Source organism: Pseudoalteromonas sp. R86517 (assembly GCF_042466295.1).
GTDB classification, from domain to species: Bacteria; Pseudomonadota; Gammaproteobacteria; order Enterobacterales; family Alteromonadaceae; genus Pseudoalteromonas; species Pseudoalteromonas atlantica.
In genome coordinates this window covers 814,727-930,069 of the sequence record NZ_JAXHCB010000001.1, presented here as the reverse complement: position 1 = coordinate 930,069, position 115,343 = coordinate 814,727, and the positions used below count along the sequence as shown (strand labels likewise).

At 41.8% G+C, this 115,343-nt stretch carries 97 protein-coding genes, 5 tRNA genes and 2 other RNA genes (2 of these 104 running past the window's edge); 37 read left to right on the top strand and 67 right to left on the bottom strand.

The genetic code is table 11. The features are described 5' to 3' along the window. The 5 genes in view from miaB to lnt are tightly spaced (at most 57 nt apart) and all read left to right on the top strand, a layout consistent with a single transcriptional unit that may run on beyond the window. Positions 1-933, top strand: partial view of a tRNA (N6-isopentenyl adenosine(37)-C2)-methylthiotransferase MiaB gene (gene miaB / locus SJY38_RS04070; protein ID WP_029774570.1) — the 3' portion only. 516 nt of this gene lie to the left of the window's left edge; 933 of the gene's 1,449 nt are visible here — the last part of the coding sequence; its start codon lies off the left edge, out of view; its stop codon occupies positions 931-933. Between the two features lie 57 nt (positions 934-990). Further along, the gene (locus SJY38_RS04065; RefSeq protein WP_055253090.1) at positions 991-2,049 is read left to right on the top strand and encodes a PhoH family protein; all 1,059 of its coding nucleotides are present in this window, start codon (positions 991-993) and stop codon (positions 2,047-2,049) included. 4 nt (positions 2,050-2,053) lie between these two features. Beyond that, positions 2,054-2,512, top strand: coding sequence for an rRNA maturation RNase YbeY (gene ybeY / locus SJY38_RS04060; protein ID WP_024033864.1), 459 nt, complete (start codon positions 2,054-2,056; stop codon positions 2,510-2,512). A 22-nt stretch (positions 2,513-2,534) separates the two neighbouring features. Further along, complete coding sequence (gene corC, locus SJY38_RS04055; RefSeq protein ID WP_004589463.1) at positions 2,535-3,419, top strand: CNNM family magnesium/cobalt transport protein CorC; 885 nt, start codon at positions 2,535-2,537, stop codon at positions 3,417-3,419. Beyond that, complete coding sequence (gene lnt, locus SJY38_RS04050; protein ID WP_377109319.1) at positions 3,400-4,950, top strand: apolipoprotein N-acyltransferase; 1,551 nt, start codon at positions 3,400-3,402, stop codon at positions 4,948-4,950. The genes corC and lnt overlap by 20 nt, the downstream gene beginning before the upstream one ends. Before the next feature lie 68 nt (positions 4,951-5,018). Here lnt and SJY38_RS04045 read toward each other — a convergent pair whose 3' ends face one another. The 6 genes from SJY38_RS04045 to SJY38_RS04020 all read right to left on the bottom strand — a co-directional run bounded on the left by SJY38_RS04045 (position 5,019) and on the right by SJY38_RS04020 (position 9,469). Continuing rightward, positions 5,019-5,510: a hypothetical protein gene (locus SJY38_RS04045; RefSeq protein WP_286743016.1), complete on the bottom strand. Its 492-nt coding sequence runs from the start codon at positions 5,508-5,510 to the stop codon at positions 5,019-5,021. Positions 5,511-5,561: 51 nt separating this feature from the next. Further along, positions 5,562-6,413, bottom strand: a complete 852-nt coding sequence (locus SJY38_RS04040) for an alpha/beta hydrolase (protein ID WP_377109318.1) — start codon at positions 6,411-6,413, stop codon at positions 5,562-5,564. An 86-nt stretch (positions 6,414-6,499) separates the two neighbouring features. Further along, the gene (locus tag SJY38_RS04035; RefSeq protein WP_377109317.1) at positions 6,500-6,790 is read right to left on the bottom strand and encodes a type II toxin-antitoxin system RelE/ParE family toxin; all 291 of its coding nucleotides are present in this window, start codon (positions 6,788-6,790) and stop codon (positions 6,500-6,502) included. After that, entirely contained in the window at positions 6,780-7,031 is a 252-nt protein-coding gene (locus tag SJY38_RS04030; protein ID WP_054983456.1) for a type II toxin-antitoxin system Phd/YefM family antitoxin, read from the bottom strand. Before SJY38_RS04030 ends, SJY38_RS04035 begins: the two co-directional genes overlap by 11 nt. 83 nt (positions 7,032-7,114) lie before the next feature. Continuing rightward, on the bottom strand, positions 7,115-8,197 hold the full coding sequence (locus SJY38_RS04025; RefSeq protein WP_377109316.1) for an RDD family protein: 1,083 nt from the start codon (positions 8,195-8,197) through the stop codon (positions 7,115-7,117). A gap of 186 nt (positions 8,198-8,383) precedes the next feature. After that, complete coding sequence (locus tag SJY38_RS04020) at positions 8,384-9,469, bottom strand: alkene reductase (RefSeq protein WP_377109315.1); 1,086 nt, start codon at positions 9,467-9,469, stop codon at positions 8,384-8,386. A gap of 216 nt (positions 9,470-9,685) precedes the next feature. Between SJY38_RS04020 and zigA the strand changes: the two genes are divergently transcribed. Continuing rightward, positions 9,686-10,885, top strand: a complete 1,200-nt coding sequence (zigA, locus tag SJY38_RS04015) for a zinc metallochaperone GTPase ZigA (RefSeq protein WP_377109314.1) — start codon at positions 9,686-9,688, stop codon at positions 10,883-10,885. Further along, positions 10,885-11,574: a DUF1826 domain-containing protein gene (locus SJY38_RS04010; protein WP_377109313.1), complete on the top strand. Its 690-nt coding sequence runs from the start codon at positions 10,885-10,887 to the stop codon at positions 11,572-11,574. Before zigA ends, SJY38_RS04010 begins: the two co-directional genes overlap by 1 nt. 26 nt (positions 11,575-11,600) lie before the next feature. Here SJY38_RS04010 and SJY38_RS04005 read toward each other — a convergent pair whose 3' ends face one another. The 3 genes from SJY38_RS04005 to SJY38_RS03995 form a co-directional block, all read right to left on the bottom strand. Further along, positions 11,601-14,360: a response regulator gene (locus tag SJY38_RS04005; RefSeq protein ID WP_377109312.1), complete on the bottom strand. Its 2,760-nt coding sequence runs from the start codon at positions 14,358-14,360 to the stop codon at positions 11,601-11,603. A 560-nt stretch (positions 14,361-14,920) separates the two neighbouring features. Further along, an RNA gene (ffs, locus tag SJY38_RS04000) (signal recognition particle sRNA small type) lies at positions 14,921-15,017 on the bottom strand. Positions 15,018-15,155: 138 nt separating this feature from the next. Next, positions 15,156-16,031: a DUF3014 domain-containing protein gene (locus tag SJY38_RS03995; RefSeq protein WP_004586946.1), complete on the bottom strand. Its 876-nt coding sequence runs from the start codon at positions 16,029-16,031 to the stop codon at positions 15,156-15,158. Positions 16,032-16,253: 222 nt separating this feature from the next. Between SJY38_RS03995 and SJY38_RS03990 the strand changes: the two genes are divergently transcribed. After that, a complete protein-coding gene (locus tag SJY38_RS03990; RefSeq protein ID WP_004586945.1) occupies positions 16,254-17,399 on the top strand; it encodes a patatin-like phospholipase family protein in 1,146 nt (381 codons plus the stop codon). 145 nt (positions 17,400-17,544) lie between these two features. Here the strand turns inward: SJY38_RS03990 and SJY38_RS03985 are convergent, their stop codons facing one another. After that, the gene (locus SJY38_RS03985; RefSeq protein ID WP_024033827.1) at positions 17,545-19,518 is read right to left on the bottom strand and encodes a monovalent cation:proton antiporter-2 (CPA2) family protein; all 1,974 of its coding nucleotides are present in this window, start codon (positions 19,516-19,518) and stop codon (positions 17,545-17,547) included. 133 nt (positions 19,519-19,651) lie between these two features. Between SJY38_RS03985 and SJY38_RS03980 the strand changes: the two genes are divergently transcribed. After that, on the top strand, positions 19,652-20,548 hold the full coding sequence (locus SJY38_RS03980; protein WP_024033826.1) for a GGDEF domain-containing protein: 897 nt from the start codon (positions 19,652-19,654) through the stop codon (positions 20,546-20,548). A gap of 67 nt (positions 20,549-20,615) precedes the next feature. Here SJY38_RS03980 and SJY38_RS03975 read toward each other — a convergent pair whose 3' ends face one another. The 6 genes from SJY38_RS03975 to lpxB all read right to left on the bottom strand — a co-directional run bounded on the left by SJY38_RS03975 (position 20,616) and on the right by lpxB (position 28,568). Further along, positions 20,616-20,954 (bottom strand): hypothetical protein, encoded by a 339-nt coding sequence (locus SJY38_RS03975; RefSeq protein WP_055253102.1) that lies wholly within the window; start codon positions 20,952-20,954, stop codon positions 20,616-20,618. Beyond that, entirely contained in the window at positions 20,955-22,259 is a 1,305-nt protein-coding gene (tilS, locus tag SJY38_RS03970) for a tRNA lysidine(34) synthetase TilS (protein ID WP_377109311.1), read from the bottom strand. It abuts the gene before it with no gap. 91 nt (positions 22,260-22,350) lie between these two features. Beyond that, positions 22,351-23,307 (bottom strand): acetyl-CoA carboxylase carboxyl transferase subunit alpha, encoded by a 957-nt coding sequence (accA, locus tag SJY38_RS03965; protein WP_004586940.1) that lies wholly within the window; start codon positions 23,305-23,307, stop codon positions 22,351-22,353. 16 nt (positions 23,308-23,323) lie between these two features. Beyond that, positions 23,324-26,815, bottom strand: a complete 3,492-nt coding sequence (gene dnaE / locus SJY38_RS03960; RefSeq protein WP_121637744.1) for a DNA polymerase III subunit alpha — start codon at positions 26,813-26,815, stop codon at positions 23,324-23,326. A 3-nt stretch (positions 26,816-26,818) separates the two neighbouring features. Further along, positions 26,819-27,421, bottom strand: coding sequence for a ribonuclease HII (gene rnhB, locus SJY38_RS03955; protein WP_054983467.1), 603 nt, complete (start codon positions 27,419-27,421; stop codon positions 26,819-26,821). Beyond that, on the bottom strand, positions 27,411-28,568 hold the full coding sequence (lpxB, locus tag SJY38_RS03950; protein ID WP_054983468.1) for a lipid-A-disaccharide synthase: 1,158 nt from the start codon (positions 28,566-28,568) through the stop codon (positions 27,411-27,413). The genes rnhB and lpxB overlap by 11 nt, the downstream gene beginning before the upstream one ends. 291 nt (positions 28,569-28,859) lie before the next feature. On the opposite strand from lpxB, the gene SJY38_RS03945 reads away from it, so the two are divergent. The 5 genes from SJY38_RS03945 to cydC are packed head-to-tail and all read left to right on the top strand — an operon-like array spanning position 28,860 to position 35,253. Then, entirely contained in the window at positions 28,860-30,443 is a 1,584-nt protein-coding gene (locus SJY38_RS03945) for a cytochrome ubiquinol oxidase subunit I (RefSeq protein WP_377109310.1), read from the top strand. Beyond that, entirely contained in the window at positions 30,440-31,579 is a 1,140-nt protein-coding gene (cydB, locus tag SJY38_RS03940; RefSeq protein ID WP_024033821.1) for a cytochrome d ubiquinol oxidase subunit II, read from the top strand. Before SJY38_RS03945 ends, cydB begins: the two co-directional genes overlap by 4 nt. Before the next feature lie 12 nt (positions 31,580-31,591). Beyond that, positions 31,592-31,756 carry a cytochrome bd-I oxidase subunit CydX gene (gene cydX, locus SJY38_RS03935; RefSeq protein ID WP_004586934.1) on the top strand — a complete coding sequence of 55 codons (165 nt, stop codon included), beginning with the start codon at positions 31,592-31,594 and terminating at the stop codon, positions 31,754-31,756. Then, on the top strand, positions 31,746-33,518 hold the full coding sequence (gene cydD, locus SJY38_RS03930) for a thiol reductant ABC exporter subunit CydD (RefSeq protein ID WP_377109309.1): 1,773 nt from the start codon (positions 31,746-31,748) through the stop codon (positions 33,516-33,518). The genes cydX and cydD overlap by 11 nt, the downstream gene beginning before the upstream one ends. Further along, the gene (cydC, locus tag SJY38_RS03925) at positions 33,511-35,253 is read left to right on the top strand and encodes a thiol reductant ABC exporter subunit CydC (RefSeq protein WP_377109307.1); all 1,743 of its coding nucleotides are present in this window, start codon (positions 33,511-33,513) and stop codon (positions 35,251-35,253) included. The genes cydD and cydC overlap by 8 nt, the downstream gene beginning before the upstream one ends. Before the next feature lie 196 nt (positions 35,254-35,449). On the opposite strand, the gene SJY38_RS03920 is transcribed toward cydC, so the two are convergent. The 14 genes from SJY38_RS03920 to rpsB form a co-directional block, all read right to left on the bottom strand. Next, positions 35,450-35,836, bottom strand: a complete 387-nt coding sequence (locus tag SJY38_RS03920) for a septal ring lytic transglycosylase RlpA family protein (RefSeq protein WP_289156716.1) — start codon at positions 35,834-35,836, stop codon at positions 35,450-35,452. 138 nt (positions 35,837-35,974) lie between these two features. Continuing rightward, positions 35,975-36,745 (bottom strand): acyl-ACP--UDP-N-acetylglucosamine O-acyltransferase, encoded by a 771-nt coding sequence (gene lpxA / locus SJY38_RS03915; protein WP_029773689.1) that lies wholly within the window; start codon positions 36,743-36,745, stop codon positions 35,975-35,977. 2 nt (positions 36,746-36,747) lie between these two features. Next, the gene (fabZ, locus tag SJY38_RS03910; RefSeq protein WP_004586929.1) at positions 36,748-37,200 is read right to left on the bottom strand and encodes a 3-hydroxyacyl-ACP dehydratase FabZ; all 453 of its coding nucleotides are present in this window, start codon (positions 37,198-37,200) and stop codon (positions 36,748-36,750) included. A gap of 26 nt (positions 37,201-37,226) precedes the next feature. After that, positions 37,227-38,249, bottom strand: coding sequence for a UDP-3-O-(3-hydroxymyristoyl)glucosamine N-acyltransferase (lpxD, locus tag SJY38_RS03905; protein ID WP_054983473.1), 1,023 nt, complete (start codon positions 38,247-38,249; stop codon positions 37,227-37,229). Positions 38,250-38,256: 7 nt separating this feature from the next. After that, positions 38,257-38,775, bottom strand: coding sequence for an OmpH family outer membrane protein (locus tag SJY38_RS03900; RefSeq protein ID WP_024033815.1), 519 nt, complete (start codon positions 38,773-38,775; stop codon positions 38,257-38,259). An 11-nt stretch (positions 38,776-38,786) separates the two neighbouring features. Further along, entirely contained in the window at positions 38,787-41,258 is a 2,472-nt protein-coding gene (gene bamA / locus SJY38_RS03895) for an outer membrane protein assembly factor BamA (protein WP_054983479.1), read from the bottom strand. A 102-nt stretch (positions 41,259-41,360) separates the two neighbouring features. Beyond that, positions 41,361-42,713: a sigma E protease regulator RseP gene (gene rseP, locus SJY38_RS03890; protein ID WP_004586925.1), complete on the bottom strand. Its 1,353-nt coding sequence runs from the start codon at positions 42,711-42,713 to the stop codon at positions 41,361-41,363. A 1-nt stretch (position 42,714) separates the two neighbouring features. Beyond that, positions 42,715-43,920 (bottom strand): 1-deoxy-D-xylulose-5-phosphate reductoisomerase, encoded by a 1,206-nt coding sequence (gene ispC / locus SJY38_RS03885; RefSeq protein ID WP_029773686.1) that lies wholly within the window; start codon positions 43,918-43,920, stop codon positions 42,715-42,717. Next, positions 43,917-44,783 (bottom strand): phosphatidate cytidylyltransferase, encoded by an 867-nt coding sequence (locus SJY38_RS03880; protein ID WP_248450648.1) that lies wholly within the window; start codon positions 44,781-44,783, stop codon positions 43,917-43,919. Before SJY38_RS03880 ends, ispC begins: the two co-directional genes overlap by 4 nt. A 21-nt stretch (positions 44,784-44,804) precedes the next feature. Continuing rightward, on the bottom strand, positions 44,805-45,584 hold the full coding sequence (locus tag SJY38_RS03875; protein WP_004586922.1) for an isoprenyl transferase: 780 nt from the start codon (positions 45,582-45,584) through the stop codon (positions 44,805-44,807). Positions 45,585-45,665: 81 nt separating this feature from the next. After that, a complete protein-coding gene (gene frr / locus SJY38_RS03870; protein WP_004586921.1) occupies positions 45,666-46,223 on the bottom strand; it encodes a ribosome recycling factor in 558 nt (185 codons plus the stop codon). Between the two features lie 13 nt (positions 46,224-46,236). Further along, positions 46,237-46,986, bottom strand: a complete 750-nt coding sequence (gene pyrH / locus SJY38_RS03865) for a UMP kinase (protein ID WP_039972186.1) — start codon at positions 46,984-46,986, stop codon at positions 46,237-46,239. Between the two features lie 159 nt (positions 46,987-47,145). Then, positions 47,146-47,997, bottom strand: a complete 852-nt coding sequence (gene tsf / locus SJY38_RS03860; protein ID WP_004586919.1) for a translation elongation factor Ts — start codon at positions 47,995-47,997, stop codon at positions 47,146-47,148. A 105-nt stretch (positions 47,998-48,102) separates the two neighbouring features. Beyond that, positions 48,103-48,831, bottom strand: a complete 729-nt coding sequence (gene rpsB, locus SJY38_RS03855) for a 30S ribosomal protein S2 (RefSeq protein ID WP_004586918.1) — start codon at positions 48,829-48,831, stop codon at positions 48,103-48,105. Positions 48,832-49,069: 238 nt separating this feature from the next. On the opposite strand from rpsB, the gene map reads away from it, so the two are divergent. The 4 genes from map to SJY38_RS03835 all read left to right on the top strand — a co-directional run bounded on the left by map (position 49,070) and on the right by SJY38_RS03835 (position 55,970). After that, on the top strand, positions 49,070-49,888 hold the full coding sequence (gene map / locus SJY38_RS03850) for a type I methionyl aminopeptidase (protein WP_223230592.1): 819 nt from the start codon (positions 49,070-49,072) through the stop codon (positions 49,886-49,888). 267 nt (positions 49,889-50,155) lie between these two features. Continuing rightward, complete coding sequence (gene glnD, locus SJY38_RS03845) at positions 50,156-52,774, top strand: [protein-PII] uridylyltransferase (RefSeq protein WP_024033810.1); 2,619 nt, start codon at positions 50,156-50,158, stop codon at positions 52,772-52,774. A gap of 9 nt (positions 52,775-52,783) precedes the next feature. Next, positions 52,784-53,611, top strand: a complete 828-nt coding sequence (gene dapD, locus SJY38_RS03840) for a 2,3,4,5-tetrahydropyridine-2,6-dicarboxylate N-succinyltransferase (protein WP_377109305.1) — start codon at positions 52,784-52,786, stop codon at positions 53,609-53,611. A gap of 328 nt (positions 53,612-53,939) precedes the next feature. Then, positions 53,940-55,970 (top strand): BCCT family transporter, encoded by a 2,031-nt coding sequence (locus SJY38_RS03835; protein ID WP_377109303.1) that lies wholly within the window; start codon positions 53,940-53,942, stop codon positions 55,968-55,970. A 70-nt stretch (positions 55,971-56,040) separates the two neighbouring features. On the opposite strand, the gene SJY38_RS03830 is transcribed toward SJY38_RS03835, so the two are convergent. The 8 genes from SJY38_RS03830 to pspA all read right to left on the bottom strand — a co-directional run bounded on the left by SJY38_RS03830 (position 56,041) and on the right by pspA (position 62,651). Then, on the bottom strand, positions 56,041-56,385 hold the full coding sequence (locus SJY38_RS03830) for a 4a-hydroxytetrahydrobiopterin dehydratase (protein ID WP_004586913.1): 345 nt from the start codon (positions 56,383-56,385) through the stop codon (positions 56,041-56,043). Positions 56,386-56,423: 38 nt separating this feature from the next. Continuing rightward, entirely contained in the window at positions 56,424-57,221 is a 798-nt protein-coding gene (gene phhA, locus SJY38_RS03825; RefSeq protein ID WP_273589080.1) for a phenylalanine 4-monooxygenase, read from the bottom strand. Positions 57,222-57,458: 237 nt separating this feature from the next. Continuing rightward, on the bottom strand, positions 57,459-58,640 hold the full coding sequence (megL, locus tag SJY38_RS03820; RefSeq protein WP_154945306.1) for a methionine gamma-lyase: 1,182 nt from the start codon (positions 58,638-58,640) through the stop codon (positions 57,459-57,461). 145 nt (positions 58,641-58,785) lie between these two features. Further along, complete coding sequence (locus SJY38_RS03815) at positions 58,786-59,814, bottom strand: TIGR01620 family protein (protein WP_377109302.1); 1,029 nt, start codon at positions 59,812-59,814, stop codon at positions 58,786-58,788. Further along, positions 59,811-61,235 carry a YcjX family protein gene (locus tag SJY38_RS03810; RefSeq protein ID WP_377109301.1) on the bottom strand — a complete coding sequence of 475 codons (1,425 nt, stop codon included), beginning with the start codon at positions 61,233-61,235 and terminating at the stop codon, positions 59,811-59,813. Before SJY38_RS03810 ends, SJY38_RS03815 begins: the two co-directional genes overlap by 4 nt. A 57-nt stretch (positions 61,236-61,292) precedes the next feature. After that, complete coding sequence (pspC, locus tag SJY38_RS03805) at positions 61,293-61,694, bottom strand: envelope stress response membrane protein PspC (protein WP_004586908.1); 402 nt, start codon at positions 61,692-61,694, stop codon at positions 61,293-61,295. Next, positions 61,691-61,924: an envelope stress response membrane protein PspB gene (pspB, locus tag SJY38_RS03800; protein WP_004586907.1), complete on the bottom strand. Its 234-nt coding sequence runs from the start codon at positions 61,922-61,924 to the stop codon at positions 61,691-61,693. Before pspB ends, pspC begins: the two co-directional genes overlap by 4 nt. Positions 61,925-61,991: 67 nt before the next feature. Next, positions 61,992-62,651: a phage shock protein PspA gene (gene pspA / locus SJY38_RS03795; RefSeq protein WP_004586906.1), complete on the bottom strand. Its 660-nt coding sequence runs from the start codon at positions 62,649-62,651 to the stop codon at positions 61,992-61,994. Between the two features lie 186 nt (positions 62,652-62,837). On the opposite strand from pspA, the gene pspF reads away from it, so the two are divergent. The 6 genes from pspF to SJY38_RS03765 are packed head-to-tail and all read left to right on the top strand — an operon-like array spanning position 62,838 to position 69,193. After that, positions 62,838-63,902 (top strand): phage shock protein operon transcriptional activator, encoded by a 1,065-nt coding sequence (gene pspF / locus SJY38_RS03790; protein ID WP_054983061.1) that lies wholly within the window; start codon positions 62,838-62,840, stop codon positions 63,900-63,902. Between the two features lie 15 nt (positions 63,903-63,917). Next, positions 63,918-65,525 (top strand): ABC transporter substrate-binding protein, encoded by a 1,608-nt coding sequence (locus SJY38_RS03785; protein WP_096739311.1) that lies wholly within the window; start codon positions 63,918-63,920, stop codon positions 65,523-65,525. Continuing rightward, positions 65,525-66,559: an ABC transporter permease subunit gene (locus SJY38_RS03780; RefSeq protein WP_004586903.1), complete on the top strand. Its 1,035-nt coding sequence runs from the start codon at positions 65,525-65,527 to the stop codon at positions 66,557-66,559. Before SJY38_RS03785 ends, SJY38_RS03780 begins: the two co-directional genes overlap by 1 nt. Continuing rightward, positions 66,546-67,439, top strand: coding sequence for an ABC transporter permease subunit (locus tag SJY38_RS03775; RefSeq protein WP_024033801.1), 894 nt, complete (start codon positions 66,546-66,548; stop codon positions 67,437-67,439). The genes SJY38_RS03780 and SJY38_RS03775 overlap by 14 nt, the downstream gene beginning before the upstream one ends. Further along, entirely contained in the window at positions 67,440-68,432 is a 993-nt protein-coding gene (locus SJY38_RS03770) for an oligopeptide/dipeptide ABC transporter ATP-binding protein (protein WP_004586901.1), read from the top strand. It begins immediately after the preceding gene. Continuing rightward, entirely contained in the window at positions 68,432-69,193 is a 762-nt protein-coding gene (locus tag SJY38_RS03765; RefSeq protein WP_377109300.1) for an ATP-binding cassette domain-containing protein, read from the top strand. The genes SJY38_RS03770 and SJY38_RS03765 overlap by 1 nt, the downstream gene beginning before the upstream one ends. A gap of 114 nt (positions 69,194-69,307) precedes the next feature. On the opposite strand, the gene SJY38_RS03760 is transcribed toward SJY38_RS03765, so the two are convergent. The 11 genes from SJY38_RS03760 to SJY38_RS03710 form a co-directional block, all read right to left on the bottom strand. After that, entirely contained in the window at positions 69,308-71,209 is a 1,902-nt protein-coding gene (locus SJY38_RS03760) for a SurA N-terminal domain-containing protein (RefSeq protein WP_121637756.1), read from the bottom strand. Between the two features lie 172 nt (positions 71,210-71,381). After that, the gene (locus tag SJY38_RS03755) at positions 71,382-71,681 is read right to left on the bottom strand and encodes an HU family DNA-binding protein (protein WP_286247754.1); all 300 of its coding nucleotides are present in this window, start codon (positions 71,679-71,681) and stop codon (positions 71,382-71,384) included. A 183-nt stretch (positions 71,682-71,864) separates the two neighbouring features. Beyond that, complete coding sequence (gene lon, locus SJY38_RS03750) at positions 71,865-74,225, bottom strand: endopeptidase La (RefSeq protein WP_004586897.1); 2,361 nt, start codon at positions 74,223-74,225, stop codon at positions 71,865-71,867. A gap of 150 nt (positions 74,226-74,375) precedes the next feature. Then, complete coding sequence (clpX, locus tag SJY38_RS03745; protein ID WP_004586896.1) at positions 74,376-75,659, bottom strand: ATP-dependent protease ATP-binding subunit ClpX; 1,284 nt, start codon at positions 75,657-75,659, stop codon at positions 74,376-74,378. Between the two features lie 135 nt (positions 75,660-75,794). Further along, a complete protein-coding gene (clpP, locus tag SJY38_RS03740; RefSeq protein ID WP_055253119.1) occupies positions 75,795-76,412 on the bottom strand; it encodes an ATP-dependent Clp endopeptidase proteolytic subunit ClpP in 618 nt (205 codons plus the stop codon). 163 nt (positions 76,413-76,575) lie between these two features. Continuing rightward, on the bottom strand, positions 76,576-77,880 hold the full coding sequence (tig, locus tag SJY38_RS03735; protein WP_004586894.1) for a trigger factor: 1,305 nt from the start codon (positions 77,878-77,880) through the stop codon (positions 76,576-76,578). A gap of 355 nt (positions 77,881-78,235) precedes the next feature. Then, a tRNA-Pro gene (locus SJY38_RS03730) sits at positions 78,236-78,312 on the bottom strand. A gap of 51 nt (positions 78,313-78,363) precedes the next feature. Next, positions 78,364-78,440: transfer RNA gene (locus SJY38_RS03725), tRNA-Pro, on the bottom strand. 15 nt (positions 78,441-78,455) lie between these two features. Continuing rightward, positions 78,456-78,531 (bottom strand) — tRNA-His (locus SJY38_RS03720). Between the two features lie 24 nt (positions 78,532-78,555). After that, positions 78,556-78,632 (bottom strand) — tRNA-Arg (locus tag SJY38_RS03715). Positions 78,633-78,686: 54 nt separating this feature from the next. Continuing rightward, positions 78,687-78,763: transfer RNA gene (locus tag SJY38_RS03710), tRNA-Pro, on the bottom strand. A gap of 341 nt (positions 78,764-79,104) precedes the next feature. Here SJY38_RS03710 and folD point away from each other — a divergent pair. Beyond that, entirely contained in the window at positions 79,105-79,959 is an 855-nt protein-coding gene (gene folD / locus SJY38_RS03705; protein WP_004586893.1) for a bifunctional methylenetetrahydrofolate dehydrogenase/methenyltetrahydrofolate cyclohydrolase FolD, read from the top strand. A gap of 72 nt (positions 79,960-80,031) precedes the next feature. Here the strand turns inward: folD and cysS are convergent, their stop codons facing one another. Next, the gene (cysS, locus tag SJY38_RS03700) at positions 80,032-81,411 is read right to left on the bottom strand and encodes a cysteine--tRNA ligase (protein ID WP_377109299.1); all 1,380 of its coding nucleotides are present in this window, start codon (positions 81,409-81,411) and stop codon (positions 80,032-80,034) included. A gap of 413 nt (positions 81,412-81,824) precedes the next feature. On the opposite strand from cysS, the gene SJY38_RS03695 reads away from it, so the two are divergent. From SJY38_RS03695 to SJY38_RS03685, 3 genes are all read left to right on the top strand, one after another. Continuing rightward, positions 81,825-82,316 carry a peptidylprolyl isomerase gene (locus SJY38_RS03695; protein WP_024032242.1) on the top strand — a complete coding sequence of 164 codons (492 nt, stop codon included), beginning with the start codon at positions 81,825-81,827 and terminating at the stop codon, positions 82,314-82,316. A gap of 84 nt (positions 82,317-82,400) precedes the next feature. Beyond that, positions 82,401-83,138, top strand: coding sequence for a UDP-2,3-diacylglucosamine diphosphatase (locus SJY38_RS03690; RefSeq protein WP_055253121.1), 738 nt, complete (start codon positions 82,401-82,403; stop codon positions 83,136-83,138). A gap of 52 nt (positions 83,139-83,190) precedes the next feature. Beyond that, positions 83,191-83,991, top strand: coding sequence for an ABC transporter substrate-binding protein (locus SJY38_RS03685; RefSeq protein ID WP_004586889.1), 801 nt, complete (start codon positions 83,191-83,193; stop codon positions 83,989-83,991). A 32-nt stretch (positions 83,992-84,023) separates the two neighbouring features. On the opposite strand, the gene miaE is transcribed toward SJY38_RS03685, so the two are convergent. Next, positions 84,024-84,794 (bottom strand): tRNA isopentenyl-2-thiomethyl-A-37 hydroxylase MiaE, encoded by a 771-nt coding sequence (miaE, locus tag SJY38_RS03680; RefSeq protein WP_004586888.1) that lies wholly within the window; start codon positions 84,792-84,794, stop codon positions 84,024-84,026. 215 nt (positions 84,795-85,009) lie between these two features. Between miaE and SJY38_RS03675 the strand changes: the two genes are divergently transcribed. Beyond that, positions 85,010-85,609: a Yip1 family protein gene (locus SJY38_RS03675; protein ID WP_096041401.1), complete on the top strand. Its 600-nt coding sequence runs from the start codon at positions 85,010-85,012 to the stop codon at positions 85,607-85,609. 99 nt (positions 85,610-85,708) lie between these two features. On the opposite strand, the gene purF is transcribed toward SJY38_RS03675, so the two are convergent. From purF to fabB, 10 genes are all read right to left on the bottom strand, one after another. Then, positions 85,709-87,235 (bottom strand): amidophosphoribosyltransferase, encoded by a 1,527-nt coding sequence (gene purF / locus SJY38_RS03670; protein ID WP_004586886.1) that lies wholly within the window; start codon positions 87,233-87,235, stop codon positions 85,709-85,711. Positions 87,236-87,253: 18 nt separating this feature from the next. Beyond that, on the bottom strand, positions 87,254-87,748 hold the full coding sequence (locus tag SJY38_RS03665; protein WP_004586885.1) for a CvpA family protein: 495 nt from the start codon (positions 87,746-87,748) through the stop codon (positions 87,254-87,256). A gap of 171 nt (positions 87,749-87,919) precedes the next feature. Beyond that, the gene (locus SJY38_RS03660) at positions 87,920-88,555 is read right to left on the bottom strand and encodes an SPOR domain-containing protein (RefSeq protein ID WP_377109298.1); all 636 of its coding nucleotides are present in this window, start codon (positions 88,553-88,555) and stop codon (positions 87,920-87,922) included. Between the two features lie 11 nt (positions 88,556-88,566). Continuing rightward, the gene (gene folC / locus SJY38_RS03655; protein ID WP_289076492.1) at positions 88,567-89,832 is read right to left on the bottom strand and encodes a bifunctional tetrahydrofolate synthase/dihydrofolate synthase; all 1,266 of its coding nucleotides are present in this window, start codon (positions 89,830-89,832) and stop codon (positions 88,567-88,569) included. A gap of 25 nt (positions 89,833-89,857) precedes the next feature. Then, complete coding sequence (gene accD, locus SJY38_RS03650) at positions 89,858-90,733, bottom strand: acetyl-CoA carboxylase, carboxyltransferase subunit beta (RefSeq protein WP_024032247.1); 876 nt, start codon at positions 90,731-90,733, stop codon at positions 89,858-89,860. A gap of 140 nt (positions 90,734-90,873) precedes the next feature. Further along, positions 90,874-91,668 (bottom strand): tRNA pseudouridine(38-40) synthase TruA, encoded by a 795-nt coding sequence (gene truA / locus SJY38_RS03645; protein WP_054983053.1) that lies wholly within the window; start codon positions 91,666-91,668, stop codon positions 90,874-90,876. A 269-nt stretch (positions 91,669-91,937) separates the two neighbouring features. Continuing rightward, positions 91,938-96,575 (bottom strand): FimV/HubP family polar landmark protein, encoded by a 4,638-nt coding sequence (locus SJY38_RS03640; protein ID WP_377109297.1) that lies wholly within the window; start codon positions 96,573-96,575, stop codon positions 91,938-91,940. A 352-nt stretch (positions 96,576-96,927) separates the two neighbouring features. Beyond that, positions 96,928-97,944 (bottom strand): aspartate-semialdehyde dehydrogenase, encoded by a 1,017-nt coding sequence (locus tag SJY38_RS03635; protein WP_004588395.1) that lies wholly within the window; start codon positions 97,942-97,944, stop codon positions 96,928-96,930. A 45-nt stretch (positions 97,945-97,989) separates the two neighbouring features. Further along, a complete protein-coding gene (locus SJY38_RS03630; RefSeq protein ID WP_377109296.1) occupies positions 97,990-99,111 on the bottom strand; it encodes a 4-phosphoerythronate dehydrogenase in 1,122 nt (373 codons plus the stop codon). 112 nt (positions 99,112-99,223) lie between these two features. Next, positions 99,224-100,438 carry a beta-ketoacyl-ACP synthase I gene (gene fabB / locus SJY38_RS03625; protein ID WP_004588393.1) on the bottom strand — a complete coding sequence of 405 codons (1,215 nt, stop codon included), beginning with the start codon at positions 100,436-100,438 and terminating at the stop codon, positions 99,224-99,226. 181 nt (positions 100,439-100,619) lie between these two features. Between fabB and mnmC the strand changes: the two genes are divergently transcribed. From mnmC to SJY38_RS03605, 4 genes are all read left to right on the top strand, one after another. Further along, positions 100,620-102,629 (top strand): bifunctional tRNA (5-methylaminomethyl-2-thiouridine)(34)-methyltransferase MnmD/FAD-dependent 5-carboxymethylaminomethyl-2-thiouridine(34) oxidoreductase MnmC, encoded by a 2,010-nt coding sequence (mnmC, locus tag SJY38_RS03620; RefSeq protein ID WP_377109295.1) that lies wholly within the window; start codon positions 100,620-100,622, stop codon positions 102,627-102,629. Between the two features lie 268 nt (positions 102,630-102,897). Continuing rightward, positions 102,898-103,221 (top strand): hypothetical protein, encoded by a 324-nt coding sequence (locus SJY38_RS03615; RefSeq protein ID WP_377109294.1) that lies wholly within the window; start codon positions 102,898-102,900, stop codon positions 103,219-103,221. A gap of 169 nt (positions 103,222-103,390) precedes the next feature. Continuing rightward, complete coding sequence (locus SJY38_RS03610; protein ID WP_377109293.1) at positions 103,391-104,026, top strand: NAD(P)-binding oxidoreductase; 636 nt, start codon at positions 103,391-103,393, stop codon at positions 104,024-104,026. Positions 104,027-104,381: 355 nt separating this feature from the next. Further along, on the top strand, positions 104,382-105,449 hold the full coding sequence (locus SJY38_RS03605) for a hypothetical protein (protein WP_286744634.1): 1,068 nt from the start codon (positions 104,382-104,384) through the stop codon (positions 105,447-105,449). 86 nt (positions 105,450-105,535) lie between these two features. Here the strand turns inward: SJY38_RS03605 and ssrA are convergent. Beyond that, positions 105,536-105,892, bottom strand: a transfer-messenger RNA (tmRNA) gene (gene ssrA, locus SJY38_RS03600). A 266-nt stretch (positions 105,893-106,158) separates the two neighbouring features. Here ssrA and SJY38_RS03595 point away from each other — a divergent pair. Next, positions 106,159-107,784 carry a DUF342 domain-containing protein gene (locus SJY38_RS03595; protein ID WP_054983045.1) on the top strand — a complete coding sequence of 542 codons (1,626 nt, stop codon included), beginning with the start codon at positions 106,159-106,161 and terminating at the stop codon, positions 107,782-107,784. Here SJY38_RS03595 and rnt read toward each other — a convergent pair. After that, complete coding sequence (gene rnt / locus SJY38_RS03590; protein WP_029774102.1) at positions 107,768-108,460, bottom strand: ribonuclease T; 693 nt, start codon at positions 108,458-108,460, stop codon at positions 107,768-107,770. The genes SJY38_RS03595 and rnt overlap by 17 nt on opposite strands. Before the next feature lie 363 nt (positions 108,461-108,823). On the opposite strand from rnt, the gene SJY38_RS03585 reads away from it, so the two are divergent. Continuing rightward, positions 108,824-109,702: an OmpA family protein gene (locus tag SJY38_RS03585; protein WP_286744628.1), complete on the top strand. Its 879-nt coding sequence runs from the start codon at positions 108,824-108,826 to the stop codon at positions 109,700-109,702. A 13-nt stretch (positions 109,703-109,715) separates the two neighbouring features. Here SJY38_RS03585 and SJY38_RS03580 read toward each other — a convergent pair whose 3' ends face one another. Next, positions 109,716-110,603 (bottom strand): DMT family transporter, encoded by an 888-nt coding sequence (locus SJY38_RS03580; protein ID WP_377109292.1) that lies wholly within the window; start codon positions 110,601-110,603, stop codon positions 109,716-109,718. A gap of 206 nt (positions 110,604-110,809) precedes the next feature. On the opposite strand from SJY38_RS03580, the gene SJY38_RS03575 reads away from it, so the two are divergent. Beyond that, the gene (locus SJY38_RS03575) at positions 110,810-112,012 is read left to right on the top strand and encodes an aromatic amino acid transport family protein (protein WP_096041392.1); all 1,203 of its coding nucleotides are present in this window, start codon (positions 110,810-110,812) and stop codon (positions 112,010-112,012) included. A 44-nt stretch (positions 112,013-112,056) separates the two neighbouring features. Here the strand turns inward: SJY38_RS03575 and ggt are convergent, their stop codons facing one another. Then, entirely contained in the window at positions 112,057-113,730 is a 1,674-nt protein-coding gene (gene ggt / locus SJY38_RS03570) for a gamma-glutamyltransferase (RefSeq protein ID WP_286744020.1), read from the bottom strand. A 95-nt stretch (positions 113,731-113,825) separates the two neighbouring features. Then, positions 113,826-114,362, bottom strand: a complete 537-nt coding sequence (locus tag SJY38_RS03565; RefSeq protein ID WP_377109291.1) for a GNAT family N-acetyltransferase — start codon at positions 114,360-114,362, stop codon at positions 113,826-113,828. A gap of 57 nt (positions 114,363-114,419) precedes the next feature. On the opposite strand from SJY38_RS03565, the gene SJY38_RS03560 reads away from it, so the two are divergent. Then, a complete protein-coding gene (locus SJY38_RS03560; protein WP_054983039.1) occupies positions 114,420-114,788 on the top strand; it encodes a hypothetical protein in 369 nt (122 codons plus the stop codon). Between the two features lie 236 nt (positions 114,789-115,024). Here SJY38_RS03560 and SJY38_RS03555 read toward each other — a convergent pair whose 3' ends face one another. Further along, on the bottom strand, positions 115,025-115,343 hold the 3' portion of the coding sequence (locus SJY38_RS03555) for a P-II family nitrogen regulator (RefSeq protein WP_004588371.1). Its footprint extends 20 nt past the window's final position; the window shows 319 of its 339 coding nt (coding positions 21-339); the start codon falls outside the window, past its right edge; its stop codon occupies positions 115,025-115,027.

Genomic DNA, 115,343 nt, shown 5'->3' with positions numbered 1-115,343 from the left:
GAAGAAGTTAGCCGCCCATTAGATGACGTATTATTAGAAGTTGCGCAACTTGCCGAGCAAGGCGTACGTGAAGTAAACCTGCTTGGTCAAAACGTAAATGCATACCGCGGTGAAACACACGATGGCGAAATTTGTTACTTCTCAGATTTAATCCGTTATGTAGCAGCGATTGATGGCATTGACCGTATTCGTTACACCACCTCGCACCCGGTAGAGTTTACGCCAGATATTATTGATGCGTACGCTGATGTACCAGAGCTTGTTGATCACTTACACCTACCTGTGCAAAGTGGTTCAGACCGTATTCTTAATTTAATGAAACGCGGCCATACAGCGCTTGAGTACAAATCAACAATACGTAAGCTGCGTAAAATTCGCCCTAACTTAAGCATGTCGTCAGACTTCATTATTGGTTTCCCAGGTGAAAGCAAAACAGACTTTGAAGCCACGATGAACCTGATTAACGACATTGGCTTTGATATGAGCTTTAGCTTTATTTACAGTGCGCGTCCAGGTACGCCTGCCGCCGACTTACCTGATGACGTATCAGAGCAAGAGAAAAAAGAGCGCTTATACCTACTACAAAACCGTATTACACAAATGGCACAACAAATTAGCCGCCAAATGTTTGATACAGAGCAACGTATTTTAGTTGAGGGGCCTTCTAAAAAGAACCCAATGGAATTACGTGGCCGCACCGAAAACAACCGTGTAGTTAACTTTGTTGGCCCACACACAGTGATCGGCCAGTTTGTTGATGTACGTATTACCGAAGCGTTACCAAACTCTTTACGTGGCGATTTAATTCGTACAGAATCAGAAATGAACTTACGTCGTGATATTGCTCCTTCAGCTATTTTAACAAAAGCTGCAAGCGTTGAGCCAAAAATCGATACAACTAACGAAATTGGCGTAGCTACTTTCGTACCGTAGTTGTATAAATTCATTGCGCCAGTAACCCTTACTGGCGCACCCGAATAGGAAGTAATTTTGAGTAATCAGTTAAAAACATTAGAGATTTATTTAGAACCTGCCGACAACAAACGCCTTTCTTCTTTATGTGGCCCGTTTGACGAAAACATCAAACAAATTGAACGCCGCCTAGGTGTTGAAATAATCCACCGCGACAACTTTTTTAAAGTAACAGGTAAACTGCACTCAAGTGCCGCGGCCGTAGAAATTTTAAAAAACCTTTATGTTGATACTCAACCTGTTCGTGGCGAAATTGGTGAAATAGAGCCCGACAACGTACATTTAGCCATTACCGAATCAAAAGCCCTAGAACAAGAAGTGCCGCAAAGTGCGTACGGCAAAGAAATGTTTATTAAAACCCGCCGTGGCGTAATTAAACCGCGTAATGACAACCAAGGTTTGTATGTTGCTAATATTTTGCATCACGACATTACCTTTGGGATTGGCCCTGCCGGTACAGGTAAAACCTACCTAGCAGTTGCAGCCGCAGTAGATGCTCTAGAGCGCCAAGAAATACGTCGTATATTACTTACCCGCCCAGCGGTAGAAGCCGGTGAAAAACTAGGTTTTTTACCAGGCGATTTAAGCCAAAAGGTAGACCCATACCTACGCCCTCTTTACGATGCGCTATTTGAAATGCTTGGCTTTGAAAAAGTAGAAAAACTTATTGAAAAACACATTATTGAAATTGCCCCACTTGCTTACATGCGTGGCCGTACACTAAATGATGCGTTTATTATTTTAGATGAAAGCCAAAATACCACCGCCGAGCAAATGAAAATGTTTTTAACCCGTATAGGCTTTAACTCTAAAGCAGTAATAACGGGCGATATAACACAAGTTGATTTACCACGCGGTGCGCGCTCAGGCCTTCGCCATGCAATAGAAGTACTTAGCGATGTTGAAGAAATTAGCTTTAACTTTTTCCAATCGCACGACATTGTTCGCCACCCTGTTGTTGGCCGTATTGTCGAAGCCTACGAGCGCAATGACGAAAGCGAGCGACTAAAGCGTATAGAAAAACAAAAAGCCAAAGAGCAACTTGCCGCTCAACAGCCGCCTTCAACTAAAGAGTAATACCGTGAGCACCGAATTAGATTTACAAATAGCGTGTGAGTTTGACAACCTCCCAAGCGAAGAACAATTTGCACTGTGGGCCGATAAAGCCCTGAGCAAGTTTCGTGATGAATCTGAGCTGAGCATCGTTATAAGCGATGAAGCCCAATCACAACAATTAAACAACGACTACCGTGGTAAAAATAAACCAACCAACGTGTTGTCGTTCGAATTTGAAGCACCGCCAGGCATTGATTTGCCATTAGTAGGTGATTTAATAATTTGCCCAGCCATTGTATTGGCCGAGGCAATCGAGCAAGAAAAGTCATTTCATGACCACTTTGCCCATATGGTTATTCATGGATGCTTGCATTTACTTGGATTTGACCATATAAAGAGTGAAGACGCTTTTGAGATGGAAAGCATAGAAAAGCAATTACTTGCAGAGCTAAACATAGCTGACCCATACCGGGACGAAATTTAATTTAACGGAGCATTTAGACGCAATGAGCGACGATAACTCGCAATCTAGCCAGGGTTCTTCTGGCAAAACGTGGATGGGCCGCATAGCCCAAATGTTGCAAGGGGAACCCCAGAATAGAGAAGAGCTGGTTGAAGTAATTGCCGACGCGCAAGAGCGTGACGTAATCGACCCAGAAACCAAAGAAATGATTGAAGGTGTGCTTGGTGTATCCAAGCTTAAAGTGCGCGATATAATGATCCCGCGCTCACAAATGGTCACACTTGAGGTCGACAGCCCCCTTGAAGATTTGATCCCCATGATGGTCGACTCCACCCACTCGCGTTTTCCGGTGGTGTGTGAAGACAAAGACCACGTTGAAGGTATTTTGCTCGCAAAAGACTTGCTGCCGCTTATTTTAAATAAAGATGAGCACCTACCCTCACTGCGCGAATATTTACGCCCAGCCATGGTAGTGCCAGAAAGCAAGCGCGTAGACACCCTACTAAATGAATTTCGTCAGCAACGCTACCACATGGCTATTGTGATTGACGAATACGGCGGTGTATCGGGCCTTGTCACCATTGAAGATATTCTTGAAATAATTGTCGGCGAAATCGAAGATGAACACGACGAAGAAGAAGATCAACAAGATATTCGCCAACTTGCTAAGCATGTATACGTAGTACAAGCGCTCACTCCTGTAGATGACTTTAACGAGTACTTTAAAACAGGTTACAGTACCGATGAAGCCGATACCATTGGCGGCACGGTACTGCACGCATTTGGCCATATGCCAAGTCGCGGCGAAACAATTGAAATAGACGACTATCAGTTTAAAGTAACTAATTCTGATAACCGTCGTATTTTACAACTGCAAGTCACCGTTCCTAAGGTTGATGAAAACGACAGTGAAGAAACTACTAACTAAACTCACCCTGTTAGTAAAAGATAAAAAAGCATGGCTCGCACTGGTTGCGGGCCTTATTTTAACTTTTGGCTACGCCCCTTACCAAATTTGGCCCATCGCATTTTTTAGCATTGCCGCCATTATTTTTTGTATTAACCCAAACAACACAGGCAAAGCGCACGCAAAAAGCGCTGCTAAATATGGCTTTATATTTGGCTTAGGCTGGTTTGGCGCGGGTATTAGCTGGGTGCATGTATCTATTGCCACCTTTGGCGGCATGCCGCTTATAGCATCGCTCTCGTTAATGGCTTTACTGTGCTCATATTTAGCCCTGTTTCCGGCGCTGGCGTTTTGGGCTGCAACTCGCTTTGCAAGTGGCCCTAAAAGCATGGGGGCACTTCTAATTGCCACTATAGCCATTAGTGAATACTTACGTGGACACTTACTGACTGGCTTTCCGTGGCTAAGTTTTGGCTATACACAAACAGATGGCCCACTTAGGCTGCTTGCCCCCTATATTGGCGAATTTGGCTTAACGCTTACCTGTGTTGCCATTGGTTTTGCCCTTTACAGGCTCACCCAAAAAGATTTTAAAACCCCATTAATAAGCGCAGCCGCTTTAGCGTTACTTGTTATTGGCGCATTAAATTCAGGTAATAATCGCTACTCTGGCAAAGAAATGTCGACCTTATTGGTGCAAGGTAATATTAAACAACACCTGCGCTTTGAGCCCAGTGAGTTTTGGACCACCATGAGCAAGTACCAAGACTTAACACGCCCACATTGGGATGCCGACCTAGTGGTATGGCCCGAAGCCGCCGTGCCCGAAATAGAAGCCCTTGCCGACACGTACTTAGCCAACTTAGACAGCGCGGCCTCGTTTAATAAAACCGCATTAGTTACCGGTATTGTTGACTACCAGCTCGACACCAAAACCATTTACAACACCCTTATTGTGGTAGGTAATAAAGAGCACAACGACGAGCACGGCCATTATCGCTACCTAGACAAAAACCGCTACCGTAAGCACCAGTTGTTACCTATCGGCGAATTTGTACCATTTCAGGATATACTACGCCCTATAGCGCCATTGTTTGATTTACCTATGTCATCGTTTACGCGTGGCGATAGAGTGCAAAACAACTTACGCGCCAATGGATTTAATCTGCTACCTGCCATTTGCTACGAAATAGTATTTGCCGATTTAGTACGCGGTAATTACCAAAGCGACTCTGACTTGCTGTTTACCGTAAGTAACGACGCGTGGTTTGGCGACTCCATTGGGCCATTACAACACATGCAAATAGCCCGCATGCGCGCATTAGAGTTACAACGCCCGCTGGTACGTGTTACCAACAATGGCGTAAGCGCCGTATACGACCCAATAAGCCACACACAACAAACCATGCCACAGTTTGAAGCTGCGACCATGAAAGCCGATATAAATCTTATACAAGGCGACAGCGTGTACAGCCAATACGGCAATGTGTTTGTATGGGGATTTGTGGTGTTGATGATGATCGGTGGAATTGGGGTTAGGTTTAAAAAGTGAATGGAAGTTGATAGCTGTCGGTTGTCAGCTATCAGTATATAAATACAACCACAATAATTTAGTAAGGTTTAAACATCAGGGTAATTTTTTATCCATTGATCAGTACACCCTCTTTCAAGATAAATTGAGATTGTTTTCTTTAAAAGACGAGTTGTCATGTCCATTAATGCAGTTGTTCCCCCGGTAATTGCATTTTTCTCATAAATATAGCGACTTTCAATAAAGGTATGTCGATACTTTTCAATCAGTATCATTGAAAAGTCGCTTGAAAATTTATGCTTAATTGAAGTTGGTAACGCATTAAATAGATACACCAAATCATGTGCATTTTCTTTTTTATTAAGAGCCTTAGCGTTGAATTGATATTTTTCGTTTGTTAATCCATTATTGCTTACTACTTTGCAGTTAAAGCTTTTAAGTAATATCTCCAAAGCTAGTGCTGCATTAGCTATCGAAATACTAATTGAATGACTCCACATAAGCTCTGACGCCTTCAAATATAGATATGATGTTTCAATCATATGAGGAGCTAAAACCCAATCATAGCTGTCATCGTTCATAGCCTTTCCTTAAAAATCATCTAAATATTTTTATTCTATGAAACTAGGTTGCTAGTTCCTTAATAACTCTTTAATCCCATAATACCAACTAAGCGCAGCGACTGTGCCATGAGTTTCATCTTTAAAGTAACGTTGATTAATAATTAGATTATTGCTTGGGTGCGCTTTTAACTTTTTAGCAAACGCTACACCCCATTGGTAATTTGTTTTACCAATTTCGCCAAACGCTTCGTCATTATTTGCAAAGGTAAAATATACATTGCCATTAAGCGGCTTATTTATAAGTTGTTTCTCATCAAAATAACGGTTTAGGTAGTTATTATCCCACAGGTAGGTTGCATCAATTATTAAGTAATCTGTAAATAGCGCATGGTTTCTAAGCAATACATAGCTGGCAAACAAGCCACCGAAGGACTCACCTATTAATACGCGTTTAGTTGATGTTCGGTAATTTTTATTAATGAGAGGAATAAGTTCTTTTTCAAAAAAGGCACTGTAATTTGCGGCGTTGCCAATATTTTCAAACTTTTCAAGAAGCTTACCGTTAAATGTCCAATCAACATTGGTTGGGGTAAAATCCCGCTCTCTTATCGCATTTTGACTATTAGGAATGGCTACTATAATTGCTTGTTGTATTTGCTGCTCTAGCCGCTGAGTACTAAGTGCCTCGACTAGCCCAGCGATAGCTTTTAGATGTGTTTGGTCACCATCGAGCAAGTAAATAACTGGGTATACTTGATTGGGGCTTTGATTGTAGCTTGGCGGTAAATAAACGCTAAAACTGCGTTGTTCATTTAAAATTACAGACTCAAGCTGATAGGTTTTGGCTAAAGTAATAGGCTCTGAGGCATTTACATTTATTGTAAAAAATAAATATAAAAATATTATTGATAAGACTTTCATACATATCCTTGTATTAAATTAATAGCTAACCAAGAAGAAACGCCCGCCCTTCTTTCAACAATCAAAACACCGCTTTTATTGCTAAGCTATTCCTTAGCTCTTGAGGCTAACTTTTTATATATTGCATCTTTATCGCGTTTACCAATTGCGAGTACATACACCACAACTTCGTCATCAATAACTTCGTAAGCAAGGCGGTACCCTGCCGTACGCAATTTTATTTTATAAACATTATCAAAGCCGCGTAATTTAGAGGTTGGGACATGTGGATTATCTAAGCGCTCAGCAAGTTTCTTTTTAAACTGGCTTTTAAGTGGTGGTGCAAGTTTTTCCCACTCTTTTAAGGCTGCTGGTAAAAACTTTAACCTATAAGTCATCTATACTAACTTCAACCGCTTGAGATAAATCGCCTCTGCGGCTCTCAACAACTTTAGTTAGTTCATAATCACCCAATTGTTCCATAAGTTGCTCATACATTTGTGCAGGCACCAAGTAAGCTGCAGGCTTATTATGATTTAATATGGCTATTGCAGCGCCATCAGCTTCATTTAAAAGCGCGGTTGGGTTTTTTTTAAGTTCTGAAATACTTGCCGAACAATCAGCTAAAACCTGTCTCATATAACACCTATAAAGAACTAAATTAAGACCTTATTTTAGCCCTTTTTTTATCTAAAGCTATATATTTTATAATTGCTTATTTTCTAAGTAGTTTTTAAATTCTCTTCTACCGTTTTCACATTTACAACTTGATTCACACTGCCTTGGATAACCACAGTCGCTGATATTTTATCTTGAATGGCTTGCCTGTTTGGGTCCCAGTACACTTGTAAGAAGCCTAATAAACCTGTTGCAAAACCGGCGCCGTATCCGCCGTATCTGCCAAAACAATCAAGCATACCTAGTGGCTCGCCATTTAGTGAGACCACCCGAATATTACATACTTTTTTACCTGGGGTTTGTCCGCGCCATAATAACGAGAACAACGTAAAGTATACGGCCGCCCAACCAAAACCAAGGCCTAGGTCTTGAATAATGCCTTTACCCCACTGCACAATGCTGGTGACAGGTTTGGTTTGTACGCTTTTAGTTTCAGCTTTTTCAGTGATATTGCTTTTATGAGTTATTTCGCCCGAAATGCTTTCTAGCTCTGTCTCATTATTTTTAAAATCATCTGCCGCAACGGGCTCATCATCAGATATAGCCATTAAGTGCAATAATGTGCGCGTAACTTCAATCCCTCCTACGTTTTGCATTTCAGCAAGCGCTGGTAATTGGCCAACTAAATTTGCTCGAGCAACGCTTTGGCAAGTGTCATCACAGTTTTTATCGTCGTCTGTTTGTGTTAAATAGGTGCGTATTATTGCTTTATCATGCTCGCTTAGCTCATCGTTTTGCTGTGTTTTTTCTAGTTGAGGTGTTTGAATAGCGGTATCGCCTTCAAAAAAATCAATCGCTAACGAGAGTACAGTTAATGAACTTACAAATAAAAAGCTCGCGGCAAAAAGCTTTAGGGCTCTGCGCCAAAACGACGACATTTTTGGAAGATATTGCTGCGCAGTGCCTTTATAAAAAGCCATGGCAGCCACAAAGGCAATTAAAGTGGCGCTTAACTTAGCGGCCATAAATATTAAAGTGACATCAATAGTCATCGCCAATGCACGTTTAATTGGGCTCGCTAATGGAAGACCTAATAACGCTTGGTCAATTTTAAAGGCATACGGGGTGATCACGTCTTTGGTTTCAGAGTCTGATAACGCGAGTTGCTCTATCTCTTTGGTTTTCATTTTTATTTTTATGTTTTTAAAATGGGTAAGCTATTTAACTTACGCGCTTTTTATTGTTATATCAATCCGCTTAATTAAGTGATCTATTTTGCGAATTGGTATTAGCCCAAGTTAAAAGTATTGATTTACCAGCATAAAAAAAGGGCTGCATACATGCAGCCCTTAAAATACTTTATTTATAAATAATTAAGCGGTTGGGTAATCGGTATAGCCTTGCTCTGCGCCACCAAATAAGGTGTCGAGGTTGTGGCTATTTAGCGGTTTACCTTGCTTTAAACGTGCAGGTAAATCTGGGTTAGACACAAACGGGCGACCAAAGCCAATCATGTCGGCCCAGCCTTGTGTTAGGGCTTCATCGGCACGTTCTTTAGTATACTTACCTGCATAAATTAATACGCCGCTGTACGCTTTACGAATAGCCTGTTTAAACTCAACACTCATTAAAGGGGCATCATCCCAGTCGGCTTCAGCAATGTGCATATAGCCCACGCCAGCGTCGTTTAGTGCTTGAGCAACGGCTAAATATGTTTGCTCTGGGTTATCATCAACCGTGCCGTTAAGCGTGGTAAGTGGTGCAAGCCTTACACCTACTTTTTGACTACCAATTTCATCGCTTACTGCATTTACAACCTCTGTTAAAAAACGCAAACGATTTTGCACACTGCCGCCATATTCATCAGTACGGGCATTTGATTGCGAGTCTAAAAATTGGTTAATTAAATACCCGTTAGCGGCGTGTAGCTCTATGCCGTCAAAGCCTGCGTCTACTGCATTTTTAGCCGCTTGGCGAAATTCGCCTAGTACATTTTCAATATCTTGCTTGCTCATTTCACGCGGTAACTGAGTATCTACAAAGCCAGGCTCGCCGTTTGTATCTACAAATACTTTTACGTCTTTTGCAGCAATGGCCGATGCTGATATAGGCTGCACACCGCCTGTGTTATCGCTGTGTGTTACGCGCCCTACATGCCAAAGCTGCGCAAACATAACGCCACCAGCATCGTGCACTTTGTTGGTCACCGTGCGCCAACCTGCGACTTGCTCGTTTGTGTAAATACCTGGTGTCCAGGCATAGCCTTTACCCAGCTCACTTATTTGTGTGCCTTCGCTTACTATTAACCCAGCACTTGCTCGCTGAGCGTAATAAGTGGCCATTAAATCATTGGCAATGTCGCCAGGCTGCGTTGAGCGCGAGCGAGTCATTGGTGGCATAACAATACGGTTTTTTAAAGTTTTACCTGCAAGTTCTATGGGTGAGAAAAGTAACGTCATAATGCCTCCTAAGTTTGATGGCGCTCATAATAGCGCAGCTATATAAATTCAAAAATAGCAAAAAACACAAAATAGCTTTGTTATATTTGCAAAAGTGTCTACTTATTCTTCTGCTGAGCATTACATACAAACCATTTAAAAAGTCATGCTAGTGCTAGAAAATTTAATTGATACAATATAACATAACAATAAATACCTATTAGTAAGTAAAATTAAATGATCAATAAACTGCCCGTCACAGTGTTATCAGGCTTTTTAGGCGCTGGTAAAACAACCGTACTTAGCCATATTCTTAATAACCGACAAGGAAAAAAAGTGGCTGTCATTGTCAACGATATGAGCGACATAAACATAGATGCAGCCACAATTAAAAGCGATGTGTCGCTCAATCACAGCAACGAAAAACTCGTCGAAATGAGCAACGGCTGTATTTGCTGCACACTACGAGAAGATTTACTTGTTGAAGTGGGTAAACTTGCCAAAGATGGCCGTTTTGATTATCTCGTCATTGAATCAACAGGCATTTCAGAACCTCTACCGGTTGCCGAAACATTTACCTTTGCCGACGAAAACGGTGTTTCTCTTGGTGATGTTGCCACCCTCGATACCATGGTAACCGTGGTTGATGCGGTTAACTTTTTAACCGACTACGAACAAGCAAACGATTTACAAGATACTGGCGAATCGTTAGGAGAAGACGACGAGCGAAGCGTGGCTGACCTACTTGTTGATCAAGTTGAATTTGCGGACGTTATTTTAATTAGCAAAACTGATTTAGTCACCAATGAACAGCTCAATAAGCTTATTGCCATTTTAAATACGCTTAATACTCAAGCTAAAATGATTCCTATATCAAACGGCAATATTAATATTAACGAAGTGCTCAACACGGGCTTATTTAATTTTGCACGCGCCCAACAAGCGCCGGGTTGGCTTAAAGAAATGCGTGGTGAACACATTCCCGAGACCGAAGAGTATGGTATTAGCAGCTTTAATTATACGGCGCGCCGCCCATTTAACCCTGAAAAGTTTTATCACTTTTTGCACAACACCGAGCAATTTGGCAAGCTCATTCGCTCTAAAGGGTATTTTTGGCTCGCAACGCGCCCTTTATTTTGCGCGCAGTGGAGCCAAGCCGGCGGTATAGCTCATTACGGGTTTGCTGGCATGTTTTATAAAGCAATTCCTAAAAAAGACTGGCCCACAGATCCCGAGCTACTTGCTGATATAAACAGTAAATGGATAGAGCCCTTTGGTGATATGCGTCAAGAACTTGTATTTATTGGTCAGTCGTTAAATAAACACGCCATGATTGAGGCGCTTGATGATTGCCTACTGCCAGAAGAAGCCGTGCTTAAAGGTAAGGATTTTTGGAAAACCTATAACGACCCGTTTCCTATTTGGGAGGAAGTGTAATGAATGCCCTAGCTCCAATAACGGCGCAAATAAAACCCACTGAGCAACTCCACCGAAGAGCAGCTAAAGACAATAACGACAATATATTGCCACACATTTATGACCAAAACACTAACATCGTTATTTGGCAAAGAGACCTTGAACAAGCATTAACAAATGCCGTTAATACACTCATTAGCACTAATGCCATAAAACCACTTGAGCTTGCGGTATCACCCGATGATGCGTTTGATAAGTTAGTCACTGCACTTAAACCAAATGATAATAACCGCGATGAAACTGATGCGCTATGTAAAGACATAGCATTATTAGTTGAAATGTTTTGCTGCCTATTTGATTTAAAACGCGCCGGTTTAAGGCTAAAAATATTAGATAAACCTATGTGCCCGCGTTTTCATGTAGACAAAATTCCGTGCCGATTAGTGACAACTTACCAAGGCGTCGCAACGCAGTGGTTAAATCACAGCGATGTAGACCGCTCAAAGCTTGGAACTGGTAATTTAGGTAAGCCCGATGAAGAGTCTGGCTTATTTAAAAGCCTAAATAATATTAATCAGCTAAATCAAGGGGATGTTGCCCTGCTTAAAGGTGAGTACTGGGATGAAAACGAAGGCGCAGGGCTAGTACATCGCTCGCCACCGGTGGCTGCAAACGAGCAACGCTTGTTGCTCACCCTCGATTTTATTTAAAGTTTGTTATGGTGATAAACGCAGCATTAATGGGCGTTTATCACCCTCGCGATTACTTCGTATAACCCTTGTGTATTTACCGGTTTAGATACAAAGTCATCCATGCCTACACTCAAACAGCGCTGCTTATCATCTTCATAGGCGTTTGCGGTAATAGCAACAATGGGCACATGTGCCTTTGTGTTTACCTCGTTAGCCCGTATTGTTTGGGTGCACTCGTAGCCATCCATATTAGGCATTTGGCAATCCATTAAAATTAAATCAAAGCGATTACATTCAAGTACTTTTAGCGCTTCTATGCCATCGGTTGCCATCACTAAGTTTACCTTTGTAGGCTCTAGCATTTTTGCAATTACTTGGCGGTTAATGGGGTTATCTTCAACCAGTAAAAGTGTTTTATCACTTAAATTAGGCAACGACTTCGGCTGTTTAACGGGCTCTGGTTTGTTGGACTGTGCTTTAGGTGCACTTACGTAAAATTTAAGTACGCTGCCTTTGCCTGGTTCGCTGTTGAGGGTAATTTCACCCTGCATTTTTTTAATTAACCCTTGGCTAATTGCTAAACCTAAGCCTGTGCCACCATACTTACGTGCCACACCTACATCTGCTTGCGTAAACTCACTAAATAACAACGACTGCTGATCTTTTTCAATACCAATGCCGCTATCGGCTACGCTTATTAAAAGTTGCTCGTTTTCGTAATCAAACGATAAGCGCACAAAACCACGCTCGGTAAACTTATACGCATTAGAGAGCAAGTTAATAATGACTTGGTTTAAACGTAAGTCGTCTACTTTTACGCAATCTGGCAGCCTGTCGCTTTGGCTAACAATAAACTCGACGTGATCAGAACTTACAATGGGAGAAAACAACGACTTTATATTGGCAATAAACGGCGCAAGGTTAGTCGCCCTAGGGCTAATTTCCATGGCGTTAGCTTCTATTTTAGAAAAATCTAAAATATCGTTTAAAATTTTCAGTAAATTTTGTGCGCTTTTTTGCTGCGTATTTAATAGCTCTCGCTGCTCATCGGTTAATGAATTATCGCGTAATAAAACCTCACCCATGCCTAAAATACCGTTCATAGGGGTGCGTAGCTCGTGGCTCATATTGGCTAAAAATTGCGACTTAGCAACATTGGCTAAATTAGCCCTATTTACCGCTTTTTTAAGCTCGGTGGTTTGCTCTGCTACTTTGCCCTCTAGCTGCTGATTAAATTCGCTCAGCTGGGTATTTAACCCTTGGTTTCTGATATTAGAGGCTTGTAGGTTTTCTATTGAACGCTGAAGCGCATTAGCTAGTAATTCAAATTGCTGTTGTAGCTGCAATACTTCATGCCAGCTTGAGTCTGTATTAAACTTATGTGTTTTGGTTTTGCCAAAGCTTTGCATTAGCGTAGTTAAGCTAGTGATTGGCTGCACTAATAAATTAGCAAGTTGGTGTATAAAAATAACCACCATAAGCATCAATATCGCACTTAACAAAATAGTGGGTAGCCAAGCTTTTGCCACCGACATACTTAAATGCTTACGATTATAAAAGGTAATAACTTGCCAGTGATTTTGTGGATCAATGTACCTAGAGCTGTGGTACACCTCGTTTTTAGTTGAACGAAATAGGTTTTTATCACCTAAATTACTGGTATTAAAGCCCTCCCCGTTAAAATGGCTCAGTATTTTAAATTCATCAAGGGAGCTAAATACCACTTTTTGCTGCGCATCTAGCACCACTAAATCGCCCGTGTACTCAAATAAGTTAGGTATAAACCGCTCTAAGCGGTCTAACTTTAACGAGCCCTCTACCACACCATAAAACGTATTGTCACGGTATATAGGTGCCGACAGCGCCACAATGGCCTCGTTACCTAGGCCGCGACCTTGAAACACACCACTGGTATAACCCAGAGGGAACTGCTGAGCTTGGGTAAAGTATGCTCTGTCTTTAACACTACGCTGCGCAAGGCTAAGCCCCTCTATTAAATCGCTGGGCGAGCTTAGCTCTACAAAGCCATCTGGGTTTGCATACAAGCTGGTGGTAAAGCCTGGAAATAACGACATTAGTCGTTTGAGCTGCACATCGCTTGCAGTGCCCGCACTTATTGCGTCGCTACTCATAACAATGGCGTTTTTATGAAATGCTAAATAATCATTTAATTGCGTGCTAATAGACTCGGCTTTTTCTTTTAGTTGAGCGTTTACTTCATACTCTAAGCGCGCATGATGATCGTTTACTAAAATTACACTGGTTAGCAATACCACTAAAATAATAATGACACTAACCACATAGCTTAAAATTTTTGCCAGTGGCCGACCCTGATACGCACGGCTAGCGTAAGGTACAAATACACTAACTAAATCAACCACCGCCAAGCTTATTAGCGCGTTAATTAAGTACTTTGATATCGCTACTATTAGCGTTAACCAGGCTAAGCCAATAACAAATTGGCCTATAACCCATACAAAGGGTAAACCAATACATAGCCAAAATACGCTACCCAGAGGAAGAATAGGTTTAGAGCGGCGTAAGCAAAAAGCATAAAGCCAACAAAGCTCGAGTAAATACACAATACTCGGCCAACAATGGCCCCATCTATAAAGTAAAAAACCAGAAACAATGGCAAGGCTTAGGCACGCGTAACGCAGCCCAGTAAATACTAAGCTGCATAAAACAAACAATTGCCCAAACAAAAATTCGGAGCTGTCGAAAAAATACAATGGCGAGAGATTTACTAACCCGCCTAATAACCCTAATAAAACAGCGAGTGTCCACTTACTTCTTTGCGGCATTAATCAACCTTGGGGCACTTTGTTAACACTTTACATGTTAAAATTAATGTAATTTTTACATTATTACGTACAAGGCAAGGGTTGTCTAGCAGCAATAAAACAGGAACAGATACACATTACCCCCTGTCAAAAAGCGTGTTATGTGTTTTTACACTTACTCTTTTTATGACTGCCACTTAAATTTAACTTAATATCCTTAAGCATAGGTTTAGCATTTGCGATTGCTAAATAGGCATTAGCTAACGCTTCTGGAGCTGCGCAATAATCTACATCGAGTATTACTGTTGAAACATTGAGTGACTGCAATTTATTGCCAAGCTCAGCAGATGTGAGCTTTGCTTTGGCGTTGCTAAATAAGTAATTTGATTTTTTACATAAATAGTGATTGTTTCATCTGCTAGTGCAGTAAACGGCAATAATAAAAACAGTGTGGATGTAAAAATGAGGTAGAGCGGTAATAGTGGAAAATCGACACTCGTGATACTAAATATCTAACGGTGTTACTAAGGAATAATTTAAAAGGAATGTATTTTCACCCAAATGAGGAATTTGGGTGGCAGTCTTACCAGCCACATCTCGGCACACACGTCACAAACTGTGGCTGCTCCCTTCCGGGCCTGACCAGGTTCGCCTGCTAGTGTTGCGAGAGGACCAATAAGACTACCATTGAGGGCCTTGGTTGGCGCGGGAAGGATTATCTCTACTTTTGGTGTGTTATTCAAGGGATAATCAAAAAAGAAAGTGCGATTGCATACTTCATATACAATCGCGGTTAAAAACAGCCTTTAATGCCTATTAATTACGCTCTAACTCGGCTTTAATTTTACGCAGTGCTGCTTTTACTTTTTTCATGTTTTCTGGGCCCATACGTAACAGCTGTTTTTGTGCAGCCGGTAATTGCTCCCATTCAGAAAACGCATACTGATAAGTAACCGAGTCTCGCAGTAGCGGTAACTCGCCTTCTGGCTCCGGTGTATCAAGTAATAACTCAATAGCATCTTCTAGCGTTTGATTAAATTCATCATCGCCGTAACCAATTTCACTGTACGCGTTGTTGATTAATGGCTTGTACTGCTCGTACATACGCACAGCTTGGGCGGCGCTCATGCTCGTAAATACTTTTACATACGGTGTATAGCGCTCGTAGCTGTTAGGGTCAATTGTTAAAATGTCCCCTTCGTTTACGCTAAATTCTTCTTCAGGTTTAACCACTGGCGTGTGCTTTTTAGCAATTTTGCCTTTGGCTATGTTGTCTATAAATACAACGCCACGGCGAATTACATCGTCGGTTACCATTAGGCTCATTACCGAGTCGCTTAGGTATTCATCCATTTTGGCAACCACTACGGTGTCGCTTTCATCAAGCGTTGGTAATGGCTCTACAACCGGCTCTGGCTCAGCTGGGCGTTGAGCAGGTACGCTTAGCTCAGCTGGCTTTTCAGGCTTAACTGATGGCGCATCTACCACAGGGTCGTTTTCTGGCTTTAGCTCCATCACCGGTTGCTCTTTAGGTGTTTGCTCTACCTCTGTGCGAGTTTCTGGCTCGTCAGTGGGCGATAGCAGGACGAACGCAGCGGCACACACTAAAATAATTAAAATAATAACGGCGAATAAAAAATTGTTTTTAGGCGGACGTTTTTGAACATCTGACGCTTCTGGTTTATCTGACATACAAACTCCATAAATTTAAATGCATATTACTCAGAGTACGCTGAGTGGAAAAAATTCACTATCGGTAATCACTATTACTTTAAATATAGGCTTTACAACATAAACCTACACTTACTAATTAGAACAACGAGCCATAGTAACTCAGTTATTCTTTGATTCTTCTAGCTTAAAGACTTAAAGTTGATAAATAAAGAAAAGACGTTAAGCAGTTCAAAAACCACTATGAAAATCCAGCAAGTTGACCCACATAAACCTAAAATAGCCCTATTACTTACAGGTGGTGGCGCTCGCGCTGCTTATCAAGTGGGCGTGCTTAAAGCGCTTGCTCATAGTATGCCTCGCACCGCGCCTTTACCATTTAGAATTATTAACGGCACTTCTGCAGGCGCGATTAATTCTGCAGCTTTGGCCTGTTATGCCTCGTGTGCACATTTGGCCGTGCGTAAACTTGAGTCTGTTTGGAAAAACTTTTCAACGTCTATGGTCTACAAAAGCGACTTTTTAAGTGTATTTGGCCATATTGCGCGCAATATTTTAACCAGTTTTCAGTCTGAGCATATAAACCACCCGCCAGGCAGTTTGCTAAATAACCGCCCTTTGCGCGGTTTATTAAACGAAATTTTAGATCTGCACCGCATTGAACGTAATTTACACCGTAATTATTTAGAAGCGATTTCAATTACCGCTTCAAGCTATACAACCGGTGACTCTGTTGCGTTTTTTCAGTCAAATACACAAACACCTTGGCAGCGTGCCAAGCGCGAAGGTCGCCCTATGCGCATTAACGTTGAGCATTTAATGGCATCAAGCGCCATTCCTATGGTGTTTCCAAGTGTTAATGTATTTAACCACTATTTTGGCGATGGCTCTATTCACCAGCTCTCACCGCTTAGCCCGTCTATTCATTTAGGGGCTGAAAAAATATTTATTATTGGGGTAGACCAACCAAAAGAGTCGCATCCGGCGGGTTACTCCCCCCACTACCCTGGGCTTTCTGCGGTTGCTGGGCATTTACTCGATAGTGTATTTAGCGACACCATGCAAGCCGACCTTGAGCGCCTTGAGCGAGTCAATCGCACTTTAGGGCTGCTTCCGGCGCGCGACAAACACCAAGAGCTGAAACAAATAGAGACGTGTATTATTAATCCATCAAAAAACTTTAACGATATTGCCGCTCAATACTACAGCGATATGCCGTGGGCAATTAAGTTGCTGCTACGTACAATTGGGGTAAAAAAGCACTCGCAATCGAGTTTAACCAGCTATTTATTGTTTGAAAAACGCTACACTCAGCACCTAATTCAAATTGGCTATGAAGATGGCATGAAAAAACTACCCGAAATACGCCAATTTTTAGAGCTCGACTAGCTAATGTTGGCTTTTGCTAATTAAAACTTGTTCTATGGGCTATTTAATCGCAGAGTAAGCTTTGAAACCAACTGTTCCTGATAACTACCTCTGCGTTATTTTAATAACTTGCATCTATGTCAGTAAAAAACATCAAATGCATTTTTTATTCAAGCCCATCGAGTAGGTAATGCTCTACTCGCTCTACCCGCCTAGGCTTACCTTGCAATACCAGTACATCGTTTGCGCACAATGTGGTGCTGGTTGATGGGTCGTCTATTTCTTGCCCCTCTCGGCGCAAAGCTTTTACAGTCACGCGGCGTTTAGATAAGTTAAGCTCATCTATTGTTTTATCCACCGCATAGGCTTGATCTGGCAACGCAACTACGTGTAAGTATTCTAAGCGCTCAGAGGAGGTTTCTTCGTTGTCTTTAAAGTAACCGGCGTAAAAACTTTGCATAAGCGGGTAGCGATTACGGCGCTCTTTACTAACACGGCGTACAATGCGTGTCATCGGTACACCCGACATCGACAACACATGCGAAACCAACATTAAGCTTGCCTCTAACGACTCAGGCACCACCTCAGTAACCCCCAACTCTTTTAAGTTGTTTAATTGGCTGTCGTCGCGGGTTCTTATTAGTATTTTAACGTTGGGTGCAAGCTGCTTTATGGCGTCTATTACCACGTGGGCATGCTCAAGCTCTGTAAAGGTAATTATCACTAACCGTGCTCGCTCTACCCCTGCGCACTTTAAAATATCTTTTTGTTTTACATAGCCAAATATTACTGGCTCACCTGCGGCTTTGCCCTCTTGTACTAAAATAGGGTTACTTTCTATGGCAACGTAATCTATGGCTTCGGGTTTTAAAAATCGCGCTATAGTTTGTCCTACGCGTGAAAAGCCACAAATAACCACGTGATCATTATATAAGGTGCTACTTTTAGGCTCGCTCTCCCTCGCCATACTGGGGTGATCTAAAATACCTAATTGCTTTAAAATTAGTGGGGTTTTATCAATTAAAAACGGGGTTAGCGCCATCGAAAGCACCCCCAAGGCAATTAAAAACGACGCTTGCTCTGAATTGAGCAACTCATGCTGACTTGCCAAAGCAATAAGCACAAACCCAAATTCTCCCATTTGCCACAGCATAACGCCGCAGGCTAACGAGTCTTGATTGCGCTCATGCATTAATCTGGCACTTAATGCCAGCACGGTAATTTTTAATATTAACAAGCCAAATAACGCGCCAATAATCACAAATCCATGCGAAAGCACAAATAAAATATCGAGCTGCATCCCCACAGTTACAAAAAACAGCCCCATTAATATATCGCGAAATGGCCTAATATCAGCCTCGAGTTGATGGCGGTAATGGCTCTCTCCTAGCATCATGCCGGCTAAAAATGCCCCAAGGGCCATTGATAAACCAAACATGTAAGTTAAAAAACCGGCAAATAACGCCACCAAAATTGTGGTAAGTACAAACAGTTCATCGGTTCGTACCTGCGCTATTTCTTTAAATACTTTAGGTAGCACCCATTTACCAATCGCCCACAGTAATAAGCACACAAACGCGCCTTTTGTAAGCGCAAATGCCAGCGCCCAACTAATACTTTGCGAATCGCTTGAGGCAAACAGTGGCAAAATAATAAGTAGGGGCACAACGGCAATATCTTGAAACAGTAATACGCCCACCGCCAGTTGCCCACGGCGCTGGTTTAGTTCGCCAGTTTCTTTTAATAGCTTAACCACCACCGCGGTTGAAGAAAGCGCCATAATTGTGCCAATGGTAAAGCTAGTGAGTAAGCTAAAATTTAAGCAATATAAAATAATAATGAAGAGCAAGCTGGTAACACCAACTTGTAACGAGCCCAGTCCAAACACAATATTGCGCATGGCCATTAGCCGGGATATAGAAAACTCGAGCCCTAAACTAAACAGTAAAAATACGATGCCCAGCTCAGCAATAAACTCTATTTCGTGAGATTGCGCAAGCCAGCCAATGCCATGGCTGCCCGCTAAAACGCCTGTTGCTAAATACGCCAAAATAGGCGGCAAGCCAATGCGCTTAAAAAACCATACAAAAAGCACCGCCGCCACTAACAAGCCAAAAATTTGAGCGTTTATACTTTGCAAATTCGGCCTCCAGCGTCAATTAAACTACGGAATGAACTTTAAATATAGCAACCATATGTTTATCAAGCAATTTTAAAATATGGCATAAAAATAGCTTAGTTATTGCAAAGTAACACCCTGGGGGAAGATTTTAATGGAAAATGTCCATATTTTGACACAACGCGTGTCTGGGCGCGGCGATTTTTTGCCGTTTTCGGCAGAGCAAACACACACAAACGAAACAGCGGCAACGCACGATTTAGTTACCGAGCTACAAACAAGCCTAGTAATAGAAGATGTATTGGCTATTTATGCAAAATTTGCCAAACAGCTACTTAACTTTTCAGGGCTGCAGTTTCAATCAACGCTCGGCACTGCACAAACCTCAGATAGCAACACGAACACTAGCCCGTACTCTTACGATTTAGCTATTGGTCGCGAGCACTTAGGACAACTAATTTACTTTAGCCAATACCCTATTAGTAAAGCGATTGAAAACAAATTACGTGCCTTGCACAGCGCCCTTGTGTACCCACTGCGTAACGCAATGATGTACAGCCGAGTGTTAAAACTTGCCACAAAAGATGCGCTTACCGGGTTAAATAACCGTAGCCAATTTAATGACATGTTATCGCAAAAGCTCGAAAATTGCCGCCGTTACCAGCGTCCTTTTAGTTTAATGCTGCTTGATTTAGATAACTTTAAGCAAGTAAACGACAACTATGGTCATAAAGTAGGTGACGATGTTTTAAAAGAATTTTCGCAGGTACTTTGTAGCAGTATACGCGGCACAGACTCTGTATTTAGATTTGGTGGCGATGAGTTTTCGCTGATTATTGAAGACCCCGAGTTTACAACAAACAAAGTGGTTGCTGAGCGCATTATGCACTTAGTCAGAAACTCAAGTTTAATGTCTAAATACAAAGTAACCACCAGCATTGGCTTTACCCTAGCCAATAGCCAAGATTGCGAAACGGAAATATTTGCTAGAGCCGATAAAGGCTTATATAAGGCAAAAGCCTCTGGGCGCAACTGTGCAAAGGCATATTAGTATTTATATAACTCTATTATTTATAAAAGCTTAGCTTCCCCCGCTAAGCTTTTTTATTACAATTTAATTATTTATTAGCCAGTAATTTATAAACAAACAAGGCTGCACAAAAGCCAAAAAAGAAGCCGCTCACTAAATTAAGCAATGCTGTTATGCTTGCAAGCGGGGTAAATAACACTAAAACCAATGGTAAACTTACGCCTAAAATAAAAAATAACCCGCCTTTACCTAACCAGTAGGCAAGCAGTAATACCGCCGATATCACCCCGCCCACAACGGCATAACCTAACGTAATAATATTAAGCTCTAATAATACATTGGCTATAACAGCAACTAACGCTGTTATTAACATACCCATCGGCGCTTTGCTAACTAGCGATAAGCCAACATGTGGCTGATCTTTCATTTATTTACACTCCCAAAAAATGCCGTTTTCGTCTTGGTGTTTTTCACTTACAAAATAACCAACAACTTGCACAAGCTCATCGTTATAAAATATTAAAGGCACGCGCTCTCTTAACCACGGGGCTACTTTTGCATCTTTAAACCAGTGTTTAAGCGTATTGCTGCCAGGCTTTTTTAACGGCTTTATACGCGCACTATTACAATTAAAGCGCACGGTGACTTGCTCGTTTGGCAGTGGGGCACGTAGGCCTTTACCTTGTTGCTTTATTAATACGCGCCCATCATTAAGCGCAAGCTCATTGCTCGTTAGCGCTTCATCGGCTAATAGCGCGTGTGGTGTAACAAAATACAAATACTCTTGATGGCGTCGTATTTGTCCCTCGCTTAAATCAACTTGCATTTGCGCATCAGCCTGCGCATTTATGGCTTGGTTAATTATTTGCAAAAGTTGCTTTTGTGAGGGCATTACTTGGGTAAATAAGCTAAGCCACGCACGAACCACATTGGTTATGCGCACGTCGCTGTAGGTGGTTAGTTGGCTAACGCTCAGTGCTTGCTGGGCGTTTACGCTTTGTTTTAAATCAAGTTCAGTGTACTCATCAAGTAGCGCTTGTTGTTGCTGTAGTAACTCAATGCTGCGCCCAGCACAGTGCTCAAAACCTTTAAAGCGCTTTGCAAGTAAAGGCACTACACGCGCACGTAAAAAGTTACGATCAAAACGCTCATCGGTATTTGAGTCATCAGTTATGTGCGTAATATTAAACTCTGTGGCAAAGTGCTCTATATCACTGCGCGTTATGTTTAAAAGCGGCCTGTAGCATATTCGCCCGCTTTGTAATTCACGCATTTTTTGCATTGCGCCTAACCCTTTTAAGCCAGAGCCGCGCTTTAACCGCAGTAAAAACGTTTCTATTTGATCGTTTAAATGCTGACCCAGCAAAATAACACTGCCCGCGGGGCTTAGCTCATCAAGTGCTTTGTAACGCGCCTCACGTGCCTGCGCTTCAAGGCTTGTTCGTGTTTGCGGGTTTATTGTTACCTGCGCGGCATTAAACGGTACATTTAGCTCAGCGCACAAGTTTTGGCAAAAGCGCTGCCAGTCATTCGCGTATTGGCTTAAACCATGATTAACATAAATCGCGTTTACGTTTAGCTTTGGTTGCGCTTGTTTTAATAAGTGCATTACATGAAGCAATACCACCGAATCCACGCCACCCGAAAGCGCCACCGTAAAGTTATACTGCTGGTGCTTAAAAAAGTGCTCAAGGGCGTGTTTAACGTGCTGATAAATAGATGATGCTTGCATGGATACGCTATAAATTTAATGTTTGCAGTATTTTAAAACAAAAAAGCCGCATAAGCGGCCTTTTTTAACAATAAATGCGTTGGTTAGCTAATTAGCAGTAACCAAACGACATTAAACGTTTGTAGCGTTGATCAAGCATGTCTTCAAGCGATAGCGCTTGTAAGTCAGCAAGGTCACGTTTTAAACGTGTTTTTAAGTTACGTGCCATTGCATCGTAATTGCGGTGTGCGCCGCCTAAAGGCTCTTCAACTAAGTTATTAATTAAATCAAGCTCTTTAACGCGCTCTGCTGTTACACCCATTGCCTCTGCGGCAAGTGGTGCTTTATCGGCGCTTTTCCATAAAATTGAAGCACAGCCTTCTGGCGAAATTACTGAGTACGTGCTGTATTGCAACATGTTAACTCTGTCGCCAACACCAATGGCTAATGCACCACCAGAGCCGCCTTCGCCAATAACCGTACAAATTGTGGGTACTTTAAGTGCCGCCATTACTTTTAGGTTACGTGCAATTGCCTCAGACTGACCGCGCTCTTCAGCGCCCACACCTGGGTATGCCCCTGGCGTGTCGATAAAGGTCATAATTGGCATTTTAAAACGCTCGGCCATTTCCATTAAACGTAGCGCTTTGCGGTAGCCTTCTGGTTTTGGCATACCAAAGTTACGTTTAATTTTTTCAGCTGTATCACGCCCTTTTTGCTGGCCAATCACCATTACTGGTTCGCCATCTAAACGTGCAACACCACCTAAAATAGCCGGATCGTTAGCAAAAGTACGATCGCCTGCAAACTCGTCAAATTCCGTGAAAATGCGCTCGATATAATCTCGAGTGTAAGGACGCAACGGATGACGCGCTAACTGCGATACTTGCCAAGCGCCTAAATTTGAGAATATTTCCTCTTTTTGCTTAGCGCTTTTTTCTTTTAATTTGCTGACTTCCTCTTCTAACTCAAGGTCTAATTCGCCAGCGCGGCTTATGCTTTGTAATTCTTCAATTTTTGCTTCTAATTCTGCAATCGGAAGCTCAAAATCAAGATAATTGAGGCTCATGCTCTAAACTACCTAATCAGTTAAATTCTAGTTCTACATCTTGTGCCGCCATGAGTGATAACTTATGAATTAAGTCGTCGCTCGGCGTAACACACCATTCGATCCCTAGGGTTAATTGAGCCAACGCATCGGGGCGCTGGTAATAAACCTTGATCGGACACGTTCCCATTTTATAAGGTTCGAGTACTTTTTGTAATTTATCGAAGAAACCTGCCTCGATTTGCACCATGTTCAGCGTCATTTTAATCGCTTTAATGCGTTTTTCACGCGCTTGAGCAATGGTGTTTATTTCTCTGGCGGTCATTGTAATGCCACCGGAGAAGTTATCAAAGCTGACCTGTCCAGATATTACCAAGATATTGTTTACTTGAAGCATTTCTTGGTACATTTCGAACTGCTCAGGAAACAAGCGTACATCAATACGGGCGCTCTTGTCATCTAAAGTTATTAAGCCCCAACGATTTCCTTTTTTATTAATTAAGGTCCGCGCTGAAATAACTAAACCCGCCGCCGTAGAGAGTACATCACGATTTGTTGGCTGTAAATCCACCAGCTTGCCGCTTGTGTAATGTCTAAGTTCACGGCGATACTGATTTATCGGATGCCCTGTTAAATAAAGGCCTAGCGTGTCTTTTTCGCCATCAAGCCATTGGTTATCGGTAAGCGGTGTGGCTTTAATAAAGGCTTGCTCAACTTCATCAGGCTCGGTGGCCAGTAAGCCAAATAAATCGCTTTGCCCAAGTTGCTCAGCTTTGTTGTGCTGATCGGCAGCGCGCATGGCATCTTTTAAACTTGCCAGTAATGTTGCACGCCCTGCTTGGGTTTTCTCTGGCCCGAGTTGATCAAGTGCACCGGCGTAAATTAATTTTTCGGTTACACGTTTATTTAAGCGTTTTAAATCTACACGGGCACAAAAATCAAATAAATCTTTAAATGGGCCGCCTTTTGCGCGCGCTTCTAAAATGGCCTCTACCGGCGCTTCACCTACGCCTTTAATAGCACCAATACCGTAAACAATTTCACCTTGCAGGTTTACCGTAAACTTAAATTCTCCGGCGTTTACATCAGGCGGTAATAAGGTGAGCTTCATGTTTTCACATTCATCCACCAAGATTACTATTTTGTCGGTGTTATCCATATCGGCCGACATTACCGCAGCCATAAACTCTGCCGGATGGTGCGTTTTCATCCACAGCGTTTGGTACGAAACCAGTGCATACGCTGCCGAGTGAGATTTATTAAAACCATAACCTGCGAATTTTTCTACCAGGTCGAAAATTTTAATTGCCAGTTCGCCGTCTATACCATTATTGCGTGCGCCTTCTTCAAAGGTTGAACGCTGCTTGGCCATTTCTTCAGGTTTTTTCTTACCCATTGCACGACGTAGCATGTCGGCGCCACCAAGCGTATAGCCTGCTAGTACCTGGGCAATTTGCATTACTTGTTCTTGGTACAAAATAATGCCGTAAGTAGGCTCAAGTATGGGCTTTAAGCTTTCGTGTTGGTATTGGGCATCTGGGTATGAAATTTCTTCTCGGCCAAGCTTACGGTCGATGAAGTTATCTACCATGCCTGATTGCAGTGGGCCTGGGCGGAACAAGGCTACCAATGCAATCATATCTTCAAAGCAATCGGGCTTTAATCGGCGTACGAGGTCTTTCATGCCGCGCGATTCTAGCTGGAATACCGCGGTTGTTTCGGCGCGCAGTAATAGCTCTATACTTTTTTTATCATCCAGTGGAATGGTGTTTATATCAACGGGCGCTTTGCCTTCGCGCTTCATGCGCACGTTGGTCATATCCACAGCCCACTGCAAAATGGTCAAGGTACGTAAGCCCAAGAAATCGAACTTAACTAGGCCTGCGGTTTCTACGTCGTTTTTATCAAACTGTGTTACCGGAAACTTACCTTCGTCATCGCAATAAAGTGCAGCAAAGTCGGTAATGGTCGTTGGCGATATTACAACACCACCGGCGTGTTTACCGGCATTACGTGTACATCCTTCTAGGATGCGACACATATCGATTAAATCTTTTACCTCTGAGTCGCCATCGTAGGCTTCTTGTAAACGCGGCTCTACCTCAAACGCTTTGGCAAGCGTCATCCCGGGATCCCCTGGGATCAGCTTAGAAATACGATCAACAAAACCATAAGGGTGGCCAAGTACACGGCCTACATCGCGTATAACCGCTTTTGCAGCCATGGTACCAAAGGTAATAATTTGTGATACCGCATCACGGCCATACAATGCCGATACATGGTCAATTACCTCATCACGCCTGTCCATACAAAAATCGACATCGAAATCGGGCATTGATACACGTTCAGGATTTAAGAATCGCTCAAAGAGTAGGTCAAATTCAAGTGGATCAAGGTCGGTAATTTTTAGGGCATATGCCACTAATGAACCCGCACCCGAACCACGCCCCGGCCCCACTGGAATATTGTTATCTTTACTCCACTGAATAAACTCCATTACGATTAAGAAGTAGCCTGGGAAACCCATTTGGTTAATTACACCAAGTTCTACTTTTAAGCGCTCGTCGTATTCGCCTCGTTTTTCTTGTCGCTCTTGTTCATCAGGGAATAAAAACTGCAGGCGCTCTTCAAGGCCATCTTCTGAAACCTTAACTAAAAAGTCTTCAATTTTTAACGAGCCGGTTGGGTAATCAGGCAAAAAGTAAGTGCCTAGTTGCACCGTTACGTTACAGCGTTTGGCTATTTCTACCGTATTTTGCAGCGCTTCAGGAATATCGCTAAATAGCTCTGCCATTTGCTCAGGCGTTTTTAGGTATTGCTCTTGTGAGAACCGTTTAGGCCGGCGTTTGTCATCAAGGGTGTAACCGTCAAAAATAGCCACACGAATTTCGTGCGCTTCAAAGTTTTCGGGCTTTAAAAAAACCACTTCGTTTGTGGCAACAACGGGCAGCTGCTCTTTTGCTGCAAGCTCTACCGCCATATGCAGGTAGTCTTCTTCAAGCGGACGGTCGGTGCGAATAAGCTCTACGTAGTAATGATCGCTAAAATGCTGCTTATAAAAGCTCACTACAGATTCAATAACGCCTGGGTTATTTTTTAATAAGGCTTTACCTAAGTCACCATCTTTTGCGCCTGAGAGAATAATAAGCCCTTCTTTGTGCTTAACTAGCCATTCTCGGTCAATCACCGGGCGATGAAATATATGCCCGCGCTGGTAAGCTTCAGATATTAATAAGGTAATATTTTTATAACCGTCGTTGTTTTTAGCTAGCAACGTAATACGGCTTGGCTCATCTGGAAACTCTGGGCTGCGCAACCAAAAATCGGCTCCCACTATGGGTTTAATACCGGCACTGTGGGTTGCGCCATAAAAACGCACTAAACCACAAAAGTTCATTTGATCGGTAATTGCCAGCGCCGGCATTTCAAGCTCTTGCGCTTTAGCAACAATAGGCTTGGTTTTAGCTAAGCCATCGACCATTGAAAAGTCTGAGTGAACCCGTAAATGTACAAAATCTGGAGCGGCCATTATTTATGCCTCGCCCTTTGCTTGCATTAGCACACGTTGTACCGGCTTAAAGCTTTTACGGTGCTCTTCAATAGCACCGTACTGCTCAAGCGCTGCAAAATGTGCTTTAGTTGGATACCCCTTGTGCCCTGCAAACCCGTATTGCGGGTAGCGTGTATCAAGCTCAAGCATTTCATCATCACGCGCTACTTTGGCTAAAATAGAGGCTGCTGAAATTTCAGCCACTAAACTGTCGCCTTTAACAACTGCTTGAGCCGGCATAGCTAATTTAGGTAAGCGGTTACCATCTACAAATACAAACTCTGGTTGCGTACTTAACCCCTCAACTGCACGTGTCATTGCAAGCATAGTTGCATGCAAAATGTTTAACTCGTCAATTTCTGATGGGCTACAACGACCAATGGCATAACACAGCGCTTTTTGTTTTATTTCTATAGCCAGTGCTTGGCGCTTTTTGTCGGTTAGCTTTTTAGAGTCAGCTAAACCTGCAATAGGATTCGCTGGGTCAAGTATTACCGCAGCGGTAACAACATCGCCAACAAGCGGGCCACGCCCTACTTCATCTACACCGGCAATTAAGGTTACGTTGGGTCGTTCAATTTGCATTTATTAACTCCGCCACAGCATTAGCTGCTTGTTTGCTGGCATTTAATCTAATTTTTTCGTGGATGGCTAAAAAGCGTGCTTTTAGTTCTTTATTATCGGTATTTAGCATAGGCGTAAGTGCGCCCGTTAAATTAGCCACGTTACATTCACTTTGTAAAAACTCCGGCACGAGTTCTTCATCGGCTAATAAGTTAGGCAGTGAAAAATATTTAATGTTAAAGGTAAACAAGGTTTTAAAAATCCAATAGCTCATTGGCTTAATTTTATAACCCACCACCATAGGCTTTTTATACAGCATGCCTTCAAGCGTTGCTGTGCCTGATGCCAGTAAAATGGCATCGGCTGCTTGCATGGCTAGTTTTGACTGACCATCGAGTAGGTTTACATTTAAATTTGGCGCAGTGGCATTTAAAATTTCACTAAATTGCGCTTTGCGTTTTTCGTTAACCAGCGGCACCACTATTTTAAGATCTGGGTTTTGCGCTTGTAACTGCGCAGCTGTATTTATATAGGTTTCGCTGAGCAAGCCTACTTCTGAGCCACGGCTACCTGGCAGTAAGGCCAGTACTTTGTCGTCGGTATTTAGGCCAAGTTCTTGGCGAGCTTGGCTATCGTCGTGCTCAAGCGCTATATCGTCAGCTAAGGTGTGCCCTACAAATGTGCACGGTACTTGGTGCTTATCGTAAAATTCTTTTTCAAACGGCAGCAAAGCAAGCACTAAATTTGTGGCAGCACTAATGGTATGAATGCGTTTTTCGCGCCATGCCCAAACCGACGGGCTTACGTATTGAATGGTTTTAATACCGGCATCTTTTAAAGGCTTTTCTACCCGTAGGTTAAAATCGGGCGCATCAATACCTATAAATACATCGGGTGGGTTATCTTTAAAGTGCTGCACCAGCTGCTTACGTATTTTAAGTAAACGCGGTAAACGCCCTAATACTTCAACCAGCCCCATTACCGAGAGCTCGTCCATATCGTAAAGCGTTTTACAGCCTTGCGCCTGCATTTTTGGCCCTGCAATGCCTTCAAATATGGCATCTGGAAAGTGCGTTTTAAGTGCTTTAATTAAGCCTTCGCCTAAAATATCGCCCGACAGCTCACCTGCCACAATACCAATACGTAGTTGTTTTTTCTCTTTATTCATTCGACTTTATTTATCAGGCGTTCATAGCGGTTAGTTTACCGTGTTTTAATGTTTGGTTAAACGCTTTAAATTAACGATTATTTGTAACTAATTTAGTACCAAACGATTGTTTGTATTTCATACTGATGTAGCATGGTGGATATATATTAACTTTTTCTAATATGTTTATTGACAAAAATTGTGCAAACGTAAATAATATTCCAAACTTTCAGTAATTACTGAAAGTTCATTAATTTTAACTTTGCCAATTATTAATTGCCTTGTTAACCCGTCACCCTCAAGGAGCCAAAAATGATAGATGAAACCTTTGTGGATCTATCGCGATTGCAGTTTGCTGTTACCGCACTCTTCCATTTCTTATTCGTACCTTTAACCATAGGTATGACCTGGATTTTAGTTATTATGGAATCGGTTTATGTTATGACCGGTCGCGAAATTTATCGTGATATGACTAAATTTTGGGGAAAATTGTTTGGTATTAACTTTGCCATTGGGGTGGCAACGGGCCTGACCATGGAGTTTGAGTTTGGTACTAACTGGTCTTATTACTCGCATTACGTAGGCGATGTATTTGGCGCCCCGCTCGCTATTGAAGGCTTAATGGCATTCTTTTTAGAGTCGACCTTTGTGGGTATGTTCTTTTTAGGCTGGGATAGGTTAACTAAACGCCAACATTTGGGCGCTACATTTTTAATGGCGCTAGGTACTAATATGTCGGCGCTGTGGATATTAATAGCTAACGGGTGGATGCAAAACCCAGTAGGGGCAGAGTTTAACTATCAAACCATGCGTATGGAAATGACCAGCTTTGCAGAGCTTGTATTTAACCCTGTGGCGCAGGTTAAGTTTATTCATACGGTATCGGCAGGTTACGTAGCCGCTTCTATGTTTGTACTGGGCATTAGTAGTTGGTACATATTAAAAGGTCGCGATTTAGCCTTTGCTAAGCGCTCGTTCTCGGTGGCATCGGGCTTTGGTTTAGCATCCATACTGTGTGTTATTTTATTAGGTGACGAATCAGGCTACGAAGTAGGCGAAGTTCAAAAAGTAAAACTAGCAACAATAGAAGCTGAGTGGCACACCGAAGAAGCACCCGCTGCGTTTACCGCGCTTGGTTTTCCTGACTCAGATGAGCAGGTAACTCATGCAGCAGTAAAAATACCTTACGCACTGGGTATTATTGCTACCCGCTCTTTAGATGAGCAAGTTATTGGTATTTCTGATTTAGAGAAAAAACACGAGGTACGCATTCGTAACGGCATGATAGCGTACGAATACCTCCAAAAGCTAAGAAATGGCGATGACAGCGAAAAAAACATAGCTAAATTTGATTCTCTTAAAGCCGATTTAGGTTATGGCTTGCTGCTAAAACGCTATACCCCCAATGTAGTAGATGCCACAGAAGAGCACATTCAAATGGCAGTTAAAGACTCGTTCCCTAAAGTGGGGCCTATGTTTTGGTCATTTAGAATAATGGTGGCCTGTGGTGTAGCTATGCTGGCCGTATTTGTATTGGCATTTTATTACAACGCACACCGTATTATTGAGCAAAAACGTTGGCTACTGTGGGCTGCAGTATTAAGTATTCCGCTACCATGGATTGCAATAGAATTTGGTTGGATCGTTGCTGAATATGGTCGCCAGCCTTGGGCTATATCAGAAATATTACCGACCTTTTTAGCCACCTCGTCACTGACGGTAAACGATATTTTAATTAGCTTAACTGGGTTTATTATTTTTTACACTGGCCTTGCCATTGTAGAAGGTTGGTTAATGGTGCGCTTTATTAAACAAGGCCCAAGCTCGTTACATACAGGTAAGTATCACTTTGAGTTACCAAACAAAGCAGATAAAGACGCAGGAGAGCAATTATGATTTTTGATTATGAAACATTAAAAATGCTGTGGTGGTTGCTCATTGGCGTACTGCTAATAGGCTTTGCAATTACCGATGGCATGGATATGGGCGTAGCGATGCTGCTTCGCCTAGTTGGTAAAACAGACTCAGAGCGCCGCACGGTAATCAACACCATTGGCGCCCACTGGGACGGTAACCAAGTATGGTTTATTACCGCAGGCGGCGCTTTATTTGCAGCGTGGCCTATGGTGTATGCCGCTGCATTTTCGGGCTTTTACTTTGCCATGATGCTGGTATTGTTTGCGTTATTTTTTAGACCTTTAGGTTTTGATTACCGCTCAAAAATAGACTCTAAACGCTGGCGTAATAACTGGGATTGGGGCTTGTTTGCAGGCAGCGCCATTCCGGCTTTAGTATTTGGTGTGGCATTTGGTAACTTATTTTTAGGTGTACCATTTAATATTGATAACTTACTGCGTGTAAGTTACCAAGGCTCGTTTTTTGGCTTACTCAACCCATTTGGCCTACTGGCAGGTTTAATTAGTATCACCATGTTAATTGCCCATGCAGGCATGTGGCTACAACTGCGCACAGCAGATGCCGTTGCAGAGCGCTCAGCGCAATATGGCCGCTACGCATTAGTGGTATTTATTGTACTGTTTGCGGCTGCTGGTTTTTGGGTGGCAAACATAAATGGCTACCAAATTGTTTCTATGCCTGATACACAAAGCCATGCAGATCCGTTGGCAAAAGTTGTAAGCACAGCGCAAGGTGCGTGGCTTAATAATTACAGCGAGCGCCCATGGACAATGACCTTCCCTATTTTAGGCTTTGTTATGGCACTCAGTGCTTTACTGTTCTCTAAACTAAACAAGCCAGCGCTTGGGCTTATTTCAACCAGTATTATGTTAATTGGCGTTATTATGACGGCGGGTGTATCGCTGTTCCCATTTATTATGCCATCTGTTAATAACCCAGATATTAGCTTAACTATTTGGGATGCGGTGTCGAGCCACAGAACGCTTAATATTATGTTTGTTGCTGTTGTTATATTTATTCCGTTAATTTTGGCCTACACCACCTGGTGTTACGTAAAAATGTGGCGCAGAGTAACGGTAGACGAAATTGAAAACAACACGCACGGTAGCTACTAAGGAGACTAAATTATGTGGTATTTCGCTTGGATTTTAGGTGTACTTTTAGCCTGTACCTTAGGTGTTATAAATGTAATGTGGTACGAGTTTCATCAAAATAAAAACAGCATAGCTGATGATGAACAACCGATGCACGATTTACTAAACGAAGCTAACAACACAAAAGATGACGACTAATCCCCGACCAAATCGCGCGCAGCAGCAATCTCTGCGCGCTTTTTTAAAACGGCAAAGTAAGCCTGCGGGTGCATGGTTAAAGTTAAGTATTGCACTGGGCACATTTAACGCTATTTTAATGATTGCAGGCGCCTATTTACTGGCACAAACTATTCATAATGTGATGTTTGAAGGCGCAAGCCTTAACCAAGTAACCCATTTACTTTGGCCACTTGCGGGTATTATTTTACTCAGAGCCCTGTTTTTAGCTATCAGTGAAAGGCTCAGTGCTTATGCGGCACTTAAAATAAAGTCGGCTATGCGCCAAACCTTATTAACCAAATTAACGCAACTTGGCCCAAGTTATATTGAACAACACGGCCAAGGAGCCACGCTTAACACCGTGCACGATGGCGTTGAAGCACTGCACGACTACTACGCTAAATACTTGCCTGGCGTTGCTTATAGCGCGCTTATTCCGCTGGCAATATTGGTGGTTATTTTTCCAACCGACTATAAAGCAGGCTTAATATTTTTATTAACCGCTCCGCTTATTCCGTTTTTTATGATTTTGGTGGGCTCAAAGGCCGAGGCGTTAAATCAAAAAAGATGGCAGCAACTGGCCGTACTAGGTAATTACTTTTTTGACCGCGTACAAGGTTTAACACAACTTAAATTGTTTAACGCAACGCAAAAAGAGCTAAAACAAATAGCCAAAATTTCTGATGACTTTAGGCACGCTACACTCGGAGTTTTAAAAATTGCCTTTTTATCATCATTTGCGCTGGAATTTTTAGCCACAATTAGTGTGGCGCTGGTGGCGGTAATCATTGGTTTTAGACTGTTTTTTGGCACGCTTGATTTTGCAACCGGCTTTGTTGTTTTACTACTTGCCCCAGAATTTTACTTACCCCTGCGCCAACTAGGCAGCCACTACCATGCCCGCTTGCAAGGCATAAGCGCTGCGGCCGATATGGTTACTATTTTAAATGCCCCACTTCCTGAGCAATCACAGCAACATGAAACAAAGTTTGAGGAGCATATAAGCTCAATAAACATAAACAACTTAAACTTTACCTACCCAAACAGTAACGAAGGCATAAAAACTATAAACCTTACGCTACCCGCTAAAGGGCTAGTGGCAGTAGTAGGTGCTAGTGGCTCAGGTAAAAGTACTTTATTTGATTGTTTATTAGGGTTTCATCCGCAGGTAATTGAACAAATAAGCATTAATAATAAACCACTTGATGCTACAAGCATGAGTACATTACAAAACGCAATTGCGTGGATCCCCCAAACCCCAACGCTTTTTTATCAAAGCATTAGCGATAACATAAAAATAGCTAAGCCAGCCGCTACGCAACTAGAGCTTGAGCAAGCGGCACACCAAGCGGGCGCCTTAGATTTTATAAACACGTTAGAGAATGGGTTCGACACCCTGATAGGTGAGCAAGGTGAAGGGCTCTCTGGCGGTCAAAAGCAGCGTATAGCCCTTGCACGGGCGTTTTTAAAACAAGCACCTATTTTAGTGCTTGACGAACCGACAGCCCACCTTGATAGCCAAACCGAGCAGCTTATTCAGCAGGCTATAAATAATTACGCTAAAAACCACTTAGTGTTGGTCATTGCCCACCGGCTAAATACAGTCAAAAACGCAAGCAATATCCTTGTTATGCAAAATGGCGAAATAGCACAGCAAGGTACTTACAGCCAACTTGAGCAACAACAAGGCGCATTTAAATCACTCCTTAATTTACAAGCGCAAGGAGCAAACAATGACTAATTTTATTAGGCTATTAAAGCTTTGCCGCCCGCATTATAAAGCCATGCTACTGGGTACTTTTTTAGCGACGTTAACGGTACTTGCAAATGTGGGCTTATTAGCTATATCGGGGTGGTTTTTAGCCTCAATGGCGGCAGCAGGTATCGCAGGCGTACAAATGAACTACTTTACACCCGCAGGGACTATTCGATTTTTAGCGATTGTACGAACTGCATCACGCTATGGTGAGCGCTTAGTAACACATAACGCGACGTTTTTATTGCTTAGTGAAATACGTGTTAATATGTTTGCCACGCTAAGTAAGCTAAACAATGTAGATTTAGCAATGAGCCGCAGCGCCGATTTAGTTAACCGCTTACAAAATGATGTGGATGCGCTTGATAAGTTTTACTTAAACATATTACTACCTATGCTGGTAGCGCTGTTGAGTGTGCCCATAATTATGGTGTTTATGGCGGCTTATAACGCCAATGTTGCGCTTATTTGTTTTATAGGCATTTTATTAATTGGCGTTGTTTTACCTGCGCTGTTGAGTGCTAAATTAAATAAAAATAGCCATAAAGAAACACAGCTCAGTGCACAACTTAGAGCAGAGCTTTCTGACACCCTAACCGGCCTTAGAGAGCTGAGTATTTATCAGGCACGTGCTGGGCAAATTTCAAAATGTAATGAACTAAACGAGCAGTATAATCAACAACTTTATAGTCGCCATAAAGCACTCGCAAATAGCGACGGTTTAAGTTTGCTGGTTGTGCAGCTAGCTATGCTTGGCGCCATAGTCACTATTGTGCCTTTGGTTTACAGCGGCGCTATGGTAAATGTAGAGCTTGCTATGTTAAGCCTATTTGTATTAGCAAGCTTTGAAACTGTATTACTGTTGCCTAATGCATTTATAGAGCTGCCCACTGTACTCAAAGCCGCTGATCGACTATTTACACTGGAAGATAAAGTCACAGCGCAAGAAGCTAATAGCGCTGAGTTAATTGAGATGCAGTTTGATAAAAACAATACAACTTTGGCGCTTAATAACATTGGCTATAAATACCAGGAGCACAGTGCTTTAACTAATATCAGCTTTACCCTTAAAGCACAGCAAAAAGTAGCGATTGTAGGCAGAAGCGGCAGTGGTAAAAGCACCTTGGTTAACTTACTCACCGGTTTATGGCCAGTGCAGCAAGGCAGTATTAGGCTAAGCGATGAAAATAACGCAGAAGAACTCCACGCACTAAGCAGCAACACCCGCGCAAGCGTTATTAATATACTTGCGCAGCAGCATCATATTTTTGATGGCACATTAAGTGAAAACTTACGCTATGCAAAGCCAAGCGCCACAAAAGAAGAAATGCTTGAAGCCATTAACCTTGCACAGCTCAAACCTTGGTTTAATGAGCTACAAGATGGTTTAAAAACCCGTTTAGGCACAGGTGGGAGAAGTGTTTCTCAAGGCCAATCAAGGCGCATAGCCATTGCGCAAGCTTTATTACAAAACCCAGCCATTTTAGTACTTGATGAGCCTACTGAAGGGCTTGATAACCAATCTAAGCAAACGGTAATGAGCGCTATTATGCAGGTAATGAATAACGCAAGCGTACTTACCATTACCCACGACCCTGCTCTTTTAGCGCAAATGGATAACATTATTTGGCTAGAAAATGGCAGCCTTGTAGCGCAAGGCACTCATAAAGAGCTTAGCGAAACATATTCCGATTATGTTGCCTTAACGACTCGGTTTTAAATAACTTGAACTCTGGTTAAGAGATTTACTACCCAACTGAATATTAATGAAACTTAATTCTGTTTTTCTCTAGCTAGAAATTTTAAGTGGAAACAAGGCGAATTTACGCGTCAATAGCTAGCCTATTGCAAGAAAATTCAACGCAGTTAGCGCTAAAAATAGCTGCTTGAGATAGATATATTATCCAGAGACCAAGTTAATCATTTAAAACGCTGATTGATACATCTATAACGCCGACTTTAGGGTCGGCAATTTTTTTAAACATACCTAACGATAAATCAATAACCCGCCCTCTAACGTACGGGCCTCTATCGTTTATTCTCACGATCACCGATTTGTTATTTGCCAAGTTTGTAACCTTCACTTTTGTACCAAAGGGTAATTCTAAATGCGCAGCAGTGGATGCGTTTTGGCTAAATGTTTCGCCGTTTGCTGTTGTGCGACCATGGTATTTATTAGCGTAATAAGAGGCTTTACCTAACTGAGTACGCTCGCCATTAGTAGAGGTAACTATAGGTTGGCTGCTACACGCAGCTAAAATTGATAAAAAACTGAGGGTAAAAATTAACTTAGTAAAAGACATAGATGCGCTTTAATTATAAAAATTCGCGCAAAGGTTAACCTTACGTGGCTGAGTGTGTACTGAATTAAAATATTTTATAGGCAATAAAAAACCACCGTCGATTACTCTTAGGTGGTTTTTTTTAAAAGCATAAGGCGCTTATCTTACGATACCGCGCTCAGAGCTTTTCACAAAATCAATCATGGTTTGTACTGCAGGGTACTTAGCGGCATCTTCACTTAGTGAGGCAATCGCTTCGTCTACACTTAAGCTCTTACGATAAAACGCTTTATAAGCACGGCGTACGGCCATAATTTCGTCGCTTTCAAAGCCACGGCGCTTCATACCTTCTTTATTGGTCGCTGCAGGGCCTGCTGGCATACCAATGGTGGTTACAAATGGCGGTACGTCTTTATTAACGCCTGAGTACATGCCAATAAATGCGTGATCACCAATTTTACAAAATTGATGCACACCTGAGTTACCACCTAAAATAACCCAATCGCCTACATGCACGTGGCCTGCAACGCTTGCGTTATTAGCAAATATAACGTTATTACCAATTACGGCATCGTGAGCAACGTGGGTATACGCCATAAATAAGTTATTACTACCAATTTTAGTAACACCTTGGTCTTGAATAGTACCACGGTGAATGGTTGCACACTCACGTATAACGTTGTTATCGCCCATAATAAGAGTGGTTGGTTCGTTGTTATATTTTTTGTCTTGGCAGGCTTCGCCTACTGACGCAAATTGAAAAATATGATTGCCAGAACCAATAGTAGATGGCCCTTTAATAACAACGTGAGACTCAATAATACAGTCATCACCGATCACAACATCATTGCCAATATAGCTATATGGACCAACTGAGACATTGTTGCCTAGTTTAGCGCCAGGTTCGATTATTGCTGTAGAATGGATCACTATTAAAACTCTCTTCTCGCACACATAATTTCGGCACTACATACAACCTTGCCGTCGACTCTTGCTTCAGCGGCAAATTTCCATATATTGCGACGCTCTTTTAAAAACTCTACATGTAAATGCATTGTATCGCCCGGTATAACTGGCTGTTTAAAACGTGCGTTATCGACTGCAGCAAATAAGTAAAGCTCGTTATCGCTACGGTTTTCTACTGTTTTAAATCCTAATAAACCGGTGGCTTGCGCCATGGCTTCTAATATTAGCACACCAGGGAAAATTGGCTGATTTGGAAAGTGGCCAGTAAAAATAGGCTCGTTAACCGATACATTTTTAATCGCATGCAGTGACTCGCCAGGCGTAAAGTCAATTACACGATCAATTAAAAGCATCGGGTAGCGGTGTGGTAATAAACTTAAAATTTCTTGAATATCAAGGCTATTTAATTCGTTTGCCAAAATAGCATCCTTATTAGTGTTCAACGTTATGACTTAGCCAATGCTTCAAGCGCTTTGAGACGTGATTTCATGTCTGAAAGATTACGCAAGTGGGCAATTGATTTACGCCATTCTTTATTAGTTGTATGGGGCATACCAGATGAGTAAATACCCGGCTCGGTGATCGATTTAGTCACCATACTCATGCCGGTAATTATAACACCATCACATACTGACATGTGACCATTAATTGCGGTCATGCCACCTATTTGGCAGTTTTTACCAATGGTTACACTACCTGCTAGTACAGTACAGCCTGCAATTGCAGTACCCGAGTTAACTTCAACGTTGTGTGCTATTTGACATTGGTTATCGATGATCACATTACTATGAATAATCGTGTTATCGAGTGCGCCGCGGTCAATTGTTGTGCTTGCGCCCACTTCAACCTTGTCGCCGATAATCACAGAGCCTAGCTGAGGAATTTTAACCCACTGCCCGCGCTCGTTTGCATAGCCAAATCCGTCACTGCCAACCACACTGTTTGCTTGAAATAAACAATCAGCGCCAATTTCAACATCGTGATAAATAGTCACACTCGGCCAAAGCTTTGTGCCAGAACCTATTTTAACACGTTCACCGATGAAACTGTTCGGACCAATTTGTGCGTTATCACCAATCACAGCACCGGCTTCTATAACTACATTTGCGCCAATGGCAGCACTTGAACTTACCGTTGCACTTGGGTGAATAGTCGCACTAGCGTGTATACCTTGCTGCGCCGCTTGCGGGGTTGTATCCATAAATTGTGCAAGCTTTGCGTAGCTCACATACGGATTTCCAACAATGATTTTTGCGCCACTAAAATACGGTGCATCGGCTTCACTAAGAATAACAGCGCTGGCTTGTGTGGTTTCAAGCTGCGTACGATATTTTGAGTTCGCTAAAAATGCAATATGCCCAGAACGGGCATTTGCAAGTGTAGCTATTTTTGTAATTTCTAAAGCGCCATCACCTTGAAGTTCGGCGCCTAGAAGTTCCGCAATGTGCGAAAGCGTATAATTTTGCATAGAGTGATTATTTCTTACTAACTGCTGATACAACTTTGCTTGAAAGATCAGTTACTTCTTTAGGGTTAAAGTAAATAGTAGTGTCTTTAACTTTAACTTCATCGAAGTCGCCATCTTTAGCAATTTCTTCAATTGTTTTAACGATTAAACCCTGAACTTTAGCAAGCTCTTGGTTTTGACGTGCTTTGATTTCTTGCTCTAAAGGACGACCTTTTTCAGCAAGGTTTTGTTGCATGCCTTGAATTTTATCACGTAGTGCATCTTTTTGAGCTTGGCTCATTGTAGTGCTTTCACGCTTAAATTTTTCTGCTTCAAAGCGAATGTCGCCTTGTAGTTTTTCAAGCTCTTGACGACGCTCAGCAAACTCAGTTTGTAAAGACTGCTCAATTTTAGCCATTTGAGGAATTTGCTTGTAGATCTCTTGCATATCAACAATGCCTACTTTGTGGGCAAATGCACTTGCAGAGGTGCCCATCATCAATGTTGCTAACACGGCTACTGCTGTTGATTTAAATAATTTTTTCACAAAAAACTCCTTTAGAAAGTGTTACTAATATTAAAGCTGATGGTCTTTGTATCGTCATCTTCTTCTTTTTGCAATGGATACGCAAAACTAATCAGCATTGGACCCATTGGAGAGATCCATTGTAAAGATAAACCGGTTGATACTCTAAAGCGCATTGGATCAGAGTAATCATCTAACTTAGCACGCTCATCTGGCGCTAAGTTTTGGAAACGGTCAACGTTAAATTCAGTATCCCATACGTTGGCAGCATCTACAAAGAAACTGGTACGTACAGAGCTGGTGTTTTCTTCATCTAAGAACGGCGTAGGTACAATGAGCTCCATACCTGCAACCGCTTTTGCATTACCACCAATACGCCCTTGTGGTACTAAAATATCAAACTCATCAGAGCCACCAATGCTACCTGTTGTAGTACCATCAGCACCTGGCGTACCAGGGATTGATAAAGGAACACGTGATACCGCACGCGGTAATATTGTATTACGGTCAAAGCCACGTAGTTCCATTTCTGTTATACGGAAGTACTCTTGGAATGGCAGTGTTTGCTCATAACCGTTTGTTGAGCCATAACCATTACCGTAACCTAGCGCTGCACGTGTTGAGAACACCCAGCGGTGGTCATTCGATATTGGCCAATAAAAACGCGAATCGTAGTTCAGTTTAAAATACTGAAGGTCAGAGTTAGGCGTTGTGGCTGTTAAATTTAATGTTTGGCGCGAACCCGCTGTCGGGAATAAACCACGGTTAACTGTGATACGCGACCAACCAACACTTAGCTCATATTTAGTAAAGTCAAAGCCAGCATCTGGGTTTTCTTCATCTAAGAAGGTTTCGCGTAGTACGCGAGTTTGTTCGTACTCGGCAATTTCTGAAAGTTCTTCTTGAATCCAACGTACGCCAAAGTTAACACGGTTTACCGCATCAATTGGGAAACCAATATTAGTACCAATACCGTAACTTGTTGATTTATAATCTACTAAGCTAAACTTACTGGCATCGTAGTTGTTGTAAAAAATACTGCTGCCTTGCGATACACCATCTGGCGTAAAGTAAGGGTCGGTGTACGACAAGCTAATGCTCTCAGAACCAGTAGAGGTATTTAAGTTTAAGCCTATTTGATTGCCCGTACCTAAAAAGTTAGATTCGGTCACACCAATATTAAACTGAAGCCCTGCGTATGAGCCATACGCTAAGCCCGCGTTAAAGCTACCTGCCGATTGCTCTTTTACTGTAAAATCTACGTCTACTTGGTCATCTACACCCGGTACTGGTACTACATTAAAGTCAACAGTTTCCATGTACGGTAAACGTTGAATTTGCAGCTTTGAGCGCTCAAGGTTTTGATTAGATAACCACGCACCTTCAAGTTGTGTCATTTCGCGACGAAGTACTTCATCAGCGGTATTTTGGTTACCACCTACAATAATACGACGTACGTACACACGCTTGCCCGGATTTACCGAAAGCGTAAGTTGCACTTCTTGTTTTTCATCATCAATTTCTGGAATTGTGCGTACTTCGGCATTGGCATAACCAAAGCGCGCTAAGTAGCTTTTGATAAATTCTTCAGATGAGGTCACCACTGAGCCATTGTAAAGTTCGCCGGCGCGAAGTGGGATAACGCTTTTGATTAGCTCTTCTCGGCCAAGTAAATCACCGATAAAGTCAAAACCTTTAACTGTGTACTTAACACCTTCTGTTAAGTTAGCAGTTACATACACAGATTCGCGCTCAGGACTTACTGATACTTGCGTAGAATCGATATTAAAACGTAAGTAACCGCGGTCTAAGTAAAAGCTGCGAATTTTTTCTAAATCGCCTTCAATGGTTTGTTTTTGGTAACGGTCGCTACCCATAAACTGCCACCACGGTAAATCTTGTTGCGATTCAGCAAGCTTTAAAAGCTCTTCGTTAGAGAATAATTCGTTACCCACTAAGTTGATTTGACGAATAGAGGCGGCTTCGCCTTCGTCAAATTCTAGCTTAAGCTTTACACGGTTACGTGGCAGCTTAGTTACGCTAATATCAACGGTGGCATTGTATTTACCAATACTGTGGAAAAACTCAACCAACCCCTTTTCGATATTATCGATAACGGTTTTATCAAGCGGTTCACCTTGGCGAATATCTTGCTGATCGAGTGATTCGTTAAGCTGCTCGTCTTTTATATCTTTATTGCCTTCAAACTCAATAAAGCTAATAGTAGGACGCTCAGTCACTTTAAAAATAACGTTATTACCATCGCGTAACGCTTTGATGTTGTCAAAGTGACCTGAACGATAAAGTGACTTTATTGTTTTTGAAATCGTATAGTCATCAACGTTATCGCCCACATTGATAGGAACATGCGTTAGTGCTGCACCAAGTGCTACACGTTGCAAACCTTCAATTTTTAAATCTTCAACAATAAAGGAGTTTTGGCCCAGGGCTGCAAAACTTGCACCCAATAAACTTGAAACTGCCAAATGTTTTTTTATAGCCATTTTATTATCTTTATCCTTTACAACTGTATTACCGCTTAACATCAAAACTAATAATTAGTGATGCTTACAATCGTGTTCTAATTAGTAATTGTCACGCTGTAACTACAAACGCGATACATCATTGAACAAAGCGAAACATGTTAAAAATATGAGCAGCAAGGCGCCCACTTTAAAACCAAATTCTTGTGTCTTTTCAGAGACCGGCTTTTTACGGAAAAGTTCAATTATGTAATACATTAAGTGTCCACCATCAAGCACTGGCAGAGGTAATAAATTAAATACACCCAAGTTAACGCTTATTAGCGCTAAAAAGCTTAAAAAGGCGACTAGCCCGTAGCTTACGCTAGTTCCTGCACCAACTGCAATGCCCACAGGGCCACTTAAATTTTTAACCGAAACCTGACCTGTAATTAAATTACCAATCATGTCAAAGCTAAGCGTTATAAGGCGCCAGGTCTCTTGGGTACCACGAGCAATACTATCAAGTGGACCAAAGCTTCGGGTTTCAACATAGCCCTCAGGCCAAGGTTGAACAACCGGCGCAACACCTAAAAACCCTTGTTCAATACCGTGCTCATTAATGCGCGATTTAGGCGTTACTGTTACGCTATTTATACTATCTTGTCTTTTTACACTAAATTGTAAAGATTTGTTAGCCGATTGCGTAATAAGATTAACTAATTGCTGCCAATCGCTTATTGTTTCACCATTTACAGCGATAATCGTATCGTTAACCTGCAAATTAGCCAGTTCGGCTGCTGAATTTTTAGTAATAGCCGCAATGGTTAATGTGGCTTGCGGTCTAAACGGTACAATACCCAACGAACTCAGTGGCGGCACGTCTTGTTGATCGAGCTTCCAACCCTCTACGTTAAGCATTTTTGTTTGCTCTTGGTAGTTTTCGTTACGCACTACTACGGGCACGCTTTGCTCACCTAAGCTCGACATAAGTGCAAAAGTTGCATCTTGCCAGGTGGCAATCGTGTCATCACCAATTTTAATAATTTGTTCAGAGGGCATAATGCCCGCCTGCTCTGCTCTGCTACCTTCGGTAATACTACCCACTACAGGTTTTACCGATTGCACGCCTACCATGTACATAGCCGCCAACGCCACAATAGCAAATAAAAAATTAGCCAGCGGGCCGGCTGCCACTATGGCTATACGGGCCTGAACCGATTTAGCGTTAAATGACAAATGGCGCTCATTTTCTGGCACTTCATCCACGCGTTCATCAAGCATTTTAACGTAGCCACCCAGCGGAATAGCAGCAATTACGTATTCTGTATTGTATTTATCGTGCCACTTTAAAAGCGGTTTACCAAAACCAATCGAAAAGCGCAGCACTTTAACACCCATTTTACGGGCCACCCAAAAGTGCCCATATTCATGAATAGCAACTAAAATGCCCAGCGCTAAAATAAACGAGCCAAGATTCCAAAAAAAATCTAACATATTAATGAGTCACTTTTGTTATTAGGTCCGCTGCACGTTGGCGGGCTTGTTGGTCACACGCTAATATTTCATCTAGGCTTTGTACGTTAGTGAATGTGGCCGCATCAAGCGTTTGTGCATTAATTTTATAAATGTCAGTAAAGCCAATTTGGCCTTTTAAAAATGCCGCAACCGCTATTTCGTTTGCTGCATTTACCGTTGTGGTTGCGCCTTGCCCTGCGCTGCACGCATCAATAGCAAGTTGTAAATTTGGATAACGCGCAAAATCAGGCTTTGTGAACGAAAAATCACAAATATCCGAAAAGTTGAGTGGTTTTACGCCGGCGTTAATTCGATCTGGGTAAGCGAGTGCATGTGCAATAGGTGTGCGCATATCGGGGTTACCCATTTGCGCTAAAATGGAGCCATCGTGGTATTGGACCATAGAATGAATAATACTTTGCGGGTGGATCACCACATCAATGTCGCTGGTGTCACAATTAAACAGCCATTTAGCTTCAATAAATTCAAGCCCTTTGTTCATCATGGTGGCTGAATCTACCGATATTTTTTGCCCCATAGACCAATTAGGGTGAGCGACGGCTTCACTAACCGTTACCTCTTTTAAGGTATTTATATCGCGCGTTAAAAATGGTCCACCAGAGCCGGTAAGCAATATTTTACTTACGCCATGCTCTTGTAAATTTTGATCAGCGTTTGCGTTTTGAAGTGAATGAGGTAAGCACTGAAAAATAGCGTTGTGCTCGCTATCAATAGGTAACAACGTGGCTTTATGCTGTTTTACTTTATCAATAAACAACTGCCCTGACATAACCAACGATTCTTTATTGGCAAGCAGTACTTTTTTACCTGCTTCAACGGCGCTTAGTGTGGGCAGTAAGCCGGCAGCGCCAACAATAGCTGACATGACGGTATCGACATCGGGATGCGCACATAAATCACTCATAGCCTGCTGTGAGTGCATTACTAAGGTTTGGCATGGCGTATTATTTAAATACGATGATAATTGCTCTGCAGCGCTTTGTGTGGCCATAACCGCATATAACGGTTCGTGCTCAATACACAGCTCAGCCATTTTTTTTGCATTGTGGCCTGCAGTGAGGGCAAATACGTTAAATAGCGCTTTGTTTCGCGCTATAACATCTAATGTACTTAACCCAATTGAACCTGTAGCGCCTAAAATAACAAGTTGTTGCTGTTGGCTCATAAACTCAAGGTCCATGCATAGCACATTACAAACATTGGGGCTGCTGCGGTTAAGCTGTCAATTCTATCTAAAATGCCGCCGTGGCCGGGTAAACAGCGACCACTGTCTTTTAGGCCGGCTTCACGTTTAAACATGCTTTCGAGTAAATCACCAACAGCCGAAAACAAGGCTATAAAGGCGGTCATTACGGCATAAATAGGCCATACAGCAAAATCCACACCGGTAAAATGACAAAAAGCTAAAACAAATACAATCGATGCAACCACACCGCCTGCTAGGCCTTCGATAGTTTTGTTAGGGCTCACCTTTGGCATGAGCTTGTGTTTACCAAAACTTTTGCCTGTAAAGTAAGCCCCTACATCGGCACTCCATACAATACCAAGTACCACTAAAATCAGTACCGAGCCAAAGTGCGTAGATTCAGCGTATTGCGCGCTACGTAAGGTATTGAGTGCAAGCCAAAGTGGGATTAAAGTAAGCAGCCCGGCAATGCCGCGCATTACCAAGCCTTCGTTCCATGCTTTGGCCATGGCTGGGTAGCGCCAAATTAAATAACTGGCCACAATCCACCAAGCAAACGAGAGCGTAAATAAGTAATTTGCATCCCCGACCAGCTGGCCGTTTTGCCACAGTGATTCAATCGGCCAATGTAAATTTAGTAGCGCCAATAACGCGCCAATTAACACCACAAACGCACCACGTTTTAATTTTGTGCATAGGCCCATAAAAGCAGACCACTCCCACGCGCCAAGTAAAACAATAATACCGGCAAAATAACTAAACAATGTTAGTGGAGTATAAAAAACCAAGGCTAGCGCTAACGGCGCTAATACAACCGAGGTTAAAATTCGTTGTTTTAACAAAATAGTGACCCTTATTCTATTTTAGGTTTGAGCGAGTAATTGTTTTATTTGTTCGCCCGTACAACCAAAACGTCGCTCTCTGGCAACGTAACACGCAATGGCCTCAGCAAATGCTGCTTCATTAAAATCAGGCCAAAGAGTTTCGGTAAAGTAAAGCTCCGCATAAGCAGCTTGCCATAGTAAAAAGTTACTAATACGAACATCACCACCCGTGCGAATTAGTAAATCCGGCTCCGCTTGGTCTGCCATGCTCATATGCTGTGCTAAGCGCTCTTCTGTAACATCCTCTGCCTTGAGTTGTCCGTTTGCAACTTGTAGTGCTAGTTGCTTTGCTGCATTTGCCATATCCCATCTACCGCCATAATTAGCGGCCACATTTAAATGCAAACCGGTGTTATCTGCTGTTAGCTCATGCGCAGCGTTTACTTTGCTACGTAAACTTTCAGAGAATCGTGATAAATCTCCAATAATGGTCAGTTTTACATTATTTTTATGAAGCTTTTTTACTTCCTTTGTTAAAACAAACAAAAAAAGCTCCATTAAAGTGTTTACTTCGTCTTCGGGGCGGCGCCAGTTTTCACTACTAAAAGCAAATAAGGTTAACGATTGTATCCCTAATTTAGTACAAAACTGAACAGATTGACGAACTGCGTCCACGCCTTTTTTATGCCCGAACACACGAGGTCTATTTCTAGCTTGCGCCCAACGCCCGTTACCATCCATGATGATGGCAACATGTTTAGGTAAACATTGCTGTGAAATTGTATCAGCGTCTAGAACCATAAATATTGAGTATTCCATAAAAAAACGCCGCCTAGTATACCCTAGACGGCGTTCCAAAACTAATATATTTCATAACCTGCATTGAGGTTATTTAGCTGTTTAGATTTCCATCAACTCAGCTTCTTTCGCTGTTAGTTGTGCATCCATTTCTTTGATAAATTTATCTGTAAGCTTTTGAATTGTATCTTCTGCTTGACGCGCTTCATCTTCAGAAATTTCTTTATCTTTTAATAAAGATTTTACATCGCCATTAGCGTCACGACGAATGTTACGTACAGCCACACGGCCGCTTTCTACTTCGCCACGTACAATTTTAATTAAATCTTTACGACGCTCTTCTGTAAGCGGAGGAAGTGGTACGCGAATTACTGTACCAGCAGACATCGGGTTTAAACCTAAGTCAGACGCCATAATTGCTTTTTCTACAGCTTGCGCTAAAGACTTGTCGAATACGCCGATAGCCAGCGTACGAGAGTCTTCAATCGTTACATTAGCCACTTGGTTAAGCGGTGTATCAGCACCGTAGTACGATACCATAATACCGTCTAAAATTGCTGGGTGAGCACGACCTGTACGAATTTTTGATAGTTGACTACCTAGTGCTGCTACACTTTTTTGCATGCGCTCTTGCGCATCTTTTTGAATATCGTTAATCACGGTTTAATCCTAATTATTTGATTACTTCATCTGAGGCTTGTGAAGAGATAAGTGTGCCTTCTTCTTCACCCATAATTACGCGTTTTAAGGCGCCTGATTTATTCATGTTAAATACGCTCAGTGGCATATTATGATCGCGAGCGAGTGTAAACGCCGCTAAATCCATTACTTTTAGTTCTTTATCAATAATTTCATTGTAGCTTAAGTGACGGTAAAGCGTGGCTTCTGGGTTTTTAACCGGATCATCACTAAATACGCCATCAACTTTAGTCGCTTTAATTACAGTGTCGGCTTCAATTTCAATACCGCGTAAACACGCAGCAGAATCGGTAGTGAAGAACGGGTTACCCGTACCTGCTGCAAAAATAACAACGCGGCCAGATTTTAATAAGCTAATTGCCTCAGCCCAGTTGTATGCATCACATACACCGTTTAGAGGGATTGCCGACATTAAACGACAATTAACAAATGCACGGTGTAGTGCATCACGCATTGCAAGGCCGTTCATTACGGTTGCAAGCATACCCATGTGGTCACCAACTACGCGGTTCATGCCAGCTTCTGCTAGTGATCCGCCACGTAAAAAGTTACCACCGCCGATAACCAAACCCACTTCTACGTCGAGTTCTACCAGCTCTTTAATTTCTTGGGCCATACGATCTAGCACTTTTGGGTCGATGCCGAAGCCTTCGTCTCCCATTAAAGCTTCACCACTTAATTTGAGAAGAACACGTCTAAAAATAGGTTTACGATTGATAGTCATAGTATTGGGGCCAACTTTTTATTAAATTATGGGTAAAAAATAACCGCGCTTATGATAAACATAAAAGCGCGGTTATTTTAAAGAATTTCTAAGCGTGACGCAAAAGCAAATAGTACTTTAATGGCATCTAATTTCCTTATGCATCACAAATAGTTAATCTTACTCGCCTTTTGCAGCTGCAATTTGAGCAGCAACTTCAGCAGCAAAATCTTCTTCTTTCTTCTCGATACCTTCACCAACTTCTACACGTGCGAAGCTAGTAACTGTTGCGTTTTTCTCTTTAAGAATTTCGCCAACAGATTTTTTAGGCTCCATGATGAAAGCTTGACCAGTAAGAGAAACCTCACCAGTAAATTTCTTCATGCGGCCAACAACCATTTTTTCAGCGATTTCAGCAGGCTTGCCTTCGTTCATCGCGATGTCGATTTGAACTTGCTTTTCTTTTTCTACAACGTCAGCAGGTACATCTTCAGGCGTTAAGTACTCTGGGTTTGAAGCAGCAACGTGCATTGCAATGTGCTTAAGTGTTTCTTCATCAGCAACACCTGCAACAACAACACCAATACGCTCACCGTGACGGTATTCAACAAGTGTTTCACCAGTGATGTACTGAAGACGACGTACGTTAATGTTTTCACCAATCTTAGTTACTAGCTCAACACGGTCTTCTTCAAACTTAGCTTGTAAGTCTTCGATAGTGATTGTTTCAGCGATAGCAGCGTCAGCAACTTTGTTAGCAAACGCTAAGAAGCTTTCGTCTTTTGCTACGAAGTCAGTTTGACAGTTAACTTCTACTAGTACTGCAACACCATCGTTTTGCTTGATGATGATAGTACCTTCAGCAGCAATGTTACCTGCTTTCTTAGCAGCCTTTGCAGCACCGCTCTTACGCATGTTTTCAATCGCTAACTCGATGTCGCCATCAGTTTCAGTTAACGCTTTTTTACAATCCATCATGCCAGCGCCAGTACGCTCGCGTAATTCTTTAACTAGGGCAGTAGTTACAGCCATTAGTAAATCCTCAAATCTGAAATCAGGTATTAGATAAGCGGGTAAACCGCTCTACAAGAATAGCAAGTCTTCACCTTAAAAAGATGAAGACTTGATGACAGCTAATTACTCAGCTTCTACAAAGTCGTCTTTCTCAGCTTGAGCAACGATGTTGTTCTCACGACCTTCAGTGATAGCAGCTGCAACAGAGCTAGTGTAAAGGTTGATTGCACGGATAGCATCATCGTTACCAGGTACGATGTAATCAACACCGTCTGGGTTAGAGTTAGTATCAACGATTGCAACAACTGGAATACCTAGGTTGTTTGCTTCACGGATAGCAATGTGCTCGTGATCAGCATCGATAACGAAGATAGCGTCTGGAAGGCCACCCATGTTTTTGATACCGCCAAGGCTCTTTTCAAGCTTTTCCATTTCGCGAGTAAGCATTAACGCTTCTTTCTTAGTTAACTTCTCGAAAGTACCGTCTTGGCTTTGAGCTTCAAGGTCTTTAAGACGCTTGATTGACTGACGAACTGTTTTCCAGTTAGTTAACATACCACCTAACCAGCGGTGGTTAACGAAGAACTGGTCGCTTTGTAAAGCAGCTTCTTTAACTGCTTCGCTTGCTGCGCGCTTAGTACCAACGAAAAGAACTTTACCTTTGTTTGCAGCAGCACTTGATAAAAACTTAAGTGCGTCGTTGAACATTGGTACTGTTTGCTCAAGGTTGATGATATGTACACGGTTACGTGCGCCGAAGATGAAAGGCTTCATCTTAGGGTTCCAGTAACGTGCTTGGTGACCAAAGTGAACACCAGCTTGAAGCATATCGCGCATTGAAACGTTTGCCATTTTGTAAATCCTCTATGTAGTTTAGGGTTAGGCCTCCACATATCCCATAGCACCAACACCGAAGTATTTAAACTTCAAATGCACCCAAGTGTATGTGACGATACGTGTGTGTGTTAAAATAAAATTGTGTTTGCCTTAAATACAAAAAATCATTTAAGAATTTATTTGTAAAAAGACGGCGCGCTTTATACCATATTAAAATTAAATACTCAACGTCGCGTGCAAAATTTGTGCGACGATAAATGTTAAAAAACGCAACTTTGGAGCCTCAATGAGCGCTGTGATCAAGACCCCTGAAGAAATTGAAAAAATGCGTGTAGCCGGGCGTTTAGCGGCAGACGTACTTGAAATGATTGAACCACATGTAGTGCCAGGTGTGACTACTGATGAGCTAAATACAATTTGTCATGATTATATTGTAAATGTGCAAGATGCTATCCCTGCGCCACTAAATTACCACGGTTTTCCTAAGTCGGTATGTACCTCTGTAAATCATGTAATTTGCCACGGTATTCCAAATGACAAACCGCTAAAAGATGGCGATAGTGTCAACATTGATGTAACCGTAATTAAAGACGGTTACCACGGCGACACCTCAAAGATGTTTCATGTAGGTACGCCAAACATTCAAGGTAAACGCCTTGCACAAGTAACGCAAGAAAGCTTATACCTTGCCATTAAAATGGTAAAACCAGGTGTGCGTTTAGGCGATATTGGTGAAGCAATTCAAAAATACGCAGAGAGCTTTAACTACTCAATTGTACGTGAATACTGCGGCCACGGTATTGGTAGCGAATTTCACGAAGAACCTCAAGTAATGCACTACGGTAAAGCAGGTACTGGCGAAACACTTAAAGCTGGTATGTGTTTAACAATAGAGCCAATGGTTAACGCAGGTAAACGCCAGTGTAAACTTTTAAAAGACGAGTGGACTGTAGTTACACGCGACCGTAGTTTGTCTGCACAGTGGGAACACACCCTATTAGTGACTGAAAATGGTGTTGAAATTTTAACGCTGCGATCAGATGATACTATCGACAGGATTATCGAACACTAATAAAAACCGAGCCACTTGATAAAAGTATTTAACCTCTAATCTGGTTAATATATTTAATAACATACTGAATTATATGTAATATTTAATTTATTTTTCCCAAGCCGGGGATTTTCAGTGAAAACAAATCGAATTGACGCGCCAAATAGCGAGCCTATTTGCAAGTAGATTCAACACTGTTAACACTAAAAATAGCCGCTTGGGATAAACTTATTACTTAACGTTCAGGTTATTTATCAATGCTAACGGTTCAATAAGGAGCCAGCCCACGTGGCATTACCCAACAAAGTAAAAAAGTTGCTTAGCGATGCTGAGCAACTGAGCGATTATCGCGATTGTTCTAGCTATTTTTATAAGTGGTTACATAACGAATTTTCTAAGCAACCAGTTGGTAATTTAATTAATGCCCGGGCTGAGTTTATAGACCGCCTGCTAATTAAACTGTTTCATGTTTACGATTTAGCTCACGAGCCTGATCTTGCCCTTATTGCCGTGGGCGGATACGGCCGTGGCGAGCTACACCCCTACTCCGACATTGACTTTTTATTGCTTGTTACGCAGCCGCCTAGCGAGCAAATATGCGAAAAAATAGGCCAGTTTGTTACCATGCTATGGGATCTCAATTTAGAGATAGGCCACAGTGTGCGTACCATTGAACAAGCCATAGAGCAAAAACGTGAAGACGTTACCTTTGCCACCAGCTTGCTCGAAAGTAGGCTCATTTTTGGTAATCACATTGAGTTTGAAAAACTCAAAACGCATATTATAGAAACCCCGGTTTGGCGCTCAGGCGAGTTTTTTGTAGCCAAAGTGCAAGAGCAAAACCTACGCCATAAAAAGTGCCACGGTACTGCTTACAACCTAGAGCCAAACATAAAAGAAAACCCCGGTGGTCTTCGCGATTTACAAACCATTATTTGGGTTGCTAAAAAGCACTTTAGAGCCGAAACCCTACAAGAGCTAATTAGCCACGGCTACTTAACGCATGAAGAGTTTCAGGAGCTTTCGGAGTGCCTAGAAAACCTTTGGAATATTCGCTTTGCACTGCATTTAGCCGCTGGGCGCTCAGAAAACCGTTTGTTGTTTGACCATCAACCACACACAGCTGAAATACTTGGCTTTGGTAGCGATGGTAAAGCTTCGGTTGAGCGTATGATGAAACGCTTATTTAGAATTATGAGCCGCGTACGCGAGCTTAACCAAATGCTGCTATCGTACTTTGAAGAAAGTATTATGCCAGAGAGCAGCGAAGCGCCAGTGATTGAGTTAGACAAAGACTTTGAACGCGTTGGGCACCAAATTAGGGTTAAAAACCCATCGGTATTTTTTAGACGCGATCAACTTTTTGTTTTGTTTGAGCATATTGCCGACAACCCCGAAATTACCCATATTTACCCAAGTACTATTCGTACCATTAGACAAGTACGCAGGCGCCTATTAGGTGACTTACAAGATTACGCAGCGTGTCGCGAGGCATTTATGCGTATTGTAAAACACCCTAACGGCATGGGCCGCGCATTCACGCTCATGCACAAACACGGCATGTTGGCCGCGTATTTACCGCAGTGGCGTAATATATTTGGGCAAATGCAATTTGACTTATTTCATGCCTACACAGTAGATGAGCACACCCATAAATTAATCAATAATATTTACCAATATTTTGATAAATCTAAAGTGAGCGAGTTTCCTATTTGTAGCGAAATAGTAACCCGTATGGATAAGCCAGAGCTGCTTTATTTAGCGGGTATTTTTCATGATATTGCTAAAGGGCGTGGCGGCGACCACTCAGAGCTAGGCTCAGTGGATGCCATTGCTTTTTCTAAATTACATGGCTTCCCATCATCTGATGGCAAGCTTATATCGTGGCTAGTTGGTAACCATTTACTTATGTCGGTCACTGCGCAGCGTAAAGACATAAATGACCCAGGTGTTATTAAAGACTTTGCCTCACGCGTAAAAACAGAGCGCCAACTCGATTACCTCTATTGTTTAACCGTTGCCGATATACGCGCAACCAACGACAACTTATGGAATGATTGGAAAAACACTCTACTACGCGAGTTATACTTGCATACTCAGCGCGCATTACGCCTAGGGCTTGAAAACCCAATGGATCAACGCGACCAAATACGCGATAAAAAACACCAAGCTAAACAGCGCTTACTTAATTTGGGCTACCTAGAAAACCAAATTGATTTAATTTGGAGCCGCTTTAAAGCCAATTACTTTACTGCCTTTAGCGAGCAGCAAATATCATGGCAAACCGAGCACCTATTAAAATGCGCAGACTTAAGCCTACCCAGTGTCATTGTTTCTGATAAAGCAATGCATGGTGGCACGCAAGTGTTTGCTTATAGCCCATACTCTGGGCCGTTATTCGCTCGTTTAGTTAGCGTAATTGGTTCTAAAAAGGCGCAAATACAACACGCTCAAGTGCTTACTACCAAAGATGGCTACGCCCTATTTAACTTTGTAATACTTGAAGTGAGCGGCGACCCTATTGCAAGTAGCCGTGCTCAGTCAATTAAACGTGGGCTTGAGCAAGCACTTAGCGAACCACGTAAAAAAATACGCTTTAAAAAGAATCGCTCGCAACGATTTAAAGACTTTAATATTAAACCTAAAATAGTGCTGCGCCCTCATGCACGTAAAGATCGCAGCCTAATAGAAATTCAAGCTGTTGATATACCAGGTTTACTTACTAAAATTGCCGAAGTTTTCCAAGCGCATTTATTACACATTCACGCAGCCCGTATTACAACGGTAGGTGAACGTGCAGAGGATTTCTTTGTCGTATCAAATAACGAATACCAAGCGCTGACTGATGAAGAGCAAGCCAAAATTCATCAGGCATTACGTAAAAAATTCAACGCCGAAACAGAATAAGGACACACCATGTCAGATTTAAAAACCATGATAGAAAACGCCTGGGACAACCGCGATAGCATTAGCCCAAGCAGTGTATCTAGCGATGTAAAACAAGCGATTATTGACGCACTAGAGCTTCTTGATAGCGGTGCAGCCCGTGTTGCTGAAAAAATATCAGGCGAATGGGTCGTACACCAATGGCTTAAAAAAGCCGTTTTATTATCATTTCGTATTCGCGATAACCAACCAATGAACGACGGCGTAAACCAGTTTTACGATAAAGTACCGCTTAAATTTAGCGACTACACACCTGAGCAATTTCAGCAAGGTGGCATGCGCGTAGTACCAAATGCTGTAGCACGTAAAGGCAGCTTTGTAGGTAAAAACGTCGTACTTATGCCATCGTATGTGAACATTGGCGCCTACGTTGATGAAGGCACCATGGTTGATACATGGGCAACTGTTGGCTCGTGTGCACAAATTGGTAAGAACGTACACTTATCGGGCGGCGTGGGCATAGGCGGCGTTTTAGAGCCACTACAAGCTAACCCTACCATCATTGAAGACAATTGTTTTATTGGCGCACGTTCTGAAATTGTTGAAGGCGTAGTAGTAGAGGAAGGCGCTGTTATTTCAATGGGCGTTTACATTAGCCAAAGCACCCGTATTTACGACCGTGAAACCGGCGAAATTCACTACGGCCGAGTACCAGCAGGCGCTGTAGTTGTGCCAGGCGCACTACCATCAAAAGATGGCACTCACAGCCTATACGCTGCAATCATCGTGAAAAAAGTAGATAAGCAAACACGTGAAAAGGTAGGCATCAACGCCCTACTACGCTCAATTGATGATTAAAAGAAGCGATAAGCTTTTAGCTGTAAGCCCTAAGCTGATTGGTGTTAAACGTAGGTTGGGTTGAGTGAAACGAAACCCAACGACACATTAAAGCTTAGTGTTTTAGCAAAATTTAGAAAGCTCTAAGCCCTTTGGGTTTAGAGCTTTTTTGTTTAGATTATAGTTTATCTCTTAAATAGCTAAACCGTTGGGTTTCTCTGTGCTCAACTCAACCTTAATTCAAAGCAATATACGTTTACAAACAAACGACTGAATTAGCCAACACACCCAAGATATAATAAGGTAGTAAAGCATACTTGAAAGTTAGCAATTAATATTAAGGATTAATATGACAAAAACTGCTTTACGCTCAACTATTTTGCTACCGGTATTTTTGCCCGCGGTATTTATTATTCTGCTTTTGGTCATTGGTACAAGTAGCAACCCTGAACTGGCAGGGCAAGCATTCAGTGTCGCCCTCAAGTGGATAACAGAAACCTTTGGCTGGTTTTATATGTTATCAGTTGCCATCTTCTTAGTTTTCATCGTTTGTGTTGCCGCCTCCAGCTGGGGAAATATCAAGCTGGGTCCTGATCATGCGCAACCCCAATACAGCTTTGGTGAATGGTTTGCCATGTTATTTTCGGCCGGTTACGGAGTCGCATTACTTTATTTTGGTGTAGCAGAACCCGTCCTCCATTATGCATCTCCGCCGGCAGGCGCCGCAGAAACCGTTAATGCCGCTAAGCAGGCTATGCAAATTGCATTTTTTCATTGGGGTTTTCATATATGGGCAATTTATGGGATTGTTGGTTTAGTGCTTGCTTACTTTGCATTTCGCCACGGCCTTCCGCTTTCTATTCGCTCAGCCTTGTATCCACTTATTGGTGATAAAATATATGGCCCTATTGGGCACACTGTTGATGTGTTTGCCATATTAGGCACGTTATTTGGTATTGCCACAACGTTAGGGCTTTCGGTTACTCAAATTAATGCCGGGCTGCACTACTTATGGCCAAGCATCCCTATTAATACCACGGTGCAAATTACCGCTATTGTTATTATTACCGCAGCGGCAACGTTTTCTGTCGTAGCAGGTATGGATAAAGGTGTGAAGCGTTTATCTATAATAAACATGACACTCGCCGTATCATTAATGGCCTTTGTGTTTTTTATTGGCCCAACTATTCATATTCTTGAATCGTTTTTACAAAATACAGGCAGCTACCTCAGCGGTATTGTTGAGCGTACTTTTAATTTACAAGCCTATAGCCGTAGTGATTGGATTGGTAACTGGACTCTATTTATATTTGGCTGGACTATAGCGTGGGCACCCTTTGTTGGTATGTTTATCGCTAAAATTAGCCGCGGCAGAACCATTAGGCAATTTGTTGTGGGCGTGATGCTAGTTCCGACTATTTTTACCTTTTTATGGTTTTCTGTATTTGGCGATACCGCGCTAAATTTAATAATGAATGAAGGGTTTAATACTTTAATAACCGATGTTCAAGCAAACCATGCCGTTGCGCTATTTCAATTATTTGAAGTGCTACCGTTATCGTTTATTATTTCGCTACTGACGGTTATTTTAATTATTACCTTTTTTGTAACCTCATCTGACTCGGGCTCGTTAGTTATTGACTCCCTCGCCTCTGGCGGGAGTATTGATACGCCGGCATGGCAACGGGTGTTTTGGGCTGTGCTTGAGGGCGCTGTGGCTGCTGTTTTATTAGTAGCAGGTGGGCTAAGTGCACTGCAAACCATGACAATAGCCAGTGCCCTACCCTTTGCTATTATTATGCTTATTGCAACCGCGGGACTTTGGCGCGCACTTACCATTGAAGGCCATCGCGATACGAGCTTACAAGCACATGCGCTCAATAGCCGTAATGTTAACCTATCTCATTGGAAGCGCCGGTTAGCCGCTATGGTTAATTATCCGAATAAGGAAAAAGTGCATACCTTCATTAGTAGTGCGGTGGTACAAGCAATGCAAGCTGTTCAAGCAGAATTAAAAGCGCGCCAGTGGCATGCCGAGGTAGATTTTGATACTGACTTAGGCCGCGCCCATTTAACCGTACTACGCCATGAACATGTTGATTTTGTGTATGATATTCGCCTTACTGAGCACCCAATGCCAAGCTTTGCCTACACTGAGCTAAAACCGGATGTTGATAACTCCGAGATGTATTACAAGGCAGATGTTTTCTTACGCCGCGGTGGGTTATCTTACGATGTGTATGGCTACAGTGAAGATGATATTGTGAAGGACATTCTTGATCAATTTGAGAATTACTTGCACTTTTTAGGTAACAGCCCAGGGGAGCTTCCGTGGGATATGGCCGAACACGATGACATGTTAAATAAGCGCTTTATTTAACAGCGCAATTTTGATGCAATAAAAAAGGCACTGAAAAGTGCCTTTTTAGTCTGCTCAATTAATTTTTTAATTACAGCGCGTTAAATACGTCGTCTGTTTTAGCTGCGCAAATAAAATCGTTTTTGTGCAGGCCTTTAATTGAATGGCTCCACCACGTTACGGTTACTTTGCCCCACTCGGTTAATAAACCAGGGTGGTGGCCTTCATCTTCTGCCATATCACCTACTTTATTGGTAAACGCCATAGCTTGCTTAAAGTTTTTAAACTTATAAACACGCTCAAGTTGCATAATGCCGTCGCGTACCTCTGGTACCCAGTCTGGAATTTTTGTAATAAGTTGGGCAAGCTCTTCCTCAGATACCTTTGGCGCATCTACGTGACAGGCTTCGCATTTTTGTTCACTTAATGAAGACATTTTAAATCCTTACTTTAGCGTTTCTTTTTAAATTAAAGTTAACCGGCTAATTTTTCTTTAGGTGGAAATTTTGGGTCGTGCAAACCAAGCGCTTTAGCTTGCTCAACCAAAGTCATAATATCCATTTGCGATATATCAAACAGATCATGAATCGAATTAATGGTGTAGTACTGTGGTTGCATAATATCTATGCGGTACGGCGTACGAAGCACATCAATTACGCTCATAGGCGTTATCTCTGGTGTATCTGAATACACGTACTGGGTTTCACCCGGGCTTGATAATATACCACCGCCGTATATACGCAGGCCGTTTTCGGTTTGCATTAAACCAAACTCAACCGTAAACCAATACATACGTGCAAGGTATACACGATCTTTTTTCTGCGCTGCATACCCTAACTGGCCGTATTTGTGTGTGAATTCGGCAAAGTCAGGGTTTGTTAGCATAGCGCAGTGGCCAAATATTTCATGGAAAATATCAGGCTCTTGCAGGTAGTCAAACTCATCTCGGCTACGAATAAACGTCGCTACCGGAAATTGTTTGTTTGCCAATAACCTAAAAAATTCATCAAAATCGATAAGCGCAGGTACAGGCGCTACTTGCCAACCGGTGGTGGCAAGAAGCACTTCGTTAAGCTCGCTTAATTGCGGGATACGATCGTGTGGTAGGTTTATTTTTTTAAGCCCATCCATGTACTCATCACAAGCTTTGCCTTCTATGCACGCAAGTTGGCGCGTAACAAGCTCAGACCAAATTTTGTTTTCTTCTTCGCTCCAATGAATAACACCGTTTTCATCGGGTGTTTTAGAGGTGTATTTACTTGCTTTAGCCATAATAACCTTCTTGGGGTTAAGCCCTAAATGTGTGTCAGTGTGATACTCAAGATTAGTGAATATCTAATGCAGCCATACTATGCAAAAGTGAAGAAAAGTTTAATAGTTAGGCGGATATCTACATTTAGCACGATCCCCTAAAGTGTATAGTTAAAATTACACCACCGGCATTAATATTATACAACCACTAAATTAAAGGCGTTAAGGGCAAATTAAACTGTACACAAATAAATACACCTAACAAATTAATGTAAAAGCTTGGTTTAAGTCGTCAATAATATCGTTAACATCTTCAAGCCCTACAGAGAGTCTTATTAAGCCATCACTTATGCCTGCGGCTGCTCGCTCCTCGGGTGTGTAAGGGGAATGCGTCATTGATGCGGGGTGCTGAATAAGCGTTTCGGCATCACCTAAACTTACAGCAAGTGTGCAAAGCTTCATGCTATCTATAAACTGCGCTCCTTGAGCAAGGCTGCCTTTAATTTCAAATGCAATAACGCCGCCTGCGGCTTTCATTTGCTTGCCTATATATTTGTTGCCAGGGTGCGATTTAAGCCCAGGGTAATAAACAATATTAACCTGTGGGTGCGCCTCTAAATATTCGGCAACCGTTTGCGCGCTTTGGCAATGGCGCTCCATGCGTATGGCTAGAGTTTTTAATCCGCGATTAATAAGCCATGCGTCGTGCGGGCTTATGGTGGCACCAATATCTTTAAGTACCGTCATTTTTATTAAGGTAATGTGCTCATGCGTTCCACACACAAGCCCCGCTACTACATCGCCATGGCCGTTTAAGTACTTAGTGGCACTGTGCACAATAATATCTATGCCGTACTGCTTAGGTGATTGCAGCAGTGGCGTTAAAAAGGTATTGTCGACCACACTAATTAAATTATGTTGCTTAGCGAGCGCGCCAATTAAGGCTAAATCAATGACTGCCATTGTGGGGTTGATTGGCGTTTCTACAAATATCATTTTTGAATTAGGTTTTATAGCAGCGCGAAGCTCGCCCTCGTTGGTCATATCAACAAAAGTAACTTCTATTCCCCAGCGCGGTAACATGTGAGCAAAAAACGCAAAAGTACATCCATACAATGCACTTGATGCAATTAAATGATCGCCCTGCGATAAAAAGCTTAATACCGACGCCGATACAGCGCCCATACCTGTGGCGGTAGCAGCAGCAGCTTCGCAGCACTCTAACTGTGCTACTTTTTGCTCAAGTTCGGTGGTGGTTGGGTTACCTAGGCGGGTGTAGATATAACCGGGCTCATCGCCTGCAAAACGCGCGGCACCTTGTGCTGCATTTTCAAAATGAAAGGTAGAGGTTTGATACAAAGGCGACGTGAGTGCGCCATGCGGATCATTTGCTTTTTGCGGGCCATGAATACATTGGGTATTAATATGCTGCTTGCTCATTGTGTGCTCTCGTTTTTATTATGTGTGTCAATTACATAAATAAAACGCACCGCAGTTTAAATCACAAGCATGCCGGATGCTCAGATGGCTATTTGTGCAAAAACCGCTCAGCGCGGTTTTGTACACAAATATTGCCACTGCTACTTTAGGACGTTGGCTCGGCCTTTTTACGGCTCATGATTTTGCTGGCAATACTTTGCACTGTGCTTTTTAACAAGCTGCGTTTGTTTTCAAGCCGTGGTAATGGGCGGCTAAGCTCCATTGCTTTGTAACCAATACGTGCTGTAAAAATACCAGCGCTTACACCTTGCGCTGCACGTCCCGAGAGCTTACCTAAAAGCTCAGCGCTGAGTGCTGTGGCTGCTAAATCAGATACAAGCTCAGCACTGCCTACAAACATCACTTGTTTTATAAGCATACGGTAGAGCTTAATGCGGCTTGCGTAACCAAAACCAATGCCATAAATTTTACCAATTTGCTCTATTAACTTAGTACCGCGCCAAAGCACCGCCATCATGTCCACCAGCGCAAGGGGGCTTAGGGCAACAAGCAACGCTGACTCTGTCGCAAAGCGGTTTATAAGCTTTTTAGCTTGCGTGTCTTGCGTTATAAGCAAGCTATTTGCGTAAAGGGTCATTATTTCCTTATCGCTATGATGGGTGGTCACTTGGTTCTTAAACACGTCGAAGTTGTCGAGCTGCTGGTGCTTATTTAGTTTTTCAAGCCAGGGTAATGCGCCGCCTACTTGCTCACTATTTAAGAGTCTGTCGGCTTCTTGGCGGTGTAACTGATTACGCTTTAAACTGCGCAGCATTCTGTATTCGCGCCATAGCATGCGCCCAATTAGCAACACACCGCTTACCACCGCCGTTAAATACACGCCGCCTAAAATGACCGACTGCTGAAACGCAAACACTAACGAATAAGCAAATTCTAAAAGCACTAACACTAAAAAGCTTACAGCAAACACCCCTTTAAGCGTTTGCCATTTAGACTTTTTATATACCGGCTCTAGGTCTATTTCTTCATCAAGTAGTTCATCTTCAGGCTCTTCAATGTATTCACTTTGACCTTGGGTAATTATTTTTGCAGGAGCAAGCGTCGCCTCAACCTGCTCATCAGCTTGGCTATCAATTCGCCTACCTGCTTGAAAAGTTTGCTGTGTGTCGTTCATGATAATTTGTCTCCTAACAAGTACTGCATCACATGATCAAGGCGAATATGCTTAAGTTGCTTATCGGGGTTTGGCATAGGCGCAAACGATAAAAAGTCAAAGCCCTGCGCTGGCCACTCATTTTTATTAAGCATGCGCTTTGGTGGCTGTGGGGGTAAATAAGTAAGCCAATCTTGCTCGTTTAATGGTTTACCATAAATACAATCAAGCGTTTGGCCTTTATCGGCCACTTGGCGCGGCTGCGTTGCTGCAATTGACGACATTGCCATGGTTTCTATTTGTACGCCATCAAACTTTAAGTGATTACTTTGCTCATGCACTAGCGAGTCAAGTAGTAGTGCTAAGTCTTTATGGTGCTTTGCACTTATATGATCTGACTTATTTGCAGCAAACAGTATTTTATCTATGTTGGGTTTAAATAAACGCTTAAAAAAGCCCGACTCGCCATAATTAAAATGTGCGAGTAATTGGTTTATTACACTACTTTGCTCTTGGAGTGTTTCGTGGCCTTCGTTTAAAGCGCTGAGTACATCTACCAACACAATTTGGCGGTCAAAGTGTTTAAAGTGCTCATTATAAAATGGCTTAACCACCTCTTTTACATAGGCGTTAAAGCGCTTAATTAAATGCGCTAAGTTAGAGCCGGGCACTACCTCATCACTTTTTATATGCTGCGCATTTACCGGAAAAAACAACAAAAGCGGCGCACCTTGTAAGTCGCCAGGCATTAGCATGCGCCCAGGTTGTAACATGGCAAGCTTAGTATCTTTTTTAAGGCCCACCAGCATAATTTGATAAAGCGCTGCAATGTGTGCAAGTAAGCCTTCATCTACAGGGGCATTTAAATCAAGCTGTTCAAGCGCGTTTAAAAATTCAGTAGAGGTATTCACACGCGGGTGCTGAAGTAACAGCGGGTATTGTTGCTCGCACCACTGACTATAGCTTTGCTCAAGCATAGGTAAATCAAGCAGCCACTCACCAGGGTAGTCAATAATATCTAAATACAGCGTAGATTGCGGCGAAAAATGCCCACGTAAGCCTGAGGCACTTTGGTATTTAATCGCTAAACGCAGGGTATTAATGCGCTCGGTTGATGCAGGCCATGTAGGCATCCCATCAGTTGGGAGCAAGGCATTAAGCGCCCGCGGATAGTCAAACGTAGGCACTTTTAACGCCTCTTGCGGCACCACTTTGGTGGCTATATGGCGGTGCTCTCGCATTACATCAAAAAACGGTAAGTTTTTATCATCGCTTTGTGTTGTAAGGTGCTTAACAAGTGCGGTAATAAACGCGGTTTTACCACTGCCACTTAGACCGGTTACGGCCAATTTTACGTGTTGATCTAAACTGCGATGAAGGGCTTTTTGGGCTGAACCTTTAATACTTTTAAAGGTTTTTTTGGCAAATGAAGTGCTACTCATAATGGGCTAGCACTTCATTGATGCTGTTAATCACCGAACAAAGTGCTATTAAATCCTTTAAAGTTTGTTGATTTCACGGCTAACCGTAAACTCGCTTGAAGTAACATGGCGCTCCATATCTTGAAGACGCGTGTCTATTCGCGTTAAACGCTCTTTTAAGTCTTGCAATGCGCGGCGCGGTGGCTCGCCTTTTTGCCATACTTTAAATTTAACTTCTAGCGGATCGTCAGTTTTAGTTGAGCTACTAGTATGTATAGTTGTGGGGTCTTTTTTATCTAAAATAAACCACGCTGCAATATACGCTACCACAAATAATGGGCCACCCGTTAGCAGTACCGCACTAACAAAAATAATGCGAACTAACCATAACTCCATATTAAAGTAGTCACTTAATCCCGCACATACACCGGCGATTTTACCGCGCTGTGGGTCTCTTAATAATTCGCGTTTGGCACTCATACTTTGCGTCTCCATTGTGGTGACTCTTGATCGAGTAATGCTTCAAGCGTTTCTACTCTATCAGCCATTTTTTCGGCCTTATGGGCAAGTTCCAATAACTGGCGATGTTCATGCTCACTTAACCCTTGGCTCACTTGCTTTTTGCTACGGTAGTGCAAAATTAACCACAGTGGCGCAACAAAAATCATGAACAAGATAAATGGTGCAATTAGTATCTCTGGATCAAACATAATCCTCTCCTGACAATCCGTAATCGATGTTTTAAGCAGTGGGGCACTTTAAGTACCCCTTTATAAGTTATTTATCAGCTAGCTTCTTTTTAAGTTCGGCAAGCTCATCATCTATCTTTTCATTTTTTTGTAGGTCGGCAATTTCATCTGCAAGCGACTTTTTACCTAAATCGTAAGACTCTATTTGAGATTCTAGTCCATCAATTTTAGTTTCGTAGCGCTCAAAGCGATTAAGTGCATCTTCTACTTTAGAGCTATCAAGGGCTTTTTTCACTTCAAGGCGCGACTCAGCCGAACGTTGACGTAAAATAATTGCCTTTTGACGTGCTTTAGCATCGGCTAGCTTTTCTTGTAGAGTAGTGACTTCTTGCTGAAGTTTCTCAATATGAGACTCTACATGCTCAAGCTCAGACTCTACTGCTGCGACTGCTTCTGCCGACTTTTGCTTTTCAAGTAACGCTGAACGCGCTAAATCGTCGCGGTCTTTACTTAGTGCAAGCTCTGCTTTGTCTTGCCAATCGCTTACTTGTGCTTTTAGTGTGTCTACACGACGTACTAATTCTTTTTTCTCAGCCAGTGTTTTAGCTGACGTAGAGCGCACCTCTACCAATGTGTCTTCCATCTCTTGGATAATAAGACGAACCATTTTTTCTGGGTCTTCTGCTTTATCTAAAATGGCATTGATATTAGAATTAACAATGTCTGCAAAACGCGAAAAAATTCCCATAACATTTACCTCTGTAATATAAACTTAGTTGGTCTGCTGTAACTAGTATCAATATGCTTGCCAACTTTTTAAAATCTAAAATACACTTTATTTTCATTAAGTTAAACTAAATATACAAATTCCTTTAGTTATCCCTGATTATGAAATACACTAACTGTTAGCAAAAATGACCAAGAGTTAGGAAAAATGAGCCAATATCGCCAACAGGATAATTTACTCGGCCAATCTGATAGCTTTTTAGCTGTACTTGATCAGGTATCGCAGTTAGCTAATTTAGATAAGCCAGTGCTTATTATTGGCGAGCGAGGAACCGGTAAAGAGCTTATAGCCGCCCGTTTACACTTTTTATCAAAGCGTTGGGATCAAAACTACGTAAAGCTTAACTGTGCAGCCCTTAACGAAAACCTCCTCGAAAGCGAATTATTTGGTCATGAAAGCGGTGCTTTTACCGGGGCAAGTAAACGCCACGAAGGTCGCTTTGAGCGCGCTAACAGCGGTACCTTATTTTTAGATGAGCTGGCTAATACATCGGCCATGGTACAAGAAAAGCTTTTGCGCGTTATAGAATACGGTGAATTTGAGCGGGTTGGTGGTAAACACACCGTAAAGGTAGATACTCGTTTAGTGTGTGCCACCAACGAAGATTTACCCCACCTTGCTGAACAGGGCGAATTTAGAAGTGACTTACTTGACCGCTTAGCCTTTGATGTAATTACCCTGCCACCACTGCGCGAACGTCAAGACGATATTATGCTACTCGCTGAGCAATTTGCCATGAATATGGCACGCGATTTAGAGTGGGAGTTATTTAGTGGCTTTACCCGCAGCGCCACCGAAACCCTGCTAAATTACGATTGGCCGGGTAATATACGCGAGCTTAAAAATGTAGTTGAGCGAAGTTTGTATCGTCATGGTAATGAACATATTCCCGTTCACCAGATTATTTTAGACCCATTTGAAAGCCGTTTTAGACCCAAAGCACGCATTAAAGCTCCTATTGCAACACCGCTTGCCCCAGCGGAGCCTACAACACTAGCCACACCTATTAGCGAGCTTAGTAACGAGCTTAGCGCTCCAATTGAATTTCCGTGTAGCTTAAAAGAGCGCTCTAACGAATTTGAAATAAATATGATTAATAAAGCCCTTGAGCATAGCCAATTTAATCAAAAGAAAACTGCAGAAGTACTCGGTTTAACGTATCATCAATTACGTGGTTATCTTAAAAAATACAATTTATTAGAAGATAAATAGTTAGAGGTTATGCGAGTGCATAAAATACTACTTGTTTTACTAGCCAGCACCTTAACAGGCTGCTTTGATAGTAAAGAAGAAATTATAGAAGAGAAAAACCAAGGCCTCGTTTATTGCGCCGAAGCGAACCCTGTGTCGTTTAACCCGCAAGTAACAACCACTGGCTCAACTATTGATATTATTGCTAATCAGTTATTTGACCGTTTAATTAGTATTGACCCCGTTACTGCAGATTTTAAAAGTGAGCTGGCAACCGATTGGAAAATTAGCAACGATGGAAAGTCGGTCACCTTTACGCTGCGTAAAGGCGTAAAATTTCATTCTACCTCGTACTTTACTCCTACTCGCGATTTTAACGCTGATGATGTTATTTTTACCTTTAGCCGATTATTTGACGTGTACAACCCGTACCATTTTGTAGGCGATGCAAACTACCCGTATTTTCAAAGTGTGGGGCTCGATCAGCTTATTCGTAAAATTGTGCGCGTGTCTGACTATCAAGTGCGCTTTGAGCTATTTCACCCAGAAAGCAGTTTTTTAACGAACATGGCCACCGACTTTGCCGTGGTGCTGTCGCAAGAATACGCAATGCAATTAAAAGCGCGAGATCAAACTAATTTATTCGATCAGTACCCTATTGGCACAGGCCCTTACATTTATAAAGAGTACCGACGCGATCACTTAGTGCGCTTTTACCGCAACCCCCTTTATTGGAAGCACGATGTTGCCCTTGAACAGCTGGTTTACGACATTACGACAAACGGCACTACGCGCATAGCAAAAATGCTCACTAAAGAGTGCGATGTAACCGCGCACCCAAGTAGTGCACAACTGAGTATTTTAGCGCAACGAGACGATATAAACGTTGAAAAAGAAACCAATTTAAATATTGGTTATTGGGCCTTTAATACTGAGCGCGCCCCTTTTGATGACATTAGAGTGCGTAGAGCCCTTGCGCATGCAATTGATATAGACAAAATAATGCAAGCCGTTTATTACGGTAATGGTATACGCGCGCAATCTATTTTACCGCCGACCTCGTGGGGCTTTGAACCACAAGAAAACATGCCTATGTTTGACCCTGAGCTGGCTAAAAAACTACTCATAGAAGCGGGGTTACCGAATGGCTTTGATATGACCATTTGGGCAATGCCGGTGAGTCGAATATACAATCCTAATGCCCGTAAAATGGCTGAGCTGATGCAGAGCGATTTACGCAAAATAGGTGTTAATGTGAGTATTGTTGAGTACGAGTGGAATACTTTTATTCAGCGTATAGGTGAGCACCGCCATGATAGCGTATTACTCGGCTGGGCTGCCGATACCCCCGATCCAGATAACTTTTTTAGCCCATTGCTAAGCTGCACCGCCACTTTTAGCGGTAAAAACCCAGCCAATTGGTGTAACCCGCAGTTTGACTTATTGCTTACCCAAGCGCTCGACACCACCGATTTAAGCTTACGCAAACAGTATTACGATCAGGTTCAAGCGCTCATTATTGATCAGCTTCCGTTAGTGCCTATTGCTCATGGTATGCGTTTTCAAGCAAATAGTGCCGATGTAGAAGGGATAACCCTTGGCCCATTTGGGGCGATTTCACTCGCAAATGCGAGGAAAAAATAATGATACTTGATTATATATTACGCCGCCTTGGCTTGTTTTTGTTCATGATTTTAATGCTAAGCATATTTACCTTTTCGCTTAGCTACTTGTTCCCAGGAGATCCGCTTAGCAACTTAAGTGGTATTCCTAGCGGTAATTTTTCTCAGCACAGTGAGCTTGAAGATAAATACATGTATGACAGCAACTACGTTATGCAGTATTTAGCGTTTTTAGGGCGTATATTTCAAGGTGACTGGGGCGTGTCGTTTGCCTCGGGAGATAACGTTTTTCAGCACATTTTAGATTTAATTCCAGCAACTTTAGAGCTGTGTGTTTATGCGCTTATTGTATCGGTTGTGGTAGGTGTACCAGCGGGCATTTTGGCCTCAGCGTACACACGCCGTTGGCCAGATAAATTAATTAGCTCTACCACCATGATTGGTTACTCTATTCCGGTTTTTTGGTTAGCGCTGTTACTTATTATGATTTTTTCGCTCAAACTGGGCTGGTTTCCTATGTCGGGTAGAATGGGGTTACTATTTGAAATACCGCCTAATACCGGGTTTATATTAATCGATATTATGCTCGCAGGCTTCCCCTACAAAGGTGAAGCATTTATAGATGCACTGCATCACTTAACACTGCCAACCATAGTACTGGCCATGTTTCCTACCACTGTTTTAGTGCGCTTTACCCGCGACTCTATGCTTAAAGTAATGGATCAAAGCTTTATAAAAACGGCCAGGGCAAAAGGCCTTAATCGCCGCCAATTAATCATGCATCATGCGCTGCGCAATGCGCTATTGCCGGTAATAAAACAAATAGGACTGCAATTTAGTACGCTTATTACGCTTGCCATGATAACCGAAGTTATTTTTTCTTGGCCGGGTATTGGCCGTTGGCTAATCGATAGTATTTACCAACGAGACTACCCTGCTATTCAAGGCGGTTTAATGGCGGTGTCTATGTTTGTTATTATTGCCACTATTGTTGCCGAGCTTACATATACTCTGTTCGACCCAATTTCGCGGAATCAGGCACATGGTAAAGTTTAAATTATTTTCTGAAGAGTCGAATAAATCGCCGCTGGCGCGTTTTTGGCGCAAATTTAAAAACAATCACCCCGCCTTGGTGGGATTATGGATTTTTATGGCGTTTGCGTTATTGGCCGCCAGTGCGCCCTTTTTAGCACCGTATGGGGTTAATCAACAACATAGCGATGCTTTACTTATACCGCCGTCATGGCGAGAAATGGGCGATGTGCGCTTTATTTTAGGCACCGATGATTTAGGACGCGATGTACTCTCGCGCTTGATGAATGGCGCAACTTACACGTTTGGCTTATCGGTGGTGGCTGCATTTATTACCACCATTATTGGTGTGCTTGTTGGCACTTTTGCCGGCATTAGCCGCGGCCTTCGCTCAAGCTTTTTAAATCACTTGCTTGATATCACGCTCTCTATTCCGTCTTTGCTATTGGCGATTATTATTATCGCAGTGCTTGGGCCGGGCTTAATGAATACAGTGTGGGCCATTATACTGGCGTTATTACCGCAATTTATTCACTCTATTCGTAATTTAATTGTTGATGAGCTAAGCAAAGACTACATTACCGCTTTTAGGCTTGATGGTGCCTCTAACTGGCATATTTTGTCGCGGGGTATATTTCCTAATATTTATGAGCACATTGTGGTTATTTTTACCACCGCGCTTTCTACTGCTATTTTAGATATTGCCGCCTTAGGCTTTTTAAAACTAGGTGCACAGCCCCCAACTACCGAATGGGGCGCCATACTGGCTGAGAATTTAGGCCTTATATATTTAGCACCTTGGACCGTTGCGCTACCGGGTGTATTATTATTTTTAGCGGTTTTGTCTACCAATTTAGTAGGTGATGGCCTACGAAAAGTGCTTAAAGCACGTAAGGCTGATTAAATGCAATTACTCGACGTTAGAAATTTAACCATAGAGCTGCGTACCTCTGAAACGGTAATTCGCGCTGTAGACAGAGTCAGCTTTAGCCTAAAAGAAGGTGAAGTACATGGCTTGGTGGGAGAGTCGGGCTCTGGTAAAAGCTTAATAGCCAAAGCCATTGTTGGGGTACTTAACGAACGCTGGCATATAACAGCCGATAGAATGCATTGGCGCGGTGTTGATTTAATGCGCTTAACCCCAGAGCAGCGCAGAAAAACAGTCAGCCAAGACATTGCGATGATTTACCAAGACCCTAGCCGCTGCCTTGACCCGACCGCTAAAATATTTGACCAAATAGCCGAAACACTGCCTGAAACATCCACTAAAGGCTTTTTTTTAAAGCGCAATAGAGAACGTAAAGACCGCGTAAAAGCACTTATCCATAAAGTGGGTATTAAAAACCACGACGCTGTGCTTGATAGTTACCCGCACGAGCTCTCAGAAGGCGTGTGCCAAAAGGTCATGATTGCCATGGCCATAGCGCGCACTCCTAAGCTACTAATTGCTGATGAGCCGACTACAGCGCTTGAAAGCACCACCCGTGCACAGGTATTTAGGTTGCTAAAAAGCTTAAATCAATTAAAAAACATGTCTATTTTGATGATTTCTCATGAGCTTGAAGAAATAGCCGACTGGTCGCACGGTATTCATGTTTTATATTGTGGGCAAATGGTTGAAGCCGGCCCAACGCAACGTATTTTTCGCCAGCCTCGCCACCCTTACACGCAAGCGTTATTAAAAAGCTTACCCAATTATGAGCAAGGCTTAGCGCACAAAGAACCCTTTTATGCACTTAAAGGCACTATCCCTACTTTGCAACATTTACCTATAGGTTGCCGATTAGGCCCACGCTGCCCTCAAGCACAAAAAGAATGTGTAATTACCCCTGCACTTACTAAGCACCATGGGCATAGCTATGCGTGTCATTTTCCGCTTATTAAGGAGATGAAGTAATGCAACCGGTATTAAAAGTACAAGCGCTTTGTAAAACCTTTAACATACGTGCCGGTTTATTTAGCCGCAAAAAATTTGAGGTACTAAAAAATATCTCTTTTTGTGTGGGCAAAGGCGAAACAATCGCAGTAATCGGTGAAACCGGTGCGGGTAAAAGTACACTCGCTAAATTACTCGCAGGGGCCGATAGCGCCGACAGTGGGCAAATTTTATTAGAAAGTAACATTATTGAAGATGGCGGCGTGCGCGATGATCAATGTCGACATATCCGCATGATATTCCAAGACTCTGCTGCCTCGCTCAATCCGGGTCTCACCATAGGTGATATGTTAGATGATTGCTTGCAGTATAATACCGATTCAGACCAACTGGCTCGCCAAGAAAAAATAGATGCCACGCTTTCTAAAGTGGGGCTGCTAATCGATCATCAACATTATTACCCTCACATGTTTAGTGTAGGCCAATTGCAGCGTGTAGCGTTGGCGCGGGCGCTCATTTTAGACCCTAAAGTGGTGGTGCTTGATGAAGCACTGTCGGCTTTAGATCCCTCCGTTCGTGCGCAAACAGTTAACTTATTACTTAAGCTGCAAAAAGAAACCGGTCTAACTTATGTACTCATTACGCACCATTTAAGTTTAGTGCGCCATATCAGCGATCAGCTAGTGGTGCTTGAAAAAGGTGAGGTAGTAGAATATGGGCGTACCGAAGAGGTGTTTCAAAATCCGCAATCAAAAGTAACACAGCGCTTAATTTGCTGTTAATACTAAGCTTATATTTATAAAACAATACTGCCTAATTATTTTACTAAGCACATTGAAGTTATAAAAAAGGCGCGTTACTTATAAAGTAACGCGCCTTTTTTTAATGTATCGCGATTATTCTGCTGCTTGCTCTACCACAGGTAGATTTAGCTCAGCTTTAGCCTTTAAAGACTCAATAAACGCTAAGTAGTTTTTGTTAGCTTGCGCCATAGTAATGTTTTGCTGTACTTGCGGGTCGATATTTGCGGTTACTTGCGCATCGCTTACCGATTTAAGTGCAACAATTGCCGCATCACCGTTGTTTAAATCAACCACGTCTGTGCTTGGTGCATCATTAGGACGAGGCATTTTAAACGCTTGCGTTACAATAGCAGGCGAAACCGTGTAGCTTTGACGCGTTAAGCTCGCTTCTTCACGTACCGTTAGGTTTTGCTCACTGGCCACATCGCTTAGCGTTTTACCCGCTTGAACTTGTGCAAATAACTCACGTGCTTTTTCTTTAGCAAGTGTTGATGCTTTTTCATTAACTAAACGTGTTTTGATTTGCTCACTCACTTGCGCAAGTGGTTTAGTTGCAGATGGCTCGTATTTATTTACACGTACTACAATAACGTGCTCATCACCTAGCTCAATCACTTCTGAGTTTACTTTATCTTCAAGTAATTCTACTGAGAACAACTGAGAAATTACCGCAGGTGTATTAAGTGGCTCTGGCAATGCATTACGTGCAACAAGTGGCGTGGTTTTAACTTCAACGTCTGCCACTTCTGCTGCATCGTCTAAACGGTCAGAAATCTCAAATGCTAAGGCACCCATTTCTGTTTGCTTTTCGTAAAACGCATCTACTTTTTCAGTTTGCTCAAGCTCTGCACGTAAGTCGGCTTTTACGTCGTCATACGCTTTCACTTGCTCTGGCTGTAAGTCAGTAAGTTTAATAATGTGATAACCAAACTCTGATGCTACAACTTCTGAAATATCACCTTTGTTTTGAAGCGCAAATGCAGCATCTTCAAAAGCAGGGTCCATTACATCGCGCTCAATCCACTCTAGGTCGCCGCCCATTTCGCCACTCACAACATCATCAGATGATGACTCTGCAAGCTGTGCAAAATCAGCACCTTGTTCTAACTGCTCATGTAATGCGTTGGCTTTTTCAAGCGCGGCATCATCATCTTCGCTGTTATCAATTAAAATGTGCGATACACGGCGTTTTTCAGGCTCGATGTATTGTGCTTTATTTTGCTCATAATACGCTTTTACGTCGTCTTCTGTTACCGACTCTACGGTGATATCTTGTGCTTTAAGCTCAATGTAATCAACCGATACACGCTCTGGCGATAAAAATTGTGATGCGTTTAGCTCGTAGTAATCAGCAATTTCTTGCTCAGATACGTCTACGTTTGCTTGTAACGCTTCTTTGCTTAACACAAGGTAGTCTATGCTACGCGTTTGCTGCTGCAGGGCTGCAGCGCGTTTAAGCTCGTTTTCAAGTGCAAACTCAGTACCAGCAACCGCAGACACTAATTGGCTGCGTGTCATGTCTTTACGTAAGTACTCACGAAAAGCATCTGGTTGAAAGTTCATTTGACGAATTACTTGTAGGTAACGGTCGTTATTAAATTTTTCACCAATTTGAAAGTACGGTAGTTCTAAAATTGTTTTACGTACGCTGTCGTCGCTTACGCGAAGGCCTAAATCTGCCGCTAATTGTGATTGCAATTCTTGTTGTACTAAGCGGTCAATTACACCTTGACGAATTTGCGCCATGTAATTTGGATCTGCACTGATTTGTGCAAAGTATTCGCCAAATTGTTGCTCTAAACGGCTACGTTCGTTTTGATAAGCACGATTAAATTCGGTTTGGCTAATTTTAATTCCATTTACTTCAGCAACGGGTTGTTCTGGGGTTTGACCTAAGTAACTACCGATCCCTGCTAAGGCAAAAGATAAAATCACCGCGCCTAAAATTATTTTGGCTACAGGACCCTGTGAGCCCTCTCTGATTTTCTCAAGCATTTGTTTATCTCTTATTGATCAAGGTATTTTACCTTGTCATATGTAAAAAAAGCGTATCTTACCAGATACGCTTTTTCACTTGAAGTAACTGGCGGTGAAGTTACTTAATTCATCGATTAGGATAATTAAGTTTATATACACTCGCCATAACTAATCTGTATTTAAACAGTGATTAGTTTACTGCGTCTTTCAGCGCTTTACCGGCTTTGAAAGAAGGAATATTTGCCGCAGCGATTTGGATAGTTTCACCAGTTTGTGGGTTACGGCCTGAACGAGCAGCACGCTCGCGTACTGAGAAAGTACCAAAACCTACAAGTGCAACTGAATCGCCATCTTTAAGCGCTCCAGATACAGACTCGATGAATGAATCTAGTGCACGACCTGCAGCCGCTTTAGAAATGTCAGCGTCAGCTGCGATTTGATCGATTAATTGAGATTTATTCACAATATCATCCTCTTTCATTGTTATTATCAAGAGCGATTGTTTTTTAAAGTAACATCACTTTTTTGAAAATTTTAGAGCAAACTTTTAATGCTCACATGATTATATTTTTCTTAAGCCTAGGCCCCATAAGGGCTAGGCTCGAAAACCAGTGCTTAACTTATCATACCGATTAGATTTGAAAAGCCCTTTAAAGCACTTTTTTTGGGTTTTTTATTGGTTTTTCGGTGTTTCGACTGAAAAACTCTCAACAGGATGCACTAAAGCTAACTTTAATACTTCATCAATCCATGTAACTGGGTGAACATCTAAGCCTGCCAGTACGTTATCTGGGATCTCTTTTAAGTCACGTTCGTTAATTTTAGGAATGATGACTGTTTTAATTCCACCACGATGTGCAGCAAGTAGTTTCTCTTTTAAACCACCAATAGGCAGTACTTCACCGCGCAGTGTTATTTCACCTGTCATTGCTACATCGGCTTTAACGGGGTTACCTGTTAAGCTCGATACTAAACCCGTTACCATTGCCGCACCGGCGCTTGGGCCATCTTTAGGGGTCGCGCCCTCTGGTACATGCACATGAATGTCACGTTTTTCGTAAAAATCGTTATTAATACGGAACGTATCAGCACGATTACGAACCACCGTCATGGCCGCTTGTATCGACTCTTGCATTACATCGCCCAGTGAGCCTGTGTAGCTTAGCTTGCCTTTACCTGGCACAGCCGCACATTCAATGGTCAGTAAATCGCCGCCTACTTCGGTCCACGCTAAGCCTGTTACCTGACCAATGCGGTCGCCGTCTTCAGCTTTACCGTAGTCGTAGCGCTGTACACCTAAAAACTCTTCTAGGTTATCTTGATTGATAGTGACTGTTTTAGTCTCTTTATCAAGTAAGATATTTTTAACGGCTTTACGACATAGTTTAGATACTTCGCGCTCTAAATTACGTACGCCCGCTTCACGCGTGTAGTAACGAATAATGCCAATAATTGCACTGTCTTCTATTACTAGCTCAGAAGGTTTTAAACCATTGCGTTTAACTTGCTTAGTAATTAAGTGCTCTTTTGCAATGTTTAGCTTTTCATCTTCGGTGTAACCCGATAGGCGAATAACTTCCATTCTGTCCAATAGTGGACCAGGAATATTAAAGCTGTTTGATGTTGCTACAAACATTACATCCGATAAATCGTAGTCTACTTCTAAGTAGTGATCAGCAAAGTGGCTGTTTTGCTCCGGATCGAGCACCTCTAATAGTGCTGAAGCTGGGTCGCCGCGCATATCTGATGACATTTTGTCGATTTCATCTAACAAGAATAATGGGTTTTTAACGCCCACTTTTGTCATGTTTTGAATCAGCTTACCTGGCATAGAGCCAATGTAAGTACGACGATGACCACGAATTTCAGCTTCGTCACGTACGCCACCTAGTGCCATACGAACATATTTACGACCCGTAGAGCGTGCAATAGACTGCCCTAGTGATGTTTTACCAACACCCGGTGGTCCTACTAAACATAAAATAGGCCCTTTAAGCTTATTAGTACGTTGTTGCACCGCGAGGTATTCAATTATGCGTTCTTTAACTTTATCTAAGCCGTGGTGATCGCTATCAAGAATTTTTTGCGCGCCTGCTAAGTCTTTTTTCACTTTCGAGCGTTTTTTCCATGGTACGTTAATTAACGTATCAATGTATGAACGCACTACAGTGGCCTCTGCAGACATTGGCGACATCATTTTAAGCTTATTAAGCTCAGCTGATGCTTTTTCTTTCGCTTCTTCTGGCATACCTGATTCTTCAATACGCTTTTTAAGCGCTTCAAATTCGTCAGGTACATCATCAAGCTCACCAAGTTCTTTTTGAATGGCTTTCATTTGCTCGTTGAGGTAGTACTCGCGCTGAGACTTTTCCATCTGCTTTTTCACGCGGGTACGAATTTTTTTCTCAACTTGCAATAAGTCTATTTCACCTTCCATCAGTGCCATTAAGTATTCTAAGCGCTCTGTAACGCTTGAAATTTCTAACACTTTTTGTTTTTCAGGCACTTTTAATGGCATATGCGCTGCCATTGTATCGGCAAGGCGTGCTGGCTCATCAATACCTGAAACAGAGGTTAATACCTCAGGTGGAATTTTTTTATTAAGTTTTACATAGCCTTCAAACTGGCTAACAGCGCTGCGGATGAAAATATCTTGTTCTTGCTCATCCACTGAATCAGATTCGATGAACTGAGCATTCGCTACAAAAAACTCATCGTTATCTACAAATTCTTCAATTTGTGCGCGCTGCGTACCTTCAACTAAAACTTTAACTGTACCGTCTGGTAACTTTAATAACTGAAGTACAGTAGCAATAGTACCGATACGGTAAATATCGTCTTGCTCAGGTTCGTCTACAGTTGCATCTTTTTGTGCAACCAAGAAAATTTGTTTGTCTTTATCCATTGCCGCTTCGAGGCATTTTATTGATTTTTCACGGCCTACAAAAAGCGGGATCACCATGTGCGGATATACCACAACATCGCGCAGTGCTAACACTGGGATTTCGACTCGATCGGTTCTCTCAAGCGTCATTATAGTTTCTCTTCGCACTTCATTTATTTAAAAGATTACTCAAGTATATGGGGATAATCTAATTAAAGTTCAACAATTTTCCCCAACTCGTTCAAATTAATTATAAAAAAAGGAGCCTAAGGCTCCTTTTTTATACAAATAGCTTAAAAACTACTCTGATGCAGCTTTATCTTGATTATTGTTTTCATAAATCAAGATTGGGTCAGATTCACCTTTAATCACGGTTTCATCTATAACCACTTTGCTTACATCATCCATTGATGGCAGCTCATACATAGTATCAAGCAGTACGCCTTCAACAATTGAGCGAAGTCCGCGAGCACCTGTTTTACGCTCCATTGCTTTGTGAGCAATAGCGCTTAGTGCATCATCACGGAACTCTAATTCAACGTCTTCCATACCAAACAATACAGAGAACTGTTTAGTAATGGCGTTTTTAGGTTCACTTAGTATTTGTACAAGTGCCGCTTCATCAAGCTCAGTTAATGTAGCAACAACAGGTAAACGACCAATAAACTCTGGAATTAAGCCGTACTTAACTAAATCTTCTGGCTCTACGTCTTTAAATGTTTCGCTTAAAGAGCGGCTCGACGCTGACTCTTTAACGTTAACACCAAAGCCAATTCCGGTATTTTTATGGCTACGCTGTTCGATTACTTTATCTAGGCCTGCAAAGGCACCACCACAGATAAATAAAATCTTAGAGGTATCAACCTGTAAAAACTCTTGCTGCGGGTGCTTACGACCACCTTGTGGTGGTACTGAGGCAACCGTGCCTTCAATTAGTTTAAGCAGCGCTTGTTGTACGCCCTCACCCGACACGTCACGTGTAATAGATGGGTTATCTGATTTACGCGAAATTTTGTCAATTTCATCAATGTAAACAATACCTCGTTGCGCTTTTTCTACATCGTAGTCACATTTTTGTAGCAGTTTTTGAATGATGTTTTCTACATCTTCACCTACATAACCGGCTTCGGTTAGTGTAGTTGCATCTGCCATAGTAAACGGTACATCAAGTAAACGCGCAAGTGTTTCTGCCAGTAATGTTTTACCACTACCTGTAGGGCCAATAAGCAAAATGTTACTTTTACCTAGTTCTACTTCTTGCTTTGTAGATTGGTTGCGTAGGCGCTTGTAGTGATTGTATACCGCTACAGACAATACTTTTTTAGCATGGTCTTGACCAATTACGTAGTCATCTAAGTGATTACGAATTTCTTTTGGCACAGGTAGTTTATCAGACGAATTATGCTTAGGAGCAATGTCTTTGATTTCTTCCCTGATAATATCGTTACACAGCTCTACACATTCATCACAAATGTATACTGAAGGACCTGCAATTAATTTACGCACTTCGTGTTGGCTTTTGCCACAAAAAGAGCAGTATAACAATTTATTACTTTTGTCGCCGTCTGTAGGAGTGTCAGACATTCAGCTACCTCTTTTATACGTTGGCTGCCAAATAAGGTTGGCAACTATTTCAAATTCGCTTTTAACTATACCAAAATTTACTGGTTTTCGCATAGTAACTCAAAGTGGCAAGCAATTATTTGCTTGCCTACACGCTTACTTGCTTTCGCGACTTGTAAACACTGAGTCAACCAGGCCGTAATCTACAGCTTGTGATGCACTCATAAAGTTATCACGGTCAGTATCGCGTGAAATAACATCTAATGGCTGGCCTGTATGCTCTGCCATTAAGCGGTTAAGTTTGTCTTTAATAGACAGAATTTCTTTTGCGTGTATTTCAAAGTCAGATGCTTGACCTTGGAAACCACCTAACGGTTGGTGAATCATTACACGTGAGTTTGGTAAACAAAAACGCTTACCTTTAGCGCCAGCAGTAAGCAAAAATGCGCCCATGCTTGCCGCTTGGCCAACACAAATTGTACTTACATCTGGTTTGATGAAGTTCATTGTATCGTAAATTGCCATACCAGCGGTTACCGAACCACCTGGTGAATTAATATATAAAAAGATATCTTTTTCAGGGTTCTCTGATTCTAAAAATAGCATTTGCGCTAAAATTAGGTTTGCCATGTTGTCTTCAACTTGGCCCGTTAAAAAGATAATTCGCTCTTTTAATAGACGCGAATAAATGTCATACGAGCGCTCACCTTTAGCTGTTTGTTCAACAACCATAGGGACTAATGCATTTAGGGGATCTGTCATACCAGTGTTCATACTTTTTTAATTCCTTATGCGCTTATGCTTTTTCTTACTAAAGGAAGCATAGTTATCATTTTTCGCAAATTATGGGGCACAAACTAAAATGGCCCGGGCACACTGCATAAACAGAGTAACACGAGCCATTTAATCGTTAGCGAGCGCTTAAGTCAATGACTTATTAAGCACCTTGCTGAGGATTCATGATGTCATCAAATGCTTTTTCAACGTCAGACACGTTTGCTTTAGCTAAAATAGCTTCAACAGCTTGCTCTTCCATTGCAACATTACGCATTTGCTGCATAAGTTGATCATTTGCTTTGTAGTATTCTACTACTTCAGTTGGATCTTCGTAAGCAGATGCAACTGTAGCAATTAATGCTTCAACTTTTTCATCATCAACTTTGATATCGTTTGCTTTGATCACTTCACCTAGTAATAGGCCAGTTTTAACGCGAGTTACAGCTTGCTCGTGGAACAATTCAGCTGGAAGCTCAGGCATGTTTTTAGCGTCGCCACCAAAACGTTGAGCTGCTTGCTGACGTAATGCGTCAACTTCTTGATCAATAAGTGCTTTAGGCACTTCGATTTCGTTGTTTTCTAAAAGACCTTTAATCGCTTGGTCTTTCACGTTAGCTTTAACCGCTTGGTCTAGCTCACGTGTCATGTTCTTTTTAACTTCTTCTTTAAGCGCGTCTACGCCGCCTTCGGTAACACCGAACTTAGTTGCAAACTCTTCGCTTAATTCAGGTAGCTCTTGTGCTTCAACTTTTTTCACTGTGATAGTGAATTGAGCCGCTTTACCTTTCAGGTTTTCAGCGTGGTAATCTTCAGGGAAAGTTACATCAGCAACTACTTCTTCGCCTGCTTTTTTACCAACGATGTTGTCTTCAAAACCTGGGATCATACGACCTTGGCCAAGCTCAAGTGGGAAGTCTTCAGCTTTGCCGCCTTCAAACTCTTCACCGTCGATAGTACCTACGAAATCAACTGTTACACGGTCGTTTTCGCCAGCAGCTGCGTCAACATCAGCCCAAGAAGCGTGTTGCTTACGAAGTGTTTCTAGCATGTTTGCTAAATCTTCGTCAGTTACTGTTACCGCTGGTTTTTCTACTGCAATTTTGTCTAAACCTTGAACTTCAACTTCAGGGTATACTTCAAACGTTGCTGTAAACTCTAAATCTTTACCTGCTTCAAGTGATTTAGGTGCAAATGATGGTGCGCCAGCAGGGTTAATTTTTTCAGCAACAATTGCTTCAATGTAGTTACGCTGCATTACTTCGCCAGCTACTTCTTGACGAACCGCAGGTCCAAAACGCTTGTTAATTACTGAAACTGGTACTTTACCAGCACGGAAGCCATCGATACGCTGCGTTTTTGACAGTTGTTGTAAGCGTTTTTTTACTTCGGTCTCAACGTTCTCTGCAGGAACGGTGATGGTCAGACGGCGCTCAAGGCCTTGAGTCGTCTCAACAGAAACTTGCATGATTTACCTCAATATTCAATTTTGGCGACTGTTCGCCTTCCTTACAAACAAAGTAATCTTCATGAGTCTTGATAAATTTTAAAGCGATTTTTCACTAAAAAGCATCCGTCACTACCATGAGATCCCATTGCTGCTCTGCCCTTCGGGCACTATGTTAAACAATAGACGCGGCATTATAACCTAATAATTATGATAGTCGAGTGTAGGGGGCAATTATTTGGACTAGTTTAGCTACGATCGAGACCAACTGCGTAAAAAACAGACTAACTGGTTCGTTAAAGCGATATTTTAGTAGGAAGTAAATAGAAGTTATTGTTGAGTGATTACTCGTTTACTTTCTTTAAGGTTAAGAAAGTGGTCGGCGATGCAGGATTTGAACCTGCGACCCCTTGGACCCAAACCAAGTGCGCTACCAAACTGCGCTAATCGCCGATAATAGTGTTGAATACTTAAATGTTGAATTTAAGACCACTTATGAGAAAGTGGTCGGCGATGCAGGATTTGAACCTGCGACCCCTTGGACCCAAACCAAGTGCGCTACCAAACTGCGCTAATCGCCGATACTCGAAGTAAATTGGGGTGACTGATGGGGCTCGAACCCACGACAACCGGAATCACAATCCGGGGCTCTACCAACTGAGCTACAATCACCACGGTATTTACTTTGTTTTCAAATGGCGCACCCGGAAGGATTCGAACCTTCGACCAACGCCTTAGAAGGGCGTTGCTCTATCCAGCTGAGCTACGGGCGCATCGAAAACTTCATAGTTTGCCTGTAAGCTATTCTATTATAAAAATAAAAGAAGTGGTCGGCGATGCAGGATTTGAACCTGCGACCCCTTGGACCCAAACCAAGTGCGCTACCAAACTGCGCTAATCGCCGATGCTTACGATTGCCTGCGAGTGACCTCGTTGACAACGGGGTGCATAATAGTGATTTGCCTGGGAGAGGTCAAACGTTTTTTGCATAAAATAAATCAATCGGTCATTTTTAGTTCATAATGGTTAAATATTGCAAAACTAAGCTGAAATTTAGACGCTTTTTTTGAAAACACCGGTTTATAACCTAAAAGCAACTTGGCGCTTCGGGCCTTTTCTGCGAAAATAGCCTGCATATTAAAAAAGCATTAATAAAATTAATTTTTTGCATACACCCCTCTTTATATGCAGATGCTTTTAAAATATAAGTATCGAAGTTTATTTAACCCCAATTAAAGGTCCCCCATGACGGCAAACATCATTGATGGTAAGGCAATCGCAAAACAAGTACGTAGTGCAGTGGCTGAGCGCGTAAGCGAACGCGTTGCAAACGGTTTACGTGCACCCGGTTTAGCAGTAGTACTGGTAGGGCTTGACCCTGCAAGCCAAGTTTACGTTGGCTCTAAGCGTAAAGCGTGTGAAGAAGTAGGATTTATTTCAAAGTCATTTGATTTACCAGCGCAAACCAGCGAAGAAGAACTACTAACATTAATTGATGAGCTAAATAATGATGGCGAAGTAGATGGTATTTTAGTGCAACTACCGCTACCTGAAGGCCTAGATGCTGAAAAGATTTTAGAACGTATTACACCACATAAAGATGTAGACGGTTTTCACCCTTACAATATTGGCCGCTTAGCGCAACGTATGCCGGCGCTGCGCCCATGTACACCCAAAGGGATTATTACCTTATTAGATTCAACGGGTGTGCGTTACAAAGGGATGCATGCGGTAGTTGTTGGTGCCTCTAATATTGTTGGTCGCCCTATGTCGCTTGAGTTATTACTTGCCGGTTGTACTACAACGGTATGTCACAAATTTACACAAGACTTAGAAACCCATGTGCGCCGCGCAGACTTATTAGTAGTGGCCGTAGGTAAACCTGAATTTATACCTGGTGAGTGGGTAAAAGAAGGTGCGATTGTGATTGATGTAGGTATTAACCGTTTAGATACAGGCAAGTTAGTGGGCGATGTTCAGTACAGTGTTGCAGAGCAAAAAGCTGATTTTATTACCCCTGTACCGGGTGGCGTTGGCCCAATGACTGTAGCAAGTTTAATTGAAAATACCCTCGAAGCATGTGAAAAATACCACAGTTAACTTAATGCCTTAGCATTAAAAAAGGGTTGCCAACTGGCAACCCTTTTTAGTTTAAAAGCTACTTTAACGCATTTACGCTTTACGCCATGTTGTTTTACCTGCTGAGTCTTCAAGCACGACACCGAGTGTATTAAGTGCATCACGTGCTTCATCTGCAGCGGCCCAATCTTTGTTTGCGCGCGCTTCATTACGTTTTACAATCAGCGCTTCGATAGTGGCCACTTCATCATCATCTTGCCCGCCTTGCAAAAACGATTCAGGTGCTTGCTGGGCAACACCAAGCACTTCGCCTATGCTGCGTAGCACAAATGCTAATTGACCCGCTTGCTGTGTATCGGTGTCTTTAACACGGTTTAGCTCTTTAGCCAGTTCAAATAACACCGGTAACGCCTCTGGTGTATTAAAATCATCATTCATGGCTTTTCTAAATTTAGCCACGTACTCATTGTTTTCAATATCGCACGTTATTGGCTCAACACCACGAAGTGCTGTGTAAATACGTTCAAGCGATGAACGTGCTTGATCTAAATTCTCTTGCGAGTAATTTAGCTGGCTACGGTAATGCCCTGAGATTAAAAAGTAACGAACTGATTCAGCGTCATATGTTTTTAGTACCTCACGCACAGTAAAAAAGTTGTCTAATGATTTAGACATTTTTTCTTTATTTACTTGTACCATGCCTGTGTGGATCCATGTATTTACATACTTACCATTGTTTGCACAGCATGATTGCGCAATTTCGTTTTCGTGATGCGGAAACTGTAAATCAGAGCCGCCACCGTGAATATCAAAATGCTCGCCTAAATGCTTTGAGCTCATTGCTGAACATTCTATATGCCAACCCGGACGCCCTGCTCCCCACGGTGATGACCATGAAGGTTCGCCTGCTTTTGCTTTTTTCCACAATACAAAATCAAGCGGATCGTCTTTATCCTGTGCAACCTCTACGCGAGAGCCTGCTTGGAGCATACTTAAATCTTGCTGCGATAGTGCGCCGTACTGCTCAAACGTAGAAACATCAAAAAGCACGTCACCGTCGTTTGCTACGTACGCATGGCCTTTTGCAATTAAGCGCTCAACCATTTCGATAATTTCATCCATATGGTTTGTAACCGTAGGTTCAATATCTGGGCGCAGCATGTTTAGGCTATCAAAGTCTTCGTGCATGGCTTGGGTCATACGCAAAGTTAGGTCATTAATTGACTCGCCATTTTCGTTTGCGCGTTTAATTATTTTATCATCTACGTCGGTAATATTACGTACGTATTTTAAGTCGTACCCAAGGTGGCGAAGGTAGCGGACAATAACATCAAACCCGACAAATGTACGCGCATGACCGATATGACAAAAATCATAAATGGTGATACCACACACATACATGTCGATTTTGCCTTCGACCATAGGTTTAAACTGCTCTTTTTGTCGCGTGAGTGTGTTGTATATTTGTACCATTTACTTTTAGTCCTTGACTGTTTGCTGAGTTGGCTATGTTAACACTTGAAAAGCCCCCGCTCTAGCGCTTTTTATACCCAAACCTCTTCAATACGCATGTTTAAGCAGCAATTAAAACCAATTTAGGCAAGGCCTTGATTGTATGTAATAGAGGTTCTGTTGTTAAAATTAATAACACTGTAAAAATCAGTTTTAAACCACCCTGTTTATTGCTTAACAGGCTCTTGTTCTGTGCATGGTTATATATTGAAAAAAAATACCACAACGGCCAAATACCGCCTCGATATTAACCCCCTGTAAAACGCACAAGTATATACCTTGGGCAGCTTTGGATATATTGAACAAGCACTTTGTTTATCTTAGTTAACTAAGATAAAATAGCGCGACTAATTAAACCAGATATAGGAAACCACATGGTTGTTCTACACACTAATTTTGGTGACATCACCATTAAAATGTTTGAGCAAGAAGCTCCAAACACAGTTAAAAACTTTTTAGAGTACGCAAACTCAGGTTTTTACAACGGCACTATTTTTCACCGCGTAATTGACGGCTTTATGGTGCAAGGCGGTGGATTTGTACCTGGTATGGAACAAAAAGACGTTAACGACCCAATTCAAAACGAAGCAAATAATGGCCTATCTAATAAAGTAGGTACATTAGCAATGGCGCGTACGCCTGATCCACATTCAGCAACAGCCCAATTTTTTATTAACGTTAACGACAACGACTTTTTAAACCACAGCAGCGAAACTTCGCAAGGCTGGGGTTACTGTGTATTTGCTGAAGTAGTTGAAGGCATGGACGTAGTAAATAAAATTAAAGGTGTAGCAACAGGCAGCGCTGGTTTTCACCAAGACGTACCGCTTGAAAATGTAATCATCGAAAACGTTACTGTAAGCTAAACGTTTACTCATATACTGAGTAATTAAGCGGGCATGGTACATTATGTATGCGCCCGCTTTTATTTAACCTAACTAGATGCCTCTATGACTTCTCAAACCTACTTTATTGCAGACTTACACCTAAGTGAAAACCGCCCAGATATTAGCGAGGCCTTTTATCGCTTTATAAATACGCACATTATTGGTAAGCCCGTAGATGCATTGTATATTTTAGGTGATTTTTTTGAAGTATGGGTTGGGGATGACTACGTAACAGAATTGGCTAGTGAGGTAGCAAAGCATTTAAAAGCCGTTAAAGATGGCGGAACACCAGTGTACTTTATACACGGTAATCGCGATTTTATTATGCGTGAGCAATACGCTAAACGCGCAGGTATGGTATTGCTAAACGAGCAAACGGTTATAGATTTATATGGCACTCCCACTGTTATTTTACACGGTGATGAAATGTGTACCCAAGATATTGAGTATCAAAAGTTTCGTAAAAAAAGTCGCGGTTGGTGGTGGCCTAAATTAATGTTAGCAATGCCACTATGGTACAGAAAAAAAATTGCTCGCAATGCCAGAGAAAAAAGCAAATTAAGCCAAGCCGACAAACCCATAGAAATTTTAGACGTAGTAGATGACGCCGTACTAGCGATGTTTGCCAAGTATAATGTAAGCAACATGATACACGGCCACACCCACCGCCCTAACGTACACACTTACACTGTAGGTAAGCAAACACTAACACGCACTGTGCTTGGTGATTGGTATACTCAAGGCTCATATTTAGTGGTTACTCCACAAGGTCAAAAACTCATTAATACGCCCTTCGCATAATCTCAAATCCTGACTATTATTTAAGTACTTTTTGGTAATAGGATAAGGATATATGTATAAAGCTATTTATTGTTTGGTGCTTTGTTGCATTTTTTCCAAAGGGTACGCCTCAGAAAATTGGCAGCTTGTCGCCGAAAACTCCCCACCCTATATTGGTGAGCGCTTAATTGATAACGGCTGGGTTACTGCCTTAACTAAAGCGGCCTTAGCTAATCAAAATATTAATAACGACATCGAGTTTACCAGCTGGAACAGGGCGCTGGAGCTTACCAAAATAAATAAAAAAGATGCAATTTTAGGCGCTTTTTATACAAAGTCGCGTACTGATCTTTTTTATTATTCTCGCCCACTTGCTAACGTATACGTTGGACTATTTAAGCTCAAAGACAGACAAATAAACTATGACGGCAGTATGGACTCTTTACAGCCATACAGTATTTGTAAAGGCGTTGGCTATGCAGTAAGTGAAGTTTTTTCTGAAAGTAATGGCCTGGCCGTAACCTCAACTCGCGGGTTAATTAACAGTTTATATATGCTTCAAAAAGGACGAATAGACTTAGTAGCAGGCACTAAAGAAGTGGGTGAATACTGGTTAAAAAACACCGAAAAGCTTAATGAACCCGGCGCGCCACAAGTTGAATATATTTCGCCCGATTTAGAGCATCATCAACTGCATGTTATGTTTCCAAAGTCTGACCCTGATGCAAAACAAAAAAGAGACGCGCTTGAACAAGGCTTTTCTACTATTTTATACAATGGCACCGCAAAAGAGCTATTAGTAAAACATGGCTTTTCTCAAAGCACGGCGCTTGAGCTCATAGACTTTATAGAAAGAAGTAGCACACCTAACTAGCCGGTGTGCTTAAAGAGCTAAATAGCACCACTTTAGTTAGTAACTAGTGCAGGTGCGCCACTGTGAAATTTAAAGTCTTCATCAGGGCTAGTGATCAAATCAGCCTCAATTTTACCAAAAAAGTCTACTCGCTCAGTAATATCAAAATCAGCAATTTCTTGTGCCAGTGTTAAGTAATCTTGATAATGGCGCGCCTCAGAGCGAAGCAATGAAATATAAAAATCGCCTAAGCGTTTATCAACATGTGGAGCAAGTGCAGCAAAACGCTCACATGAGCGAGCCTCAATATAAGCACCTACAATTAGTTTATCGACTAATGCATTAGGCTCAAACGTTTTAACGTTACGTAGCATCCCTTTAGCGTAACGACACGGTGTAATACTGCGGTACTCTACTCCATACTCGTCCATTATTTCGAGCACTTGATAAAAGTGATGTAATTCTTCTTTTATTAGCATCACCATTTTATCTATTAAATCTTGCCCGTAAGGTGAGTTAGACTTTGGGATAATAGATTTTGTAAGTTTATTTTTAGCCGCTAAATCACGCCAATTACCTTCGCGTTTATAAATAAGTGTTTCAAAGGGCTTTAGCCATTCAAGTAATGCATCGCTGCTGTCTTTATCTACCGCGTACTTACGAATTAAAAACATTGCACTTTGCGCTGCTTTTAACTCACAAATTAAGTGATCGATTAAAATAATCGATAAATTTTCTTTTTTTACTGCCTCAATAACCCATTCATTTGGGGTTTCACACAATAAAAAATTATTAATAGGGGCTAAAAGTTCGCTATGTGGCACAGGGCTGCTCGTTACTTCAAATAATAAAAAGCCATTTTAACACGAAAAATAACGAAGAATAAAACGAGCTAAAACAACCTCTTTAAAATGTTAATAAGCAGTTAACTTGACTTTGTATATGAACTAAACCATAAATATAGGTGCTGTATAAAAAACAAACTAACTAAAACTAAATTATAACCAACAGTAATACGTTCCTTTTATGGAGTACCGCTATGATACTGAACCACCTGTGGGGCATTTATGCTCATCCACTCGAAGAATGGCAAACAATAGATAACCGCCACGAAAGCCTGACTTATAGCCTGTCGCATATTTTACTTATTGCATTATTTCCATCGATTATGGGGTATTACTCATCGGTGTATTTAGGCTGGAGTATTGGTGCGGGCAACCCAGTATTTTTAACACATGACAGCGCATTGCTAATTGCCGTGGCTATGTATGGTGCGTTAATAGCCGGTGTGTTTGCACTGGCCTATTTAGCCCATTGGATGGCCGTTACATTTGGTGCTAAACCTACCTTTACACAAACGCTTGAACTTGCCGCTTATACTGCTACACCCGTGTTTATGTCGGCCTTAGCCGCTTTTTTACCTGAGCTGTGGTTTGTTGTTTGCGTAGGTATGATTGCCCTAGCCTACTCGGTGTACTTGCTTTATACAGGCGTGCCAATACTAATGCATATTCCACAAGAGCGCGGCTTTATTTATGCCAGCTCTGTTGTTACCTGCGGGCTAATTTTATTGGTAATAATTTTAGCTGTAACCGCAATACTTTGGACTAACGGCATTGTGAGTCCAATGTTTACCTAATCAACCACGTTGTTTGATATGAAGTGTTCCCTTTCTTTCCTTCGCAAAAAAGGAGCTAATTAGCTCCTTTTTTTATGTCTGATTATATTTAATCACACATTAATCAGCTTCGTTGGCATCTTGATTGTGTATTTCAAGGCCTGATGACATGGCGTTTTCACGGTTACTTTTAGCCGAGTCGTTACGCAATTGATCAATATGATTTAAGTAATCTTGATCGATATCGCCAGTAATGTATTGCCCATCAAATACAGAGGTTTCAAACTTAGTAATTTCTGGGTTTTCTTGGCTTACAGCGGCAATTAAATCGTTTAGTGATTGAAAAATTAAGCCATCAGCACTGATGCTTTGGTTAATGTCTTCAACTTCGCGGCCATGCGCAATAAGCTCTGCGGCAGATGGCATATCAATACCATACACATTAGGAAAACGAATTTCTGGTGCTGCTGAGGCAAAATACACATTTTTTGCTCCGGCTTCACGGGCCATTTCTACAATTTGTGCCGAGGTTGTACCGCGTACAATTGAATCATCAACCAGTAAAACGTTTTTACCTTTAAACTCACGGTCAATCGCATTTAGCTTTTGACGCACTGACTTTTTACGCATTTCTTGGCCAGGCATGATAAATGTACGACCAATATAACGGTTTTTAACAAAGCCTTGGCGGTAAGGTAAATCAAGCATGCGGGCAATTTCTAACGCCACATCGCATGAGGTTTCAGGAATTGGGATAACAACATCAATGTCTTTATCGCTCCACTCACGCGCAATTTTTTCACCCAGTTTAGTACCCATGTTTACACGCGTTGCGTAAACCGACATACGATCGATGGTTGAATCAGGGCGAGCAAAATAAACAAACTCAAAAATACACGGCGCATAAGAGGCTTTTTCAGCACAACTTTGTGAATGAAATTGGCCATCTTCAGTTACGTAAATCGCTTCACCTGGTGCAACGTCACGCACAAATTCAAAGCCGTCGGGCTTTAAAGCGACGCTTTCTGAGGCAAACATGTACTCAGTACCTTTAGGGGTTTCACGCTTACCAAATACCAAAGGACGGATACCATTAGGGTCACGAAATGCTAAAACACCGTGGCCAATAATCATCGCAATAGCGGCATAGCCACCGGTTACTTTGTTGTTTACTTCGGTAACTGCAGTGAAGATGTCTTCAGCGTCTAAATGTAATTTGTCAGACTTACTTAGCTCATGTGCCATGATATTAAGTAGTATTTCTGAGTCAGACGTTGTATTTACGTGACGACGCGCTTCTGAGAACAGTTGCTGCTTTAGAGTTTCAGCATTGGTTAAATTACCATTGTGCGCAAGCGCAATACCAAATGGTGAATTAACGTAAAACGGCTGCGCTTCAGATGAACTTGACGAGCCAGCAGTAGGGTAACGTACGTGGCCAATACCAATTGTGCCTTGTAGTCGTTTCATATGGCGGGTGTGAAACACATCCTTTACTAGGCCATTTGCTTTGCGCAAGCTAAACGTATTGTTTTCAATGGTAATGATGCCCGCGGCATCTTGACCTCGGTGCTGCAAAACAGTTAAGCCATCATAAATCGCCTGATTAACAGGAGATGTTCCGACTATCCCAACGATACCACACATGTAATTTATCCTCGCCGATTAACGGTTTACTGAATTTAAAAAGCTCGAGTTGTTTTCTAGGTACGAAAAGAACCATTCAACAACAAAGCCAAATTCTGGAATCAAAATAGAATTGCCCCACCAGTGCGTGTTTGGTGCACCAGTAAAAGCATCAAGAAAGAAGAGTAACGCGCTCACGACCAACACGCCTCGTAACGCACCAAAAACAATGCCGAAGACACGATCGGTGCCAGATAAACCAGTACGTTGTACAAGCTCACCTAAAATGTAGTTTAGTAAACCGCCTAACAGTAGCGTCGCAAAGAAGAGTATGGCAATGGCCGCCGCATTTCTTAAAAGGGGTTCAGAAATACTTGTTAGGAAGGAAGCTAAATATTGGTAAAACAAACTAGAGATGATAAATGCGCAAGCCCATACTGCTAATGACATAGCTTCTTTAACAAAGCCGCGTATTAAACCGATGATGGTAGACAGTGCAATGATGCCAAGAATGGCGTAATCAACCCAGATCATATTAACCAATTAGTCGCTATTTTGGGGCGCATTCTATACCCAAACCTCGTTAATATGCAAGTTAAAGCGGGAGATAACCAGCAACTAGCACGTACAAAAACTTATCACTTTAACGGCTATTTTTAGCCCTTAAAAACAAAAAAAGCCTTACTATAGTAAGGCCTTTTAAAATCAATTAGAGACGCTGTATTGAGTGACTTTGCCGTTTAACTTAGTAAGCGCTTTAAGCTCGGGTAACTTTTTGGTCAGCTCCCCCTTATCAAGCGAGGGCCCAACAAACACTTTAGTCAATGTGCCGTTTGGCGTTTTAATTGGTTTTGTAAACGTTTTAAAGCCTTTCGCTTTAAGCTTAGCTTGTAAGGCCTTAACATTAGCCGCATGGGAAAAACTACCTAGCTGAATTACGTAAGCCATATCAGTGAGGTTTTCTTCACTTTTACGTGGTGCAATAGGTTTTGCTTTTACCGGCTCTGGCGCTTTCGCTACAGGCTCTGGCGCAGTTTGAGGCTCTATACTTGCTTCGGCTATTTCAGGCTCTGCTGCGTATTGGCTTTGCTTGCTTGTCAGCACATCGTCATCGGCAGCTATGTCTTCAATTTGCTCTTGTTTTAAAGGCTCAGCCTGCGCTACTTTTTCATCTATAGACTCTTGAAGGTCAATAGTTTTAAACTCAGAGCGTTCAGGGATAGCTTTAAAGCCCTCTTTGTAGTGGACCTTTTCGCCATCGAGTATATTAGGAATAAACACAATTGCTGCGATCACCACAATACTGGTTCCGACTAAACGATTTATAAAACCTGAGTTCACCGACTTTCTCTCTATTTTTTAAAGTAGTTTATAGCATCTGCAACAGTAAAAAATGACCCAAACACAATTAAAAGCGTATCACTTTGCTGTGTAGGCATAATTACATTAAGTGCATCGTGCACACTATTATAGCGTTCATGCGTGCCTGTATGAGGTATAGTTTGCAACGCCGCGGCCATATTTTCAACGTTATCGCCACGAGGTATATGCAAGCTAGTAAGAGACCAGTGATCAATTACATGGCTTACCTCTTTAAGTACACCCGCTTTATCTTTATCAGCAAGCATAGCGACTAATGCATGAATTTTAAAGCCTTTATCTTTATAGCTTGCAAGCTTTAGTGCTAAATAACGAGCAGATTCGGGATTGTGAGCTACATCGGTAAACACTAAAGGTGAAGTGCTTAACTGCTCAAAGCGTCCCTCAACAACTAAGTTAGCTAAACAATGCTTAATTACCTCATCACTTGGCAATAGATTTAGCACAGCTAAGGTTGTTAAGGCCGTTGCTGCATTTTGTGCAGGGATCGCTGGCTTATCTAACAGCAAATTATAATTTTTATATTGCCATGTAAAATGCGCTTCGTGCTCTTTGAATATAAAATCAGTACCGGATATAACCATGCCTGCTTTAATCTCAGCACCGTAATCGGTCATTGTATGTGGTATGTTTAAATCACCAATAATAGCCGGCGTGTTTTGACGAAATATACCTGCTTTATCATAAGCAACTAACTCTCGTGTATCGCCTAGGTATTCTTTATGATCTAAATCTATGGTGGTGATCACGCTTGCATAAGGTGTAACAATATTGGTGGCATCAAAGCGCCCGCCCAAACCAACCTCAAGCAGCACATAATCAACTTCAAAGCGTTTAAAAATAGCCAGCGCACCTAGTGTGCCATATTCGAAATACGTAAGCGCCGTGCTAGCGCGACCTTGCTCTAGCGTGTTAAAGGCATCCACATGGTATTGATCATCAAGCTCTTGGCCATTTATGCGCACACGCTCGTTGTATCTAATTAAATGAGGAGAGGCATACGTACCTACGCTGTAACCTTGCGCAAGTAATAGCGATTCTAAACAGCGTGCAGTTGTGCCTTTGCCGTTTGTGCCGCCAATAAGAATAATTTTGCTGGAAGTGTTTAATAAGCCAATGTTATTTGCAACAGTAGCAACGCGTTCGAGTCCCATTTCAATATTTGCAGGGTGAACACTCTCTAAATAACAAAGCCAATCATCAAGGCTTGATGATTGGCTAGGAATTGTATTTGTCATAGCGTGTAATCAGTAAAGCTGAAATTTACGCTACTCTATGCTCTTGTTCGGTAGAAGGCAAGTTCATAAATTTAGCAAGTACGCGTGCTAATGTGTCGCGCATTTCACGACGGTCAATAATCATATCAATTGCACCGTGCTCTAATAAGAACTCACTGCGTTGAAAACCTTCTGGCAAGGTTTCACGCACTGTTTGCTCAATTACGCGCGGACCCGCAAAGCCAATTAAAGCTTTTGGTTCAGCTACGTTAATATCACCTAACATCGCTAATGATGCAGATACGCCACCCATGGTTGGGTCGGTCATTACTGATATAAACGGCAGGCCTTTTTCGCTCATTTTAGCAAGCGCAGCGCTGGTTTTAGCCATTTGCATAAGCGACATAAGTGCTTCTTGCATACGTGCACCACCTGAGGCAGAAAAACACACTAATGGCATGTTGTGCTCTAAACATTGGTCTACGGCATCAACAAAACGTGCGCCTACAACCGAGGCCATTGAACCACCCATAAATGAGAATTCAAAAGCAACCGCAGCAACAGGAATACCTTTTAAGCGGCCCTTCATTGCTACTAACGCGTCTTTTTCGCCACTTGATTTTTGGGCTGCGCTAATACGGTCTGAGTATTTTTTAGAGTCTTTAAACTTTAATACATCTTTAGGCTCGTGCTCAGTGCCAAGCTCCGTGCGGTCACCCTCATCTAAAAAGTGCTCTAAACGTTTACGGCCGCTCACACGCATGTGATGGTCGCATTTAGGACATACGTTTAATGATTTTTCTAGTTCAGCTTTATATAAAATTGAATCGCAAGCTGTACATTTAGCCCAAACGCCTTCTGGAATTTCTTTACGACCTGACGACTTAGTCGTTTTAGGTAAGATTTTTTCTAACCAACTCATTTGCAACTCTCTTAATGCTGTTCTGTGTCGCGAGTCTGCTAATAAGTAGCAGACAGATTTTTTCAATTAAAACATGAATTACACAAACACGGTATAAAAAACTGGTCTTAGTAGTTAGATAAACGCTTATAAATTCAACACTAACATTCCGAGTCAGGTAAAAATAATGGCCCTAGTGGGGTTTTAGGAATATTAAAGTGTTCTGGGTAATCTACATCTACTAAATAAAGACCCGCGGCTTTAGCCGTGGCACTGGCTTTAGCACGCTCTTTTAAATCTAATAGCTCTTTTAACCATACAGGTTGGTGCTTGTGTAGGCCTATATCCATTAAACAGCCGGTAATATTACGCACCATATGGTGTAAAAAAGCGTTCGCTTTAATATCAATAATAACGTAATCGCCCTGGCGTTGTACCGATAAATGATGAATAGTTCTGTTTGCTGTATTAGCTTGGCAATGCAGCGCTCTAAAAGAGGTAAAGTCGTGCTCGCCAATTAAGTACTGACACGCCTCTTGCATTTTTGTTTCATCAAGTGGGTGATGAAAGTGCGTAACGCCTTCATTCATAACTGCGCCTCTATAAGCGTAATTATAAATAACATAACGATAACGACGCGCTGTTGCGCTAAAGCGTGCATGAAAGTCTTCACTAACAGGTTGAGCAAAACGAATCGCTATATCTTTAGGGAGTAGCGTGTTCATACCCATAGTAAATGCAACCATCTCACGGGGAGCATGGGTTTCAAAGTGTACAACTTGACCAGTGCCATGTACACCTGCATCTGTGCGGCCCGCACACACTATTTCAACCGGATGATTACAAATGCTCGACAACGCTTTTTCTACTTCTTGTTGTACGCTATTTACATGAGACTGACGTTGCCACCCACTGTAACGTGCGCCGTTGTATTCAACTCCAAGTGCTACTCGCATAATTACTGCTTTACCTACTGTGCTAATGAACGGGGCATTTTATGCTATCTCGCGGTGCAATAAAAGTAACCTCGTCTATTTATAGTCATTCGCAAAATTAAGTAATTTATTTTACCCAATAAAACACAGCGATAAGTTAGTGAGCTTTTAACGTCTTGGGTTTAATAAACATCTAAAACTAATTAAGTGCTTTTATAGGTTAGAGTTATTCGTACCTATAAAAAAACCGCATTAACAAAGCTAATGCGGTTTTTATAATCATGAATGCTCTAGTTAAGTTTAGCTTTTAAACTTTGCGCTTCTTCTTGTACATCTTCAGGGCCACTTTCAATAACATCTTCAATCACTTTAAGGGCTGAGTCAAAGTCGTCAATTTCAATGTATGCTCTTGCCAAATCAAGCTTGGCAGAATAACCACCGCTTTCTAAGTCAACATCTGTTGGGTTATCGCCTGCAAGTAACGAATCAAAGTCACTTAACCCTACGTCCATATTAACCTCGTCATAGGGTTCGTGCTCAAGTACTGAGTCATCGCTTTGCTCAAGTAGCGCGTCAATATCAACAAAATCATCGGTTGTAGCCTGCGGTTCAGTTTGCGAAGGCTCTTCTTGCACCGCTTTCGCTTCAACTTCAGTGTCTAAATCTTCGTTTAATAGGCTATCAAAGTCGACATCAAATTCGCTGCTATCTTCTAAATTTAACTCATCCGGTTCACCTAACTCACTAAGCAACGCATCAAAATCGGTTTGCGTTAGGTCAGCCATAAACTCATCGTCTAGCTGCTCGTCGGGTATAACGTCTTCATTAGTTTGATCATCAGCAGCCTGTGTTAGCTCGGCTTCTAATTGCGAATTTGTTATTTCATCTTCAACGTCTTCTGAAAGTGCTTGTTCTAAAATTGCATCGTCAAAATCAGGCTGTTCCTGCGCACTATCCGTTGTTTTCGCCTCACCTAGAGGTTCCTCTTGCGGTAAAGGCGCATCAAGCTCATCATCAATCAGCGGCTCGTCATCTAGGTCGGCTTCTAATGCATCAATACCAGTGTTACCAGCAAGTGCATTTGCTAAGTCTTGCTCAGCTTGGCTTGGCGCCATACCGCTTGCTTGTCCATCAAGTTCATCACCTTGTAACTCTTGCGGACTATATGATTGCTGATCATCTAAATCAATTTCGTCATCGTTATCAAGCTTTAACTCAGGGTACTCGTCAAGTTCTTCACTTGGAGTTACTTGCTCATCTAATAAAGCATTGAGCTCGTCATCTAGCTCATCAACGCTTTGCAATAAATCATCATCGAAAACCCCTTCGTCTTCATCCTTATTTTCAGATAAATCTAGCTGGCTTTCATCATCAGTTAATTCATCTAGTGATGACGGCACTTGAGCGTGGTTATCATCTGCACCTATATCATCGGTATGCTTCGGCTCAAGCTCCGACTCTGAAAAATCGTTATCAATGAGTAACTCATCATCAAAGTCGTCTTCTAAGCTATCTAATTCACTGCCTGAAAGTGCGTTTGCTAAGTCTTGTTCAGCTTGGCTTGGCTGCATGCCTGTTGCATCACCATCAAGCTCATCTCCCAATAACTCATCAGGAAGATATTGCTGTTGCTCTGTTACATCTAACGTCTCGGGCTTATCATCTGAAAAGTCTATATCATCACTAAGCGTATCATTTACAGCATCATTTTCAGGTTGAGTATCTAAAAGCGGACTCGCTGGTGTTTCTTGTGAATCAAGCGGATCGTCACCTAAATCAACCTCTACCTCTTCAATGTCATCATCAAGATCATCTAACGCCCAATCAGGGTTTTCAACATAGTCTTCGTCTGTAGCCTGCTGTAGCTCGTTGAGTAATTCATCAACACTTTTTAGGGTATCGTCAGTGTACTCTTCCTGTGCATCTTCTGGGTCGAGTAACGTTTCTGAACTATCTGTAAAGTCAGTGTTTTCAAGCAAGTCAGCATTAAGCTCTGGTTCTTCTACAAGCTCTGGCTCATCTGCAAGCTCAGGCTCTTCAACAAACTCAGGCTCCTCGCTAAGCTCAGGTTCATCTTCAAGCTCTGGTTCATCTTCAAGCTCCGGATGTTCTACAAGTTCAGGCTCTTCTACAAGCTCTGGCTCGCCTTCAAGCTCTGGCTCATCTGCAAGTTCTGGCTTATCTTCAAGCTCTGGCTCATCTGCAAGCTCTGGCTCATCTACAAGTTCAGGCTCTCCTACAAGTTCAGGCTCTTCTTCAAGTTCAGGCTCTTCTTCAAGTTCTGGCTCTTCTTCAAGCTCAGGCTCCTCTTCAAGCTCAGGCTCCTCTTCAAGCTCAGGCTCATCTACAAGCTCAGGCTCTTCTTCGAGCTCTGTCTCATCTACAAGTTCTGGCTCTTCTTCAAGCTCAGGCTCCTCTTCAAGCTCAGGCTCCTCTTCAAGCTCAGGCTCTTCTTCGAGCTCTGTCTCATCTACAAGCTCAGGCTCATCTACAAGTTCAGGCTCATCTACAAGTTCTGGCTCTTCTACAAGCTCTGGCTCTTCTAAAAGCTCAGGTTCTTCTACAAGCTCTGGTTCCTCGAGAAGCTCTGGCTCATCAATAAGTGAAGACGCTAATGTTTCAATATCATCTTCGTCAAAATCTTCCTGTGCATCAGCTAGATCTTCGACTGAATCAGCTAATGCGCTATCAATATCTCGCTCTGTATCATTATCTGTTGCTACTTGAGCGGCAGGTGAATCTTCAACTTCATCAATTAAGCTGTCTATGTCGTCTAAATCAAAGTCATCGCTCTCTTCAACTAGCGCATCAGCAGGAGCTTCTTCGGTTGTATCGCCGGCTTCATCAATTAAGCTGTCTATGTCGTCTAAATCAAAGTCATCGCTTTCTTCAACTAGCGCATCAGCAGGAGTTTCTTCGGTTGTATCGCCTGCTTCATCAATTAAGCTGTCTATGTCGTCTAAATCAAAGTCATCGCTTTCTTCAACTAGCGCATCAGCAGGGGTTTCTTCAATTGTATCGACCGCTTCATCAATTAGGCTGTCTATATCGTCTAAATCAAAGTCATCGTTTTCTTCAACCAGCGCTTCCGTAGGTGTTTCATCAGGTGTATCGCCTGCTTCATCAATTAGGCTGTCTATGTCGTCTAAATCAAAGTCATCGCTTTCTTCAACTAGCGCATCAGCAGGGGCTTCATCAGGTGTATCGCCCGCTTCATCAATTAAGCTGTCTATGTCGTCTAAATCAAAGTCATCGTTTTCTTTAACCAGCGCAGCATCAGCAGGGGTTTCTTCAGGTGTATCGCCTGCTTCGTCAATTAAGCTGTCTATGTCGTCTAAATCAAAGTCATCGTTTTCTTCAACTAGCGCAGCATCAGCAGGGGTTTCATCAGGTGTATCGCCTGCTTCATCAATTAAACTGTCTATGTCGTCTAAATCAAAGTCATCGTCTTTTGGTGATTCTTTATCAGCTTGTTGATCTAATAATTCATCAATATCAAAGTCATCATCCTCTTCTTGGGCAAGCTCTTCGCTTAAGGCGGCCAACTCATCATTGCTTTCTAAGCTGCTATCCGCGGTAGGTTGCTCAACCTCAGGCAAGTCAATTTCAGGCAGGCTATCGTCCTCATCAAATAAATCGTCTAGGTCGTCACTGCTTAAAATATCGTCCGAATCTTTTGTATCATCTAAATCAAGGTCAATTGATTCATCTTGTTTTTCATCTACAGGTTCATCAAAGCCCTGCTGCATGAAAACGTCTAACTCGTCCCCTTCACTGCCTTCGTCATCAAAAACAATATCATCACTTAATAGGCTTTCTAATTCGTCTTGATCGAGCAAGTTTTCTGAATCAGAAAATTCATCGTCTAACGCATCATCGAGAGAATCATCAAATGCAATATCATCCTCTGGCAAAATATCGTTGCTATGATTGTCATCTAGTTGAATATCTAAATCATCAAGAGGGTCAGGAATGATTGGATCGTCTAACGCATCATTACTTTGCGGCTCGTCTTCGGTAAAGCTGGGCGTTTGTGGCAGAAAATCATCGTCATCTTGAGTTTCTTCGTCTTTGTTGGCACGCTTTCGTAAAAACATCACCACAGCAAAAATAATTAATAACGCAGGAATGGTCATTAATAAAATAAGCACAAGTGGGTTAAACATTAAAGCGCCTAGGTCAAAAGATTCTTCTTTTGGTACTTCTTGCACTTTTTGCTGAGCTATTATTTCGTTTTGTTTTTCTATTAGCTCTTTTAGCTGCTTTTGAATTTCGCTGTCTTGACCTAGCTGTTCTTTTACATTGGCGAGCTCTTTTGAAATACCCGACAATTGTTTTTTGAGATTATTATTCTCAGCTAATATTTCTTCTACATTATTAACCGAGCTTTTAAATTGCTGCTGCAGCTCTACAAGCTTATTACCTTGCTGCGTTTTTATTTCATTTAATTCTTTTTGGATTTCTTTTTTAGCGTCGTCAACATCGGCTTTACGAGCTTGTGTTACTTTAGTTTGCGCGGCGTTAATTTCACTGGTGGTTAGTGTGCCATTTTTCTTTTTTTCCCACAGCGCATCATCTTGCTCTGAGCGTTGTTTAGCAAGCTGTGGATTTACGCGTCTAATTTCCGCTAAAGTGGGTATTTTTAAATATGCACCACTTTGCATGTGGTTTAGGTTTTGTTCTAAAAAAGAATTAGGGTTTTTGTTATACAAGGCTTGCATAACTTGGTAAATACTAACTGAGTTATCTGGGCGTACTTTGGCAGCAATACGCCATAGTGTATCGGTTGGCTTTATAGGCCCTATTGATCGCCCTTGCGCACCATAGTCAGCGCCTTTTGGCCCCTTTAATTGGGTGCTGTCTTGAGAGTAAATTGGAGTTACTACCAATGCAGACGCTAATATAATAAGTGAAGCTAAACCGCGCATGCTGATCCTTTAATGTGTAAATGTTAAATGCTTTGCTAATTATTTAGCTGCTCAACATTAATTATTCTTGCCGTAACCAGCCAAATAGCTGATCTACATTTGTTATTACAATCTATTTTTATTGCAAGCTCTATTCCAGTTACAAACTATAAACCAGTTGCGGCCTAATATCCATTGCAACGCTTTGAAAATAAATACCTTAAAACTTTATTCTTAATACTATTTTATCGTGATAGATCAAGGCGTTTAGTTTAGTAGCAACGCTAAGCGGCAATAATTTGACTCCCTTAAATACAAAAGCGGCAAACTATAAAAGTTTGCCGCTTAATTTACACGCAATGTTAGCGGGTATTTATAAGTAGTTAGCGATTAACTCTTCCGCTATTTGCACACTATTAGTGGCAGCCCCTTTGCGGGTGTTATCACTTACAACCCACATATTTAAACCATGAGGGTGCGAAATATCAGCTCGTAAGCGGCCTACGTAAACTGTATCATTACCACTGGCATCTGAAACCGCGGTTGGGTAATCGCCCTCATCTTCAATAAGCTCGACTCCTGGGGCATCATTTAAAAGCTGTTTAACGTGCTCAAAGTCATACGGCATGCGTGTTTCAATGTTGATTGACTCAGAGTGGCCAAAAAATACAGGTACACGTACACAGGTTGGGTTAACAGCAATAGTGGTATCACCCAAAATTTTATGCGTTTCGTTTACCATTTTCATTTCTTCGCGCGTGTAGCCGTTATCTTCAAAGGTATCTATTTGAGGAATAACGTTAAATGCAATTTGCTTAGGAAAAATTTCGTTTTCCATTGGGCGAGCATTCATTAAATTAGCTGTTTGTTTTGCTAGTTCATCTACGGCTTCTTTGCCTGCACCAGATACGGCTTGGTATGTAGATACATTAATGCGGTCAATACCATAAGCATCGTAAATTGGTTTAAGCGCTAGCATCATTTGAATAGTAGAGCAGTTAGGGTTTGCAATAATATTGCGATTTCTAAAGTCTTCAAGGCTGGCTGCATTAACTTCTGGTACCACTAGCGGTACTTCAAAATCATTTCTAAAATGTGAGGTGTTATCAATTACAACACAGCCCGCATCGGCTGCAATTGGCGCGTATTTTTCTGATACACTGCCACCAGCTGAAAACAAACCTATGTGTGCTTGGCTAAAGTCAAAGCCTTCTACGTCTTGCACTTCAATGGTTTCACCACGAAACTTTATGTCTTCACCTGCGCTGCGGCTACTGGCTAGTAAAAAAAGTTGGTCTACCGGAAATTTACGATCTTCCAGGGTTTCAATAATTTGACGACCTACTAAGCCTGTAGCGCCAAGTACAGCAACGTTATATTTTTGCGACATATTTTATCCTCTTTAAGCAGTGTTAAAACAACACTACTAGTTAAATTAGTTTGCGGTGTTAAAGCCAAGCTGAGCGAGTGCATCTGTATGCTGTGCACTCCCTTTTACCGTTAAAGTGCTAAACTCACGCCTGACTGGGTAGTTTTTACGTAAACTATCAAACCCGTCTTCTGCTAAGTTGCGCAGCAAAATGCCATCATCACGGCGTACGTCGTAAATTAAATGCACTAAACGCGCAATATCAGCCTCAGTAAAGCTGCTTTGTAAACTTAGGCTTGTAACAGCAGGTTGTGGTAAAAAATCAGCAAGAGATTTTTCTGCGGTTACGCCTTTTAATTTACACAATGCTTGGTACAGCATTTGTGTGCCGCGGGCTTTTCCTTCAAGGGTATGGCCAGCAATGTGCACGCTGGCATAGCGCACATGATCAAGCAATGGAATTAAAATGTTAGGCTCGTTTTCCCAAACATCCAAAACCAAATCTAAGTCTGCCCCTTGCTCCATAACCGATAACAAAGCTTGATTATCAATTACTTCTCCACGGCTCGCATTTATAACTGCTAACCCAGGCTTTAACGCTTTAAGGCGTTTTTCATCAATTAAATGATGCGTTTTGTGCTCACCGGTTTTAATCAGCGGTACATGAAAGGTAACCGCATCTACGCGCTCAAGTAGTTCGTCAAGCTCAACATGCTCGGCTAATAAGCCCTGCTCATGTTTAATTGGGTCACATAATAAAACATCAACATTAAGTGCTTTTAGTTTTTGTGCTAAACAGCTGCCAATGTTACCCACCCCAACAATACCTATTGTTTGACCACTTAAAGGGGCTGCGTTTTCTTGGCTTAAGGCAAACAAGCTACTTATTACATACTCAGCCACCGCCACTGCATTGCAACCTGGGGCACTACTAAAGGCAATGCCTTTATCGTTTAGTAACTGTGTATCTATATGATCAACACCAATAGTGGCGGTACCTACAAAGCTTAATTTATTAGCGTGGGCAAGCAAGTCACTGTTTACTTTAGTAACCGAACGCGTAAGTAATACATCAACATCAATTAACGCATCGGGTGTTAAGTTTCGTCCATCAAAGCGCGTTACCTCACCAAAGTCTGCAAAATACTGCTCAACTAAAGGCATGTTTTGATCGGCAAGAATCTTCATTGGGGAGTCCGTATGGCAAAATGAGGCGCTATTGTAACGAACAACCGAGCCATTACACAAACTAAAAAGCCGAGCAATGCTCGGCTTTTAATCACTATAAAGAGAAAACGAATTAACCTTTATATTTGCTCATAACTAATGTGGCGTTTGTACCACCAAAACCAAAGCTATTAGACATAACAGTATTAAGCTGTGCATCACGGCGCTCAGTTACAATGTTAAGGCCTTGTGCTTGCTCATCTAGCTCATCTACGTTAATAGATGGCGCTACAAAGTCGTTTTCCATCATTAGAATTGAGAAAATAGCTTCGTGAACACCCGCAGCACCTAGTGCATGTCCCGTTAATGATTTAGTCGCACTAATAAGCGGCGAGTTACCACCAAATACTTCTTGAATAGCGCCTAGCTCTTTAACATCGCCTACTGGCGTAGATGTACCGTGCGTGTTTAAATAATCAATTGGTGTATCAACACCTTGCATTGCTTGGCGCATACAGCGTACTGCGCCTTCACCTGAAGGTGCTACCATGTCGTAGCCATCAGATGTAGCACCGTAGCCTACAATTTCTGCGTAAATATGTGCGCCACGAGCAAGTGCATGCTCAAGCTCTTCTACTACAACAATACCGCCACCAGCAGAAATAACAAAACCATCGCGGTTTGCATCGTACGTACGAGATGCTTTTTCTGGTGTTTCGTTATATTTGGTAGATAACGCGCCCATTGCGTCAAATTCCATTGCAAGAGTCCAGTGGAGCTCTTCACCACCACCGGCAAAAATAACATCTTGTTTGCCTAATTGAATTTGCTCAACAGCGTGGCCAATACAATGTGCAGATGTTGCACACGCAGAGCTTATAGAATAGTTAACGCCTTTAATTTTAAATGGCGTGGCTAAACAAGCCGATGTCGTGCTTGCCATCGTACGCGGAACCATATAAGGACCTACACGCTTTACGCCTTTTTCGCGCAAAATATCGGCCGCTTCTACTTGCCACTTTGAAGAGCCACCACCAGAGCCAACTAATAAACCCGTGCGCTCATTAGATACTTGCTCATCAGATAAGCCAGCATCTTCAATTGCTTGCTTCATAGAAATATAAGAGTAAGCAGCAGCATCACCCATAAAGCGCATTGCTTTACGGTCTACGTGTTCTTTAACATCAATATCAATTTTGCCCGATACATTACTACGTAAGTTGTAATCGGCAAATTCTTGGTTAAAAGCAATACCGCTTTTGCCCGCTTTTAGTGACTCTAATACTTCTTGTTTGTTATTACCGATGCTTGATACAACACCGATACCCGTAATTACGGCTCTTCTCATGGGTAATTCCCTTAGCTTGATACTAAATTACTGTGTATTTTACGCTGTTTTTAGGTGTTAAGTGGTCAGCTTTCTAGCGTACACCTGTACTCTGAATTTAATAGCTTATAAATAACGCCAGACTATTTCAAAGAAAACCCGTAAAATAATTAAAAAATACTGTCTAAAAATTTAATAAGTCATGATAAAAAACGCCCAAATACACTTTAATGAAGTAGGCACACCAGTAGCCGATAACTTTGACGATGTTTATTTTTCTAATGACGACGGCCTTGCTGAATCGCATTACGTGTTTTATCAACAAAACAATATACAGGCGCGGTTACAAAATCATGACCAAACGCATTTTGTTATTGCCGAAACCGGTTTTGGTACTGGTTTAAACTTTTTAAATGCATGGCAACACTTTAATGACCACCTTGCCAATCAACAAGTTCAAAATCAAGTAGACAAACGGGTTAAGCGATTGCATTTTATTTCGTTTGAAAAATACCCGCTTAATGCTGATGATCTAAAAAAAGCACTGCAAGCGTGGCCAACATTAAACAAGCTTAGTGATGAATTAATAACACATTACCCTATAAATTTAGGCGGCTGTCATCGCATAGAATTTAATAACGGCCAGGTTATTCTTGATTTGTATTTTGGCGACGTGCTTGATTCAATAAATGCAATGAGCTACCCGCAATCAGGGGTGGTCGATGCGTGGTTTTTAGATGGCTTTGCACCGAGTAAAAACCCTGACATGTGGCAACAAAGTGTGTTTAATGCCATGGTTGATATATCGCGCAAGCATGCAACACTTGCCACATTTACCGCTGCAGGCTTTGTACGCCGAGGCTTAATAGCTGCAGGCTTTAGCATGCAAAAAGCGAAAGGCTTTGGCCGTAAACGCGAAATGCTGATAGGCCAATTAGCACACGCTAATAGTGCACAGTCATCACCCCCATACTTTGAACAACCCCCTGCCAAGCTAGAGCATGTTGCTGTAATTGGCGGTGGGATTGCGAGTAGCTGTATTTTGCACAGTTTGGCTAAGCGTGGCATTAAAAGTAGCCTATTTTGCCAAGATGAAAAACCAGCTATGGGCGCTTCACATAACGTACAAGGCGCGGTTTACCCCCATCTGCAAGCTAAAAACTCACCTCATAGTGAATTATTTGCGCACAGTTTTTTATACGCTAAACGCAGTTACCAACAACTACTAAAAAACGGCTTTAATTTTGATTATAGCTGGTGCGGTGTACTGCAACATGCGGTAAAAAAGCCTCTTGCCGATAAACATCAAAACTTAGAACAAAAACAGTTATGGCCTCAAGCCTTAATGCGCAATGTAACTGTAGAGCAAGGAGATAAACTGGCGGGCGTAAAAACCGGCTACCCCGGCGTTTATTTTGAGCAAGGCGGTTGGGTAAACCCACCCCAGCTAGTTGAGGCAATGCTAAAAGCGGCCAATAGCCTTAATTCCGTTAATAGCTATTTTAATTGCCATATACAGCAGCTTACTAAAACCGATGCAGGCTGGTATTTAACCCACAAGCATACCCAATATGGCCCTTTTAGTGATGTAATAATATGTGCAGGTGAGCATAGCGATGCGTTTGAACAAACAAACGCATTACCTATTGTAGGGGTACGTGGTCAAGTATCGCATATTCAAGCGAGTGAACAATCTAAACAGCTTAAAACTGTGTTGTGCCATAAAGGTTATTTTACCCCCGCCTATTTAGGTAAACACTGTATGGGCGCTACATTTGAAAAAAACACAAAAAGTCGCGCCGTTACAGAAAAAGACAACCAGCTAAACCATGAGCAACTACTTAGCTTTTACCATCAAAGCGACTTTGCCACCACATTAGGTGACATTACCTGTGCCAAAGCAGCTGTGCGCTGCACGTTTATAGATCACTTACCAATGGCAGGACAATGGTGTGAGCAAAGCGATTACAGCACCGCCTTTGCTAATTTACGCCTAGGTAAACGCTATCAATACTCACCTCTATGCAAGCCACAACAAGGCTTACATATTTTTACCGGATTTGGAGCGCGCGCATTATGCAGCGCTCCGTTATTAAGCGAGCACTTTATTAGCACGTTAAATAATGAACCACGCCCACTCAGCGAACGTGTAAGCCAGGCCATTCACCCTGCGCGTTTTATAGTACGTGATTTAATACGAAATAAAATTTAAATGACATCATTCATTTTTTGCGTAAAATAATAACTATAAAAGGAATTTATACCAATCCGCTTAATTAAGTGATCAATTTTGAGGCTGAAAAACGTGTTGATGGCTAGGCAAAAAATTCACTCTTTAGTTGTTCTAAAATAGAATTTTTTAACACAGGTAACGACACGGTTAGCACCGCAAAATGATTAAGTATTATTGCGCAATGGTATTATATAACCAATGCGCACCATATGTATGAATGCGGATGGGTATCAATAAAAGGATAACAATGAAAGCTTTAACTTGTGCTGTAATATTACTCGCCGCTTTATCGTTTAACACATTTAGCCAAGACGTAACCGCCATCCCCTTACCTGAAGAATTCATCACCACCATGGATGTAACTGGCGAATACCCGCTGGTTAGAACAGGGTATTTAGCTGCTTCTATTGATGCTATTTCTAAATTTTATCAGCAGGCCCTTGGTGACCCCATTAACAGCAAAGGCGATAATAACTACCGTACCCTTTACTATAACTACCAAAACCATGCTGTTCGCATCAGTTTATACCATCATAATTATGTTACCGAAGTCAGCATAATGATTGAATAAACACAGTAAAAAGCGGCTAATTTTCATGCTCAGTTCAGACTCAATTTTTATTTACTTTTAAATAACCACTTTGTAGAGAAAAACAGCGTTTTACCCTTTAAAAACGAATGCCTACCCCAAGGTCTATTTGTACTAAATACCTTTACACTAAATTGAGAAGGAATTAATTATGAGTAAGACCCTAATTATTGGCGCTAGCGGACAAATTGGTAAAATGGCAACCAAGTTGCTTTTAAACAATGAGCAAAATGTATCTGCATTAGTGCGTGATAAAAGTAAGTTAGATGATTTAGATAGTCCATTTTTAACTATTGTGGAGCAAGATCTCGAAGGAGATTTTTCTGGTGCGCTAAAAGATTGCGATCAAGTTATTTTTGCTGCTGGCTCGGGCGGAAGTACAGGCAGCGATAAAACCGTGCTAATTGATTTATGGGCAGCCACCAAAGCAGCAACGTATGCTAAAGAGCATGGCGTAAAGCATTTTATTATGATTAGTTCTATTGGCGCTGACGATCCAGACTCAATTGAAAGCGACTTAAAACCTTACTTAGTTGCCAAACATATGGCCGATGAGCACCTTATCAACAGCGGCTTAAACTACACCATAGTGCGCCCAGGTGGGCTGACCGATGAAAGCGCCTCAATGAAAGTAACCACCGAGCGTCCAAACGATCGTTCTAAAGCTAAAATTAGCCGCGAAAACGTTGCCAATGCCCTATTACATATTGCTACTAACGCATTTAATAGCAACCGTGTTTTTGAACTATTTGACGGTGAAACGCCCATTAAAGCAGCCGTAAAATAAACACTCTAGTTGCCCTTTGTAAACCCCCTTGCAAAGGGCAACGTATTTAAATGCTAAATCGCACGCGCCCTCCCTTGCTTCACTATATTTATTAAATGTAAACAACACGTTTAAATCGCTTTATAAAAGCCTACACACCGCGTTCCTAATAAAACAACATGAAAAACAAGCACTTCCACTAAAACCACCACAAAACAATGCGTTAAAAACTCAACAGAGTAAATTTTGTTCAGGCTTTTTTACTAGTTTAATAAGGCTAAATACTAGAAACCCCTTATTTTATCTGGTAAATTAACAGCGTGTTAAAACAATAATAAAAATTCCTCAATGGAAGTTGCACGAATAAGGACATAGCGTGAGCGCCTCATTTAAAATTATTTTTAATGGTCAGTTACACCAAAATGCTGACATTAGTACCGTACAAGAGCAACTTTGTCAGTTTTTAAAAATTCCTCATAATGTCGCTGTAAAATTATTTGATGGCCGAGCCTACGCACTCGTCAAAGACCTATCGAGTATTGATGCCGTTAAAACAGAATCTAAACTAAAAAGTTTTGGTTTAATCACCAAAGTAGAACCGCACGCAAGTGTAAGGGCACCCCAAAGTGCCGCGGGTACTAAACTGGTTGTTGCTCACAATGAGCCTGCGGTAAAAAACATAGCTAATACAATAACCAGCATTAAAAAGTCCGGCATAAATAGCCCAACCGCCTTGCCCAAATTAGCACTGCAAAGCGCATTGTTTTTTTGTTATAGCTTATTATTCATCTGCCTTATTTGCTCAGCAGTAATAAGCTTTAACACACTCAAAATGAGTATGATAGACAGCTCATCAGCTTCGCCCTCAACAACATTAAATTACGTTCATTATAAGCAGTACTTAGCAAATCAAAAAAAGCACCCAGAAGTCACCTTGCCTAACACCCACAACACAGATGAGCTTAACCAAGGGGCGCAGCAAAAAATTGATAGCTATTTTGCTCGTTTTTCAACGCATATAAACAGTTACGCAAAAATTCTAAAGCAACCAAATATAAACAGCATGGGCGCAGAAAGGTTAAAGCAGCACCTACAAGAAATAGATGCGCTAGGCACTGAACATGTATTTTGGGAGCAATTAATTAACCTTGCTAAATCGCTTAATAACGACGCCCATGTAATGAGCAAGCTTGGTAATGATAACCCTGATAAAATTCAATGGATAAACGCCGTTGATTGGATAAGCCAAAGCTACATTAGGCAACAACAAAATAAGCCTGACGCTTTGCCCGTCACGCCTACAAACACACAACTCGCCAAGTCACCGATATTAGATTTAACTCTACTAATTAGCTTAATGTCGTTTTTAACGCTTATTATTATTAGTATTAAAATGAAAGTAAGGTCGATAAAAATGAAGCTAGCCGCTCCAAGCACAGAATAAATTAAAACCATAAAAAAACCGCCAATCTGATTGCTCAAATTGGCGGTTTTTTATGGTTTTTAAGTAACGAACTTAAATACCTGTATTGGTGGAGCTGGGGGGATTTGAACCCCCGTCCGAAAAGCCTCGACCGTCGGTACTACATGTTTAGTATTGTCATTTAATTAACCTTTAAATCCCGGACAAACACGGTAGATAAAGGCGAGGCCGCTTAGTTTTAACGCTTCAACCCCGGCCAGGGTTTCCGTCGCGATCAGGTGTTAGGGTGACACTCCAAAATCCAGTCCACAAGAATACATGGAAGGAGCGCTAGCCAGCCTAAGCTGCTAGAGAGTAGTTATCGTCGTTTGCGATTACTTTAAATTGCGGCTTTTTTACGAGGCAAACCGCACCTCGACATGCACCTCAGGCTTCTTGAATTCCGTCGAATCCTAATCAGCCCCTGAAATATGAATTTCTTTCAGTAAGGGCAGTATAACTGAGTAAACGACTGATACTCAAGGGGTGTGACACTTTTATTTTAGCTAACTGAATCAACTGAACAGTAAACAAGCACAAGTTTGTAAAAAAGCAAACAAATACTGAACATTTACTTAACATACCGGTCAAGTTGTGCTCAAATAAGGAGTTAAATTTTACACTAGCTATAAGGCTTTAGTAGTAAAAGTAATAATCATAATAACAGGCATATTACGTAGGGAATTTATAAATGTCGGTTTTTTTATTTAATGAACAAACGGGTGAGCTAGCGTTATCTGCACACCCTATTGATAATGGATTTCCGGTAACGAGTGCTCAACTTATTGAGCTGCTTGAACAGTCAGATTATTGCGAGTTTGAAGTACTCTCTGGCAATATTGGTAAGTTATTTTCACCGAGTAAAAATTATCAGCAAGAATCATTAGTAATTGCCAAAGCCACGGACGCGAGCATTGTTATTAACGTTGATGAAAAAAACATGGTTGCAGAGGCTACGCTTACCACGGCCAAAGGCGGCGCATTACTCTCAATGGAGGCAGCTCAAGCAGCTTTAGTTAAAGCCGGTGTAAAAAAAGGCATTAGCCCTCGCGCACTTGATACGTTTTTAGGTCAGCAGTTTTCTCACCCTGCAGGTACATCATACAGCGCTATTGTGGCTCATGGCCGAAACCCTAAAGAAGGTAGTGATGCGAGGTTTGTTCGCCTTTGCTCTACAGCGCAAGACCGCGTACTTAGCCCCCAAGCAAAAGAAGGTGGCAAGGTCGATATGAAAGACCTTGGCGCGATTATTACGGTAAAGCCCGGCACCCCTTTAATGCAGCGAGTAGCAGCTACTCCAGGTGAAGATGGCTATACGGTTTTTGGCGATATGATCAAGGCAACGCCTGGTAAAGAACATCAATTACAGCCCTTTGAAGGCACAAAAATAGACCCTAATAACCCAAACATGCTCATTGCCGATTGTAAAGGTGTCCCTGTGGCCTTACCTAGAGGCATGCGGGTTGACGATGTTTTGTGTTTTCATAATGTAGATGTAAGTACAGGCCACGTTGATTTTGATGGCAGTGTAATTATATCTGGTGATGTAAAAGATGGTATGCGGGTTAAAGCCAATGGCGATATTACTGTATTAGGGTTTGTAGAATCAGGCACGATTGAAAGCCAAAGCGCGGTAACTATTATGCTCGGCGCTATTGGCCGTAAGCGTGAAAATGAAGAAGCATTTACGTGTGAAATTTCTGCCCAGCGAACTATTTCTATTGGCTATGCCCAGTACTGTAATATTAAAAGTGCGCAAGATTTATTTATAGAACGCCAAGCATTGCATTGTAATTTAAGTGCAAGGCGCTTAATACGTGTGGGTAAAGCAGGTAACCCTCGCGGCAAAATAATTGGGGGGAATATTCTTGATGCTATGCGTATAGAAACAGGTGAGCTAGGTGCGCCGGCAGGGACTAAGACCCGTGTGTTTTTAGCTCAAAACTGGCATGAACTGCGCTCAAAGCAGTCTCAAATAATTGATTTTGAAAAAGTATTAGCAAGTAAAACATCTGCACTTAAACAAGCTAAAGAAAAAGCGATAAAAATTCCAGTTGCAGCTCAACGCCAACAGCTACTAGATAAAATTGCCGCTAATGAGCAGCATATAAAAACCCGCGCTATGCACGTACAACGTCAAAAAAGATTGGTGAAGCAAAAAATTTCTCAGCTATTGGCAACTAGCCGACTTAAAATTAACGAAATAATGCACCCAGGTGTGGAGCTTAAAATAGCAAAAGACACAAAACAGTTTTCGCGTATTTACCCACCCCACTTAGTAAAACTTTCTGAGGGAAAAATCACTCAGTCGTTTTAGTATCCTCTTCGGTGTTTTCAGTTTCTTGGGCGTCACTTTCAGGTAGTGGCGCTAGTGGCCAGCCCCCTAGTTCTTGCCAACGGTTTACTATTAAACAATATAGTTCTGCTGTGCGTTCTGTATCGTAAAGTGCCGAGTGTGCTTGGCTGTTATCAAACTCAATCCCCGCGGCTCTACATGCTTTAGCTAGTACCGTTTGCCCTAAAGCTAACCCTGCAAGCGAGGTTGTGTCGAAACTCACAAATGGATGAAATGGCGTACGCTTAATATTGTTACGCTCAATGGCTGCATTTAAAAAGCCATGATCAAAAGCGGCATTATGTGCCACTACAACTGAGCGTTGACACCCAGCAGCTTTTTGCGCTTTACGTACTGCTTTACAAATTTCTTTAATTGCTTCGTCTTCTGGTACAGCGCCGCGCAACGGGCTAAACGGATCTATGCCGTTAAATTCAATTGCGGCTTGTTCAATATTAGCGCCTTCAAAAGGCTCTACATGAAAATGAACGGTATGATCTATGCTGAGTAACCCTTCGTCATCCATTTTTAAAATTGATACGGCAATTTCAAGTAAGGCGTCGGTTTCTTTATTAAAGCCGGCGGTTTCTACATCAATAACAACAGGAAAAAAGCCGCGAAAGCGTTGTGCGAAAAGTGTTTGCTCAGTATTTGCCATAGTCTTCTTGGTTTATGAGGATAAGCTCACTATTATGTCAAAATTGGGGGCTACTCGGCTAGGGCTTTATAAATTATTTAATTAATATATTGTAGGCATGCTATTTGCTTTTAAATAACTGCTAATTGTATTGGCTGTTATTAATTCCCATCGCATTAAATTACGGATACTAGTATGGCGCCTAGAAAATAGCGCAATAACAAGGCGAAAATTATTTATAGCTTTGTTTTACATCAGTAAGTTTAACGCAGTGAGCGGGCTATTTAATACGATACGAAGATTATGTTTTTAATTAAGTTGGTATAGAGCCCTACTTTAGCCGTACGCCAAAATATTGGCTTAGTAGATTAACCGGAGCGTTTTATGAAGTGTAAGTTGTTTTTTATTAGCGTAAGCCTTGGCACCGCCTTGATGAGTTATTCATCGCAAGCGGCTATGCGCCAATACAGCGCAAATCAAGATAACTCCAATTGGGAAGTTTTAAAAACAACGCGCTTACAGTGCCAATTAAACCACGAAGTGCCCTACTACGGTGAGGCCATATTTAAGGCATCGGCTAGTAAAAACAAAAACCTAACTTTTAATCTAGATATGGTTGTGCGCCCCGACAATTACGATATAGCCGGTTTAAAGGCGGTGCCACCAGCATGGCGTTCAGGCCTGCCCGCGCGTGATATAACCACGATGAAGTTACTTAAAAAGTTTGATGGTGAGCTTGGTAATAAAACCGCATGGGAAATGCTAACTGAACTTGAAAAAGGGTTTCATCCTACCTTTTACTACCAAGACTGGCAAAATAGTGCCGACAAAATTGCCGTTGGTATTTCAAGCGTTAATTTTAAGCAAGCCTACTGGGCGTTTTTACAGTGCCGCGATGAGCTTTTACCATACAGCTTTGAAGATATTTCATTTACTGTAATGAACTACCAATCAAATAGCAGCAAGCTCACTAAAGAGTCGCAAAAGCGCTTAGATAAAATTGCTGAGTATTTAAAAAATGATACCAGTATTGAGTCTATAAGTATTGATTCGTATACCGATAGTTACGGTGGCCGTTGGAATAACTTAGATTTATCGCGTAAGCGTGCTAAAGCTATAAAAGATTATATGATCAGCTTAGGGGTTGATGAGGGCAAAGTAGAAACCACAGGCCTAGGTGAAAAACGTTTTGTTGATACTAACGAAAATATTTTAGGGCGAAATAAAAACCGTCGTTTAATTATTCAAATAGCAAAAATGTAACCGCCTTAAACTGCTAGCTACCGCTGCGCCGCTTTATGAGCTTATCGCCAAACTGAAAAAACGTTAGGCTCAAAAATATAATTATGGCTCCTATAATAAGCTCCTGACTTAAAGGCTCGTTATTAAGTAATGCGCCTAGCGCTAATGCAAAACTAGGTGTAATTAAACTACTTAATGCTACAGTACTGGCGTTTAACTTTTGTAATACATGAAAATACGCTAAAGCCCCTACAATCGAGCCAAAAATACCTAAATACGCAATACACCATAACGAGCGAGCACTCCAATAATCCATACTTATTTGCCCATCTACCAGCCACCACAACAGTCCAAATAAAGGAGTAACAAAAACCAGCGCTCCAAAAGTGGTTGCCATCGGATGAATAGCAATTTTTACACGTTTGATCATCACCCCACTGAGACTAAATAAAGTAACGGCCAATAACACATACATCAGCCCTATGCCCTGAGTTTGTGAGGCTTGTAGCTGGTTATAACTTACAAAATAAAGGCCTATTAATGCACAGCTCAGCGCTATTAATTTAATAGGGCTAAATTTAGGCTCATTAAGTAACCTTTGTGCTAAAAAGCCAGAGAGAATAGGCGCAAGGCCAAACACTAATGAAATAATACCTGAAGGTACTGTGGTAGCAGCCATGTAACTTAATGACATACCGCCAAAAATACCCAAACTGGAGTATGCATATAACGTGCACGCGTTTTTGCTCCAAGGTACACGAATATTGGCTATAGCAACAATTAACCCAGCAACAAATAAGCCTATAATCATGCGCATTAAAACGGCGAGGGTTGGTGCTACAGTTTCACTGCTCCATACAATACCTAAAGGCGTAGTACACCAAATAATGACAAGTAGTAAATAAGATAATTTAACTGGCACACGCCATTCCTTTGCACTGAGGAGGTAGAAACCCTATTAAAGTAAATTATACGCGCGAAAGTAATACGCAGTACATATATAAACGTCTAAATACAGCTGTAAATTCATAGTTACATTATTATTTACCGGCATTTATTACAAAACTATTTATGTTTTAAGTAACTAGTTATATCTTGAGTGCCTCTCACACATTTTAGGATAGTTAAGTGCTTAAAAATAAAACAATAGGCAGCATGTTAATTGTTGCAGGCACCACCATAGGCGCAGGTATGCTGGCATTGCCAATAGCCTCTGCAGGGCTTGGATTTAATACCGCGCTTGCACTGATAATAGCCAGCTGGTTACTGATGACCTACACCGCTTTATTAATGCTAGAGCTCCACCAATACGCCCCTAGAGATGCAACGTTAAACACCTTAGCAAAGCGCTGGTTAGGAAAGCGCGGCCAGTACGTAGCTAACTTTTCGATGATATTTTTGTTTTACGCCCTGTGCGCAGCCTATATAGCCGGGGGTGGCGCGCAGTTGCAGTCGCGTATTAGTAGTGATTTGAGCATAAACATAGCGCCACAAATTGCCTCTATTGTTTTAGCCATTGTAATAGGTAGCGTGGTTACTTTAGGCACCAGTAAAGTAGATAAACTTAACCGCGTGTTATTTACGATTAAAATTTTAGTACTAGGCAGCTTGTTTTATATGCTTACACCCTATGTACAAGGTAAGCACTTACTTGAAATGCCCGTTGAGCAAGGGCTGATTTTATCTGCCTTACCCGTTATTTTTACCTCATTTGGTTTTCATGGCTCTATTCCGTCAATTGTTAAGTATGTGGGGCTGGAAACAAAAGTATTGCGTAAGGTAATGATTGCAGGGGCTGCTTTACCTTTAGTGATTTATATTTTTTGGCAACTGCTTAGCCAAGGGATTATGCAGCAAAGTGATTTACTCAATAGTAATGGCTTAACAGGCTTTGTAGAGAGTGTGGCAAATATTGCGCATAATCCGCAGGTAACAAGCGCTGTTACACTGTTTGCCGACTTAGCATTGGCCACCTCTTTTTTAGGTGTTAGCTTAGGGTTATTTGATTTTTTTGCTGATGCATTTAATAAAGGCGACACCAAATCAGAAAGAATAAAAACCGCACTAATTACTTTTATTCCCCCTTTAGGGTTTGCGTTATTTTACCCTCAGGGATTTATAATGGCGCTAGGCTATGCAGCCATCGCCCTTGTGGTATTAGCAATATTTTTACCGGTTTCTATGGTGTATAAGCAGCGTAAATCGGGCCCTCAAACGGGATACCAAGTGCGAAGTGGTAATATGGGTTTAGCGGTGGCAGGGCTGTGCGGCGTTGTAATTATTGTCGCCCAATTTATGCAAATGTTGGGATTAGTACCCGCTATTGGTTAATAACAAAACTAACCCCTTTAGCTTAAAGGGGTTAGTTAAAAATGTTAAAATACCCGAGACTCACCACGGCCTGTAGCCTGAGAAGCTGCTTGTAACTCACCGTCTTTATTTACAATAACCTGCAAATCGCCAAAACGGCGCTCATTCAGTGTGTAGCCCATTTTTATAAGTTCAGCTTGAGTGTTTTCACTGAGCCCTGCGTGTGTTCTGATTACGTTTTTAGGCCATAACTGATGATGAAACCGCGTGCTATTAACAATATCGTTGGCGCCCATGTTAAATTCAACCGCATTTAAAATAGATTGATACACCGAGCTAATAATTGTTGTGCCCCCAGGCGAGCCTGTGACCATTTTAACGCTGTTGTTTTTGAGCAGTATGGTTGGCGACATTGAGCTAAGCATACGCTTTTGTGGCTGAATTTCATTGGCTTTACCGCCGAGCGCACCAAAGGCGTTCATTACCCCAGGTTTAGCGCTAAAGTCGTCCATTTCGTCATTTAATATAAAGCCTGCCCCTTCAACCACAACGCCACTACCAAAGCTTAAATTAATCGTTGTGGTATTGGCCACCGCATTACCCATTTTATCAATAATAGAAAAATGCGTGGTTTGCTCACTTTCTTTGAGGCCTGGTTTAATGTTTTCGGTCGTTGAAATAGCTGTTAAAGAAATATCTTTACTGCGCGCTTTTAGGTAATCAATATGAGTAAGCTCAGTCACTGGTACATCAAAAAAGTCCGGATCGCCCAAGTACTCTGCTCTATCGGCAAACACACGTTTACCTATTTCAGCAAGTAAATGTACGTATTGAGTAGAGTTATGTACCAGCCCCATTTCACTTTTTTTAAGCTCAAACATTTTTAGCCACTGCAAAATAGCAATTCCGCCAGAGCTTGGCGGTGGAGAGGTTAATACTTCATAACCGTTCCAGTTAGCTTTAATCGGCGTGCGCGACACAGCCGTGTAATTAGCCAAATCAGTTTGGTTAATAATGCCACCGTGCTGGTGCATAAAGTTGGCAATAATGCGGGCCGTTTCGCCTTTATAAAACCCGTCTTGACCGTTATCTCTTATGCGCTTTAAAGTAGCGGCTAGCTCAGGCTGTTTAAAAACCCGATTTGCTTTTATATCTGCAAAATAGTGTTTAAAATTTACATTTATATTTTGTTTGTCTAAATGAGCAATGTATTGTGCGACCCCCTGAGCCAATTTGGGCGGCACTTTAAAGCCTTGCTCTGCTAAGGTAACCGCAGGCTGTACTAATGTTTGCCATTTTAAGGTGCCGTGTTTTTGATGCGCCAGCCACATACCGGCTACGCTCCCTGGTACACCACTTGCGTGAATACCATAAATTGACTTGTTTTTAATTACATCGCCCTTGGCATCTAAATACATATCTCTGTGCGCTGCTTGGGGAGCCGTTTCCCGATAATCTATAAAGTCGCCTTTCCCCTCTTTTTGTATAAGCATAAAGCCTCCCCCGCCAATATTTCCGGCTTCGGGAAGCGTTACCGCTAATACAAATTGCGCAGCAATAGCCGCATCAACGGCATTTCCACCTTGCTCTAAAATAGCTTGTGCTGTATCTGCACTAAACGAGTCAGGCATTGCGACAGCGCTTTTAGTAACTTGCTCTGCCTGCACGCTAAATATACAAAATTGTGCAATCAACACACTCTTAACAATGAGCCGGCTTGGTCGAAAAAATAACCCCATAAAACATCCTTACTTTATTATTTGAATCTCGCTTGGCTCATTTATGCATACCATAGAATGTTAGGTCAATGTTTATACAAGTAATTTTTTGTATGCTATAACGCCTTTGCGTATAAAACGGCATCCAAATCGCCTTGTTCATCAGTGTGTATATAGTTTTTGACCCAGGTAAACCCCAGCTTTTGCATGACGCTAATTGAAGCTTTATTATCGGCCAGTGCCATTGCTGATAGTGTTTTTATCTCTGGCTGCATTTTTAAGGCGTTACATAATGCACTAGCCGCTTCCGTTGCATAACCCTGTCCCCAACTAGATTGCTTAAAGCGCCACCCTATTTCAATATTTGTAAAATCGGGAGTTTGAGTAAAAAAGTGCATAGGCCTAATCAGCACCCACCCTATAAAAGAGTCCTCTTTTTTAAGGGTGATTTTCCACAGCCCCCAGCCTTTGTTTGCATTTTTATAGGCAAGCATTCTGGGGATCCCTATTTCTTTAATTTGTTTTAATGTCGAAGGCGTTCCTCGGTTTATGTATTTCATTACCGCGGGGTCTTGATCTAGTTCATGCAGCAGCGGCCAATCGTGTTCATTCATTAATTTGAAATTTAAGCGTGTTGTTACAGGTATGTTCATCTTCGCTGTTCTATTATTAAGTGGAATTAATTATTTGTCTCTAAGGAGAGATAGCACATGAACAAATTAGCAGGTTTAGCTTTATTAGGCACTTTAATTACACTAACGGGCTGTGAAGATGCTCAGGAAGTACAAGAAGATGCAAAAGATAAAAGCGCGCAAATGCAAGAGCAGCTTGGTGACACATGGAACGATGTAAAAGATAAAGCCACAGAGCTTAAAAATGATGAGTCATTAAATGAGTTGCTTGAACAAAGTAAAGTAATGGGCTTAGACATGTACGACGATGGCAAAGAGATTGCCGTTGATGCATGGATAAAAAGCAAAGAAGCAGCCGGTGAATTAACCGAAAAAACAAAGCAAAAAGCGCAAGAAATCGCTGAAGAAATTGAAGAAGCGCGTGAAGAACATGCTGAAAAACAGTAATATTATTGATACTAATTCATTTAATTAAGTAATTTGCTTTGAGGTAAAAACATCGTTTAGTAAGTAAAAATTGCTACTTAGGTGTGCTTAACAAGCATTTTTAACGCACTTAGCGTGGGGCTTAGCCCCTTAAAATACTTAATTATTATTGCTGATTGGTATTAAATAGTATTTACAAAAAAAGGCTGCAAATAACATTATTTGCAGCCTTTTTATTTATGCGCTTATTACTATAATTAAATCGCTTCTTCGTCTTCTTCTGCGGTGCGTATACGAACTACACGCTCAACATCTGTGACAAATATTTTACCATCACCAATTTTGCCTGTTTGCGCTGTTTTTACTATTACTTCTATAGCGCGTTCAACATCTTCATCGGTTAGCACAATATCAAGTTTTACCTTAGGTAAAAAATCCACCATGTACTCAGCACCACGGTAAAGTTCTGTGTGACCTTTTTGACGACCAAAACCTTTTACTTCACTTACAGTCATACCCGTAATACCTACATCTGATAGGGCTTCGCGTACGTCGTCTAACTTAAACGGTTTGATG

What these genes read in the sequence shown, in the direction of transcription:
- corC (WP_004589463.1), top strand. Translation starts at nt 2,535, where the DNA reads ATGAGCGACGATAACTCGCAATCTAGCCAGGGTTCTTCTGGCAAAACG.
- SJY38_RS04045 (WP_286743016.1), bottom strand. Translation starts at nt 5,510, where the DNA reads ATGAACGATGACAGCTATGATTGGGTTTTAGCTCCTCATATGATTGAA.
- SJY38_RS04040 (WP_377109318.1), bottom strand. Translation starts at nt 6,413, where the DNA reads ATGAAAGTCTTATCAATAATATTTTTATATTTATTTTTTACAATAAAT.
- SJY38_RS04035 (WP_377109317.1), bottom strand. Translation starts at nt 6,790, where the DNA reads ATGACTTATAGGTTAAAGTTTTTACCAGCAGCCTTAAAAGAGTGGGAA.
- SJY38_RS04030 (WP_054983456.1), bottom strand. Translation starts at nt 7,031, where the DNA reads ATGAGACAGGTTTTAGCTGATTGTTCGGCAAGTATTTCAGAACTTAAA.
- SJY38_RS04025 (WP_377109316.1), bottom strand. Translation starts at nt 8,197, where the DNA reads ATGAAAACCAAAGAGATAGAGCAACTCGCGTTATCAGACTCTGAAACC.
- SJY38_RS04020 (WP_377109315.1), bottom strand. Translation starts at nt 9,469, where the DNA reads ATGACGTTACTTTTCTCACCCATAGAACTTGCAGGTAAAACTTTAAAA.
- zigA (WP_377109314.1), top strand. Translation starts at nt 9,686, where the DNA reads ATGATCAATAAACTGCCCGTCACAGTGTTATCAGGCTTTTTAGGCGCT.
- SJY38_RS04010 (WP_377109313.1), top strand. Translation starts at nt 10,885, where the DNA reads ATGAATGCCCTAGCTCCAATAACGGCGCAAATAAAACCCACTGAGCAA.
- SJY38_RS04005 (WP_377109312.1), bottom strand. Translation starts at nt 14,360, where the DNA reads ATGCCGCAAAGAAGTAAGTGGACACTCGCTGTTTTATTAGGGTTATTA.
- SJY38_RS03995 (WP_004586946.1), bottom strand. Translation starts at nt 16,031, where the DNA reads ATGTCAGATAAACCAGAAGCGTCAGATGTTCAAAAACGTCCGCCTAAA.
- SJY38_RS03990 (WP_004586945.1), top strand. Translation starts at nt 16,254, where the DNA reads ATGAAAATCCAGCAAGTTGACCCACATAAACCTAAAATAGCCCTATTA.
- SJY38_RS03980 (WP_024033826.1), top strand. Translation starts at nt 19,652, where the DNA reads ATGGAAAATGTCCATATTTTGACACAACGCGTGTCTGGGCGCGGCGAT.
- SJY38_RS03975 (WP_055253102.1), bottom strand. Translation starts at nt 20,954, where the DNA reads ATGAAAGATCAGCCACATGTTGGCTTATCGCTAGTTAGCAAAGCGCCG.
- tilS (WP_377109311.1), bottom strand. Translation starts at nt 22,259, where the DNA reads ATGCAAGCATCATCTATTTATCAGCACGTTAAACACGCCCTTGAGCAC.
- accA (WP_004586940.1), bottom strand. Translation starts at nt 23,307, where the DNA reads ATGAGCCTCAATTATCTTGATTTTGAGCTTCCGATTGCAGAATTAGAA.
- dnaE (WP_121637744.1), bottom strand. Translation starts at nt 26,815, where the DNA reads ATGGCCGCTCCAGATTTTGTACATTTACGGGTTCACTCAGACTTTTCA.
- rnhB (WP_054983467.1), bottom strand. Translation starts at nt 27,421, where the DNA reads ATGCAAATTGAACGACCCAACGTAACCTTAATTGCCGGTGTAGATGAA.
- lpxB (WP_054983468.1), bottom strand. Translation starts at nt 28,568, where the DNA reads ATGAATAAAGAGAAAAAACAACTACGTATTGGTATTGTGGCAGGTGAG.
- SJY38_RS03945 (WP_377109310.1), top strand. Translation starts at nt 28,860, where the DNA reads ATGATAGATGAAACCTTTGTGGATCTATCGCGATTGCAGTTTGCTGTT.
- cydB (WP_024033821.1), top strand. Translation starts at nt 30,440, where the DNA reads ATGATTTTTGATTATGAAACATTAAAAATGCTGTGGTGGTTGCTCATT.
- cydX (WP_004586934.1), top strand. Translation starts at nt 31,592, where the DNA reads ATGTGGTATTTCGCTTGGATTTTAGGTGTACTTTTAGCCTGTACCTTA.
- cydD (WP_377109309.1), top strand. Translation starts at nt 31,746, where the DNA reads ATGACGACTAATCCCCGACCAAATCGCGCGCAGCAGCAATCTCTGCGC.
- cydC (WP_377109307.1), top strand. Translation starts at nt 33,511, where the DNA reads ATGACTAATTTTATTAGGCTATTAAAGCTTTGCCGCCCGCATTATAAA.
- SJY38_RS03920 (WP_289156716.1), bottom strand. Translation starts at nt 35,836, where the DNA reads ATGTCTTTTACTAAGTTAATTTTTACCCTCAGTTTTTTATCAATTTTA.
- lpxD (WP_054983473.1), bottom strand. Translation starts at nt 38,249, where the DNA reads ATGCAAAATTATACGCTTTCGCACATTGCGGAACTTCTAGGCGCCGAA.
- bamA (WP_054983479.1), bottom strand. Translation starts at nt 41,258, where the DNA reads ATGGCTATAAAAAAACATTTGGCAGTTTCAAGTTTATTGGGTGCAAGT.
- rseP (WP_004586925.1), bottom strand. Translation starts at nt 42,713, where the DNA reads ATGTTAGATTTTTTTTGGAATCTTGGCTCGTTTATTTTAGCGCTGGGC.
- ispC (WP_029773686.1), bottom strand. Translation starts at nt 43,920, where the DNA reads ATGAGCCAACAGCAACAACTTGTTATTTTAGGCGCTACAGGTTCAATT.
- SJY38_RS03875 (WP_004586922.1), bottom strand. Translation starts at nt 45,584, where the DNA reads ATGGAATACTCAATATTTATGGTTCTAGACGCTGATACAATTTCACAG.
- pyrH (WP_039972186.1), bottom strand. Translation starts at nt 46,986, where the DNA reads ATGACTATCAATCGTAAACCTATTTTTAGACGTGTTCTTCTCAAATTA.
- tsf (WP_004586919.1), bottom strand. Translation starts at nt 47,997, where the DNA reads ATGGCTGTAACTACTGCCCTAGTTAAAGAATTACGCGAGCGTACTGGC.
- rpsB (WP_004586918.1), bottom strand. Translation starts at nt 48,831, where the DNA reads ATGGCAAACGTTTCAATGCGCGATATGCTTCAAGCTGGTGTTCACTTT.
- dapD (WP_377109305.1), top strand. Translation starts at nt 52,784, where the DNA reads ATGTCAGATTTAAAAACCATGATAGAAAACGCCTGGGACAACCGCGAT.
- SJY38_RS03835 (WP_377109303.1), top strand. Translation starts at nt 53,940, where the DNA reads ATGACAAAAACTGCTTTACGCTCAACTATTTTGCTACCGGTATTTTTG.
- SJY38_RS03830 (WP_004586913.1), bottom strand. Translation starts at nt 56,385, where the DNA reads ATGTCTTCATTAAGTGAACAAAAATGCGAAGCCTGTCACGTAGATGCG.
- phhA (WP_273589080.1), bottom strand. Translation starts at nt 57,221, where the DNA reads ATGGCTAAAGCAAGTAAATACACCTCTAAAACACCCGATGAAAACGGT.
- megL (WP_154945306.1), bottom strand. Translation starts at nt 58,640, where the DNA reads ATGAGCAAGCAGCATATTAATACCCAATGTATTCATGGCCCGCAAAAA.
- SJY38_RS03815 (WP_377109302.1), bottom strand. Translation starts at nt 59,814, where the DNA reads ATGAACGACACACAGCAAACTTTTCAAGCAGGTAGGCGAATTGATAGC.
- SJY38_RS03810 (WP_377109301.1), bottom strand. Translation starts at nt 61,235, where the DNA reads ATGAGTAGCACTTCATTTGCCAAAAAAACCTTTAAAAGTATTAAAGGT.
- pspC (WP_004586908.1), bottom strand. Translation starts at nt 61,694, where the DNA reads ATGAGTGCCAAACGCGAATTATTAAGAGACCCACAGCGCGGTAAAATC.
- pspB (WP_004586907.1), bottom strand. Translation starts at nt 61,924, where the DNA reads ATGTTTGATCCAGAGATACTAATTGCACCATTTATCTTGTTCATGATT.
- pspA (WP_004586906.1), bottom strand. Translation starts at nt 62,651, where the DNA reads ATGGGAATTTTTTCGCGTTTTGCAGACATTGTTAATTCTAATATCAAT.
- pspF (WP_054983061.1), top strand. Translation starts at nt 62,838, where the DNA reads ATGAGCCAATATCGCCAACAGGATAATTTACTCGGCCAATCTGATAGC.
- SJY38_RS03780 (WP_004586903.1), top strand. Translation starts at nt 65,525, where the DNA reads ATGATACTTGATTATATATTACGCCGCCTTGGCTTGTTTTTGTTCATG.
- SJY38_RS03775 (WP_024033801.1), top strand. Translation starts at nt 66,546, where the DNA reads ATGGTAAAGTTTAAATTATTTTCTGAAGAGTCGAATAAATCGCCGCTG.
- SJY38_RS03770 (WP_004586901.1), top strand. Translation starts at nt 67,440, where the DNA reads ATGCAATTACTCGACGTTAGAAATTTAACCATAGAGCTGCGTACCTCT.
- SJY38_RS03765 (WP_377109300.1), top strand. Translation starts at nt 68,432, where the DNA reads ATGCAACCGGTATTAAAAGTACAAGCGCTTTGTAAAACCTTTAACATA.
- SJY38_RS03760 (WP_121637756.1), bottom strand. Translation starts at nt 71,209, where the DNA reads ATGCTTGAGAAAATCAGAGAGGGCTCACAGGGTCCTGTAGCCAAAATA.
- lon (WP_004586897.1), bottom strand. Translation starts at nt 74,225, where the DNA reads ATGACGCTTGAGAGAACCGATCGAGTCGAAATCCCAGTGTTAGCACTG.
- clpX (WP_004586896.1), bottom strand. Translation starts at nt 75,659, where the DNA reads ATGTCTGACACTCCTACAGACGGCGACAAAAGTAATAAATTGTTATAC.
- clpP (WP_055253119.1), bottom strand. Translation starts at nt 76,412, where the DNA reads ATGAACACTGGTATGACAGATCCCCTAAATGCATTAGTCCCTATGGTT.
- tig (WP_004586894.1), bottom strand. Translation starts at nt 77,880, where the DNA reads ATGCAAGTTTCTGTTGAGACGACTCAAGGCCTTGAGCGCCGTCTGACC.
- folD (WP_004586893.1), top strand. Translation starts at nt 79,105, where the DNA reads ATGACGGCAAACATCATTGATGGTAAGGCAATCGCAAAACAAGTACGT.
- cysS (WP_377109299.1), bottom strand. Translation starts at nt 81,411, where the DNA reads ATGGTACAAATATACAACACACTCACGCGACAAAAAGAGCAGTTTAAA.
- SJY38_RS03695 (WP_024032242.1), top strand. Translation starts at nt 81,825, where the DNA reads ATGGTTGTTCTACACACTAATTTTGGTGACATCACCATTAAAATGTTT.
- SJY38_RS03690 (WP_055253121.1), top strand. Translation starts at nt 82,401, where the DNA reads ATGACTTCTCAAACCTACTTTATTGCAGACTTACACCTAAGTGAAAAC.
- SJY38_RS03685 (WP_004586889.1), top strand. Translation starts at nt 83,191, where the DNA reads ATGTATAAAGCTATTTATTGTTTGGTGCTTTGTTGCATTTTTTCCAAA.
- SJY38_RS03675 (WP_096041401.1), top strand. Translation starts at nt 85,010, where the DNA reads ATGATACTGAACCACCTGTGGGGCATTTATGCTCATCCACTCGAAGAA.
- purF (WP_004586886.1), bottom strand. Translation starts at nt 87,235, where the DNA reads ATGTGTGGTATCGTTGGGATAGTCGGAACATCTCCTGTTAATCAGGCG.
- SJY38_RS03665 (WP_004586885.1), bottom strand. Translation starts at nt 87,748, where the DNA reads ATGATCTGGGTTGATTACGCCATTCTTGGCATCATTGCACTGTCTACC.
- folC (WP_289076492.1), bottom strand. Translation starts at nt 89,832, where the DNA reads ATGACAAATACAATTCCTAGCCAATCATCAAGCCTTGATGATTGGCTT.
- accD (WP_024032247.1), bottom strand. Translation starts at nt 90,733, where the DNA reads ATGAGTTGGTTAGAAAAAATCTTACCTAAAACGACTAAGTCGTCAGGT.
- truA (WP_054983053.1), bottom strand. Translation starts at nt 91,668, where the DNA reads ATGCGAGTAGCACTTGGAGTTGAATACAACGGCGCACGTTACAGTGGG.
- SJY38_RS03640 (WP_377109297.1), bottom strand. Translation starts at nt 96,575, where the DNA reads ATGCGCGGTTTAGCTTCACTTATTATATTAGCGTCTGCATTGGTAGTA.
- SJY38_RS03635 (WP_004588395.1), bottom strand. Translation starts at nt 97,944, where the DNA reads ATGTCGCAAAAATATAACGTTGCTGTACTTGGCGCTACAGGCTTAGTA.
- SJY38_RS03630 (WP_377109296.1), bottom strand. Translation starts at nt 99,111, where the DNA reads ATGAAGATTCTTGCCGATCAAAACATGCCTTTAGTTGAGCAGTATTTT.
- fabB (WP_004588393.1), bottom strand. Translation starts at nt 100,438, where the DNA reads ATGAGAAGAGCCGTAATTACGGGTATCGGTGTTGTATCAAGCATCGGT.
- mnmC (WP_377109295.1), top strand. Translation starts at nt 100,620, where the DNA reads ATGATAAAAAACGCCCAAATACACTTTAATGAAGTAGGCACACCAGTA.
- SJY38_RS03615 (WP_377109294.1), top strand. Translation starts at nt 102,898, where the DNA reads ATGAAAGCTTTAACTTGTGCTGTAATATTACTCGCCGCTTTATCGTTT.
- SJY38_RS03610 (WP_377109293.1), top strand. Translation starts at nt 103,391, where the DNA reads ATGAGTAAGACCCTAATTATTGGCGCTAGCGGACAAATTGGTAAAATG.
- SJY38_RS03595 (WP_054983045.1), top strand. Translation starts at nt 106,159, where the DNA reads ATGTCGGTTTTTTTATTTAATGAACAAACGGGTGAGCTAGCGTTATCT.
- rnt (WP_029774102.1), bottom strand. Translation starts at nt 108,460, where the DNA reads ATGGCAAATACTGAGCAAACACTTTTCGCACAACGCTTTCGCGGCTTT.
- SJY38_RS03585 (WP_286744628.1), top strand. Translation starts at nt 108,824, where the DNA reads ATGAAGTGTAAGTTGTTTTTTATTAGCGTAAGCCTTGGCACCGCCTTG.
- ggt (WP_286744020.1), bottom strand. Translation starts at nt 113,730, where the DNA reads ATGGGGTTATTTTTTCGACCAAGCCGGCTCATTGTTAAGAGTGTGTTG.
- SJY38_RS03565 (WP_377109291.1), bottom strand. Translation starts at nt 114,362, where the DNA reads ATGAACATACCTGTAACAACACGCTTAAATTTCAAATTAATGAATGAA.
- SJY38_RS03560 (WP_054983039.1), top strand. Translation starts at nt 114,420, where the DNA reads ATGAACAAATTAGCAGGTTTAGCTTTATTAGGCACTTTAATTACACTA.